Origin of the sequence: Yersinia sp. SCPM-O-B-9106 (C-191), assembly GCF_026183365.1 — a bacterium.
GTDB classification, from domain to species: domain Bacteria; phylum Pseudomonadota; class Gammaproteobacteria; order Enterobacterales; family Enterobacteriaceae; genus Yersinia; species Yersinia rochesterensis.
In genome coordinates this window covers 1-115,343 of the sequence record NZ_CP110791.1, presented here as the reverse complement: position 1 = coordinate 115,343, position 115,343 = coordinate 1, and the positions used below count along the sequence as shown (strand labels likewise).

The window sequence follows — 115,343 nt, the reverse complement described above, 5'->3', positions numbered from 1 at the left end:
TTTAACATAGCATGAGTGACCACTTCATCACTGCGCACGCCAAATTCAATCACCCCTTCAGGGTTAGTGCCATGCAAGGCGAATGTCCCCGGTGGCGGGGCAATTTTCGCAAAGGTGTAACTCACATCGCGAACCGGCACATTCGGCTGTACCGTCGGGGCGGCAGGGGCCAGCTCCACGGTTGCTTCAGCGGCAGGTGTCGAGTCCGCCGATTGAATTGCCGGAACAGCCAATGTTTCGGCTTGGGTAAATGGTGCTAACCCCAAAGCCAGTGCGGTAAACCAGGTTATTTTTCTCGTCATCATATCATCATCAATGTTGAGCCATTGTCTGGCCCTGGCTACTCGGAGCCTGATTTTTATCCACGCCATGGGGTACAAATGAGGCAATCCAGGCAATCAGGGAGGTAAATCCTATCAATACATTTCGAATCACCGGCGGAGCATAGCTGGCCATCCGAACATAGCCTCTAAAGCCCAGCGCCAAGACATCGCGCAGACTTTCAATCGGTTTATCTTCTGGGAAACTATCCTGCCACAGTGCCCATGTGTCAGCGCGAGCAAAGGTACACTGTATAAAATCAATATGTTGGGCTACAGTCAGCTGATGCATCCGCATGCCGACTTTGGTGCCGAAAGCGCGGGTGACTTCACACGGGAAGGTGTATTCCTGTGCGCCGCGTTTAAGCAGCAAATGCACGGCCTCGCCATCTTTCAGTAGCCCGGCTTCGCGCATCTCAACCCCCACCCCGCCATCGGAATAATCGCGCAGAGTACAGGAGAACAAATGACCATCAGCACGCGCTACCCCAGCGGGCATGGCAATTTCGACTCGATGGGACTGCCGCACTTGTTTGGCTTCAACCGCCACCGCCACCGCCCCGCCTAAAATCGTCATATTATAAATGACCCACACCAAGCTAATGACCACGGTCATGATTTCAGTGGCCGGGCCATAGCCCAAGCGCCACAAGCCCGCAATCAACCCCGCCAGATTGAGTAGAACCAGCGCCATATAAGGGCGGGTAATCACCCAGTCCACATGTTGCTCTTCGACCAAACCGCCTTTTGCCGTGACATTAAATGTCCCTTTGTGGGGGTTGAGCAGCGCCACGGTGGTCGGGCGGGCAATATACCAGGCCAGTACTGTTTCATAGATTTCACTCCAGAATGAATGGCGATATTTACCTTGTAGACGGGAGTTAGTCAGACTGGCGTGAATCATATGCGGCAGCACATAAAGTGCAATCGCCAGTGCTGGCGCGAAAATGATGTAAGCATGCAGCAGCAGGAATGCCAGCGGAGCTGTCAGGAAGATCAACCGCGGAATGCCCGATAAAAAGTGCAACATGGCGTTGGCGTAGCACAAGCGCTGGACAAGTTTTAGCCCTTTGCCCAGCAGCGGATTATCCAGCCGGAAGATTTGCACCATGCCCCGCGCCCAGCGGATACGCTGCCCGATGTGTGCTGACAAACTTTCCGTTGCCAACCCGGCGGCTTGCGGAATGCGGATATAAGCGGAAGTGTAGCCTTTGCGATGCAGGCGCAATGAAGTGTGGGCATCTTCGGTGACAGTTTCCACCGCGATCCCGCCCACTTCATCTAAGGCGCTACGGCGTAAAACGGCACAGGAGCCACAGAAGAAAGTCGCATCCCACATATCATTACCGTCTTGAACCAGGCCATAGAATAAGGTGCCTTCATTGGGTGTTTGACGGAAGCGGCCTAAATTTCGCTCAAAAGGATCGGGAGAGAAAAAGTGGTGCGGCGTTTGAATCATGCCGAGCTTTTTATCTTTAAAGAACCAGCCGACGGTCAGTTGCAGGAAAGAGCGGGTGGGTACGTGGTCGCAGTCAAAGATAGCGACAAACTCACCAGTGGCCTGTTTCAGCGCATTATTGATATTACCGGCTTTGGCGTGTTCATGAGTGGGACGGGCAATGTAGTGCACCCCGACTTCGGCGGCAAAATCGCGAAAAGCGGGCCGGTTACCATCATCCAAAATATAGATGTTAATTTTGTCTTTCGGCCAATCAATACCCAATGCCGCATAAATGGTCGGTTTGACCACACCGAGGTCTTCATTATAAGTCGGCACCATCAAATCAATGGTTGGCCAGCTATTGATATCTTCCGGCATAGGCACCGGCTGGCGGTTTAGCGGCCAAATCGTCTGGAAGTAGCCCAACACCAGCACTACCCAAGCATAGGTTTCGGCTAACAGTAATAATAAACCGCACACCAAGCTCACCGGGTCATCCCAGTTAAGCGTTTCGGTATAACGCCACCATAGGTAGCGGCAGGAAACGGTTAACGACAACACAATCAGCATCAGGGTAGGTAAGCGCCCCGGTACCCGCCGCATCACCATGGCAATGGCCCATAACAGTAAGACAAACACGAATTGCGCCATCATACCGAAAGGTTGCGAAATACACAGCAAGGCCAAAATACTGGTGAAAATACCCAGAATAATAAACAAGATACGGCGAGCACGTCTTGGTAGTTGGCTTAATCGGTTGGCAACTGATTTCTCTATTCGCTGGAGTTCAAAACGCTGGGGAATTTCCCCCAACCAACTGATATAGCTCTGTCTTTTGTTTTTTACCCAGCCCTTACCGACCGCCGCTGGCCGGCGTTTTTTATTATGGTCTGATTGTGGACGGATGAATAACAGCCACAGCCCTTGCAGCAGATAGCGCAAACCATCCCCCAGGCGCGGGCGATTAGGTGAAATCTGCGGGAACCAGTAAGTCCGGTGCTGTATCACATACTGCCAGCTTGGGGACTCCAGGCGCAGGAATACCCAGCACAGTGGCAGCGCCATCGTGGTGAGAAGGGCCGTGAGCACGGTACAGCCTTGCTGCATATAAAGATGATAGCGGCGGCGCATCGCCTGATAAGCCGGTGTCTGAAATAACATCCGCATCAGGCGATTCATCGGCCGCTGTCCGCCACATTAATCAGGCACCAATTTGCCAAAGTCATCACCTCTTCCGCTGCCAGACTTTGCGCGCTGTACTCGCCCAAAGGCTGTTTGGCGGCCAATGCTTCGGCCATCGCTTCATCGCGATGAATAAAGGTCGGCAATAAACTATCCAAACTTTGCAGCCAGAGCTGATGCAAATCCTGTTGTAGGCGGCTGTTGGCAGTAAACTGATTCAGCAGGAAATGACAGCCAACAGGTAAATTTTGCTGATGCAGGCGAATATGGCAACTGGCATCCGCATGAATCAGAATCAGAGTTTGATCCGCCAACGCTAATGCTTGGCGGGTGAACACACTGTCACCGGCGGGGATATCCAACAAAATCCAACCATAGCTCGCGCTGGCCTGCAATGTGGACAAGTTCTCCTGCCATTGACGAGGGTTTTGCTGCAAAAACGTGCTGATTTGCTCATTTTCAGCTTGAGTTAATTGGCCAAATGGCACGAAATCCAGCTTCTCGGTGTAGCGCATGGCACCTTGCTGCCAGCCTTCACCGTCAATTTCAGCTTTAGCCCAACCACGGGATTGCTCAAAACTCATGTTGAAATGCAACCGCAGTAAATTATCCGGTGAAAAATCAATCACCAAAACTGATTCGTCCAATTGCTGTAGCGCCCATGCCAGAGCCGCAGTTACCGAGGTTGTGCCAACGCCCCCTCTTACACCTTGTAACGCCAATACCGGCATAGGCTATTCGCTCCCTGTAGATTGCGCTAATTCTGCCAACAATGGCCAGCGAGCCATCATTTGGATTAATCGTTCCTGACGGACAATATCGATATAACTTAACGTGGGTAACGAGAAAGCCTGACTTAATGCAAGCAGATCATCCTGAGCCTCAAGTGAAGTTTTTTCATGAAATCGATTTATTATAGTCTTCATTTATCCGCCTTGAGAAAATAGACTATGTTAATTAAGTATAATAATGATCGTTTTATACTTTACTTGATAAGAAGAATCTTAGATTAATATTCAGGCAAGGACATTGGTTAATACTTATTGCAATGTTACAATTGTTTTTTAACTTTATCCAGTTATTGGCCCAATAGCACTTTAACGAAAGCAGATAATGAATCTATGTCACGATGTTTCTCATTAGGTGTTCGCGAAATCTGGGATGAATTGGCCGTAATACAGGCTCCCGGATTCTATTGGATCAATATTGAACGTCAAATAGATGCCAACTTATTCTGCCAGCAAGTTATTCGTAACCAACCCGAAGATACCCGGGCGGCATTGATTTGCTCAGGGCAAAAACCTGAAAACCTCCTGACTAATATCGGTCATTCTGGCCCCAAGAAATTACCGCTATTTACATTACCTGCTCAAAGAAATGCCTTAAAATTTTTAACCCATGATTTGATGCGCTCATTGCGCCCACAACAGCGGCTTTTCATTCTGTTTGCTCCCGCCAGTTTGTGGCAAACCTTTACCAGTGAAGAGATGCAGCAGTGGCTACAGCAGATTCAGCAATGGCTGGAGGCCCAGAACTGCACACTATTGGTGATTTGTCACAGCTCCGGCATTAATAAAGTTAAAAATCAGTTAGTCAGTCAGCACCGTTATTTACAAGGCCTGGCTAATCTGCAATGGCAGCAGGATAATGCACAATATATGGTTGCCTGGTGGAGCACAGCAAAAGGGGTGACCGCCAATCAATTAGTCTTGCTCGAAGCCGATGAACAAGGCTGGAGCATGGCGGATGAAGTCCAGCAAGCTCTGCCGCAATCGCGCAATGATGAGCATCTCTATTTAGCCCATACCCACATTCTGGAAGGCGCCCCCCCGCTTTCTAGTCACTGGCAATTGCTGGAGTCCAATGCGGCTTTAGCTCAGCGGGCAATGACGGCGCATGCCGCAACACTGATTTTTGCGCTGAATCAAAGCGAGCAAATTGATGAAATGGCGCATCAAATCCATAACATTCGCCGTCAACGCGGCAATAGCGTGAAAATCGTGGTACGCGAAATGCACGCCAGCCTGCGCTACAGCGATGAGCGCTTGTTACTGGCCTGCGGTGCCAACCTGATCGTCCCACAGGTTGCGCCATTATCGCGTTTTCTGACAATGCTAGAAGGGATTCAAGAGCAGCAATTCTCTCGCCATGTTCCCGAAGATATCAATGCGTTACTGGAAGCATTGCGCCCACTTCAGCTCAAAGGCTATCTACCACCGGCGGAGTTTTGCCACTCGGTGTTGCAGTTGATGAACAACACCTTGCTACCGGAAAATGGTAAAGGCGTATTGGTTGCGCTGCGGGCCGTGCCGGGGTTACAGGCGCGTCAAGCGCTGACACTGTGCCATTTACGCCGCTATGGCGACGTGGTGACGGTGTCTGATAATCGGTTGATATTGTTCCTTTCCACTTGCCGCATCAATGACTTAGACACTGCTCTCAGTCATATTTTCCGCCTACCCGTGGCCGAAGCATTCAGTAATAGGCTGGTGTGGTATCAGGATCAGGAAATTATTTCGGAGGTTAACAGAATGATTAATACTCCCGAAGCATGGCAAGCTGCTGGTGATAAAAAGACTTATAAACAAGAAGTTGATGCACCAGACCAGGTGGAAGCCACCCGGCGCACACCCGTGCCATTGACACTGACCACCCGCCACCGTCAGGAGAATACCCATGAATCTCAATGATATTTGGCAAATTCTGTTGCTGGGCGCGATTATCTTTTTCCCGCTGGGCTATAGCGCTCGCCGCTGGTTTCCGCGGTGGTGGGAGAAAAAACAACATTTGTTCTTATCCGCGCGCTATTTAAAATCAGAAGGGATTTGGTTGCGTGATGGCTCCTCTTCACAGACTAAGAAATCACCATGAATGCAAAAAATAAACAGCAAGAATCGCAGAGTCCGTGGCGCTATTGGCGTGGCCTGGGCGCATGGAACATCTATTTCCTGTTCAAGTTTGCCCTGCTGTGGTTTGGTTACCTGAATTTCCATCCCTTAGCAAACTTGGTATTTTTGGCCTTTCTGCTGTTCCCAATCCCGGCGTACCGCGTCCACCGCTGGCGTCACTGGATAGCCATTCCCATCGGTATTGGCTTGCTCTATCACGATACCTGGCTGCCGGGCATCAACAGCATCATGAGCCAAGGCTCCCAAGTAACAGGGTTTAGCTTTAGCTATCTAATTGAATTATTTGGCCGTTTCATTAACTGGGCCATGATAGGAGCCGCCTTCACCATTCTGGTGGGCTACCTGTTTATTTCGCAATGGATTCGCGTCACTGTTTTTGTCGTCGCAGCCATGATTTGGCTGAATATCGCCGGTATTGCCGGGCCGGCATTTTCTCTGGCCCCAACAGTGGAGACTGCGACAGCAACAGCCGCGCCAGCCAGTACAGAGCAACCCACAGCCGGGGGCAGCCCTGTCGAAGCGGGTGGCCCGCCCACTGATGCTAATCTGACCGCCCATTTGAATGTTTTTTATGAGCAAGAAAAAACTCGCCGCACCACATTCCCGGCATCACTACCCGGTGACGCACAACCATTTGATTTGTTAGTGATTAATATCTGTTCATTGTCATGGTCAGATATTGAGGCGATTCAACTGGATAAACACCCGCTGTGGGGTAAGTTTGATATTCTGTTTAAAAACTTCAACTCAGCCACCGCCTACAGTGGCCCGGCGTCTATCCGCCTGTTACGCGCCAGCTGCGGCCAGTCATCACACAAAGATTTGTATCAGCCGCAAGACCAGCAGTGTTATCTGTTTGATAACTTAGCCAAACTTGGGTTTACCTCCCAACTGGTAATGGATCACTCCGGTGTCTTTGGTAATTATCTGCAAAACATCCAAGACGACGGCAATATGCGCGCGCCGATGATGTCGCAAAAAGGCATTAGTAATCAATTAGCTTCCTTTGATGGCGAGCCGATTTATAACGATTTGGAATTGCTGAATCGCTGGCTGGAGCAGCAGAAAAACGGGGGGGATACCCGCAGCGCAACTTTCATGAATATCATACCGTTACATGACGGTAACCGCTTCGTTGGTACCAACAAATCTGCGGATTATCATGCGCGCGCCCAAACTCTATTTGACCAGTTGAACACTTTCCTTGAAGAGTTGGAAAAGTCAGGTCGAAAAGTCATGGTGGTGGTGGTGCCAGAGCACGGTGCCGCCTTGGTTGGCGATAAAATGCAGATGTCTGGTCTACGCGATATCCCCAGCCCCAGCATTACTCATATCCCGGTGGGGATTAAATTGATTGGTATGAAAGCGCCATCACCCGCCAGCCCGGTGGTTGTGAGTGCGCCCAGCAGTTATCTGGCTATTTCTGAGTTAGTTTCACGAATGGTTGATGGCAAAGTATTTACCGCGCCAAGTGTTGACTGGCAGACCTTGACACAAGGTTTACCAGAAACCGCCGTCATTTCAGAAAATGATAATGCTATTGTGATGCAATATCAGGGCAAACCTTATATTCGACTCAATGGCGGTGATTGGGTACCTTATCCACAATAATAGAAAGTATTGATGTTATTTAATTCAGGGTGCATCTATTGCACCCTTTTTATTCAGATGTACAAAAATAATTAATTTTATTTTCAGTTAAATCTTGCGGCATTAATTACCAATATGGTCTACGACATAATAATTCAAATAAATTAGCTCGAAATTAATTATTATCTAATCATTTATAAGCCAACTATCTAGTTTAATTAGGTTATAACTCAAAAATAAATGCTGCTATTCAGTTATAAAAAAACGCCGGATAACCGACGTTTTTTATTGATGTTATACGGCTGTATTCCCGCTTTAACTCGCTTTTCCCACTTCATCCTGATCAACAGCAAAGCAAGCTATCATTTGGTCGCCATACTGCTTCAGTTGGGGTTGCAACTGTGTACAAGGGCCAAACGCCCGGCGGCAACGCGCATTGAACGCGCAACCTGGCGGTGGGCTCATTGGGCTAGGCAATTCGCCAGTCAACTTAATACGCTCACGGCGCATATCTGGATTCAGCCGTGGTGTGGCAGATAATAATGCCTGTGTATAAGGGTGACGCGGATTATTGAAAATGGCCGCTTTACTGCCTTTTTCAACACAACGCCCCAAGTACATCACCATCACTTCATCGGCAATATGCTCAACGACTGATAAGTCGTGGGAGATAAAGACATACGATAAACCCAGCTCCTGCTGCAAATCCATCATCAGGTTCAATACCTGCGCCCGCACTGACACATCCAGCGCCGACACTGGCTCATCAGCAATCACCACATCAGGATTCAACATTAACCCGCGCGCAATGGCGATACGCTGGCGCTGACCGCCGGAGAACATATGTGGATAGCGGTCATAATGTTCAGTTTTTAGCCCGACTTTGGCCATCATCGCCAACGTTTTTTCGCGGCGCTCTTTGCTATTGAGCTTAGTATTGATTTGCAGCGGTTCTTCCAGAATCTGCCCCACTTTCTTACGCGGGTTCAGTGAACCATAAGGGTTCTGGAACACAATCTGGATTTTCTGGCGGCGCAGTTTTTCCGCACTTTCATCGGGCTTGAGCAAATCCTGACCTTGGTAGTAAAGCTCGCCACCAGTGGGGATTTCTATCATGGTCAGTAAGCGGCCCAAGGTGGATTTACCACAGCCGGACTCTCCCACCACCGCCAGCGTTTTGCCGCGCTCCAAAGTGAATGAAACGCCATCCAGAGCTTTAACCAGCCGCTCCGGTGCAAATAACCCTTTTTTGACTGGATAGTATTTCTTTAAATCAATGGCTTGCAACAGCGGCTTAGCTGCCGGTGATTCATTTTTCATTTCAATAGGTTGACTCATAGGGTCGGCCTCCCCGCATCATCGAGCGGTGTATGGCATTTAACCTGACGCCCCGCTGGCCCCAGCAGTTCAGGTTCTTCACGGCGGCAGCGATCATTAGCATACGGGCAACGCGGATTAAGCAAGCAGCCTTCAGGACGGTCATATTTACCCGGAACCACACCCGGCAGGGATGCCAACCGCGCTTTATCCTGCGCAAATTCCGGCAATGCCCGCAACAGTGCTTGAGTATAGGGATGGCGCGGCGCACGGAAAATTTCCGCAGATTTACCGGTTTCCACTACCTGACCGGCATACATCACAATAATATGATGAGCCGCCTCAGCAACCAATGCCAGATCATGGGTAATCAGCAACAGCGCCATATTTTCACGCTGTTGTAATTCCAAAAGTAATTCAATGATTTGCGCCTGAATGGTCACATCCAGCGCAGTTGTCGGCTCATCAGCAATCAGTAATTTAGGCCGACAGGCAATCGCCATCGCAATCATCACCCGCTGGCTCATCCCACCGGAAAGCTGGTGCGGATAGACATCCAACCGCGAGGCCGGATCAGGAATGCCGACCAATGTCAGCAAATCCACCGCCCGCTGGTGACGAGTTTTACGGTTGCCGCCCTGATGCACCTTCAGCGCTTCCATTATCTGAAAACCGACGGTATAGCACGGGTTAAGGCTGGTCATCGGGTCTTGGAAGATCATCGCGACTTCCGAACCCACTAATTGACGCCGTTCTTTTTCAGATATCTTGGTGAGGTCGCGGCCATTAAATTCCAGCTTATCGGCCATCACTTTGCCGGGGTAATCAATCAGCCCCATGATTGCCAATGAGCTGACTGATTTACCAGAGCCGGACTCACCGACAATCCCAATCACCTGACCTTGCTCAATACTGTAACTGATGCGGTCTACTGCTTTGAACGGCGCGCCTTGGTCACCAAAGTGCACCGACAATTTGTCTACATTTAAAAGTGCCATCTCTCTCTACCTCTGTTACTGCTTGAGTTTGGGGTCGAGAGCATCACGCAGGCCGTCCCCCATCAGGTTAAACGCCAGAACCGTCAGCAGAATCGCTACACCGGGGAAGGTCACGACCCACCAGGCGCTTTGGGCGAACTGCAACACATCAGAGAGCATGGTGCCCCACTCTGGTGTTGGCGGTTGCGCACCCATCCCAAGGAAGCCGAGAGCCGCCATATCCAGAATGGCGTTAGAGAAGCCGAGAGAAGCCTGCACGATTAACGGCGCAAGGCAGTTTGGCAAAATATTGATAAACATTTGGCGCATTGCGCCCGCACCGGCCACTCTTGAGGCCGTGACATAGTCGCGATTGACCTCAACCAACACGGCAGCTCGCGTCAAACGCACATAGTGCGGCAAGGCCACAAAGGTGAGCGCCAGCGAGGCATTGACAATCGAAGGCCCAAATACCGCCACCAACACCAATGCCAGTAATAAACTTGGCAGTGCCAGCATGATATCGACAACACGCATGATGATGGCGTCAACTATGCCGCCAAAATAACCGGCCAGTAAGCCGAAAACCACGCCCATCACCAGTGACAACACCACCACCAGACAACCCACCAACAGTGAGAGGCGGGCACCGTACATCAGGCGGGACAAGACATCGCGGCCCACATCATCAGTACCAAGAATGAACTTCCAACTACCGCCGGCTTCCCAAACAGGGGGTTTTAGCAGTGCATCGCGAAATTGCTCTGCTGGCCCATGTGGGGCGAGCCAGGTGGCACCCGCGGCAATCACCAGCATAATAATGATATAAAACAGGCCGATAACAGCCCCTTTATTGCGCTTGAAATAGTGCCAAAACTCCTGCAAAGGAGTCATCGGCTTCGGCGCACTTTTTACTGTCGACTCAATAAGTTGAGACATTTTGCGCCCCTTATTTCTTGTGACGAATACGCGGGTTAACTACGCCATAGAGCACATCTACCAGCAAGTTAACTAAAATAATCATGATCGCGACCAGCAACACCCCACCCTGAACGACCGGGTAATCGCGGCGTTGCAATGCATCCATCAACCAGCGCCCTAATCCCGGCCAGGAGAAGATGGTTTCCGTCAAAATCGCGCCCGCCAGCATAGTGCCGACCTGTAAGCCAATCACGGTGACCACCGGCAATAAGGCATTGCGCAGGGCATGAACCACTATCACGCGCATCCGGCTCAGGCCTTTAGCGCGCGCGGTACGGATATAATCCTCGCCCAACACTTCCAGCATTGAGGAACGGGTCATCCGCACAATCACGGCGAGGGGAATCGTACCCAAGACAATGGCGGGTAAAATCATATGCATCACGGCGTCTTTGAAATCGCCGGGCTCACCCCAAACAAGGGTGTCTATCAGCATAAAACCGGTCAATGGTAAGCTATCATCGAGGAATACAGTGTCGCTGACTCGCCCCGAAACCGGGGTCAGGTTCCATTGCACCGAAACCAGCATGATCAGCATGATGCCCCACCAGAAGATAGGCATCGAGTAGCCGGTGAGAGAGATCCCCACGGCGGTGTGGTCGAATATTGAACCGCGTTTGACTGCTGCCAACACCCCGACCGGGATACCCACGGCGATAGCAAACAGCATCGCGCAGATCCCAAGTTCCAGAGTTGCTTTAAAGCGGGGAACAAACTCTTCCCAGACAGCAATACGGCTTTTCAGCGAGATGCCGAGGTCGCCATGTAATACGCCATTCACATAATGGAAGTATTGTTGATAAAGAGGCTTGTCCAGCCCCATTTCCGCCATGATTTGAGCATGGCGCTCGGTGGAGATACCGCGTTCCCCGGCCATGATAGTCACCGGGTCACCCGGGATCATATGGACAAAAGCGAAGGTCAGCAAAGTAATGCCGATAAACGTTGGGATAACTAACCCCAAACGTCGGAGTATGAACTGCAACATATCCCGAACTCTCTGTGTAGAATGCCGGGCCGCTCGTGGGCAACCCAGCTTATTAAACCTCCCCAATATGCTATTTTACTTGCCATTTTGACCTAGGGCAGTGCTCACCAACGTCACGTACTGCGTGTACGCTCCGGTGCTTGCGCGCTGTCCATGCCCAAAATTTCTGCGACAATAACACTTATTGGGAGAGGTTATATGGCTCACATCTGTATCTGTCTTAACCTAAATGCGAAACCGGCGAACATGCTTTTACACACATTCACCGGTTATCTAACAGGTTAAAATTAATCCAGGGACACGTTCTCGAAATGGTGTTTACCCAACGGATCAACCACATAACCTTTCACTTCTTTACGCACTGGCTCATACACGGTTGAGTGAGCAACAATCAGCGCTGGCGCTTGATCATGCATAACAACCTGAGCTTGTTTGTAAAGTGCGACACGTTTGTCATGGTCAGACTCAGCACGCGCTGGCTGGATCACGTCTTCAAACGGCTTATAGCACCACTTGGAGTAGTTGGAACCTTGTTTGGCCGCATCACAGCTGAACAGAGTTGCGAAGAAGTTGTCCGGGTCCCCATTGTCCCCAGTCCAGCCCATCATCACAGTTTCATGCTCGCCGTCTTTAGCACGCTTGAGGTATTCGCCCCACTCGTAGGTCACAATTTTGGCTTTCACGCCAACTTTCGCCCAGTCGGACTGGATCATTTCAGCCATACGACGCGCATTTGGGTTGTACGGACGCTGAACTGGCATTGCCCACAGGTCGATCTCGAAACCATCTGGCAGGCCAGCTTCTTTCAGCAACTCTTTCGCTTTAGCTGGGTCGTAAGCATAATCTTTCACGTCATCGTTGTAGCCCCACATAGTCGGTGGGATCAGGTTTTTGGCCGCTTGGCCTGCGCCCTGATAAACCGCTTCGATAATCGCTTCTTTATTTACCGCCATGGTCAACGCCTGACGGACTTTGAGGTTATCCAGTGGTTTTTTCTCAACATTGAAAGAGAGGTAACCGACGTTCAGGCCAGGTTGCTCCATCAAGTTGATAGTTTTGTCTTCTTTCATGCGAGCAATGTCGGCCGGGTTAGGGTACGGCATAACCTGACATTCATTTTTCTGCAATTTCGCATAACGGACTGACGCATCTGGGGTAATTGAGAAGACCAGACGATCAATTTTCGGTTTGGTGCCCCAGTAACCCTCAAAGGCTTTGTACAGGATGCGGGAGTCTTTTTGGTACTGTTGCAACTGGAATGGGCCGGTACCGATTGGGTTCAAATCGACTTTTTCCGGTGTGCCCGCTTTCAGCATGTTGTTAGCATATTCAGCAGACAGAATTGACGCGAAGTCCATTGCCAGGTCAGCCAGGAATGGAGACTCTGGACGCGCCAGCTCAAAGCGCATGGTGTTATCGTCAACTTTAACGATATTGGTGATCAAATCACCCATACCCATACCCTGGAAGTATTCATAGCTGCCGCCAGACACTTTATGGTACGGATGTTTATCATCTTTCTGACGCATGAATGAATAAATCACATCGTCAGCATTAAAATCGCGGGTCGGTTTAAAGTCTTTATTATCTTGCCACTTCACGCCTTTACGCAGGTGGAAAGTGTAAGTTTTACCATCTTCACTCACTTCCCACTTTTCAGCCAGACCGGGTTCAATTTCGGTTGTACCGAGTTTGAATTCAACCAGACGGTTGTAGATAGGAACCGAACTTGCATCATAAGTTGTGCCAGAGGTGAAAAGTTGTGGGTTGAAACCTTCCGGAGAGCCCTCAGAACAATATACCAATGTCTTCGCTTGTACACTGGCCGCTACGGTCAGTGCAATCAGCCCAATACCGAATTTCAGTATCCCTGTTTTTCCCAAGGAAATCGTCATCGCTTGTGCTCCATTATGGTGATGTGTGTTGTGTGTACGGCCAAGCCCTATAATTTTTTAGTCAGTGGACTGTACCGTTTTGGCCTATTTACCGCAGGGATGCGGGATTGAGATGCCGGATAAATGCTATCGCGACGGCAATGTAGAATGTATGGAATAACCCCAAATTGCTCTCGATTACTACCCCTGAGGGTACCAATTTGGCAACAGTTGGTGACAACGTCAATACGATCTGAATGGATTTATTAAGACAATGAGAAACAGCATACAAACATAAAAAAAACTTTCCATTAACATTATCAGCATTAAAATTTATGCTATTAGGAATAATCCAGCGGTATAAACTGGCTAAGAAAAATAAAGCAGTTGTAACAGCTAATGACAAACGAAAAAACTTTGTTGCTAAATGAGGATTATCTGTTCAGATTTTTTTGTAATAACGATAGAAAATAGAGAGAAATGCGGCTGTGACAGCCGATAAGTGACGTGAACCTTGTCACACACAACCGGAATCTCAAACATTTTGCGTGCTGTTAAAAAAGCGAAAAACTCGCTGAGTCATTCGTCCGAGCCAGAGAGAACATAGCTTACAGCTATGACGCCCTATAGTGAGGCCCCAAAACAGTGCATTCATACTGAGAAAGATAAAATTACACATTTTATCTGTTACTTTATGGTCCTTTTAACCCCCATTCCCCCGTGTAATACTCCCGTTGTATCCTCTAGCGTTTTATAGCGCAGAGTCACAGTCCCAAAAGCACTGACAACCCGCCCTTGATTGTTTTTTAAGCTACCAGCATTGATTAATATATTATTTGAAGTGATGACCACTCCATTAAAATTATTAACTAATTTCGCTTTAATTTTAATATCAGCATGACCATATGAACCCACAGTCTTTATCAATCCACCACTATTATAAAAATCACCATCAGCCGTCATAAGCACATCACCAATATTTGAGTGAATATACCCTTCTTTATTATTAAGGATTTTTCCCGTAATATTAATGCCAAATCTCTCTTCAGTATTAGCAAGTGGAATCGGTCTTATATTTTTTATCGTCCCTTGTTGATTATCAATTAAGGAAAAACTCCGTAATATTATGTTTCCAGAAGATATTCTCCCATGATTGTTCTTAATAAATCGGTTTGAAGATATTATCAATTCATTCGTTGCATGAAGAACCCCAGAGTTTTTTACACCACGATTCCTAGAAAATACAAAAATCTTGTTGGCATACATCCCCCCCAAATGGGAAACATCAACACCTAGATTATTTTTATTACCAGATGAAGCACCCACTAATGATTTTACATTTACCTTTCCATTTATTGGTGCATAACTTATGCTATTTTTACCTATAATAGCGAGAATATCACTTGACCTTATTTCTCCTCCTACTTTTAATGAGTGAGCGAAAAGGTCTAAATAAGTATCATCACTGTCATTATGTTTCAGGCCACGAGTGCCAATATCAATGACACCACTACTCACTTGGTAACCACCAAGCTGTCCTTCCCCGTTGAACACCGGTAACCCAGTGGTTAAAGTCACATAATCAATATTACTAAAATAACAACCATCACAACTTATCCCTGCAGGGTTCGCGATAATGACATGTGCTTTTTCACCGGCAACAATAAGCTCGCCATTCAATAGACTTTTATTTCCTGAAGTCACTTCATTCAAAATAACCTTTGCTGACACCGTTGTTAAATTTGGATTTCCTGTCGCACTCGAAGCGGGAAAATTATTAAGCGATACTTTATCGTATCCACTACTATTTATTACATCAAATTTCACATATTTATTGTGAGATATACCTTTATCATTGGGGGTTTGGATATTTATCGCAGTATAATTAGCTCCAAGACAATGCGCATCTAATGCCTTACAATGTGCTTCACTCCATTTTATATATATTGAAGAAACGCTAGGTTGTTGATGTAAAGGAGCATTTTTATCAACAACAATCTCAGCATATGATAATGGAATTGTGAAATATAAAAAACAACATGGTATTATCATGCCATTTTTAATATTAAGATCAGAGTATATATATGCATTAATCATTTCATTCACCTATTTTATAAAAAAATAAAGTGATTTTAATACTCAAGCAATTAATACATAACTACAACCTTAAAAATACAATATCTATATATTAATTATGTTTATCCATTATATATAAAGACTAATATTTCCAGTTCACTACGAAACCAAATGCTAGAGGGTCAGTATTTAACTCCCTCGGCTTATCGAGTGGTAAACCGATATTAAAGTCATATCCAAACTGGTGATAACTGCCCCGAATACCCAATACCCCCCCGACTAAGCGGTTACCTAATAAAAATTGCCCCCCTTTTTTACTCACTTCGCCATAATCTACCCCTACATACAATTGGCTAGCAAGACGCTGATTTACCCAAGCAATATCATTTTTTAAAAACCACCCTTGCGGCCCAGCAAGTGCCCTACCGGTAGCAAATCCGCGCACTGAGCTTCTCCCACCAATGGAAAAGTTATCCTGTATCGCAAGATTTGAGCGAGTATATTGCTGGCTAAATGTCGGTTGATAATGAAAACGCTGCTCCCCCAATATAAAAGGAATATCCAGTGAAGCCGTGAGATTAATCAGTCTGCTCGCTGAAAATGACTCTTTATCCGGTGATGGTCGTGCCCCAAACCATTGGGTGCCTTGCTGATAACTAACCCCACCGCTCATGGTCGCCCAGCGGGTATAGTAGCGATGTTGTAATCCGAGTTGCCAGTCAACAGTATCCGACCGCTGAATCTCCACTTCTGAATCAGCAAAAAAACGGTTGGATTTTCGGATTAATGCCCCAGTGTAGCCCACGGTTTTATAATTGTAACCTCGCATCAACAGCCGTTGAATTTGTATATCCAATGATCGCCAGCGTGAGTGATATTTAAACGCAGTATTGCCCATCAACAAAGACTGATAATAATCCCCCCGGCTACCCGTCATACTCAATAACCAATAACCAACAGGGACGGAGTAATGTAGGGTAAGGTTACTGTTACCTTTATCATGATGATTATCCAGATCGCGCCCAGCAGAGAAATAAGCTAAATCACTTAATGATAATGGGTTATCTAAAAATAATGTTGCACCCACACGATAGCGGCCAACAGCATAATGCCCCGCATTATCGAGAAAAGTATCGATTCGCCAAAAGCGCGATTGCTGGCGTTTCACCACAATTTGGCTAGTTAAATCCTCGCGATTTAACACCACATCCATAGTCGCACTCACTGAGGGCAAACGCTGTAAATTCTCTAACCCCTGCTCGAGGTTCTGTAAATTAACCATTTCACCTAATCTACCGGGAAAGACTGTATTTAACTGTGCATAGTCATGACTGTCTTCATGGTGATCAATGCCACTCAAATTGCCAGGAATTAAGGTTAGGAATAAAGTGCCTTCCACATAACTGTCTTCGGTGAAAGTCACATGTGAAGTGATATAGCCATCAGTAACCAGTTGCCATTGAAGTGTCTTGCGCAGAGATGATAACCCTTTCTCATCCAAACAATGCCCCTGAGCCTGCTTTGCCCATTGCATTAAACGCCCCGCATTAGGAAAGGCATCAATATTAATCAGCTTTACTTGATTAATAACCAAGCATGACGAATCATCTGAAGAGCCAGTTTCTGCTGGTGTAATGGGTTTGCTATCCATCAGTGCATGTTTCAGTGGAGGTATAAGATTATTTTTTAAATTTATTTGTTGTTTTTCTAATATCGCTGTTTGAGTTGGATTAGTATCCGCATAAGCCGCAAGAGGTAAAACAAACATGAAAACCAAAAAAGAAAATAATACAGTCATAGCTCGTGAAATATTATAATATTTTAAAACATCTCTGGTTATTATTTTAAACTTCATGCAACACTCTCCATCTAAACTAAACCATAACTGGGTCATGCCATCAGAAAAGTTAGCCACAATACGTGGCTAACTTTTTAAAAATACACACGAATTTATTGAAATTATATTTAGTGGAAAGAAGTAATTTTAAATTACTAACCGTTTTGTTTTTTTACCGACAATAGATATATCACCATTATTATTTTCGATCGGATTATCAAGCATTATCTTTATACTTCCCCCCTGAGTCTGTATTTCACCGCTATTATTATTCAATCTCGCCGCGTCTATATATATCGATAGCTTATTGTTAGAATTATTTGATTTTATTTTCCCATGTGAATTATTGACTATACCATCACTGTATAGCTGTACTGTCCTGCCGATAATCGCTCCGCCCAGAGAATTGTTGATATTCCCTCTAGTAAACATCTGGAGTGCGCCAGTTGATTCGATGTCTCTGTTATTATTTATATTACCTTCGGAGATTATGCGTATTTTGTTAGCATACATTCCCCCCATCTGATGGACATCAACACTATCAAAGTAATCAGGGGTGCTCAAATAAGCGACTAGCGGTGATATTCTCATTTTTTCGCCCGGGGCCGCCACACTTACTTTATTTTTACCCGCAATAACAAAGAGGTCATCCGCCTGTACTTTACCTCTTATTTTTAATGAATTAGCGAATAAATCAAGATAGGCGGGATCTTTATCTTTCCCTTTATGGCTTAACCCCTGGTTATTTAATATTCCGCTATTAATATTAATGTCCCCACCCCAGACATTAAAACCTTGTAGTTTATTATTATCACTGAAATATGATTTACCTGTTGTCATGGTCAAATGAGACATATTGGAAAATGAACACCCATCGCAATCAATACCTGATGGGTTAGCAATAATAACATGGGCATCTTGACCTGAAAGTATTATATTTCCTGCTAATTGGCTTGCATGCGAGGATCTTACTTCATTCAAAATAATCTTTGCCGTAGTGCTTTCCAAATTCGGGTTACCATTATTCTCTTTGATTGAGTTATTATTCAGGATAACAACATCCTGAAAATGAGGCACATCGAATTTAGTATATTTATTATGTGACAATCCATTTGTATCTGGTGCCTGGATATTTATCGTGGTGGTTTCACCACAGCCCATCATAGAGCGACAAGGGACTGGCAAGGACAAGTTTGGCTCTATTTTTATATCTGCTTGCTGTCCCGCAGGTGCGGCCTTATCAGCAATGATATTGGCGGCATGAGATACCGACATTCCACATAACGACAGCATGATAGAGAGTGGCAACACGGATAATTTTCTTCTATTATTCTCATTTATGAAAATCATATTATTCCTCTTATAGAATAGTTGATATGGTTATTATATTAGTTACATAATGGTTATCATCTTGGCCGCATTACCGATGAAACCGATATCCATTAGCGGTTTTAAATAAAACAAAGTCAATATGATTAAATACATATAATAAATTAGAAGAATAAAAAAAATATATTGTCAAAAATTAGTAATACACATGAGATAAAATAAGATTATTGATAATATAAAGATAATTTAAAATTGAATACAATGAGACTAAATGAGATGTCACCGAGAGATAAAAAGATAGGGACGAAAAAAAACCCTGATATTGCTATCAGGGTTCTTAAATTTGGTCGGCGAGAGAGGATTCGAACCTCCGACCCACTGGTCCCAAACCAGTTGCGCTACCAAGCTGCGCTACTCGCCGAATCGGGGCGCATCTTACTGCTACGCGTCTGGGCCGTCAATCACTTTTTAACAACTCACGAGTGACTGTTGTTAAAAGCATCATTCGAGCACAATCAAGCTTCAGCTTGTTTCAACTGCGGTGATTGCGCCCGCAAGAATGGCAACAAGAAGAAAGCGGATAAACAGGCAGCAATGGAAATAACCACAAAGAAACCATTCCAGTGCCAAATTTCCATAATGCGAGCAATAGGATAGCCTGATAAGGCAGCACCTAAATAGGCAAATAACCCAACAAAACCGGTAGCAGCCCCCGCAGCATCTTTATGTGAGCATTCAGCGGCAGCCATACCAATAAGCATCTGTGGGCCAAAAATAAAGAAACCAATGGCGAAGAAACATCCGGCCTGCAAGACATAACTGACCCCTGGCATAATCCACAATGAGGCGACAGAAAGGAAAATACCAATAGCGAATATCAGGTTCATCGGCCCACGATTACCCCGAAACCACTTATCCGACCCCCAACCCGCAACCAGAGAACCGATAAATCCGCCCACTTCAAATAATGAAATTGCCGAGTTAGCTGTCATTAATGAATAGCCTTTCTCTTGCGTCAAATAGAGATTTCCCCAGTCATTGATCGCGGTGCGGACGATATAAACCAGTACATAGGAAGCCGCCAGCAACCAAAGATATTTATTGGTTAACACATAACGCTTTACAATTTCTTTGTTTGAAAGCCCTTGGCCTTCAGATTCTTGCACCTGTTCCATGGCATCATTACGCCATTTGCCCACACTTGGCAGCCCCATGGTGCTAGGTTTATCACGCAGTCGCCAACACATCAGCAAACCCACTACCACCCCGACGATGCCGGGGATAATCATGCCGTAACGCCAGCTAAAGTGCAGAGAAATAAAACCAACCAGCAAGGGAATTAATGCACCGCCAAAGTTATGTGATGTATTCCACATCGCCCACCAGCTACCGCGTTCTGAGCGAGAATACCAACTGGTTAATATTTTAGAACATGGCGGCCAGCCCCACCCTTGGAAGAATGCATTAACTATCCACAAGGTACCAAACACCAGCAATGAAGAACTCATCCCGAACAGGATATTAATAATCCCGGTCATGACCAGCCCGATACCCATAAAGTAACGTGGATTTGAGCGGTCGCTGATCATTCCGGAAATAAACTTGGAACAACCATAAGTAATATAAAATAGCGTGCCTAAAATCCCAACATCTGACATTGTCAGACCCAAATCGCTGAGCATGGCCGGCATAATAAAGTTGAAGCTTTTACGGGTAAAATAAAAAGCGGCGTAGCCGATATACATCGTCCACATTAATTGAATGCGCCAGTATTTATAAGACGAGTCAATTTGCGCTTGATCCGTTACCGCTGGTACGTTATCGCGACTTTTGAGGAAAGACCACATGTGAACCTCAGAAAATTTATCAAGTAGAGTCATCATGTCCCTCGTGCGTACAAAACCAATGAGAAAAACACCTGCAGAAAACGAGAATATTTCCTAGTTTTCATTAGCTGACAAAGAATTTGTGGGCAGGGTCACACTTAAGCAGGTACCCTGGTCCACACTAAGGCTAAAGCTTCCCCCCAATGCACTGACGCGTGATTGCATACCATGTAACCCATAACCTGGCGTTAATGTTGCCAAATCCATGCCTTTACCATTATCGCGAATGGTCAGGTATATCTTCTGTTTATCTTGCTTAGCATTAATCTCAATCCGACTGGCCCCCCCATGGCGATAGGCATTGGTGACCCCCTCCTGACAAATGCGGTATAGCGTAATTCTCAGAGTTTCGTCTACCGGAGAATCATCGAGCTGCCAATTAAGCACTCCAACTACCGATTGATCCTGTGGAATAAGCTCTCGCATCAATGCCGCAACAGCGGCTGATAAAGGTAGGTTATTTAATGCTGCTGGCCATAACTTCGCCAAAATATCATGGACGCCGTCGTAAACGCGTAAAGCCAGTGTTTCTATCATGTCGGCACTGGTAGAAATTTGAGGTTGTGTGGTGAGCCGTTTGATAATACTGGCTTGGGTGCGAATAACTGTTACCGTCTGCCCGACCTCATCGTGCAACTCGCGTGCGACATCACGCCGGGCATGCTCTTCAGCCACCACCAACGCTTTGGCTAGTTCACGGTTTTCATTCAGCCGTATTTGTAATTGTTCATTCAGCTCCCGCTGCCGCTGAATACCAGCCCCAAGCAATAAACCCGTTAAACTTTGCGCTAATAGTGATAATAATAAATCACGGTGTGAATCTAACCCTGCCGGAGTAATAATCAATAACACCATGCCATTGAGTAGAGTGGCCACTACCGCCCCTTGCCAGCCATAGCGGTAAGACATAAATACAATGGGAATCGCCAGACAGAAAGGTGCAAATAAATACAAATCTGATTCGGTGATATGATGTTGTAGCCAAATACTCAGGGCAAACAGCAGCAAATACCACATTATATGATTCAAACGCAGGTTAATTGGCTTATGTATTAGCCCCGGTTCCAGTGGAGCCCAGATCTGGCGCGCCAGATAATGCCACAATAACAGGCAAATCGGCGCGATAGTAAAGCCGCCAACCAACCCCAATAAGAGTGCCATCGCCCCCTGTTGACTGGCAATTTCCCATCCCAACGCTTGTATCAACGCCGCACCAATAATGACAGCGCCCTGCATCAAGGGCCATTTCCATTCATTGTCATTTTTCTGATGGCGCAATAACCAAGGGGAGGCGAAAACAGCCAACAAGGTGGTCGCCAGCAGGAGGGGAAGAGCAAACCACAATAACTCGGGGTAGCCAAATTGATCCGTTAGCAGCCACCAGAGTAACGCGTCACCCAACAAAATTCCCGGCCAATATTGCCGTGGGCTTTGTAATAAAATACCCATACGCAGGCCAAAAGGGAATAACAGCATGGCCTGTAACGGCCTATCAACCAATACAGTGCCAACGGACCATAAACAGAAAGCGGCAGTGATATAAATAAATAATAATGCCAGCAGCATAATCAAACGCTGCATCATAGATTCAATACCTGCTTGGCTAACTCAACGTTATTACTGACACCAAGCTTGGCAAATAAGTTAGCGCGATGAACATGGACTGTTTTCGGTGACAGGGCGAGTGCCTCGGCAATATCACGCACTTCCATACCTTGCGCCAACAACACAGCAACTTCTCGCTCACGACGAGTTAAAGGATCAACCGCAACACGGGCTAATTTTTGGGCAATTTCCGGCATCAGATACACTCCGCCACTGCCCACCGTACGGACAGCATTAACCAAGTCTTCTGGCTTACAACGTTTGGATAGAAACCCCCGTGCGCCGCGCTCTAGCGCCATTTCAACTAACGCCGGACTGTCATGCATCGAAAGCATAATAACCCCCATCCCTGAGGGGAGATCTTTTAATAAATCCAATCCGCTCTCATCAGGCATGGAAATATCACAAATACAGATATTCGCCTGTAAGCCCGGTAATCCAGCTCTAGCTTGCTTCGCGGAGCTGAATTCACCCACAACCTGGATATCTTCCTCCAAAGAAAGTAATTGGGCAAAACCTGAACGCACGATGTCGTGATCATCAATAAAGGCAACACGATAGGTCACGGTATACTCCAGCTGGCGGGGATTAGGTTGAAGTATACCGTAACATTAAAGCAACATTGCGATTGGTATCAAAAATCATCCTATATCAGATTATCCTGTATTAATTCGGCTGAGTCTGCCGTGTCGGAGTCTGACACCAGTTATTTTCTGCATTAATTCCGCCATCGGGTGAGGTATAGCCTAAACATCCGAGGACGGAGTCAAACAACTCAACCTGACGGTGACTTTTGCCGATGCGCTGTTCGGCTTGCAACTGCTCAAAAGCCGTGAGGTTCGCCGGTTGCGCCAGAAACTTATCTGATGCCCAAACCATCAATGGCACACGGAATTGCTCCGGCGGAGCCATCTCCCGTGGCGTGCCGTGGAAGTGGGAATTATCGTCGATAGATTCCCCATGGTCTGCGGCATAGAACACCAGCGCTTTCTTATCGCGCATTTCATCGATCACATTCGCAATAAAGGAATCGGTGTACAGCACACTGTTATCAAAAGCATTCACCAATTGCTGTTTGCTACAAAAGTCATCAACTCCCATACATTCAGGCTGATAGCGGGCATAGCTGCGGGGGTAACGTTGGGAATAGAGGTAATGTGAACCTTTGGTATGCAGTATCACTAAATGCTTACCGACAGGATAGCGCCCGAGTGATTCTTTCAATTCATCAACCAGCAGCATGTCATCTACTGGCTTATCATCGTTACGTTTCTCAGAAGCAATCAATTCCCGGAACGAATAATTATCGACGTTCGCATTATTGTAGAACCACATTTCGCTTTGCATCGCGAATAATTCGGAAGAAAAACCCAAAGATTTCATTACTGCGAACACATTTTGCTCTTTCAATGTGCGCTGTGGGTTTTCTTCCGTCCCCCCTTCCCGTACAAACATGCAGCGCAATGAAAGTTTGGTCGAGGTATCACAAGATATGCCACGAAAAGCGACTAAGTTCTTTTCTTTACTTAGGCGCGGGGTGGTATCCCGTGAATACCCCAGCAGCCCCATATGGTCCCAACGGGTAGTTTCACCAATGATAAACACAACATAAGTGTCATCAATACCTGCGGGGGCAACATAAGTATGGTGTTTCGCGGGATCATACATTGTCGCCGCATCATACTTTTCGTCGTATTGTGTATAAGCGTATAAACCCAATGCTGCCAACCAGTTAGAAGGCAGATAGGAGTGAGCAACCACCCCACCATAACTCGGTAAGTCTACAGTTTTCAGTTGTTCATCCGCGTGTTGTACTTTGTCCAGATAGCGAATCGGTAACCACACCAATGCCACAACCGCCACCATCAATAATAGAGGTTTGAGGCGCTGGCCCGGCGTTCGAAACTGCTCCAGTAAGGTGAATCGTAAGGTATTCTTCCAGATAAGTAACAAAGGTAGGGCGCTGACCACAATCATCCATATGACAAAATGCAACCCGATGACCTCTTTCGAGAGATCAGTATCCGTGGTCAAGACGGAAATGACGATGCCATAGCCAATCACAACATTGAAAAAAGTCATGTAATAGCTGGCAGCAACAGAAATCAGCACCAAAAGGGTTGCGGCTACGCGATAAAACCACCGGCCACCGAGGGAAATGACGCGCATGACAAAGAAAGTAAACAGAATAATCGCCATCACTTCGATGATAGCAGACACGACTTTTATGCTTTGAATACCTTGGCTAAAGGTGTCAAAACGACGATAAAAGACAGAGATATTCAGGAAAACACCAATATAAACTGCCAACAACAAAGAAATACTTTGCTGGGATAAAGATTTAACTCTGTCCATATAACGCAAGGTCTCCAAAGACACTATTTGCGGTGTGAATCAATCAGACAGTGAACCCCTCCTCAGGTTCAGTGTAAAACTAATAAGCACGCTATTGATCTCAGTTACAAGAATTACCTTAACCATTTTTAGTGGTTTAGTCTTCAAATTAACGCATAGTCCAGGCAGGAGATATCTGCTTATTTGTCGGTTAATGCGAGGAAAAGGAGTATATGCCCACAAGATAACTCTCATGGGCTGGCAAGTGAGGGTGATGATTTATTTGATATTCAATGTGACGTCAATATTGCCACGGGTTGCATTGGAGTATGGGCAGACAACATGGGCCTTTTTCACCAAATCTTCTGCTACGCTGCGCTCAACACCCGGCAAGCTAATATCCAGTTGAACCTCAATGCCGAATCCCGTCGGAATAGCACCAATACCGACGGTCCCTTCGATACTGGCGTCATCGGGTATTTTCACCTTTTCTTTTGATGCTACGAATTTCAGTGCCCCAAGGAAACAGGCAGAATATCCCGCAGCAAACAACTGCTCAGGATTCGTCACGGCCCCTCCTGCGCCGCCCATCTCTTTCGGGACACCCAATTTCACATCCAATACGCCATCCGAGGATGTTGCCCGGCCATCACGACCCCCCGTCGCTTTGGCTTTGGCACGATATACCACTTTTTCGATAGACATAGTGCTTTCCTTTCAGGGTCAATAAACATGAAGAGCATGTACGATTTGAAAGTATGGCACTCATTATGAAAAAGCCCCCAAATTGGGGGCTTTAGAGGCACTATTATTGAGAGAAACTGTCATTTATAAAAACAGTCATTTGGCTGGGGCGTCTATCTTGTCGTCTATCCGTTGCAACATATATGGATAGAATGGGTTCGATGAGATACGCATCAGTGAATCCAATCCAACCACCAAGACGGCCCGCTCACCGCGTGCAGCGAACGTCCCCAAACTGATACCGTATTGATCACGCGGCTCAGGATAGCGCCCATAAAGTGAGTCACTCATTGGGAATGGTAATGCCACATGAGATAACGAGAAGATATCCGGTGGATAAATCAGCCCCGTTGGCGTTGAAGTCTCATTGGTTTGACCCGCCAGTGTGGTTAATGCCACCGTTTCATTACTCTGCGGTGAAACATTACTAATAACAGTTACGCTGTAATTACGCGGTGGTGGCGGTAATAAACGGGCCAAAGCCGTATAAGAAGATGTTCTCAGTAATGGGCCGAAACTGGCGGCGCGGTTCAAGTCAAACAGCACCACTTCACTGCCATTCTTCGGCAAGTGGTTATAGAGGGCTGTAACAACAGCACGGGTACTGACCGTTGAATCCATTAATGACTGGAAAGTCAGAATTGGCGGCAGTTCATCCATTTTATTGTTTCTGGCATCACGCGCGATTTGCTGCTGTAACACAGAAGTAAGCAAATAAGACTGACGAGCAGCATTAACCGGGAATGAATTATATTTGAATGGGTTAAACTCGGGCACGATCCCCAACCAGGCCGCTTTTGCAAAGGCTGGGAAGATAGCTGGCCAACCCGCAACACCGGCAAAACGTGCGAAACTTGTTACACCAATCATTGGAGATATCAAGATAACCCGTTCAGGTTTTGCCAGTTTTGGGTCCTCCAGGGAGTCCAGCGTATATTTCATTGCCAGTGCCCCCCCGTTAGAGAAACCAACAACATGCAGCGGCAAATCAGGGCCACTTAGCGCTTTAGCCTCACGAACAGCCAGGCGGGTAGCTGCTAACCAGTCCTGCCATTCAACATCGGTCAAAGCGCCAGGTACGGTGCCATGCGCAGGTAAACGAATACCAACAGCAACATATCCACGTTGACGATAATTTTCAGCAATATGGCGCAAACTGTAGGGGGTATCAGTCAGGCCATGCAGTAATACGACCGCACCTTTAGGTTTACCATCGGGCTGCAGGATATAAGAACGGTTCCAGTCATTTTTAAAATGAGGTGGATAAATCGAGCTACCAGAATAATAGCGATTTAATGGAACCTGGGTTCTTGGTTCCAGTTTCTCGGTAACATTGGTCCGAACTTCATCGAAAATCTTGTTTTCAGCTGTAATGTAATCGGCCCAATTGGCTTTATCAATTTCAGCTGCGCGCATGTCATGCGGGACAAACGTATGCCAAAGTTCAAGCTTCGGGCCACGTTGTGTATCATAAATTCTTATCGCCAGTATGGTCACTGACATGACCACCAAGACCAGTATAATCCGTTTAATCCACCGCTTAATGGCTAGAGCTGTCATGGGTAATTACTCCGTAGATATATAATTTTCATTATTAAGGTCACTTTATCACCACCTGTCATGCTGTTACTTTAAACGCAAAGTATTAACTTGGTATATAGCGCGATATTAATAAAATTAACATCCAGTTCTTACTGTCAAAGAAATAGCCTTAAACAGCTTAATTCCCCGTTATCCATCTCATTTCACTATAGTATTAAATGACTCCGTTTAACTTTATTGCGGTTCTTTCGTGCCAGAACCGCTCATTTGTAGGATGGGATTCTATGAAAACGACTGAACCGATGGTCAAACAACAACCCGCGCATCAGCGAAAAGTGGATTATCTTCGTTTCCATCGCCCTCATGAGCATTTGTCTAATCCTTTCGGTAATGGTTGGTTTGCGCTGAAAGCAGAGGCCTTTGCACGTTTTTTTGGCACGCCGGTCTTCCTCGGAGCACAAACACTCATTGTCGTGATATGGATTGGGTTGAATGTACTGGGCGTGGTCAAGTTTGATGTATATCCCTTTATTCTGCTTAATTTGGCTTTCAGTTTACAGGCGGCCTATGCCGCACCGCTTATTTTGTTAGCTCAAACTCGCCAAGCGGAGCGCGATAAAGCCCATTCCGATGCCGATGCACAACACCGTGAAGCCTTGGCTATCGCAAATGAGGAACGACAAAAGATAGCAGCCCAAAATTCCGAGATAATGCTGGAATTACTACGCCAAAATACCGAATTAACGACTCTGACTAACCAATTAACCACTCGCCTTGAGAGTATGGCGTTGGAGTTGCACCAAAAGTTGGTGCTCAATACACCACCGCGATCCCATATCTAAAAATAACTCAGGCTAAAGATAATAATAGTGTTATCAGTAGCCTGACTTGAGGTAATCACGGCTATGCTTCGCTGTTTTCCACTTGATCTGCAATAATATGAACGGGTGCTTTACGCAACCAAACCCACCAGGCAAGTGTCATTAATGTTACCCAAACCAGACCAACATACATGGCAATCCGAGTATCAGGAAAATACCCCAGAACCGCGATAATGAAAGCCATAAAGATAATAGTGAGAATCGGTGCCACTGGCCAGAAAGGCACAGGGAACGCCAGGCGGGCAACATTTTCTTTGCTCATTGAGCGACGCATAGCCACTTGTGAGATAAGTATCATTAGCCATACCCAGACCGTCGCAAAGGTCGCAATCGAGGCAATAATTAAGAACACATTCTTCGGGATCAAATAATTCAAAACCACCCCGCATAACAGCGCTATCGCCATCACTAAAATAGTCATCCATGGCACGCCATTGCGGGTTAAACGGCTAAAGCACTTAGGTGCCAACCCTTCCTGTGCCAGGCCATACATCATGCGACCAGCACCATAAATATCACTATTGATCGCTGAAATAGCCGCGGTAATAACCACCAGATTCAGAATATTTGCGGCAGAACTTATTCCTAACCTACTGAAGATCTCAACAAAAGGACTGCCGTTTTGTCCAATACTGTTCCACGGATAAATCGCCATCAAAACAAATAAGGTCAAAACATAGAACAGTAAAATACGCACTGGGACAGTATTGATAGCACGCGGTAATACCTTTTCCGGGTCTTTCGCCTCACTGGCCGTCACCCCAATGATCTCGATACCACCAAAAGCAAACATCACTACAGCAAATGAAGCAATCACCCCCGTAATACCGTTTGGCATAAACCCTTGATGAGACCATAAATTACTGACCCCAGTGCTCTCATGACCGACACCAAAGCCAAACATCATAATGCCCAGCCCTGCCGCAATCATGACAATAATCGCGGTCACTTTTAGTAGTGATAGCCAGAACTCCATTTCACCAAAAACTTTGACTGAACACAGATTTAGCGCACCAATAAAGAAAATAATACTCAGTACCCAAACCCACTGTGGCGCATCTGGGAACCACAACCCCATATAAATACCGAACGCCGTGACATCGGCCAACGCCACGATGATCATCTCAAAGGTATATGTCCAGCCGGTCAGAAAACCTGCCAATGGGCCAAGATAGCGGCTGGCGTAGTGGCCGAAAGAGCCGGCAACCGGATCATGCACCGCCATTTCACCCAATGCGCGCATCACCATAAATACAGCAGCGCCACCAACCAGATAAGCGAGTAATACCGCGGGGCCAGCCAGACGGATGGCCTCAGCGGAACCATAAAATAAGCCAGTGCCAATGGCGGAACCTAACGCCATGAACCGGATATGCCGGGCGCTAAGCCCGCGTTTGAGCGTGGATGAATCATTCTTCATGGTACATTCTCGCAAGATTTGTGCCCTTTCAGGCAGGAGTTCAGAGAGGGTGATTCCGGTTACCGGAATCACCTACACATCACTGTTTTGTAGTGATTATTATTTATTGAAACTAATGATTTATTAAAGGCTAGGAAGTAGATGCGGGGGCATCAGTTCATTCATATGAAGCTGAGCAATTAGCTGGCTTGCAGCTTCAATATCGGGAGCAAAAAATCTATCTTTTTCGTAGTAAGCCACATGTTTACGCAGTAACAAGCGCGCAGGTTCCAAAGTCTCTGATGTTTTTAGGCCTTTTCGCAGATCCAGCCCCTGGCATGCTGCCAACCACTCAACAGCCAGAATGCCGCGCACATTTTCCGCCATTTCCCACAAACGCTTACCGGCACGCGGGGCCATAGAGACATGGTCTTCTTGGTTCGCCGAGGTTGGGATGCTGTCAACACTTGAGGGGAATGCCAGCCCTTTATTTTCGCTGGTTAGCGCTGCCGCCGTAACTTGCGCAATCATAAAACCAGAGTTTACCCCGCCATTTTCCACCAGGAATGGTGGTAGCTGCGACATGTGTTTATCCATTAATAGCGAAATACGGCGCTCTGATAATGAGCCTATCTCCGCCAGTGCCAGCGCCAGATTATCTGCCGCCATAGCAACCGGTTCAGCATGGAAATTCCCACCAGACAACACATCGCCCTGCTCAGCAAATACCAATGGGTTATCTGACACCGCATTCGATTCAATCGCCAAAACTTCAGCTGCCTGTCGCATTTGGGTCAGACAAGCCCCCATAACCTGTGGCTGACAACGCAGAGAATATGGGTCTTGAACTTTGTCACAATTACGATGAGATTCAGAGAGTTCACTGCGCTCGCCAAGCAGATGACGGTAAGTACTGGCAGCATCAATTTGCCCACGTTGACCTCTAACGGCATGGATACGGGCATCAAATGGGCTACGAGAACCTAATGCTGCTTCCACCGTCAAGCTACCAAAGACGGAGGCCGCTGCATAAAGGTCTTCAGCTTCAAATAAACCGCGCAAAGCATACGCGGTGGAAACCTGAGTACCATTGAGGAGCGCCAGCCCTTCTTTGGCTGCCAATGTCAGCGGCTGCAAACCTGCTTTAGCCAGTGCCGTACCTGCATCCAGCCATTCGCCCTGATACCGAGCTTTACCTTCTCCAAGCAGTAGTAAACTCATGTGTGCCAGCGGAGCTAAATCACCAGAAGCACCCACGGAGCCTTTTAGTGGAATATGCGGATAAACTTGTGCATTAACTAATGTTATCAACGCTTGAATGACTTTAAGTCTGATACCTGAGAATCCACGTGCCAAGCTATTGATTTTCAATACCATAATCAAACGTACAATAGCATCATCATTGGGTTCCCCAACACCTGCGGCATGGGAAAGCACAATTGAGCGCTGTAGGTTTTCCAAATCCTCCGTTGCAATACGTGTGGATGCCAACAGGCCAAATCCGGTATTGATACCATAAGCTGTGCGCTTCTCTGCCAATATGGCTTGCACGCAATCCACACTTTGCTGAATAGGTGCGTAAGCACTTTCATCCAAAGTTATCTGTACGGGATGCTGATAAATATGTCGCAAATCAGCCAGAGTCATCTGGCCAGGGCGCAGTATCATTGTTGTTTTCATGCTTTCTTCCCTTGAGTTGCGGCAATCATTGGTAGATTAAGGCCTTGTTCTTGCGCACAATTAATCGCGATATCATAACCCGCATCAGCATGACGCATCACACCAGTTGCCGGGTCATTATGTAAGACTCGTGCGATACGTTCGGCCGCATCGTCGCTGCCATCACATACCACCACCATGCCTGAATGTTGCGAGAAGCCCATTCCCACACCACCACCATGGTGCAGTGATACCCAAGTCGCGCCACTGGCGGTATTCAGCAATGCATTGAGTAGCGGCCAATCCGAGACAGCATCAGAACCATCCTGCATAGCTTCGGTTTCACGGTTAGGGCTGGCAACTGAGCCGGAATCCAGATGGTCGCGGCCAATGACAATCGGCGCTGACAATTCACCACTTCGGACCATCTCATTAAAAGCCAAGCCTAATTTAGCGCGCTGGCCCAAGCCAACCCAACAAATACGCGCGGGTAGCCCTTGGAAGCTGATGCGCTCACGGGCCATATCTAGCCAGTGGTGTAAATGTTCATCATCCGGGATAAGTTCCTTGACCTTCGCATCCGTTTTATAAATATCGTCGGCATCACCAGAAAGCGCCGCCCAGCGGAATGGGCCAATCCCACGGCAGAATAAGGGGCGAATATAGGCAGGAACAAAACCTGGGAAATCAAACGCATGGGTAACACCCATATCTTGAGCCATCTGGCGAATATTATTGCCATAATCAAAGGTCGGGATGCCCATATTGTGGAAAGCCAACATCGCTTTGACATGTTCGGCCATTGAAGTTTTGGCGGCATTCACCACTAACGCTGGCTCGCTTTGGGCTCGTCGACGATACTCTTCCCAACTCCAGCCAGTCGGCAAATAACCATTCAGTGGATCATGAGCACTGGTTTGGTCGGTCACCATGTCAGGGCGAACCCCACGGCGTACCAGCTCAGGTAAAATTTCGGCGGCATTGCCGCATAAGGCGATAGAAACAGCGGAGCCGGCAGACGTGTATTTTTTAATCCGTGCCAGCGCATCATCCAAATCAGTTGCTTGTTCATCGACATAACGGGTTTTGAGACGGAAATCGATACGGCTTTGCTGGCACTCAATATTCAGCGAACAAGCACCAGCTAAGGTTGCCGCCAGCGGTTGCGCGCCGCCCATACCGCCCAAGCCCGCGGTTAATACCCAGCGCCCTTTCAAGCTCCCGCCAAAGTGTTGCCGACCCGCCTCGACGAAAGTTTCATAGGTACCCTGCACAATGCCCTGGCTACCAATATATATCCAACTGCCCGCAGTCATTTGGCCGTACATAGCCAAACCTTTGGCATCCAGCTCATTAAAGTGTTCCCAATTCGCCCAGTGTGGAACTAAATTAGAGTTAGCAATCAATACCCTAGGTGCATTACTGTGAGTCTTAAAGACACCCACGGGCTTGCCAGACTGAATCAGTAGAGTTTCGTCATCATTCAACTGAGTGAGACTTTCCACAATTTTGTCATAGCATTCCCAGTTACGGGCCGCACGACCAATACCACCGTAAACTACTAATTCTTTTGGATTTTCGGCCACTTCAGGATCGAGATTATTCATCAACATACGCAGCGGGGCTTCGGTCATCCAACTTTTAGCAGTTAGTTTTGTACCACGCGAAGCTCGAATTTCAGTATCACGGAATCTATTTTGGGCAGTCACGGCAATTTCCTTCAACCAGTTTTTCAGGTATCAACGACATTACTTAGTTTTAATATTTATTAACATATACTCGTATAGACAAGTACAATCAAGCGCCAAAAAAACTGTAATAACCCACCACAAACCTAAAAAAAGATGACATTAATAATGTTTAAAATTAATCAGTTATAAAATTTCTTATTGGCCATTAAGACAAGGTGGGAGAATTTTCGACGTGGTTTTGCCGATAAAACCAGCATAAAATCGGTCTGTTTTTGCGCACGGAGTCACATATATTTCACACTAATTTTACATTGTGACATGCAAAATGCGCGATATGTCTCCATCGCTTAATCACATTTCCATCACACTTCCCCGACCCAATATTCATATTCGTCAGATAAATGTGATCAACTCCTGATTATTATTTGGTCTCCTGAATGACTACTTCTGCATTACTGAATGCAAACGTTGTCATTGAGATAGGAATTGCCAATACAATTGATCTTGCAAAGAAATTCGCTCTTTCTGCTTCAACTGTATCGCGCACTCTGACCCGGCCCGAGAAAGTCGCCGCAGCAACCGGTGAGCGCGTGATGAAAGCTATCGACGAGCTGGGTTATGAGGCTAATATTTTTGCGCGTAATCTTCGCCAAGGGGAATCGCAAGTTATTGGTTTGGTGGTATCTGATATTCTCAATACCCGCCATCTGCTGGAATTAGAACACACACGGATCGCCTATATTGGCGGTTATCTCACTGGTGCTTAGTTTCTATTTCATGTCGATAATGTTCTCAACTATCATTGCTCTGGGTATTTTCGGCTTGGGCGAACAAACCAAAAAAGCCTCTCCCTATATTGTAATGTCAATTGTGGGTGGAGCCGTGATGCCATTGCTCATGGACGGCATTGCTGATGCCTATTCAATGGCTCAGGGCTTTATCATGCCATTAGGGTGTTTTGTTATTATTGGGTTGGACGAGTTATTTTGGACAAAACTACATGCACAAAGCATCAACCAAAGTAATGGCTAAAAGTTCATTGTAATAGAAAGAAAAGTTATTATTTTTAGCATGTTAATGCCACCGACAAGATTCATTCTTGTCCGGTGGTTTCACGGATATATCACCATTTTTTTGTCAGAATAAAGCTCATTTACAGATTATAAATGGCAGAACATATCCATGCATCTAAGGTTGGTTTGTGCCAACTGTGATGGGTAGAAACTCTCGCCGAGTAGAGTAAAACCATTTTTTTCATAAAATGCCGATGCATTCGGTGTCGAGGAAAGGGTTAATTTTGTGAATCCTCGATCTCTGGCTTCCTGCTTGATAGCATCCAAAATCCGAGATGCCAAACCACGGCCTTCAAATTCTGGTAAGGTGAAAACTGCTTCGACACTACCGGATGAAAGATCTAAAAAACCTGTAGCAATAGCTACTTGGCTGATCGGATCATTAATAACAAAAAATGGATTACTCGCCACAGCCTTGGGATATCCCTCGGGCATCTGATCCGGTGTCCATGCGGTTAGTGTTTTCTCATCGTACACATTTCGACACCCATGTCTGATAGCCTGATTCCTAACCCACCATAATTGCTCGGCTTCACTCGGTGATGCTAACCTGACCTCCATCCACCCTCCTGTTTTTATTTGGTATACCCGTGGCCCCAAAATGATAAAAGCCCCGACTACACGAGTTAGTCAGGGCTTTTAAGGTACTACACATTTAAAATTAAACATTAATCAACTTAATAACGTAATACATATCTTGGTACTTTTTATAAAGATGTACATGTTTTTCAGGAATGTTTTCGTTTAAAACTAACTCTTCCCTCCAATATATTAACTGAATGGTAACATTCCCAGTTTATTACATTTAGCCATGCTTTTGATAACACTGGCTAAATCAGTACATCACCCTCGCGATATATACTCTTTGTTACGTGGCTTTACTTTCGTCGCGATATCCTCGATCTCATACTGATGCACACAAATCGCGAACATTACTATTAACAACAAAGCCTTACATCATCGCGTATCGTCCACAAAATGCGATTAAACAGATTTACTACATGGCCTTAAAGCATCATCGCATGAGTCAATTATAAGAAAACTCATAACGAATCTCACATAAAAAAATATTTCGTGACCTTTATCGCATTATTTCAAATTCGCTACATGGACACCGGTTAAATAAAAAGTTATCTACTCATTGCACCGGTGTTGAATTCCAATCTACGTGTTCTATATCAGATGTCAATACTGTTTTTAAGCACATGTCTTTATTATCAGTATTATTGAATTTTTATGGCTATTTATTGATTTAGACCGGTATAAAACTACCCATAATCAAAGGAGCATGTCGATAGAAGTATTCGGTCATAAGTGCATTTCAGTACGACAGGCATGGTGACTGTAAGCCATCAGGCAGATATCCGCGACTGCACTGCTGACTGCTGACTGCTGTGCTTGTCATATTTGAATTAGTCTATGCCCCAAATTCCATCACGTATCATGGTAAACGGGTCACATCATTGAACAACGCACGTTTTACTAATCGTAGGCATAACTATAATTATAATAAAAATCTCAACTCATTTATAATCAATTATCTAATAAGAAGAACTATAAGATGATTTGAAGCAAGGCATAAGTAACAATATTCTCTTGATAATCAATCATTAGAGATTAAAATCTTTGAAAGAGGACTGAATATAACTAGCGCTTTAGATATTGGCAGTAACAGTTATTGTTTATCTCGTCTTGGGTAATCATATGAAGTTGTTCGATGAGAGCGAGGGGCAGTGAATTAACTCTGCGAATCCCAAGAAATAACGATTTACGGAGATAGCATGACAAATTCAGCAATGATAGTTGATGACCACCCAGCCATTCATGAAAAATCATTACAAAGCAAAGATTTTTCAACTACTTATGAGTCAGCCGATAGCAATAAAGCTCTCGAAACATTAAAAGACAATACTATTGATCTGGTTATTATCGATATTGAATTTCCAAACTTTGATGGTTTTTTATTGCTAAAAAAACTGCAGCAATGTGGTTTTACCGGTAAATCATTATTATTTTCCGCTAAAAATGAGCATTTTTTTGCAGTGCAAGCACTACAGGCTGGTGCAAATGGTTTGATTAGTAAAAATATCAGTGAAATTCTTTTTGCCGCACAGAATATATTACGTGGATATTCTTTATTCCCATCTGAAACTTTGAGTCAATTAGCCGGGCAGCCTTCAAGCTATAAGCTCATCAATGGGACTCGCGTGTTGTCAGAATGGGAAATTAATGGTTTTGCTGATCTGACCAATGGTCTGGAAAATAAACAGATTAATGATGAGATATTTATCAGTAACAGAACTGTCAGTACCAATAGGATGCATATCCTAACTAAATTAAGGCTAAATTCTGTCATTAGACTGCCTGTGCCCATACCTATAATTTGCTCTAGTTCAGCAATCTCTGCTTTACCGCGCAGGATATTATCGCTACATCGTTGGTTTTCTTTACGCATTTTACTGTGTTGTTTAATGTTACTTAGCGGGCAACTTCATGCTGAAACCAAGATGGCGAGCCGTCAGGGGTGTGATGCCGGTCAACCATTGACAATACACAGCATTGCGAACAGTTACAGTGAAGACTTATTACTTCCTCCGCCCACGGACACCCGTCAAGCAAGCATCCGTACAGTAAAAGTGGGCGTGGTTATTGATGCTAATAACCCTTTTATTGTTAATCGTGATGATAATGCCATTGAAGGCATTGTCGCTGATTATCTAAAAATCATCAGTGATGCCAGCCAACTCTCTTTCCAGATGATTGGTTATTGTGATTACGGCTTAGTATTGAATGCATTGGAAAATGGTCAGGTAGATTTAATGGCCGGCACCCCGATGCCCACTCAACTAGGGATGATTGCTTCCCATGCCTTCTTTACTAACCGACATGTGGAAGTTCGCAGTAAGAATTGGGACCCCACTAAACGCACCCATCCGGAAACCGTGGCCATCGTGAATAACGAGCCTCTCTCACCGGAGTTTTTGTTTAACTATCATGCGGATAAAACTGCCGTATATCCTAACCAATTACAAGCGTTGCTGGCGGTTGCCTATGGTAATGCCGATGTGTTTGTCACTAATGCCACATCAGCCAACTATTTAATTGACCAATTACAGCTGCTGACACTGCAAATTCGTAACTTTGCCCCTTATCATTCGGCCCCTTACACCTTCCTGGCACTGGAAAAAAATCAAAAACTGATTAATGACATTAATCAGATTCAAGAGTTACTGTCCAGCCGGGCCACGGGCGAGATTCAACAGCGCTGGTTTGGCAGTAAGCATCATTACAATATTGATGCCAAATTACTGTTGACGGAACAGGAAGTTACCTGGATTCAAAGCCATCCTGTGGTGACCTATGTGGCACCACAGGATCTGGCTCCATTGGTTTTTCGTGATCGCCAAACTGGCAAGATAGCCGGTTTTTCTGTCGATTTGATTGATATTATTGCGCGCCAAACCGGGATTAAATTTGAGCCGATTTACACCCAAGATACCGGTGAAGGTATGCGGAATTTTGTTGACGGAAAAATAGATATGCTGCCGATTGTCGCGGTACGCAATGGCCAATACGGCAGTAACCTTTACTCCTTATCCGTCGCTCAATCTTTGTGGGGCATATTGACGCGAGAAGATCGCAACGATATCAACAACGTAGCAGATTTGGCAGGAAAGCGGGTCGGTATACCTGCGGGCAGTACCTCTAGTGGAACCATTAGCAACCCTCTTTTAGCTCAAAAAATCACCTTTGTAGAGGCGCCCGACACCATAACGTTGGTAAATTGGTTACAACAAGGGAAAATAGACGCGATGATCAAGATAATGATGACCGCTAACTACCTGTCAGCACAGAACTTTACTCCTAATATTAAAATAGTCGCTGTTACCGGAGAAGAGCCATTGATGATGACATTTGCCATCAATCCGGCACTGCCTGAATTAAAAACCATCATTGATAAAGTCATTGAATCTATCCCACCGGAAGAGTTAGACAATTTGATCAGTGAATGGAGTACATTCAAACCTAAACCGACCTCCTTTGATAATAATTATTTAGAAAATGAATGGCTGATACCGGCGCTGAAAATAAGCTCCGGCCTACTGCTGGTTTTCGGCTTGTATCTTTGTTATCTGGTGTTCAATAAACGCCGCCAGGCCAAGTTGTTACAGGCTCGTTTGCGGCAACAAGAAACCATTATTAATGCCCTGCCATTTGCCGTTTTTATTCGCACCACAAATGATGAGTTAGCCGTTTATAACAGCCACTTTGCCAATGCCCATCAAGATAAACTGAACGGCATGCTCAATCAGAAAACTGAGCAAGCCCACTGGCCAATGACCAGCCCACTTAATCGTGAGATAGATAAGTATTGTCACTATGTCTTACAAGACAGACAGCCCCAAATGGTAGATTTGTCTCTTGAAATAAACGGTGAGTTGCGTGATATCTTCCTGTGGATTATTCCGCTAGATAATGCGGAACGCAGCCTACTCGGTGGCTGGCTGGATATCAGCCAACGCAAAACTGTTGAGCGCGAACTGGAAGCTGCCCGTGTCGAAGCTGAAGGTGCTAACCGCACTAAGAGTACGTTCCTGGCGACGATTAGCCATGAACTGCGCACACCAATGTACGTCATTATGGGATTGCTAGAGCTGGAACTACGCAGCAACAAGCCGGTGGATAAAAAGACGCTGGCAACGGTATCTAATTCTGCTCAATCTTTGATGCTGTTGCTCGATGACATTATCGACTCCGCCAAAATCGAAGCCGGGCAACTGAGTGTCCACCCCGCTGTCGTTAATTTCAGTCAAGAAATAGAGCAAATCTTCTTGATTTATCGACCTATTGCCGATGAACGCCATCTAAAGCTCTCAAGCTGGCTGGATCACCAAATCCCTGATTTGGTGATGGTGGATATGCTGCGCATGCGCCAGGTGATGGGAAATCTATTAGGCAATGCTCTGAAGTTTACCGAACAGGGTGGAGTATCAGTGGATATCACCTGGGAGGCCATTGACGAGAAACATGGCGTAATGAATATCGATATTACGGATACCGGTATTGGTATTTCCCCTGCGGCGCAGGCCACATTATTCCAGCCATTCAGCCAAGCCAATGAGGGTAAATCACCGCGTTTCGGGGGGTCTGGTTTAGGGTTGTGGATCTGTCATCAATTGATTCACAAAATGGGTGGAGAAATAACATTAGAAAGTCAGCTTGGCAAAGGAACCAGCCTGTTTGTCACATTGCCACTGGAGGTGGCGACTGCAATTGATGTGCTACAGGACTCAACCCTTGTGCATGCAGATGAAATGCAACTTAATCAATTGAAAAACTTGCGTATTCTGGTGGTAGATGATTTACCCGCCAACCGTCAGTTACTTCAACAACAGCTAGTTTTTATCGGTATTGAGCAAGTTATGAGTGCCAAAAATGGTGCTGAAGCTTGGCAGATATTGCAGCAGTATAGTTTTGATGCCGTCATCACAGATTACAATATGCCGTTGATGAATGGCTATGAACTGGCCACCCATATCCGAAATAGAGCCGCCATGAAAGATATGGTTATCATCGGTTGCACCGCCGATGCGCGGGAAGAAAGTACCACTCGTTGCATTGAGGCCGGTATGAACGATTACATAGTGAAACCCGTGTCTATTGATACACTGCGTACCACCCTGCTTCGCCAGGAAATTATTATCAATAATATGGATATTATTCATCATCACACCGTCATTGATGTCACCGCACAAGATAATCCATATCAAGAAGTGATAATGGCGGCTGATAGTAAAAAACAATCCCCCCTTATAACGGCGCAGAAAAAGCTAAAATCACTCTCAAGGGGCAATAGCGAGGTGGAGTTGAAGTTATTGCAATCATTGCTGGAGAGTAATGTGCAAGATACTGCGGCGCTGACACAACTGTATACGCGCCTTACTGTCGATAAAGACAACATCATTTCTGCTGATATTTATAAAGAAATGGCGAGCTTGGTTCATCGAATTAAAGGCGGTGTACAGCTGATTGATGCCCTGACACTGGTGGAAAGCTGTATTAAATTCGAATCCCTACTACGCGCGCAGGATAAATATGCTGTCATTATACATGGCATCGATTACCTAATGTTATTGACTGTGACAAACCAATTATTAGTAGAATTAATTGCCTCATACACAGAAATAGTGAGTTCGCCACAATAGTGCAATGACCTAATCAAACAGGACACTTTGTTAGAGAGATAATAAACAACACAAACGAGTTGAGAATGCGAAGAAAAGTGTTTTTCCATCAGTTCAGCCAAGAATGTGTCCATCTGATGCTTCATGGTCAGGCTGTTGGAATGGTGAATACTTGAAGCCGGTATGCCCCACTAAATTCCGCAGAGATAAGGCAACTCTTGAGCGCCGAGCATTGAGCTTCATTTGGGGGCATCTCTAAAAGGACAGTATTTTTATGCCCCCAATTATGCCCCCAGCACAGGGTAGAAACCAGTAGACCACGGTAGATTCAGACAGACTATTTTTATTGTAACCAATGGATTATAAAAGGATTTATTGAGGAAGAGAGAAAGCGGGAGATAGGCTTTGGCGGAAGATCACAGGAGTCGAACCTGCCAGGGACCGCTGGCGGCCCCATCTGGATTTGAAGTCCAGCCGCCCCACCGGGGACGATGATCTTCCATCTGGAAGATAGATAGTAAGTCGGTGATTATAGCGTGTTTATTATATGACGCTATTCATTCAATAGGCGCAGTGAATAAATCTCCCTGAAAATTGGATGATAGAATCATCATTAGCGGCTCAAAAACAGTTAATAGCTGACTTCGCCATATTTATCACGATGCTCTTTCGGGGTAATTGAATAACCTTTTTTGAATACCGAATAGAAATATTGCAGCGAGGGATAACCACACATTTGTGAGATTTCATTAATAGGTAATGAAGTTGCAGACAACAAATTGCGCGCCCGATCGAGTTTTTCTTCATGGATAACGCCATGAATAGTCTGCCCAATATCATCTTTAAAGCGCTTTTCCAGATTCGATCGCGACATCCCAACGGCATCTAGCACCTGTTCAACCTTAATCCCTTTACAAGCATGATGGCGGATATAATGCATCGCCTGAATCACTGCGGGATCGCGCAATGAGCGGAAATCCGTCGAGCGCCGCGCCATTACTTTCACCGGCGGCACCAAAATGCGCTGTAATGGCGGGGTTTCTTGTTGTTTCTGGCGTTGATTGAGGCGCTGGTGCAGTAACTTAGCCGCCCGATAGCCCATTTGCCGCGTCCCTTGCACGACCGATGAAAGTGCCACCCGCGATAAATATCGAGTTAACTCTTCATTATCAATGCCAATCACACTCAATTTCTCCGGCACAGCAATATCCAAATGCTCACATACTTGTAATAAATGCCGCGCCCGAGCATCTGTTACCGCAATGATCCCCGTCTGATGTGGCAGCGTTTGTACCCAGTCCGCCAACCGGTTTTGGGTATATTGCCAATTAGCCGGAGCAGTGGCCATTCCCTGATAAACCACCCCTTGATATTGCTCTGCCGCCACTAATTGCCGGAAAGCATATTCCCGCTCCTGCGCCCAACGCTTATCACTACTGGCGGGTAGGCCGTAAAATGCAAAACGGTTTAAACCCTTTTCTTTCAAATGCATAAAAGCGGCTTCAACCAAGGCAGTATTATCGGTCGCGATATAATCCACCGGTGGATAATCTTCTGGTTGATGATATGACCCTCCGACGCCGATAATCGGTACATCGACATTTTCCAGCAATTGCTCTATTTGCCGATCATCAAAATCAGCAATAACACCGTCACCCAACCAGTCCCGAATATTATCAATACGGCAGCGAAAATCCTCTTCGATAAAAATATCCCAATCACATTGGGATGCCTGCAAATATTCGCCAACACCTTCCACCACTTGCCGGTCGTACACTTTATTAGCGTTAAATAGCAAAGTTATCCGGTAGCGTTTCTCGAACATGGAAATGGCTCCTGAAATAGATGGGAAAGGGATATAACAGACAAAGAGATCAATGCAGTATGGCATTGATCTCTTTGCAAAGATGGGATCAGACTCGGCGTTTGGTGGCGGAATCCATCCACACCGCCAGCAGCAAAATTGCGCCTTTAACAATGTACTGCCAGAAAGTCGGTACATCCAGCATGCTCATCCCATTATCGAGAGAAGCCATGATAAATGCGCCCATGACCGCACCGGCTACACTACCAATCCCGCCGGCTAGACTGGTGCCACCAATGACACAGGCGGCAATCGCATCCAGTTCAGCAATATTACCGGCAGACGGCGAACCGGCCCCCAGCCGTGAACTAAGAATCAAACCCGCTATTGCCACCATCAATCCATTGATAGCAAATACCGCGAGTTTGGTGCGCTCTACATTAATCCCCGACAAACGGGCGGCATCGATGTTGCCCCCAATGGCATAGATCCGGCGACCAAAAGCGGTGCGAGTGGCCATAAAAATACCTGCCAGCATCAGTGCTGTGAGAATCAATACCGGCGTAGGGACACCCCGATAATCATTCAGTAAATATATAGCGCCAAGAACGATAACGGCGGTAATAGTTTGACGAGTAACATCCCCTTGTGGAGCCGCAACCGGCAAGCCCAGCCGGATACGATGGCTGCGCCGACGCCATTGCCACACCACGAACAACATTAACCCAATGGCACCAATACCAAATCCGAAGCCATTGGGCAGATAACTTTGACCAATCTGCGACATAGCATTACTGGTCGGCGACACCGTGGTGCCGTTGGTGATTCCAATTAAAATGCCGCGAAAAGCCAGCATCCCCGCCAAAGTAACAATAAATGACGGCACTTTGCGATAAGCAACCCACCAACCATTCCATGCGCCGAGTACTAGCCCCAATCCGAGGGTGACAACAATAGTCAGAGGTAGTGGCCAACCGAGCCACACATCAAAAATGGCCGCCGCGCCACCCAATAACCCCATCATCGAGCCAACCGACAAGTCAATTTCTGCCGAAATAATGACAAAAACCATTCCCACCGCCAAAATGCCGGTGATTGCCGTTTGGCGAAGTAAATTCGAGATATTCCTGGCGCTGAGATAGGCCCCTTCAGTGGTGAAAGTGAAAAACAGCATAATAATGGCGATAGCCGCCAACATGACAAAAACTTGCAAATTGACCGATTTTAGTCGAAATAATGGCTTTTTATCGCCATTTTCGGGTGTATTTACTTCAGTTTGATTAGCTTGCGACATGGGTTTCACTCCTGAGTGCGGCTTCCATGACCTTTTCTTGCGTCAGATTATGGTTAATAAGATCGGCTTTGATGCGCCCTTGATGCATGACCAACACCCGATCGCTTAATCCCAAGACCTCCGGTAATTCAGAGGAAATCACAATGACCGCAATTCCCTGCTGGACCAATTGGTTGATAAGTTTATAAATTTCATATTTTGCGCCGATGTCTATACCACGCGTCGGTTCATCGAGGATCAAAATCCGTGGGTTCAGCAGCAAGCATTTGGCTAAAATAGCTTTTTGTTGATTGCCCCCACTGAGTCGGGCAATCGCCAGCTCTGAAGAGGAGGTTTTCACCTTTAACCGGGCCAGAGATTGCACAATTGTCGACTGTTCTTTGGCATCATCCAGCATGCTAAAAGAGCCAGTGAAATCATCTAACGCAGCCAGTGTGATATTAGCCCCCACACCCATAACCGGTATGATGCCGTCTTTCTTGCGATCTTCCGGCACCATGGCAATGCCGAGTTTCATGGCTTGCTGGCAATGATTGATGGTCACCGCTTTACCATCAATGAATATTTCTCCCTGCCAGCGGCCTGGGTAAACACCAAACAAGCATTGCACGGTTTCTGTTCGACCAGAGCCGACCAGCCCGGCAATGCCCAATATCTCTCCGCGTCTCAGAGAGAAAGAGACCTCATCCACTCGGCGAATATGGCGGTTTACCGGGTGCCAGGCGCAGATATTTTCCACCCGCAGAATTTCCTCACCAATGTGGTGGGCTTCGTGTGGATAAAGCTCTTTAAGTTCGCGGCCCACCATCATGGCGATGATGTCATCTTCGCTCATGGTCGCCGCAGGGCGAGTCCCAATATGGCGGCCATCGCGGATCACACAGATATGATCGGATATCGCTTTTACTTCATTTAATTTGTGTGAGATGTAAATACAGGCAATGCCGTGATTCCGTAGATCACGGATAATATCCAGCAAAATAGCGGTTTCACTTTCTGTCAAAGACGCTGTCGGCTCATCCAATACCAACAACCGGACTTGTTTATTCAGCGCTTTTGCAATTTCGACTAATTGTTGCTGCCCAAGCCCCAATTCCCCCACTGGAGTATTCGGGTCTACCACCAGTTTTACTTGTGCCAGCATCCGTTGACAACGCAAGTACATGGCGTCGTAATCCATAATGCCAAAACGCCCCCACTCAGAACCAAGGAACATATTTTCCAGCACCGACATTTGCTTTACCAAAGCTAATTCCTGATGAATTATCGCAATACCTTTTTGTTCCGTTTCACGAATATTTTTAGCTTGAAGCGTTTCACCTGAAAAAATTATTTCTCCCTGATAGGAACCTGTGGGGTAAATACCACATAACACTTTCATTAGTGTGGATTTTCCAGAGCCATTCTCACCACACAACGATAATACTTGCCCGGCTTCCAGTGTCAGGCTGATATTATCTACCGCCTTAACGACACCGAATTGCTTAGTAATATTTTTCATTTCCAGCAGGTTGGGCATAATTCCCTCCATATATCTTTTATTCTTGAAGTTGCAGCATGATTAGCTACAACCTCAAGAAATTCGGATATATTAAACATCGAAAAAGCAATTAATAAACATCAGCTTTTTTGTGGAAACCATCAGCAATAATTGTGCTGTCGATATTGTTTTTATCCACTTGAATCGGTGTCAGTAAATAAGCTGGGACATCTTTTATTCCGTTATTTAATTGACTATTTGCTTTCGGCGCTTCGCCTTTACCCAAAGACACAGCAATTTCTGCGGCATCATTGGCTAATTTACTGATGGGTTTATATACGGTCATGGTTTGGGTGCCAGCAACAATACGTTTTATTGCTGCTAAATCAGCATCCTGCCCAGAAATAGCCACTTTTCCCGCCAGTCCTTGTGCTGCTAACGCCTGAATAGCCCCACCGGCGGTGGCATCATTAGACGCCACAACAGCATCAATTTTGTTATTGTTAGCTGTTAGAGCATTCTCCATGATTTTTAAGGCATTTTCCGGTAACCAGGCATCAACCCACTGATCACCAACAATTTTTATTTTCCCTTCTTTTATCAATGGATTAAGCACTGTCATCTGCCCCTGGCGGAACAGTTTGGCATTGTTGTCGACCGGCGAGCCACCCATCAGGAAATAATTACCCTGAGGTACCCGCTCAACCAAACTTTTAGCTTGTAACTCACCCACTTTTTCATTATCGAAAGAGATATAAAAATCAATATCAGCATTATTTATCATACGGTCATAAGCTAATACTTTTATACCTTCTCGCTTTGCCTCGGCGATCACATTACTTAATACTTGCCCGTTATAAGGAATAATAACCAGCACATCGACACCACGGTTAATCATATTTTCAATCTGTGACATTTGGGTTTCTTCATTGCCATTTGCCGATTGAACAAATACTTTAGCGCCGAGGGACTCAGCTTTGTTAACAAAAATATCGCGGTCTTTCTGCCAACGTTCAAGACGAAGATCGTCTATCGCCATCCCAATTTTAATTTCTTTACTGAATCCGGGCTGGCTAAACATTACCAGAGCGGCGCATGCGGAGAGTAAAATGTTCTTAAATTTCATCTTTCAGTACCTTTCTTATTGTGCAAGCAGGGTAAGAGAAACGGTAAACATCAACTGCAATAGGGATTGTTATCGCTTATTTGCACATCGGCAATTACAGATTTTCGTCCGCCAATTATGTTTTTTGGTTTAATGTTAATTTTATGATAACGATCATGTTTTCTTTCCTGCAAAATGCATAATTCCAGTCAGAGATGTTATCCATATAATGAATATCAGAAAGTTTCTATAATTAATCGGGTATTTATGAGATCTACACCACAATTAATAATTCTCTGAATTTAAGTGTGAAATAACGTAATTGTGAGAATCGCCAACAACTCCGAAGATAAAAGCTCATTAGCCCGATAACGCGGGTCAGCTTCCAAGGAGTATTGCATGCAATCTTATTTTAATGAATTAGAACAAGTGCGTTACGAAGGCAGCCAGAGCACTAACCCACTGGCATTTCATCACTACAATCCGGATGAAATTATCCTTGGTAAGCGAATGGCCGATCACCTGCGGTTCGCCGCCTGCTACTGGCATACTTTCTGCTGGGGCGGGGCGGATATGTTTGGCAGCAATGCGTTTGAACGCCCATGGCAGCAGGCCGGCGATGCACTCACACTAGCCAAACGCAAAGCCGATGTGGCTTTTGAATTCTTCCATAAACTGAATGTGCCTTATTACTGCTTCCACGATGTGGATGTTTCACCCGAAGGCGCATCATTAAAAGAATATCTGAATAATTTTGCCGTCATGACGGATGTATTGGCCGAGAAACAAGAGAGTAGCGGCGTAAAATTATTATGGGGCACAGCTAACTGCTTCACTCACCCGCGCTACGGTGCTGGGGCCGCGACCAATCCAGATCCAGAAGTTTTTAGCTGGGCTGCGACCCAAGTCTTTACCGCCATGAATGCCACCCAAAAGCTCGGCGGTGAAAACTATGTATTGTGGGGCGGCCGTGAAGGTTATGAAACGCTGTTAAATACCGATTTACGGCAAGAACGTGAGCAAATTGGCCGCTTTATGCAAATGGTGGTCGAACATAAACATAAAACCGGCTTCCAGGGCACCTTGTTAATTGAGCCAAAGCCACAAGAACCGACCAAGCATCAGTATGATTATGATGTTGCTACTGTTTATGGTTTCCTTAAGCAGTTTGGGCTGGAAAAAGAGATCAAAGTTAATATTGAAGCCAACCATGCCACTTTGGCCGGGCACTCTTTCCATCATGAGATTGCCAGCGCGATTGCATTAGGTATTTTCGGCTCTGTGGATGCCAACCGTGGCGACCCGCAATTGGGTTGGGATACCGACCAGTTCCCAAACAGTGTGGAAGAAAATGCACTGGTGATGTTTGAAATCCTTAAAGCTGGAGGGTTCACTACCGGCGGGTTGAATTTTGATGCCAAAGTACGCCGCCAAAGCACCGATAAATACGACCTGTTCTATGGTCATATCGGGGCGATGGACACCATGGCATTAGCCTTGAAAATTGCAGCGAAAATGATTGAAGATGGTCAGTTAGATCAGCAAGTTGCGAAACGTTATGCCGGTTGGAATACAGAGTTGGGCCAGCAAATTTTGAAAGGCAAACTGTCGCTGGAAGATTTGGCGCGCTATGCCGGTCAACATAATCTGAACCCACAGCACCACAGTGGGCATCAAGAGCAACTGGAAAATCTGGTTAACCGCTATATCTTCGGCTGATAGTTTTATTTATCTGATGTCTGCATCGAATAGATGAGATTTTGTTGAAAAATAGCTGATAGGCGTTATTGGTGCCAGCAGTTTGGACCTGACCAGCGCACAGAAACCGGAGCGTACACGCAGTACGTGAGGATTTCGAGCACTGCTCAGGTTCAAAATGGCAAGTAAAATAGCCTATTAATATGAGGAACACATATGTACCTTGGCATCGATCTAGGCACCTCCGGCGTTAAAGCCATTCTCCTGGCCGAAAACGGGCAAGTTATTGCCAGCCAAGGTGCTGCATTATCCGTTTCCCGCCCACATCCTTTATGGTCTGAGCAAAACCCCGCCGATTGGTGGCAAGCCACTGATCAAGCTATGCAATCCTTAGCCGCAGACCATGATTTAAAACAGGTAAAAGCCCTCGGGCTGACCGGCCAAATGCACGGCGCAACCTTGCTGGATAAACAGCATCGGGTGCTGCGTCCGGCTATTTTATGGAATGATGGCCGCAGTTTTGCCCAGTGCCAAGTACTGGAAAAATCAGTACCAGAATCTCGCCAGATTACCGGTAATCTGATGATGCCGGGCTTTACCGCACCGAAGCTAAAATGGCTGGCAGAATATGAGCCAGATATTTTTAATTGCATTGATAAGGTGCTCTTACCCAAAGATTATTTACGTTTTCTGATCAGTGGTGATTTTGCCAGTGATATGTCCGATGCCGCCGGAACAATGTGGCTCGATGTAGCAAAACGCGACTGGAGCGATGAAATGCTGGCGGCCTGCGGCCTAAATCGCCAGCACATGCCCGCCCTCTTCGAAGGTAGCCAAATTACCGGCCATGTCAGTGCCGATATTGCGCGCCGCTGGGGCATTAACCCGGTTCCGGTGGTTGCTGGCGGAGGTGATAATGCTGCCGGAGCAATCGGGGTGGGCTTGTATCAAACCGGGCAGGCGATGTTGTCGCTGGGCACATCTGGCGTCTATTTTGCGGTCAGTGAGGGTTTTTTGAGTAACCCTGCCAGCGCCGTGCACAGCTTTTGCCATGCTTTGCCGAACACTTGGCACTTGATGTCAGTAATGTTGAGCGCTGCATCATGTCTTGATTGGGCTTGCCAACTCACTGGGGCCGAGAGTGTCCCTGCGCTGATTGATGAAGTGGAAAATACGCCGCAAGCCGCCACGCCAGTGTGGTTCCTGCCCTACCTTTCCGGCGAACGAACTCCCCATAACAACCCAAATGCTAAAGGGGCTTTCTGGGGCTTTACCCATGAACATCGCCGGGCAGATTTAGCCCGTGCGGTATTGGAAGGAGTAGGATTTGCTTTAGCCGACGGAATGGATGCCCTGCATGCCAGTGGATTACAGCCCAAATCGGTCACATTAATTGGTGGCGGAGCACGAAGCCCTTATTGGCGTCAAATGCTGGCAGATATTAGCGGCCAAACGTTGGAGTATCGAACTGGAGGTGATGTCGGCCCTGCTTTAGGTGCCGCCCGATTAGCCCAAATTGCTCTCAATCCGGATATTCCATTAGCTGATTTATTGCCTGCACTGCCACTGGAGCAAACACATTTTCCAGATGCACTGCGCCATCAGAATTATGCTGCTCGTCGCGTCATCTTTAAAAAGCTTTATCAGCAATTACTGCCACTATGTCAATAAGCTAAATTGTGTGAATAAGCTAAAGTGCAGGCTATAAGGCACCACAGGTTGTGGAGAGAATTATTTCTTTTCCACAGCCTGAATCTGGCAATGACCTATCGAGCAGTTAACATGACGAATGATCATCTGACCAAAATCATCTATATAGCCGATGCTATAATGGTCGCCACTATATCCGGGAGTCTTGATGGACTCAGTGTTAAATGGCGCAATCATGACACTGTCAAAACCGGGGAAATTACCGCGATTATCCTGATTTAAATGCCCTAGCGTGACGTAATACGGCGTAGGGTTATGAATTTTAAGCATTTCTCTTTGCTGGCTGAACTGCAATTTCTCCTGCCAGACATTCTTATTATCCGCTTTAATCGCCGCTGGCCGATAAAATAATTTTATTTTGCTTTGGATTGCTATTTGTACCGCATCAGTTACTTCACTCTTCGGCGGTATTTCCCGTACATTAAAATAGAACAAAGTTTCACGGTCAGTGGCTAACTGTTCCACATCCGGTAGCGAGATAATGCGTACTAAGGTTTTTTGACCCGCATCAATCCGCTGTATCGGGGGCAACACAGATAATGGGCTTTCCACTTTTTGTCCGGCTGTATTTTCTAACCAAGCTTGCGCCAAATAAGGCGATTTCTCGCTTTTATTTTGCAAAACAATGCTGGCTGATGTGTCCGCACTATTGAAAATAATCCGCGTTCTATCCAGATTGATTGCCGCCTGACTCACTCCCGTGACAAGCAAAAGTGCTATTCCCACCAGGACGTTATTTAACTGATAGCTTTTCTTTATCAACATCGCGTTATTAAGGTCTTTCATGGTTTATTCCATTCCAATGTATATCGTCTTGCCGTGAATAACGTTTTTCCTTAATCAGTGTTTTCGGCCAATAAATTATTTTAATGAATATTTTTCTTATTAACTTTTTAATCTACTGGAGCGGAAGTGAAATCTGGTCCCTTTTATCCCCTATGATGGCCGGATTTGGCATTCCGTTCAGCCTAAAACCCACTAATAATGGAGCCATACCCATATGGCGGAGGGCCGAAAATGACTAACAGCGCATTACTGATCATTGATGTTCAACAATCTTTCGAACATAAATCTTTTTGGCAGCAAGAAGACTTACCCGCTTTCTCTATAGCGCTGAACCAACTGATTACGGGCTGTAAACAGCGGGACATTGCGCTAGTGGATGTCTTCCATGTTGCTCCTGATGGCCCGTTTTCATTGGCTTCTGGCTATGTTAAGCCCATGTCGCTGGTATCCCATCAAGCGGATGTCACCGTGCATAAACGGGTGCATAATGCACTGACCGACTCAGGGCTGGATCAATGGCTTAAAGAGCGGCAAATAAATCACCTGATTATTGCTGGCATGCGCACTGAACAATGTTGTGAAACCACAGCGCGCGTGGCGTCAGATTTGGGTTATCAAGTCACTTTTGTCACGGATGCCACATTGACATTCCCTATGACTCAGCCTAATGGCATTGTCTTGAGCAGTGCTGAATTAAAATTACGCACCGAAACCGTGCTCATCGACCGGTTTGCCGCGGTTCGTACCGTAGCAGAAACATTGCATGCCCTGGATGAATCATGCAATAAATGATATTCAACCAGAGCACCTGATATCCCCTATCGCCAAAAGGGGATATATCAATCGGTAACTGTAGATTAATAATGCAACGAAATGTCTATTTTCTCTTGCTGCCCGGCGTGTTATCGCTGGATTTAACCGGCCCCGCTGAAACGCTACGGCTGGCGGGGGCATTTAAGTTGTTTTATATCAGCCCGTTACCAGAAGTGATGTCTTCCACGGAGATGATGTTGGGCCAGTTGCAGCCACTGCCAGACAGCTTACCGGAAGGCAGTTTACTGGTGGTGCCGGGTGTGAGCGATTCGCACCACTATTTTGCGACCGAAACCGCAGCAATAGCTCGCCGCTGGCTACAACAGCAAAAAGCCGCCATTACACAGCAAAAAACGACGCTGGTTTGTGTCTGTTCTGGGGCGTTGTTAGCCGCCCAAGCCGGGCTACTGGATGGCTACCAGTGCACGACTCATCACCATGTGCTTGAACGGCTGCGCCAACAGGCTCCGGCGGCCCAAACCAAAGAAAATCGTATTTTTGTGGAAGATCGCGGGGTCTACACCAGCGCAGGGATTACCGCCGGCATTGATCTCTCGTTGCATCTGATTAGCCGCTATTGTAGCCCGCAAACCGCGCTGGAAGTGGCCCGTGAGATGGTGGTTTATTTCCGCCGTTCCGGTGATGACCCCCAACTGTCGCCGTGGTTACGTTACCGCAACCATCTCCATCCGGCGGTACATCGAGCGCAGGATGTGATGTCCGCAGCCCCCCAAGCGGAGTGGTCGCTGCTTCAGGTCGCGCAGAAAGCCCATGTCAGCAGCCGTCATTTAACCCGGTTATTCCGCGAACATGTCGGGATCAGTGTGCGAGAGTTTCACGAGCAACTACGGGTCGCCGTGGCTGAAGTCCGCCTGCAAGAGGGGTTTAATCTGGAGAAAGCGGCACTGGCGGCGGGTTTCTCCTCCACTCGCCAGCTTCGACGCGCACAACAGCGCGGGCAGGCCACAGCTAACTGACTAATCGCCGCCGGTCAATGCGCTGTAATCCCATGGATAGTAAGGTACTCAGCGCCAGCGCTAACGCGAAGACATAGAAAATATCCAACACCGGATAGCCAGTAAAATCATAATGATGGGTGCGGATAAAATGAATAATAAGCGCATGGAAACCGTAAATCGCTAGCGAATGCCCGGCAAGCCAACTCAACCAAGCAATGGGCTGATTCAGACAATTTTTAAACCATACCAGCAGTGATACCGCCGCAACAAAAACTAACGGGCCGCAGTACATATAGAATGTATCCGCAAAGCTGCCATTGATTCGCGTCTGTTTCTCCGTTGAGACAGCAATAAATATCACGCTCATAATAAACAACAATGCAGCGCCCCAACTGATGGCCCGTCCCCGCGTATCAAGCATGCCAATGGCCCGCCCCAGCAACGCATACAACAAGTAATAGAAGGTATCGCCGTAGATATAGAGATTGATTGGCAATAAATGGAAGTGGTCAAAGGTGTATTGGCTGGTCTGCGGGTTAGCCACCACCGCTAGCAACAGAATGACCACCGCCAGATAGCGGCCTGATACCGGTTTAACATTAATCAGCGGTGAAACCAGGTAAACCACGATAATGGCGTAGAAAAACCATAAATGATAAAACACCGGTTTTTGCAGGATATTGTTCAGCGCCGCCCAACCATTGATGGGAGTCAGCGTCGAAATATAAATCAGTGCAATCAAACTGTAGAACAATAAACACAGCCCAATGCGGGTAAAATGCTTTTTCTGTGCGCTTTTTTCACCAAAAAATAGATAACCGGAGATCATAAAGAACAAAGGCACACAAGCTCGGGAGGCCGAATTCAGCAGATTGGCAATGTCCCAATTCATTTCTCCCACCTGCGCACCACTGGTGACGTAATAAGTCGTGGCATGGATCATGACCACCATAATGCAGGCGACGGCCCGCAAGTTATCAATCCACCCTATCTTATTGGTCATGCATACTCTCAATCACCTATTTTTATACTTAGAAGCGCCTAGTTATTTAGGGCATCAATAATCAGGTTGCAAACAATAACGTAAATTCAACTTATACCCAAAGTAAATGAAACTGCGTCAAGGACAAAGGCATTACCCAAAATCTACAAAGGGTAATTGTTGCTAAAACGTTATATTGACGGCAAAATAACCGCCCTAATACACTCAGATGCTATACTTTATCTGAGTGCCTCCATTTTTTATGTTTATTATTAATAGCTTAACTTATGCAAACTTCATTTTCACCCGCGACGCGTTTAGGTCGACGGGCGCTTTTATTTCCTCTGTGTTTGGTATTATTCGAATTTACCACCTATATCGCCAACGATATGATTCAGCCCGGTATGCTGGCGGTGGTTGCCGATTTTAATGCCAGCATTGAGTGGGTTCCGACCTCCATGACCGCTTATCTGGCTGGCGGGATGTTTCTGCAATGGTTGCTGGGGCCATTATCGGATCGCCGTGGACGTCGCCCGGTGATGCTGGTTGGCGTCGCATTCTTTGTGGTGACGTGCCTTGCCATATTATTGGTCACGTCAATTGAACAGTTTATCGCCATGCGCTTCCTGCAAGGGATCGGCCTGTGCTTTATCGGCGCTGTCGGCTACGCCACTATTCAGGAGTCATTTGAAGAAGCGGTCTGTATTAAAATCACCGCGCTGATGGCAAATGTGGCGTTAATTGCTCCGCTGCTCGGCCCCTTGGCCGGTGCCGCCTTAATTCATGTCGCCCCGTGGCAATCCATGTTTGTGATATTCGCAGTGCTGGGTGCCATTTCATTTGCCGGATTGTGGCGCGCAATGCCAGAAACCGCCTCGCGCAAAGGGGAGAAACTGTCAGTAGGGGCGATGTGGCACGATTATAAGCAAGTGCTCGCCAACCGCCGTTTTCTGTGCGGATCCCTGGCATTGGGCTTTGCCAGTTTGCCCCTGCTGGCATGGATTGCACAATCGCCAGTGATTCTGATCAGTGGTGAAAAATTATCTACTGTGGAATATGGCGTTTTGCAGGTGCCCATTTTCGGCGCACTGATTATCGGTAACCTGGCACTGGCGAGGCTGAGCGGCAAAACCTCAATTCCACAGCTTATCCGCTATGGCGCAGGCCCGATGATTATTGGCCTAATGATTGCCGCTGGCTCTACCCTCTATTCATCCCATGCTTATTTGTGGATGACGGCGGGATTGAGTCTTTATGCTTTTGGTATCGGCCTGGCAAACGCCGGTTTGGTGCGCCTAACCCTATTCTCCAGCGATATCAGTAAAGGCACGGTGTCGGCTGCCATGGGGATGATCAGTATGATGGTCTTCACCTTGGGAATTGAGTTCGCCAAAGTGGCCTATTTGTGGGGCAACAGCGGAATATTTAATCTGTTCAATCTCATCAGTGGCCTGCTGTGGCTGGGCTTGGTGATGATTTTTATCCGTAAACAGCCGGATACAGTGGTCGCGGAGTAAATTCATATTGCGCTGGAGAAGAAAAATGAAGTGCTTCTCCAGCTTCAATATCAGTCATGTACAAAAGCCCCCAGAAATATTTTTATATAAAATTAATACCATAAATAGTCTAGTCAAGTTGGTTTGACCAACTAACTATGATGATCTATATTGAGTACAGGCCAACAAAAAAGGGGGGTCTATGGAAAAGATCAATATTTATGATGCCAAGACCAACTTATCTAAGTTGATTAACGCAGTGACAACCACTGGCGAACCTTTCTTGATTGCCAAGAATGGCAAAGCATTGGTAAAAGTCATTCCTTATATTGAGGAACAGCCAAAACGTAAATTAGGTTTTCTGGCTGGTAAGGTCTCTTGCCCTGATAATTTTGATGATGAAGACAAGGCTGTCATTAATCTGTTTGATGCTAAGGATGAAGATGATTTATTTACTTGATACTCATATTCTAATTTGGCTTGCCGCCAAACCAGAGAAACTCAACAAGGAAGTTGAAAACATCATCACCAATTATAATAATGAAATTTATTTCAGTGTTGCCAATATCTGGGAAATTGCGATAAAAAAAGCACTTAATAAAATAGAGATTAACCCAGAAATATTACGCAAGGGATTGTTTGAAAATGGCTTTAAAGAGTTAACAGTAAAAAGTGAGCACGTGCTTAACACCCTCAAACTCCCTGATATGCATCAAGATCCTTTCGACCGAATTTTAGTTTCACAAGCCAGAGTAGAGAATCACATTCTCATTACTGCCGATAACAAAATCATCGATAGCAGCGCTGGCTATATAAAAATCCTCAAAAATTAGAGATGCAGTTAAAACATCATGACAAATAAACTATAACTAATAGGCATCTGTAATGATGTTGAATGAGCAATATATTAATTCCCAGAAGAAAACAGCCCGCTGTCACGCAGGAAATGGTCATTGCCCCGGCGGCGGGTGAAGCCACTGCGGTCAAAGAATTCAAGAATTTGAATCGCCAATTTGCGACCGATACCCAGTCTATCGCGAAAATCTGCTGCACTGGTACTGCCTTGGCTGGCATCCAGCTCACGAATTAAATCAGCAAACTGCTCAATACGCTGGCTCAGATAATAGCGGTCGGGAACAATTGCCGTGATATAGCCCAGCTGCGCGGCCTTGCGTAATAAGTTGCGCATTTCGCCTTCATCCATTGCCAACTCTGCGGCTAAATCACGTACCCACCATGGCAAATCAACAAAATAGTGGGAAACTTGCTGCCATCGTGCTTGTTCTTGCGCGGTAAATCCTAATCCATGTTCGGGCAGGTGCAGCCAGCCGCGAGTATTCTTTAGCGCGCCCTGTTTTAGCAAATTATCAATCAAACGAAACACTAAATTTTCATCCAGTGTCGGCAATGCCATGCGCCGCAAACGCGCCCGGCCTAGCCCTAACTGATCACTATGCTGTTGATGATACAAACATAAAACATGCAATAAGGTTTGTTGCGCTTGCTGGGCATGCGGATTCGACAATGCAATATCGCCCGCAATAACACAGTCGGTATCTGCCAATAATGCGGCCATATCATGGCTGCTAAGCTGGCGCGCCCAACTGAACTTACTCACAGAAATCGGCCCTTGCGCCAAATGCAGATCCAGCACTTCACTGTCTGTTATTGCTTGCGCTAATGCGGTTAACCACGCCAAAAAGGCTGGTTGCCGCTTACCTCGTTTTGGCACCGCCAGGTGGAGAACCCGCGCGGCACCCAATGTCTTTTTCGCGGCAATATCCCGCAGGATTAGCCGGTCATTCTCAGCCAGCCATAGGGGGGTATCCAGCAATATCTCGGCCAGTATCGATTGGGATTTATTGCCCTCCGGCTGAGAGCTGCTCAGCAGTGAAAAGCGCCCAGTAATATGGCTGGCGGCATGATGTAAATGCAGCGGTTGCCAATGCTGTATGGGTTCATCGGCATCGACAATAACCAACACCCGACCAACGGATTCTGGCGGCTGTTGCGCTAAGAGCCAGTCGCCGCGATTGATTTGTTGTTTGCTAATATCGCCGGAGATATTCAGCGCAATGCGCTGCCCCACTTGCGCCTGTTGCGTATCTTGGTTTTGAGCATGGATGCCCCGCACCCGCACCGGGCAATCGCTGCCAGTGAGCCATAGGGTATCGCCCACCGCCACCTTGCCCGCTAACGCCGTCCCCGTGACCACTAAACCTGCGCCTTTCACACTGAATGCGCGGTCGATCGCCAGCCGAAAACGCCGCGGTAGCCGGCTATTATTTTCATCTTGCTGGTGACATTGCGCCAGATGCTCGCGCAATTCGCTGATACCTAGCTCGGCCGTAGCCGCAGTGACAAACAAAGTGACTTGCTCTGCCGGCCAACCTTGGGCCAACAGTTCAGCCATCACCTGCTGGCGAACGTGCTCAATCCGCTCGTCATCCACTCGGTCGGCTTTAGTGAGCGCGACAGTCAATATCGGCCGCCCCGTCAGCCGTAAAATCGCCAGATGCTCACGAGTTTGCGCCATGACGCCATCATCACAAGCCACCACCAGCAAAGCATGATTGATGCCGCCCACGCCAGCCAACATATTGGCGAGAAATTTCTCATGTCCGGGGACATCAATAAATCCAATGATGCTGTTATCAGGTTGTGGCCAATAGGCATAGCCCAAATCAATGGTCATTCCGCGCTGCTTTTCTTCCGGCAAGCGGTCAGCATTAATCCCGGTAATGGCCTGTAAAAGCGTGGTTTTACCGTGGTCGACATGTCCCGCGGTTGCAATAATCATGGTGCCAACTCCCTGAGCAACGCCGCCTCATCCTCCAGACAGCGCAAATCTAACCATAAACGCCCATCGGCCACACGGCCAATAATGGGTTTAGCCAAGCTACGCCAGCGTGTCGTCAATACTTCCAGCGCACTGCCGCTGCCATCTTTAGGCGTAAATGTTACCGCCCAACTGGGTAACCGGTCTACAGGTAATGACCCACTGCCAATCTGCGACCAGCATGGCTCAGCAGCCAGTGTAAAATCGGCACCATAGCTGCCATTGAGTGCCGCCAACACCCGCTGTGCGCTCTCGGCAATCTCCTGCGCCGGACGAGTCAGTAGCCGCAGGGTCGGTAACAACTCACTCAAACGGTCGGGCTGCTGATAGAGACGTAAAGTGGCGTCCAGCGCCGCCAATGTCATTTTATCGGCTCGCAGCGCCCGCTTGAGCGGATGCTGCTGCAATTGCTCAATCCACTGTTTTTTACCGAGAATTATCCCCGCCTGTGGGCCGCCAAGCAGTTTATCCCCCGAGAACGTTACCAAATCGACACCCGCCGCAATCAATTGCTGTGGCATCGGCTCAGCCGGTAAGCCATAGCGAGTCATATCCACCAGCGAACCGCTACCCAGATCTGTCGCGGTCGGGATGGCAAATTCATGCCCCAAAGCCGCCAATTGTTGCTCCGTCACTGAGGCCGTAAAACCCTCAATACTGTAATTGCTGGTGTGCACTTTCATCAGCAGGCCAGTGTGTTCATTAATGGCCTGGCGGTAATCTTTCAGATGGGTGCGGTTGGTAGTGCCGACTTCAACCAGGTCACAACCGGCCTGACGCATCACATCCGGAATGCGAAAAGCGCCGCCAATTTCGACCAACTCGCCACGAGAAACCACCACCTGCTTCCCGGCCGCCATGACCGTCAGCAGCAAAAATACTGCGGCGGCATTATTATTGACGATGCAAGCATCTTCCGCCCCGGTCAGTTCGCAGAGTAAATCGGCCACCGCGCGATCACGATGGCCGCGACCGGCACCACTCAGGGAATATTCGAGAGTTACCGCGCCACGCATGGCGTCAGTCACCGCAGCAATAGCGGATTCCGCTAAAGCGGCTCGTCCTAAATTAGTGTGTAAAACCGTGCCGGAGAGGTTAAAAACGGGTTTCAATGCGGGTTGACGTTGGTTTAATCGCTGACGTAAAGCCGCTGGCCAGTCCGCGCACCAATCAGCCAATGTATGGAATTGACCAATATATTCACGGGCCTCGGCCTGCATCAAACGCAGGGTTTCAGTTAACAGAGCTGCGCCATATTCATCAAGTAAAGGGGCCATTTCTGGCGACCGCAACAAGCTGTCTATGGCGGGTAACTGGCTGTAAAGATGATGGGATTCTGCGCTCATAGTCACTCAGCGGGGTTATTAAATGATACTGTAACCAATATTATATATGACTCACCGGGAAGCTGACTCCCCGGGATACTTATTCCCCAGAAAACCTATTCACTCGGAAAAAGTTACTCACTTGGAAAAATAAAGGGATTAATACTGCTGCGAGCAAAACCTTCGCCTTCCATTTTTGCATCGAGGATCAGCGAGGCTAAATCGTCCGCCACCGCTTCGACCATCGGGTCTTTTTCCTGATATAAGATTTTCAGGTAAGTGCCACAATCGCCACAACTTTCTGCTTTTACGGCGGCCAATTCACTGTCTAGCGACCAGTAGTTCAAATCACGAGTTTGCTCGCAATTGCTGCATTTAATCCGCACCACATGCCACTCGCTTTCACACAAATTGCAGTGCAAATAACGCAAGCCGCTGTGGGTGCCAATGTGTACCACACTGGAAACCGGAATACTGCCGCACACCGGACAGAATTGGCGGTGTTCACCATATTCAGCTCGGGCTTTACCGGGGATTTGGCTGGCCATTTGCGCCCAATACAAGGATAGCGCCGCCCAGATAAAGGGCGCTTTTTCGCTACCAACATTGGCAAATTCGCGGTTTAACAGCGCATCGGCGTCCAGCTCCAGCTCATGTACCGACGCCTTATCCAGATTATCCAGCACCGCCGCAATATGGTCGGGCGCATCAGGGCGCAGTTCAGCAATCAGCGCTGACAAGAGCTTGCGCCAGTGGTCAGTGCGGGGAAAAACGCTTAAATCCAGCGGCGGTTTACCACTGGCTGCGGATTGCGCCAACTCAGCCTGCATGTCCAATACCAGCGGGTGGTCATGCAGTGCATTCTGCTGCGCTTGCGTAATTTTAGCCGCAAAATCCAGATAGTCAGCCAGCGGATTATCCAGCGCTAGCTGCTGCAAACGTTCGGTGCGCCGGGTGTACAGGCTTTTTAAATTCGCGAAAAGTAACGGCGGGATATTCCCCGCCGTCGTGCCTTTTTCGCTCTGTTTTCCTAATTGATCTTTAGGGACAATGCGAATACTCATCAGGGTTTCTCTTCCTGTTTGTTCCGAAGCTGCCGTTTGGCGTTAACTTCACGATACCAACGCGGATGGTGCTTTTTAGCCCATGCTGCCGGTACCCAACCTTCCACCATCGCAGTAATCGTGCCTTTCACCCACAGGGCGGCATAAATATGCACCATTATAACGATAATCAATCCTACCGCCGCTAGCGAATGCACCAGCAGAGCCAAACGAATCAGCGGGATCGGGAAAGAAGGCGCAAAGTAAGGCCGCCAAATCACTACGCCACTGGCCAGCAATAACACCAGGCTGATAATAGCAGCCCAGAATACGCATTTCTGACCAAAATTATAGCGCCCCGTGTCACCCACTTCCTCATTCATGGCGATTTTATGGATATTTTTAGCCCACTCGAGGTCTTCCTTGTTGATCAAGTTATGTTTCCAGTAACGGAAAAACATGATCAGGAAGGCGGCGAACATAATCACCCCCGCGAAGGGGTGAAGGATGCGTGCCAACTGCGGCGAACCAAAAATATTCATCAGCCAGTTAAATGACGGGAAGAAGAACCCCAGGCCACTGATGGCGGCCAGCATAAAGCAAAAGGCCACTATCCAGTGGTTGATTCGCTCCGGCGCACTGTAGCGCTGGATCCGCTTTTCTTTTTTCATTTCCGCGTCTCCCCGTCGTCTGAGTGTTCAGCGGTGGTTGGCTCAGGAGCCTTGGATGCCGTATCGGAAGGTGTGGAATCCGATTTATCGTCTTCGTCCTCTTCTTCCTCAACCCGGTTCGGGCCGACGCCCACGTAATGGAAGATACTGGCAGCAAAGGTCGCAGCAAAGCCGATCGCCGCCAGCGGTTTCCAGATGCCTTTCCAGAAAGTGATGGTCGGGCTGATAGTCGGGTTCTCCGGCAAGCCATGATAAAGCTGAGGTTTATCCGCATGATGCAGAACATACATCACATGGGTGCCCCCAACACCCGCTGGGTCATATAACCCGGCGTTATCAAAGCCACGCGTTTTCAACTCGCTCACTCGGCCCGCGGCCACTTCTTTCATTGCTTCTTTGGTACCAAAGTGAATAGCCCCAGTCGGGCAAGTTTTCACACAAGCAGGTTCTTGACCAACTCCGACACGATCGACGCACAGAGTACATTTGTACACCCGATTGTCGTCTTTATTCATGCGCGGCACGTCAAATGGGCAACCGGCGATACAGTAGCCGCAGCCGATACAGTGCTCTGATTGGAAATCGACGATGCCATTCGCATACTGAATAATTGCACCCTCTGATGGACAGGCTTTCAAGCAGCCCGGATCAGCACAATGCATGCAGCCATCCTTGCGGATGAGCCACTCCAGCTTGCCGCTATCTTCGTCTTCAACTTCAGAGAAGCGCATCACCGTCCAGGATTTAGCGGTCAAATCGGCGGGGTTATCGTACACCCCGACGTTATGGCCCACTTCATCACGGATATCGTTCCATTCCGAACACGCCACCTGACAGGCTTTGCAGCCAATACAGGTGGTGACGTCGATAAGCTTGGCAACCTCTTCCTGGTGGTTACGAGCTTGCGGCGGCGGCGTAAGGGAGTTGGTGCCGGAGCGCCGGATAATGTCTTGAGTTTGCAGTGACATAGATTATCTCCGTTACACCTTTTCCACGTTGACCAGGAACGCCTTGAACTCTGGCGTTTGTGTATTAGCATCACCGACAAAGGGTGTCAGGGTGTTGGCAATAAAGCCTTTTTTCGCTACCCCTTCATAGCCCCAGTGGATCGGGATACCAATAGTGTCAACTTCTTGCCCATGAACATTCAGCGTACGAATACGTTTGGTCACTACCGCCTTGGCTTTGATATAACCCCGGTTGGAACTGACTTTCACGGTATCGCCCTGCTTAATGCCTTTTTTCGCCGCCAGTTTTTCGCCAATCTCGATAAACTGTTCCGGCTGCGCGATAGCATTGAGCAACGCATGCTTAGTCCAGTAGTGGAAATGCTCGGTCAGACGATAAGTGGTGCCGACATACGGGAACTGCTCATGAGAACCCATAGCAGCCAAATCGTCTTTAAAGACGCGCGCGGCTGGGTTGGATATCACATTCGGATGCAGTGGGTTGGTGCCCAGCGGCGTTTCGAACGGCTCATAATGTTCCGGGAATGGCCCTTCCGCCATTTTGTCGATGGCAAACAGGCGGCCCATGCCCTCTGGCTGCATGATAAATGGCCCGACATCACTGCCCGGTGCGGCGGCGCTGTAATCAGGAATATCCACGCCCCCCCATTTGGCCCCATCCCACTCCAACAACTGGCGTTTCGGATCCCAAGGTTTACCCTGTGGGTCAGCAGACGCGCGGTTGTAAAGAATGCGGCGGTTGAGCGGCCATGCCCATGCCCAGCCCAAGGTATTGCCCAAACCGGATGGATCAGCATTATCGCGCCGTGCCATCTGGTTGCCCGCCGGTGTCCAGCTACCGGCAAAAATCCAACAACCACTGGCGGTGGTGCCGTCATCGCGCAAGTGAGCAAAGGTACTGAGCTGCTCGCCTTTTTTGACCAACACTTTGCCGTCGGCATCGGTGAGATCCGCCAGCGCTCGCCCATTGCTTTCCATTGCCACTTCTTCTGGCTCTGGATTATCTGGCGTCAGGTAATCCCAAGTCATATTGAGCACTTGTTCTGGCACCGCACCACCTTCCCGGCGGTACATATCGCGTAGACGGCTAAAGATACCGGCCAAAATAGCGCCGTCGTTCAATGCTTCGCCCGGTGAATCCGCACCTTTCCAGTGCCATTGCAGCCAGCGGCTGGAGTTAACGATGGAACCGTTTTCTTCAGCAAAACAACTGGATGGCAAGCGGAATACCTCGGTTTGAATTTTCGATGGGTCGACATCGTTAAATTCGCCGTGGTTTTGCCAGAAATTCGAGGTTTCCGTATTGAGCGGGTCAATAGTTATCAGGAACTTCAGTTTCGACAGTGACGCTACCACTTTGTTTTTGTTCGGGAATGAAGCGACCGGGTTAAAGCCTTGGCAAATATAGCCATTCACTTTGCCCTGCGACATCATCTCGAAATACTGCAATACGTCGTAGCCTTTATCCCACTTCGGCAACCAGTCGTAGCCCCAGCCATTTTCTTTCTGGGCATTGTCACCGTAGAAACTTTTCATCAAGCTGACGAAGAATTTCGGGTAATTGCTCCAGTAGTTAACCTGGCCTGGCAACAGAGTTTTCGGCGTGTTGGCCTTCAGGTAAGTGTCAATATCCGGCTGTTTTTCTGACGGTAAGTTCAGGTAGCCCGGTAAGCTTTGCGACAGCAAACCCAGGTCAGTTAAGCCCTGAATATTAGAGTGACCGCGCAAGGCGTTAATCCCGCCCCCCGCCATGCCCATATTGCCGAGCAACAACTGGATCATCGCCATGGTACGAATGTTCTGCGCGCCAACTGAGTGCTGTGTCCAGCCCAATGCGTATAGGAATGTGGCGGTTTTATTGGACACACTGGTTTCGGCGAGATATTCGCAAACCTGCAAGAAATCTTCTTTTGGTGTGCCGCAAATGTTGGAAACCACATCCGGCGTGTAACGGCTGACGTGTTCTTTTAGCAAGTTCCACACACAGCGCGGGTCTTGCAAGGTGACATCGCGTTTAGCAAAGCCGTTTTCATCCAGCTGGTAATTCCAGGTGGTTTTATCGTATTTGCGATTTTCGGCGTCATAACCACTGAACAAACCATCGTCGAAAGTATAGTCTTCCCGCACCAGCAAGCTGGCGTTGGTATAGGCCTCGACGTATTCGCGGTTAATTTTGTTGTTGGTCATCAGATACAACAACACGCCGGACAGGAACGCGATATCGCTACCGGAGCGGATTGGCGTATAGAAGTCAGCCACCGATGCAGTACGTGTAAAGCGTGGGTCGATCACCAGCAACTTGGCATTGTTGTGGATTTTGGCTTCCATCGCCCAGCGGAACCCCACCGGATGCGCTTCTGCCGCATTACCGCCCATGACAATAATTAAGTCTGCGTTCTTGATATCAACCCAGTGGTTGGTCATCGCACCGCGACCAAATGTTGGAGCAAGACTTGCTACCGTTGGTCCGTGTCAGACACGTGCTTGGTTGTCTACGGCAAGCATGCCGAGAGCGCGACTAAATTTCTGGGTCAAATAACCCGTTTCATTGCTGGATGCCGAAGCACACAACATACCGGTACTCAGCCAACGGTTGACGGTCACACCCGCGTCGTTGGTCTTAATGAAATTAGCGTCCCGGTCTTCTTTCATCAGCTTGGCAATGCGATCAAATGCATCATTCCAAGTGATTCGCTGCCATTTATCTGAACCTGGCGCGCGATACTCTGGGTATTTCAAGCGGCTTTCGCTGTGAATGAAATCCACCAGCCCCGCACCTTTAGGGCACAGTGCACCACGGTTTACCGGATGATCCGGGTCCCCTTCAATGTGGAAAATACTCTCTTTGGCGTTTTTAGCACCATCGCCGAGGCTATACATCAAAAGCCCGCAACCGACGGAGCAATATGTGCAGGTATTCCGCGTTTCGCGGGCGCGCAGCAACTTATAATTGCGCGTTTCCGCCAGCGCCACAGACGGCGTAAAGCCGAGTGCCGCGACCGTGGTTCCTGCCATACCGCCAGCGCAGATCTTAAAGAACTGCCTTCTGCTGACCTGCATGGGTCTCTCCTTCATTCATTGTCACATTGTATGAATTTAAAATTCAGTTCGCGCTTCCCTCAACAAAACCAGAAGCGCTAAAATCGCTAACGCGATATCACCTTTATCGGGATGGGATACATTCCTATTGAAATTGAATCATACCCATACCATTCTTAATGCGAATGTTACCACATTGTGATTATGGGTTATAACTTTCAGGGCTGCATAGTGAGCCAGATCAAACCTTCAGATATTGACCTTTCCACCGGAATTTGCGGCGCCCGACAACTTAACGTGCTACAGCGCCATAAAATGGCCGAGCCACAGTTGGATTGGTTAGCGGAGGAAGTGCCGGTAGCACTGGTGTACAACGGCATTTCTCATGTCGTGATGATGGCCACCCCCAAGGATTTAGAGGCTTTTGCGCTGGGGTTTTCATTATCAGAGGGAATTATTAGTGCGCCGCAGGAAATCTACGCCATTGATGTTAATCCTGGCTGTAATGGCATAGAAGTTAACATTGAACTCTCCAGCCGCCGTTTTGCCGGTTTAAAAGAACGCCGCCGGGCGATGGCCGGCCGCACTGGGTGCGGTGTTTGTGGTATCGAGCAACTGGACGATATCTTCCGCCCAATCACGCCCTTACCATTCACGCAAACTTTTGATTTCAACAACCTCGACCGCGCCCTCGCACAGCTCAAACAGGTACAAACCGTCGGCCAACTGACCGGCTGTACTCATGCCGCCGCTTGGATTAATCCTCAAGGCGAATTACTAGGGGGCTGTGAAGATGTTGGCCGCCATGTCGCGCTGGATAAATTGCTTGGAATTCGAGCCAAACAGCCGTGGCAGCAAGGCGCGGTGCTGGTTTCCAGCCGCGCCAGCTATGAGATGGTACAGAAAGCCGCCATGTGCGGGGCCGAGATTTTGTTTGCTGTTTCAGCTGCAACAACCTTAGCAGTTGAAGTCGCCGAGCGCTGTAATCTCACCTTGGTTGGTTTCAGTAAACCCGACCGGGCAACAGTGTATACACATCCGCAGCGGATTCAGGAATAGAAAGACCGCACAATAAGTAAGGCATTGATAATCATTTTCAATATCATTTAATTAACTATAATGATCCGAATGCTTACGCGGTGCTTACTTTTTTTGCGCCGCTCTACACCTACGGAGACGATGATTATGAGTTACTCACTGCCATCCCTGCCTTATGCTTACGATGCTTTAGAACCCCATTTCGATAAGCAGACGATGGAAATCCATCACACCAAACACCACCAAACCTATGTTAATAATGCAAACACGGTGTTGGAGAGCTTCCCTGAGCTGGCTAAATTCAGCGTTGAAGACCTGATCAAAGATCTGGACAAAGTCCCGGCAGAAAAACGCACCTTTATGCGTAATAACGCCGGCGGCCACGCTAACCACAGCCTGTTCTGGAAAGGCCTGAAACTGGGCACCACTCTGACCGGTGACCTGAAAGCCGCTATCGAGCGCGACTTCGGCAGCGTTGACAGCTTCAAAGAAAAATTTGAGCAAGCTGCGGCAACGCGTTTCGGTTCAGGTTGGGCTTGGCTGGTTCTGAAAGATGATGGCAAACTGGCGGTTGTTTCTACTGCTAACCAAGACAGCCCGCTGATGGGCGAAGCTGTTTCTGGCGCGTCTGGCTTCCCAATTATTGGCCTGGATGTGTGGGAACACGCTTACTACCTGAAATTCCAAAACCGCCGCCCAGACTACATCAAAGCATTCTGGAACGTCGTTAACTGGGACGAAGCCGCCGCGCGTTTCGCTCAAGCTAAGTAATTCTCAGCTAGCAACGCTGCGGCTTCAAGCCCGCAGCGTATAAAACTAAAACCATGCCAGCAAGGCCTTCTTGCTGGCATTTTTATTGCTTATTGTTGGCATTTATATTGTTAAAGTTTGCTTGATTCCTGCCGATAGAATGTACAAGAAGGTCACTGGTATTCATGGATATTAAGTCCATGAACTATAACCCTAAATAATTCGAGTTACAGGAAGGCGGCAAGCGAATGAGTCCCGATGAGCTTACTCAAGTAAGTGATTCGGGTGAGTGAGAGCAGCCAACGCACATGCAACTTGAAGTATGACGGGTATTACGTTTGGGAAAAGCACTCTTGCCAAGGCTGCCCCACCTATCACCAGTTCCCCGAAATCCTCTAATAATTAGACCGACCCCCCACTCACCTACACTGATTGATTTGCATCAGAAACACCGTATAACGGAGCAGAACATGGCAGGATTTAGCAAAGTTTTTGGTAACTTTGACAATGTGAAAGTCGGTAAAAAGCTGGGATTAAGCTTTTTCCTGATGTTGTTGTTAGTTGGGATCATCGCTGGTACCACTGCATATCATTTTTCCGTCATTGAAGAACATGCTTATAAAGTCGACTTGAGTTACAAAATTAATGATGAAGCCAACCAGGCAAAATATAATCGTGCGTTATATGAACGCACTTATGACCTGAAATACATCGAAGAAAATTCTGAACATATCAATAAGATAAAAAATCTTCTCACCCAAAGTGAAGGTCTTGTTTGGTCGGAAAGTAACCGTAAAACGATCAGTAGTATTGCCGATGTGGTAGAGGAATATCTGCAACAACAAAGCAACTTTGTGAATGCAGTCGCCCATAAAGATGATGTGCGTAAAAGCTGGAATATCTCTGAAACTCAAAAGAATCTCAATGAGTTACAACAAAGCTTGCTCAGTGAGGGCGCAGATACCAACACCCGGATTCTACTGGCAGAAATGAACCAAAAATTAATGACCGTGCGCTATAACGCGCGGGGTTTATTGCTGGAGCGCAACCAAGAGGCAGAATCTTCGTTGATAACCTCGATCAATATTGCCAACAGTGCGGCGAATGCTTTCATGCCGGTGTTATCCGCCGACCAGCAAAAGTTATTAGCCCCGGTTATCTCCAGTCTCAACACCTATAAAGACAATGTGCTGGCCTATTTACCGGCTTATCAACAAGAGTTGGAAGTGGGTAAGGTGATGGAAGATAATGCCAATGAATTGAATAAGTTGGCGACACATCTTTTCACCCAAGAACTGCAAGGCACCCATGACGAAATCAATAATGCGCAATTGCAGTTAGCCATTACTGTCATTGCCGCGTTGCTATTTGGCTTACTGATTTCATGGCGCATGACCCGCCAGATTACCGTGCCATTGCGCACGACGTTGGCGATGGCTGAACGCATTGCTAACGGCGATTTAACCGCAGAGACAACATCAAACCGTACTGATGAACTGGGCTTGCTGATGAATACCGTCGCCCGGATGAATGAAAACCTGCGCGCCATGATTGATGAAATTCGTATCGGCGTCAGCCAGGTGTCTCATGCTTCCGGCGAGATTGCGGCCGGCAATACTGATTTATCATCCCGAACAGAGCAACAGGCCGCCGCTGTAGAAGAAACTGCCGCCAGTATGGAGCAATTGAATGCCACGGTTAAACAGAATGCCGATAACGCTCACCACGCTAATCAACTGGCCACCGAGGCATCAAAAACCGCGCAACAGGGTGGCAAGCTAGTTAATGATGTGGTGCGTACCATGAATGATATCTCCGGCAGCTCTAAACGCATTTCTGAAATCACCTCGGTGATTAACAGTATTGCTTTCCAGACCAATATCTTGGCGCTGAATGCCGCAGTTGAAGCCGCGCGCGCCGGTGAGCAAGGCCGGGGCTTTGCTGTGGTCGCCAGTGAAGTGCGTAATCTGGCGCAGCGTAGTGCGCAGGCGGCGAAGGAAATTGAAGGGCTGATTGGCGAGTCGGTATCTCAAGTCAATGCCGGTACCTCACTGGTACAAAATGCGGGTCAAACTATGGAGGATATCGTCCGCTCAGTCACCCATGTGCGCGATATCATGGCGGAGATCGCCTCAGCCTCTGATGAACAAAGCCGGGGTATCACACAAGTCAGCCTGGCTATTTCCGAAATGGACAGCACCACTCAACAGAACGCCGCGTTAGTGGAAGAGTCCGCCGCCGCCGCTGATTCACTGGCTGAACAAGCCATCTTACTGGCGCAAGCGGTCGCGGTATTCCGCCTGTCCGAAGCTGAAACTGAAGCTGTTCAAAGTAATACTAGCGCCCCGCGCGTAACCACACCGCGCCCGGCCCCAGAAGCTAGCCGCAGCAATCAGCAGGATAATTGGGAAACTTTCTGATTATTTATTTCGAGTACAGACAAGGAGAATAGTCAGTCAAAACAATATTGCCAAGGACGGCAAAATTATATGGGAGATATGCTTAGCATATATCAAGAGTCATACAAATCCGCAAAAACCGGGGGTGGCCATGCCACATCCCCGGCTCTATCGAAAATAGCAATCAGAATGCTTTTTTGGCGAAACCAGTCACTTCTTTCAGGCCCATCTCGCGACCTAATGCTGTCATTGGGTGAACCACCACAATGCCGCGCACCGCTTTCTTCAAAGTGCCCATATCCGCTTGCTCTTTCTTGGTAATCGCTCGGCTGAATGGCAGTTGCGCCAGCTTCTGAGCTTCAGCACTCAGGTTTTTAACCCGCACTTCTTTCAAACGCTGAATTTCAGCAGCCAGTTTCTCTTTTTCCTTCATATGCTGTGCAATTAACTCCACATTACCCTGCTGTATAACAGTCGGATCTTTGTGGTTCAGCGCATCCAGCATATCGCTTAGACGTTTGATTTCTGCATGTTCTTTCATAGTATTGGCCCGTACATGCCGCTGATGGGCACGATATTTCGCTAAAGTTGGAGATAGGATAGCACTGATTGTGCATCAAGATGGATAGTGTATCAGGATGCGGGCCTTTCGACAGCAGCCTCCTGTGCCGATTGCCACTGCATTCCGGCGGGTAAGCCGCTAATTTCACATGCAACCGCCCCCAACCGCTCCAACGCCCCGGTATAGCGGCTATTGAATGGGTAACAGCAAGATAGGCGAAATGCATTGCGATACCGGCCGCTGGGTGAATAAAGCGTCCCCGGCGTCAGGCAAATCTGCTCTTGCAGCAATTGATGGAACAGCGCGACGGTATCGACACTATTAGGAAATTCGACCCAAAAGACAAACCCGCCAGCCGGCTGTGTCACTGTGGTTCCTCGCGGAAAGGAGCGGGTAATCAGTTGTTGAGCTTGCTGAACCTGCTGCGCATAACGGCGGCGCAAACTGCGCAAATGGTGGTCATAACCGCCAGACTCAAGGAACAGTGCTAAGGTTTCTGACAGCAGCATCGGCTCCGCCATTGACGATACCGCTTTTAGCTTGTGCAATGCTTCTGCGAAGCGGCCCCCATCAATCCAACCAATACGGAAATCCGGTGCCAGCGTTTTAGTAAAGCTGGAGCAAAACAGTATCCAGCCGTCACGATCGAATGCTTTGACTGCCGGAGATAAAACCGAGCCAAATTGAATCTCGGCATATAAACCATCTTCAATTAATGGCACTTGATGATCGTTCATCAGCTGCGCCAATCTTTTTTTCGCGGCGAGCGGCATGGTATACCCTATGGGGTTTTGCACCGTCGGCATTGCAATCAGTGCATTCAACCGCCCTTCTTTAAGCAATAACTCCAACACATCCAATGAAAGTCCCTGCTGCGGATCAGTCGGAATCTCCACGGCTTTCAGCCCGAGGCTTGCCAATAATGGCATCAGATAGAAATAAGTCGGCGACTCCAGCCCGACACAATCCCCTGGCTTGGTGGTCACCCGGAGCGCTAATTGCAGCGCCTCCATACACCCATGGGTAATAGTGATTTCTGCTGGATCGGCCAGCATTCCCAACGTCATAGCGCGGCGAGCAATTTGCTGGCGTAGGCGCTGACTGCCGGGTGGCAAAGCATATTGACTGATCAACTGCGGCTGACGGCGTAATAAAGAAGCCATAATGCGCCCCAACTTGGCGCTGGGATAGAAATCGCCAGTCTGCGGGCAGGCCAGCGAAATATTGGTAAAACGCGGATTTTGTTGCGCAGCAAATACGGTATCAATCAAATCCAGCACTTCATCCACCGGTTTCCCCACTGTAGCGGTTGGCACCACGGCGGTTGACGGGCTACAGACATAAAAACCTGACTGCGGGCGGGCCTCAATCAGGCCACGGTCTTCCAATGTGCGATACGCAGCCACCACGGTATTGACACTCACCTGATGGCTCTGCGCGTAGCCCCGCACCGAGGGTAAGCGGCTGCCCGCCAGGAGACTGCCATTCTTAATGGCTTGTGCCAAATTGTCAGCCACTTGTAAGTAGCGAATTTCATTCATAACAAGGGACATGGTGACAGTTCTCTAGAGAATTGATGGGTACAGTTCAGCATCGTGCAAACTGTACCCATAACAATAGATAACTTCTGCTTCTGCCGCTAGCGCCGATTGCTGTTTATGCTGAATCTCTTGGCAACATTAATAATATAATACCCAAAGTAATTGGAGTTGCAGGTAGGCAGCAAGCGAACGAGTCCCGATGAGCTTACTCAGGTAAGTTATTCGGGTGAGTGAACGTAGCTAACACCCCTGCAGCTTCAAGTACGAAGGGAGAGGGATTCCCATGCTGGACAGTGCCTTTATCAGTTACGTCACCGTAATGTCGATCACCCCAGGCCCAAATAACCTGCTATTGGCCGCCTCTGGTGTCAATTTTGGTTTGCGCCGAACTTTCCCGATGATGCTGGGGATTACCTTTGGTTGTGCATTGCAATGCGCATTAATGACCACGCTATTGGCATTTATCCTCAGTTGGGTCGGGGTTGTTCGCCTGCCATTAGTAACATTGGGCGGCGGTTATTTACTGTGGTTATCCTGGAAGATTTTTAATTCTGGCAGCCCCAATGCTCGGGATAGGGAGCAGCCGATGGGGTTCATTCAGGGGGCATTATTTCAAGCGATTAATCCAAAAGCCTGGCTGATGGCAATGAATGTCGCCATCTTATTCACCCCACGGGAAGGCGCGACACTGAGTCATACTTTGTTGATTGTCGGTGGCTTTGCTTTATTGAATCTCCCTTGCGTGGCGGTTTGGGCGGTGATGGGTGATCAATTGCGTCATGCGCTGCGCATTAATTGGAAGTTGCGGCTATTTAATGGCGTGATGGGCGGCTTGATGGCAATAACAGCCCTGTGGTTGTTAGCTGAGGAATGGCTCAGTGTTTTCAATAATTAAACATGGCCGAGTGGCGAGAGTTTAGAAACTTGTTTTTGACTGATACGGGAGAGTAATTCAGTAATCGACAGCACCATAGTGGAGCGCACCATTTGCTGATAACGCTGGCGTTGCATAGCAATCAGCGAAGCATCGGCTTCATCCGGGCGTAAGAATGTCGGGACTGGCGGCAATTCAGCCACACAATGTAGTTCACCAAATGGCCCGAGGATTTCGTCATCAGTAAAGCGATACTCGGTGCCATCATGGTTTAGCTCTTCACGCAGCGCCATCAATAGCTCGGCATCTTCATATTCATGCCGGGTTATGACGCCCAAGGCATAAACCAACTTCAATCGTACCGATAACTCACCCAACGGCCCATCCCCGACCAGCAATGGCTCCACGGCATATTTCACCGCATAGTCATCTTTACGGAAAACCTGCACCACGAGAATGTTCAATGCTTCTGCCAATAAGTCGACAGCAGCCATCAAGAAACTCCGAACGGTCTTCCCCGCGTTCAGATGTTCAAGTACCCGATTCTCAAATGCCTGTGTTTTTTCAATCATCGCTGGTCACTGGGGTGGTTAATGAGTATCCGTCCAACGGGTTTGGAGAGCCGGCCAATACAACAACCGGCTCATCTGAGCACTGAGCATCAGTGCGCCAGCTTGTCCTGCATGGCGTTATACACACTCACCACCTGTTCCACAACCTCGCTATCAGCTGGCAGACCGGAAATTTGAGCAAGAGTGGCTTTTGGCCCTAATTTAGCCAGTAATTCAACCAGTTCCTGCGCTTGCGGATCTTGCTCACTGCGATAACTCATCGCAGCAGCAATACCGGTCACCAGGTTATTATGTGGCAACTGATATTCCAACGTCCCCAACAGCGGCTTGATCAAACGGTCACCAGCACTCAGTTTACGCAGTGGCTGACGGCCAACGCGCTCAACATCGTCATGCAGGTAAGGGTTTTCGAAACGGGAGAGAATTTTATTGATATAAGCTGCATGTTTCTGCGGATCAAAAGAATAGCGCTTGATCAGCACTGCCCCGCTCTCCTCCATCGCGCCTTTCACGCTCTGGCGAACGGCTGAGTCAAGAATGGCATCACGAATGGTTTGGTGCCCTGCAAGCTGGCCCAAATAGGCGGTAATGGCATGCCCGGTGTTCAGCGTGAAGAGTTTGCGCTCCACAAAGGCCATCAGGTTATCCGTCAGTTCCATACCGGCGATTTGCGGCGGCTGCCCTTTAAATTGGGTACCATCAACAATCCACTCGCTGAATGTTTCTACTGTCACGGCCAGAATATCAGTGCTGCCCGCTTCTGATGGCGGCACAATCCGGTCTACCGCAGAATCAACAAAACCAACATGTTGCTCAACCCACGCTTGCTCACTTTCTGGCAAGACGGCAAACACATGCTGTTTTAACTGGCTAGTGCCGCGCACCATATTCTCACAAGCAATAATATTCAGTGGGCGGGTATTACCTTGTTGATGACGGGCCACCAAACCTTGCGCCACGGTACTGGCGATGCGGGCCAAAATTTGTGGGCCAACAGCGGTAGTGACAATATCAGCATCAGCAATCAGTGCCACCACTTCCGGGCTGCCACTGTTCACTGCGCTAACATTCTTCACTTCTTCAACACGGGCTTGCTCACCCACTACATTAACTTGATAACTCTTACGCTTATTCAGCTCATCCAATAGCGGCTGATTAACATCGGCGAAAGTAAGTTGCGCGCCGGCATCAGCAAGAAGTTTACCAATGAAGCCCCGGCCAATATTACCCGCGCCAAAATGTAATGCTTTCATATTTTTTACCTTTTGCTGTGTAGCTGTGAAAGGGCCGCGTACTCCCCACGGCCCTATTCAGGTTACGGCAGTTATCCGTCACAACCGGACAACACTCATCGCCGTTCAGTTACTCACACCTATCAAGCGGATTTTTTACCGCCGAGCAAATCCAAGACTTCTTGCACACTGGTGGTTTTGCTTAAACGCTCAATGACAGAATCATCGTCCAGCGCGTTGGTCAGGCTGGTAATGACATGAATATGCTCATTGTTACGGGCGGCAATACCAATCACCAAGCGAGCCACTTCATCTTCTTCTTCGCCAAAGCGCACACCTTCAGGGTATTGGCAGAACACCACACCAGTCTTCAGCACACGGTCTTTAGCTTCGATAGTGCCGTGTGGCACGGCGATAGATTCGCCCAGATAGGTGGAAGTCAGTTTTTCACGTTCCAACATCGCTTCAACATATTCTGGCTCGACATAACCGCCTTTTACCAACTGCTCACCGGCGAAGCGAATGGCTTGCTCTTTGTTCGTAGCATGTTGATTGAGGAAGATATTCTCCGCACTCAGTTTGAACAGGTTGGCTTCTGATGGCTCAAAGCTATCATCCAGCGTTTCAATCACTTTTTGTGTGGTCGCGGTCGCGTTACTCACTTCGACTAAACGTACCGTCAGGTTGGTATACAACTGGCTGTCGAGGAAGTTAGTCAGCGAAATATGCTGTGCTTGCGGTGCATGACGCATTGCTCGCTCAGTCAAATCACGGTGCGTGATAACTAAATCAACATCTTCCGGCAGGTTGTTGATGGCGCAGTTCGTGACCGAGATGTACTTCAAGCCCGCATCTTGCACTTTCTTACGCAACACACCAGCACCCATCGCACTGGAACCCATACCAGCATCACAGGCGACAATGATTTTCCGCACCGTGCTCAAGTCGCCCGCAGCAGCAGCTGCATTGGCTGCTTGTGCGCCTTTAGATTGCGCTTTCATGTCTTGCATACGGCGAGTCGCGTCTTCCAGGCTGTCTTCTTCTTCGTCTTTAGCTTTAGACGTTTTCAGCAAGATAGCTGACACGACGAAGGACACCGCAAACGCAGCAGCAACCGCAGCAATGTTGGCAAAGTAAGCACCTTTTGGTGTCATCGCCAATACTGCCAGGATAGAACCTGGAGAAGCTGGAGATACCAGACCGCCATTCAGCAGGGTCAGAGTAAACACGCCAGTCATACCGCCCAGAATCACCGCCAGCAATAAGCGTGGGTTCATCAGAACGTATGGGAAATAGATTTCGTGGATACCACCAAAGAAGTGGATGATAGCCGCGCCGCCAGCAGATTGCTTGGCGTTACCTTTGCCGAAGAACATATAAGCCATCAACACACCCAAACCTGGGCCTGGGTTAGCTTCAATCAGGAAGAAGATAGACTTACCGGTTTCAGTCGCCTGCTGGATACCCAGCGGTGAGAAGATACCGTGGTTGATAGCGTTATTCAGGAACAGGATTTTGGCTGGTTCAACAAAGATTGACGTCAGTGGCAGCAGGTTATTCTGCACCATGATGTGCACGCCAGCAGCCAGTGCTTTAGACAACACTTCTACCAATGGGCCAATCGCCATAAAGGCTAGAATAGCCAGCAACATCCCGATAATACCGGCTGAGAAGTTGTTAACCAGCATCTCAAAGCCGCTTTTGATTTTACCTTCAACCCAGCGGTCAAAGTGTTTGATTGCCCAACCACCCAATGGGCCTGCAATCATCGCACCGAGGAACATTGGCATATCAGCACCAACGATAACCCCCATGGTGGTGATAGCACCCACCACACCACCACGGTCACCACCGACCAAGCGACCACCGGTAAAACCGATCAGCAGTGGTAACAGGAAAGTGATCATCGGGCCAACTAATTTGGCTAGCGTTTCATTCGGCAGCCAACCCGTTGGGATAAACAGTGCGGTGATAATACCCCAGGCGATAAATGCGCCGATGTTGGGCATGACCATGTTACTGAGGAATCGGCCAAAATTTTGAATTCTGACCTTTGCATCTGGTGAAAACATAAAACACCCCTATTGGTACGCGCTAACAATAAGAGCGCGATATAATTGTTTTGTTGAGGCAGTTCTGCAAAACCCGCCGGTGTTATCGAATACAAACCCGCTGTATGCAAAACAAACTTTAGCATGCTCCTTTACTCTCGCGTAGCTCACTCCCAGCATGTGACGAATGTCACACTAAAACCCCCACTACAGGGGTGGATTTGTTGATCAAGGTCACACTATTGAGGTGTAAGAAAGCCACACCGGAGAATTTTTAAGCTAAAAGCGGCCAATATAGTGATTCATATCACACTTTCGTGGCGGCCCTTTGTTTTGAAAATGTGATGTTAATCACAAGTTATTTTTGCTCGTAGAGGAAGGATGAGACATTCACCCATCTTATTCTGATCGGACTGCCCAGTTGCGTGGCAAATGTGTAATAAAAAAACAGGGGGAAGGGGGAGATGTTTTTGGGTTTTGGTTGATATGGTTTTAGTGCTTAGGTTCGGATCAGGTTTCGGTTGATAAACACTCAGAGGTCATTTTTAGCTCAGTCTCCTCAACCGAGTTAAGGCCCATAAGCGTGGGCCTTAACAATCCGCGCTTGCGCACGTGTCGCTTGCCTGCTGCGCAGGTTCCCTCGTTCATCATTACGCTTGCGGGACGGCTTTATTCGCATCCCTGCTCATGACACCTAAATCCGCCGTCCATGGCGGATTTCCCTGGCTTCATTCTTCACTCGGCAGCTCAAATGTGCTTTTAAACATCAAAACCTAAAACCATGGTTTTGACGTTGAGCGCAATCAGGAATGTTGCCGACAAGGAGAGAGGGTAGAGTGAGCGGCCATGGACGGCCGCGAAAAGCGCGCTTGGGAAGGGATGCCCATCGCGCAGGCTCGTCAGCCCGAAAGACGCAGACGGTTTACCCGCAGGGCAATATTTCGCGCAAGCGCGGGATTGCACAAGGGTGCGCGCCCGCACCCTTTGGCGGTTGGTTCATCGCAGGTTAAGTAAACTCAGTTGCTTTAACAACCGAACTTATTCACTTATCAAATATCAACCGAACCCAATCACCTACCCCATCAACCCATTAAAAAAACCTACTGAATCACACTCATGACACTCTTCTGTGCCGCCATCATCGCCGGGTACTTGGCGACCAAATTAGCCATCATCGCGTTGTATTGTGCCGCTTGTTGCGCAGTCTGGAACTGAACACCACCATTATTAAAGGTCACTTGAGTCCCCTGCTGTTGCAGGAAATCCCCAACCTGCGCCAGATCCTGCACAAAGGCAGAAACAACGGGAACAGCCGGAATCAGCACATTGGTAGGTTGAGTCACAATATTATCAAAAGCTTTATTGAAAACGACTTTCAAATCATCTGGCTGCTTCAATGCGGCTACAGCGGCATCTGCCTGTGTTTTGGCGGTACGAATCTGCTGTACTAACAGATTCAACGCACCCGCTGACTGCTGCAATGCATCACGCTTATTAAGATAATCCTGCGCCATACGAATCTCATTGATTTGCGCAATAGCGGGGCTCAGGCTAGCATCCACAGATTTACTGAGTTGCTGAGAAAAAGTCACTAAAATCGCATAATCGCTGACATAAGGGCCAAACTTCTGTTTTTGATCTTCACTCAGCGTTGGCAGTTTCATCCCACTGCGCATCACTGTATTTTGCAGATAATCAATAAAAGCCTTACGTTGCTCTGGCTCTTTATCCCCGCAGGCGGTCAATTGGAACACCACCAGCAACGCCAGAAAAGGCGCTAACCAACGTGAATATCGGGTCGTATTCAGTGCAAAAGTCATGTGAAGCTACTCCTGTAATAAGTACTTATTTTCACCAAATCCTATTCTTACCCAGTAAGAATAGCTAAGGGGAGCGCATACCCTCTTGGTAAATACGCTCCCCTGTGACGAGCCGAGTACAGGATTACTGCAACAGCGAAATATCAGCAACCTGTAAGAACAGCTCGCGTAATTTGCTCAACAACGTCAGGCGGTTAACTCGCACAGCATCGTCTTCGGCCATCACCATCACACTATCAAAGAACTCATCGACGGTTTCCCGCAACGCTGCCAGTTCAACCAGTGCTTCCTGGTATTGACCCGCAGCGAATACCGGCTCCAGCTTATCGCGCAATACCACCAAATGAGTGGCCAGTTTCAGCTCCGCCGGTTCTTTTAACACCGAAGCACGAACATGGTCATTCAGGGTATCAGTGGATTTTGCCAGAATATTTGATACACGCTTATTCGCGGCAGCCAATGCGGCGGCGGCATCCAGTGTGCGGAAATAGGTTACCGCTTTCACCCGAGCATCAAAATCAGCCGGTTTGGTTGGTCGACGAGCCAATACCGCCTGAATGGTATCGACGCTATGACCTTCATCCTGATACCAGGCGCGGAAGCGGCCCAGCATGAACTCAATCACTTCGTCGACCACTTTGGTGTTGGTTAGCTTGCTACCATATAGGCTCACGGCCTCTTCGGTCAGCGTTTGCAGGTCCAGCGGCAAATTCTTCTCAACGATAATACGCAATACACCCAACGCCGCGCGGCGCAGAGCGAATGGGTCTTTATCGCCTTTCGGATGTTGACCGATACCGAAAATCCCCGCCAGCGTGTCCATTTTATCGGCAATAGCCAATGCACAAGCAACCGGATTTGACGGCAAATCATCGCCCGCAAAACGTGGCTGATATTGCTCATTCAGCGCAACCGCAACGTCTTCAGCTTCACCATCGTGACGGGCGTAATGCATCCCCATCACACCTTGGGTGTCAGTGAATTCGAACACCATATTGGTCATCAGGTCGCACTTGGACAGCAAACCGGCGCGCGTGGCATGGTTAACATCAGCACCAATTTGCGCTGCAACCCAACCGGCCAGCGCTTGAATACGATCCGTTTTATCGCGCAAGGTGCCCAATTGCTGTTGGAACAGCACGGTTTCCAGACGCGGTAGATTGTCTTCAAGGCGTTTTTTACGGTCGGTATTAAAGAAGAACTCGGCATCTGCCAGACGTGGGCGTACCACTTTCTCGTTACCCGAAATAATCTGCTGAGGATCTTTCGATTCAATGTTGGCAACAAAGATAAAGTTTGGCAGCAAATTACCGGCAGTGTCGTAAACCGGGAAATATTTCTGGTCACCCTTCATGGTGTAAACCAGTGCTTCCGCAGGAACTGCCAGGAATTTCTCTTCAAACTTGGCAGTCAATACCACCGGCCATTCCACCAGTGACGCCACTTCTTCCAGCAGGCTTTCACTCAGATCAGCAATACCGCCAATCTTTTGTGCCGCCAATTCTGCATCGCGCTTAATGATAGTTTTGCGCAATTCATAATCAGCAATGACTTTACCGCGCTCCAGCAAGACTTGCGGGTATTGGTCAGCGTTATCGAGCGCAAACTCGGATTCACCCATAAAACGGTGACCACGAATAACGCGGTCTGAATCAATACCCAACACGGTGCCAGGAATCACTTCAGAACCTAACAGCATGGTCACGGTATGAACCGGGCGAACGAATTGGGTTTCTTTATCACCCCAGCGCATCAATTTAGGAATTGGCAATTTACTCAGCGCGGTTGTCACCATCCCCGCCAGCAATAATTGTGCTGATTGCCCTTTTACATGGGCGCGATACAGCAGCCATTCGCCTTTATCAGTGACCAGACGCTCCGCCTGATCCACAGTAATACCACAGCCACGCGCCCATCCTTCGGCCGCTTTGCTTGGTTTACCTTCAGCATCAAATGCTTGCGCAATTGCCGGGCCGCGTTTTTCAACTTCACGATCAGCCTGAGCAGCACTTAAATTAGCGACTTTTACCGCCAAACGGCGCGGCGCGGCATACCAAACAACTTCGCCGTGTGGCAAGTTGGCGCTATCGAGTTCAGCCGTAAAATTGGCAGCAAAAGATTCGGCCAGAGAACGAAGAGCCTTCGGCGGCAGCTCTTCCGTGCCGATTTCCACCAGGAAAGTCTGTTGAGTCATGACAGCCTCTTAGTTCTGATTCTTTTTGCACATAGGGAAGCCCAATGCCTCGCGAGAAGCATAATAAGCTTCGGCGACCGCTTTGGTCAGCGTACGAATGCGCAGAATATAACGCTGACGCTCAGTCACCGAGATGGCTTTACGGGCGTCGAGCAAGTTAAAGGTGTGGCCAGCTTTCAGAATGCGTTCATAGGCAGGCAGCGGCAGTGGGGTTTCCAGCGCCAGCAGTGACTGAGCTTCTTTCTCATACTGTTCAAAGCAGGAGAACAGGAAGTCCACATCGGCGTATTCAAAGTTATAGGTGGATTGCTCCACTTCATTCTGATGATAAATATCGCCGTAAGTGGTAGTCCCCAGCGGGCCGTCACACCAAATCAGGTCATAAACGCTGTCAACGCCCTGAATGTACATGGCGAGACGTTCCAGACCATAAGTAATTTCGCCAGTAACCGGTTTACATTCCAAACCGCCCACTTGCTGGAAGTAAGTGAACTGAGTGACTTCCATGCCGTTCAGCCACACTTCCCAGCCCAGACCCCAAGCACCCAGAGTTGGGTTCTCCCAGTTATCTTCGACAAAGCGAATGTCGTGGATCAACGGGTCAAGGCCCAGCTCTTTCAATGAACCTAAATAGAGTTCCTGAATGTTGTCTGGTGAAGGTTTGATAATCACCTGGAACTGATAATAGTGTTGCAGGCGGTTCGGGTTCTCACCGTAGCGACCATCGGTCGGGCGGCGTGAAGGTTGTACATAAGCGGCAGCGATTGGCTCTGGGCCAAGTGCACGCAGGCAGGTCATTGGGTGGGAGGTACCCGCGCCGACTTCCATGTCCAGTGGTTGAACAATGGTGCAGCCTTGGCGCGCCCAATAGTCCTGTAACGTCAGGATCAGGCCCTGAAAGGTCTTGGTATCAAACTTTTGCATGTTGGATTCGCACGCGATACAAGTGAATTAAAATGGAATGAGTCAGTATACCCGTTGACCGTAAGATATACAGCTTGAATCCGGCAAGATGCATGAATGAAAGTTAATTTGTTGATTAATTATCCGAATGAGAGAGGGAACCACGCGCCGTGGCTGACATAACCCATAGCGGGGTATAAAGAAAAATAGTTCTTTGGTTATCGCATATACGGTTGCTGACAACAACCTGCCCAGCAACCGTATATATGTAAGATTTTGAGAGGTTAACCCGCGCCGTCAACACTCAAAATTTTACACCTAACCTAGTCTTACACCGTTGGCGTTGTTGGCAAGGTTGGTGTTGATGGAAGGTGACTCATCGTTTGAGTCAGTGTTTTCATCATTGAGTCAATGACGCATTTCAGGTCCAGCATACTGCCAGCACTCAAACAACTTACAACCGGTGGAGTTGGCGGTACTATTGTATCTATGCCCGGCACTGTTGGTGTGGTCGGTAACACAGAGGTAATATCAGTGGCCATTACCTGCCCGGAACTTAATAGCAGAGCAAAAGCAGCACCTGTCAGAAGAGATTTACTGGAGTGTTTTATATTCTTCATCATATTAATGATCCTATAAAGTATTTAAAGAAATACCAAAAGCAGCGTTTTATGCTTGTGGCAATACAATTATTGCCCAAAAAAGATAATGTTCAAGAAAATAACTCAATAAAAACATATAGATGACTAATAGATATATGATTAGTGATTATCTTTAAAAATATTGTTTACCTAATTAAAAGCATTTCCTCAGTGGAAAAAATTCAAATAATCAGATAACTAACGCAGATTATAGGTGGGTTCTCTCACCACACTTCCCCCCTATTTTTCAGGGCAAAGGGCAGCCAAACCAACATTTCCATTGCACCGGCGGGGGCACAGTGAAAGAGGCCATTGAGGAATAACTGCCTGTCGGATATAAAACAGCATCGTTGAGGGGGCACTCGTCGGAGGTATCGTCATCACACTTGTCACTACAGGGGTGGCATAAAAGCAGCTCCTCACTCGACAGATGTGACATTGCCGTAGGAACAACCGCAAGAAATAATCCCAGACAGAATGAAGCTGCCAAGAATGACTTCAGAGTCTTTTGCTTAATTTGCATGTTATTAACTCCAATATAATTTAAAATAACAAAAATAACAGATTATTATTCTGTACATGGTTAATTATTAAACAATAACTGCCTGCGTCAAATTTATTATTCAATATAAAATTACGTTGGTTGCTTATCGTTATCTGAACCGCCATTATTCTTCACTCAGTCAGACAATAAACAGGAAGTCAGGTTATGGATTTACAGCGCTGCGGTTGGGTCACCTCAGATCCCCTTTATCTTGCTTATCACGATACCGAATGGGGAATTCCGCGTACCGATAGCCAAGCATTATTCGAGATGCTTTGCCTCGAAGGTCAACAAGCCGGGCTTTCGTGGATAACCGTGCTGAAAAAACGCGAACACTATCGCAAATGCTTCCATAACTTTGATCCCGTGCGTGTGGCAAAAATGGGGCCAGAAGAGGTCGAAAAACTGGTGCTAGACAGCGGTATTATCCGCCACCGCGGTAAGATTCAGGCCATTATCACCAATGCTCAGGCCTACCTGGCAATGGAAGCCAACGGCGAAGATTTTTCGCGTTTTATCTGGAGTTTTGTCGACGGTGAGCCAAAAATTAACCATTGGTGGTGTTTGGCTGAATGCCCGGCAACAACACCAATCTCAGATGCGATGTCAAAAGCACTCAAAAAACGAGGTTTTAAGTTTATCGGCTCCACCATTTGCTATGCCTTTATGCAGGCCAGTGGGCTGGTGAACGATCATCTGGCGAGCTGTTTTTGCCACCCGGATAACGTAGTAAAATGATAAGAACTTACCAACCGGACGATCTTGATGCCGTCATGCAATTGTGGTTGAGCAGCACAATTGCTGCGCATCCTTTTGTTACCGAACAATATTGGCACGAGAGCGCCTCGTTGGTGCGAGATACCTATCTTCCGGCGGCGCGGACTTGGGTGTATTTATCGCAAGAAGTACAATTGGAATCCACTGCCGGCGGAAACGCTATTGTCGGATTTATTAGTATCCTCGAAGAACAACTGGTAGGCGCATTATTTGTTGACCAATTCTATTACGGTAAAGGGGTAGGGAAAATACTGATGGATGGCGTTCAGCAACACTATAAAGCGCTAACCCTGGAGGTTTATCAAAAAAATTACCGGGCTTATCACTTTTATCGTAAGCAAGGTTTTATTGTCATCGCGCGGGCCTATAATGCGGAAACTAAAAACGTTATTTTAACTATGCAATGGCAAGGCCATCAGTAAATAAACCATCGAATATTCCAGCATGTTTTAGTCTAATTAAATACTCATCATCTTCGCTTCACATATTTAATATAACATTCCCAATAAAAAAAATTCACCCCATAAAAGAACAAAAAATAAATAAAGAGATGATTAAAGAGCTTATTCACTTTCTATTCTCTATAGTAGCCATTGGACTTGTCGTTTTAAAAAACATTAATAATATAACACAAGAATGACACGGAGTTATTATGCATAAAAAACATAATTTGTTATTTTCACTCTGTATATTGTTACCTCCACTAGTTTACTCTGGGTTGGAGATATCTTTTGATTATGCCACTTCTCCAATGCAAAATAACACTGAGTGCCATCATGATTTAATTGATGAAAAAACCCATTTCTATCAAGAAGATAATATCAATTCAGATATCAAAGATAATAAAATAGAAATTATTACAGAAAATAATAATTCTTGGGTCTGTGAAATAAACTGCATAATATCAAGTAAAATGATTATTCCTTTGAACGATCTATTTTCCACTGTTACTGATCAAGAACGTCAAAATAAAGTGGCGTTATTTAATTTTGAATTAAATCTTCATTCTACATTTAACATAAACCTGGAAGATAACGTCGACATTACTATTGATGAAGATGAGATGTATATTCTGGCCTCTGACATAAACAGTCAGCAAATTAATTATAAACTTCATCCAGATACCACGGCCATTGCATTTATTTTCGAGATTTCAAATGGAAGGTTAGCAATAAATTACCTGGAAAGTAATTCTGCTAAACAGGGCTATCTATCTCCCACTCTTATTTTTAACGCCGAACGGACAAATAATCCCACTGTTTTCCCCGACTTGGCTATTTATAACAATCTCCTCAACGGCCCCTTAGTTATGAATCGCTATCTGATGGCCACCATGAGTGATAACCACCGCACCAAACGGGGGGCGGTGGGAGTTATGGGCTGTCTGTTGTCCGGCCCTTTGGCCCTTTACAATGTAGTGGTGCATGGGCGTTGTGATCAGGTGGAGTCGGCCTGGGCCAGCATTAAGTCATTTTTCAGCGGTAACGATAAAGCAAAAATGCGGTTGGTTGCCGGTTCGGCTACAGTCTTAAAACCGCGCCCAACGGCATCTGAAGAAGCAGAAAAACAATCTGAAATATGGGCATTAACCCATATCGACCTCCCTTCATTGTACCAACAGAGCTTAACCCTGCCCGCCGTGGCGAAAGCCTGCAACATTCCGCTGGAAAATTTAGTTAGCAGTCGTTTTCCTCGCCAGTTAGATGGGCCAGCCTGTGGTTCCTGGCTATCACGTTTGCTGGCTGATTTTACCTTATTGTTTGGGAATAGTTTACGTGACTGGTCGGCCGAGCGCTTACGCCAGGTATTGGACAGCGCAATTGATGCGGATAGCACCGGGTATGCAGTCCTTGATACAGGGACGGAGCTACGATTGATGCAAGGAATAAGAAGGGGCGTGAGAGAGCTTGGCCGGGTAGAGGCTATCAATCAAATTACTCGCTCATTTCATTATGCAGAAAGGGAACTTGCCCACTATTACTTGCAAACAAATGGCGAAGATACCCTGCCCTCGGCGGTCCAAAATCTCCCTTTAGGTCATTATGTACTATCTCTTGATGCCTATACTCCCATTACTGACCCCATCCCAGTGCGTATTCGTAGAAATGGTGAATTGGAAGCATCGGATTCATTGGCTTTTCAGATAGAAATCATCTCGGGAGAACATCAAGAAGAAGAGAGGGAGCTGCGCGCCGCCTCTCTGGAGGTTATTAATGAATGGTTCGAAAAATATTACACCCTGACCTATGGCACGATGTTAACAAAAGACCAAGAAACTCATAAAGAAATCAGAGTCCCGGTTACCGCCGCAGATAGAATCATTTACGCTGCACGCATTACGAGCAATTCATTGAAAATTCACTTGGAAGAAAATACACCGGGTTATTTATTTGTCATTGTGAAAATCAATGGAGAAATTATCCACATGTTAGAGGCGGTAAAATATTATATTAACGATGAGCCACAAGAAGGACATTATTATCTGGCAAACTTTCTCACCGTGCCAAAATATATCATAGATGCAGATTCTGACGGCAGTATTCGAGGAGCCGGCACTGCCGCAGTTCATGGATTAGCTCGTCACCTTAAAAATAAAGGCGTTAAATTTATCCACTCTGATGTACTTTCCCATCCCTCCGCCAGAGTGAAAAAAAAGCTGGGCTTTGAGCATGATGAACTTTAAAAAACAGTAGACTTTATTAAGGATCTGGCATGAAAAAATTATTATTCTTACCTTTGTTTATTGTAATAATTTCAGGGAGTGCTAAATCAAATGGAGTTTTACCTGATGAATCAAAAAACTATTCTTTTCCTTATGAAGAGAAAGTTCAAGAAATTGAAGCCACCTGTTTCTACTCAGAAGATAACTATCAAGGTGAAGCTATTTGCCTGAATGGATCTAAAAAAATAGATCTCTATAACGCTAAAGATAATTACTTCAATGATCAGATATCTTCAATTACAATTCCTAAAAATTTATCCACCACTATTTATAAAAACGATCATTATAACCCCCCTTATTACACGCTTATGGAAACTATAAATGGAGAGCAACTAAAAAGTATCGGGATGCATAAAGAAATCAGCGGTATCAGTATAGAAAATAGCGGGGTACTTCCTTGTATTCATAACTGTGTTATTTTAGAAGGGTTTAATTTATCTCTTAGCGATATTTTTAAAAACTATTGGAATCTATCAGACAAGCCAAATAAACAAATACTATTAAACTTTTTGATTAACAATCAAACAGACCTATTCATTGACATAAAAGGCTATTTTTACTTTATGCTAGAAAATAAGAAACTGACTATTTCAGCACCAAATAAAACCTTCAGCTTTTACCTGAAAGATAAAACCCAAGATTTATCATTACTGTTTAAAATTGAAAATAATGTCTTCAGCACTCAATATATTGAGTCTATTGGCACGAACATGACCAATAGTTCACCCATGATAGATTTCCACTGGCCATTTACTGGATGGTCATCTACTCAATTGTCTATTTTAAATTTTAGCGATACCCCGCAAATATTACGCAATATAACTATGACTGCTAATACCAACAATACCAGAGTGAAACGAGACCTTATCAGTAAGCTTGCTTGTTGGGGTATCCCGGCATTAGCCATTTACAATTATGTGGTACAAGGGCGCTGCAACCAATTAGATAAACTTACCCATAAGCTTAAAGATTTATTTCATGGTGACAGCATTAAAATTGCTGGCCATGCTGACATGCTGCCTTTAGCAGCTGACGTCAATATTCCTCCATTATCCGAAATAGCGCCTGGAACCCAGATCCTCGACCACATTGATACCAATATAAAAGAAGAGGGGCTGACCTTGCCGGCCACCGCACGCTATTGTGGTACAACATTAGCTGCGATTATTCATGAGCGCTATCCCCGTCAACCGATGCACCCCTGCCCCCAATGGGTATCACAGTCATTGGCCGATTTCACCTTACTTTTTGGTTATAATCTACACACTTGGTCTGGCGATTATTTACATACTCTAATAAATAACATTATTACCCATCAACGTATTAATATTGACGATGAAGCGCTACCTGAATATCACCACCATGATACCGAACAACGGTTGATTCATAGTATTACCACTCAAGTTAGAGAGTTAGGACAGGTTGAGGTACAAAATACCCTGGCTCGAGCCTTTGAATATTCACAACAAAATTATGCTAATTATTTAACCCATGCAGTGGGGGCTAATGCCCAACCTTTATTGCCCCCTCAAGCAGTACAAGAATTACCCCTCGGTTATTATGAACTGGATTTACTGTCTTATAACTTTCAGGATACTCAGGTAAGAGTTTTACACAATAATCAGTGGGTAGCATCTACTCACCATTTCGAAGTAGACGTTATTGATGGCTCGCGAGAAGAAACACAATCGGTCAGAGATGCGGTATTAACTGTTATTAATCAATGGAAAGAAAAATACAGTAATCAGATTATAGAACGCGATGGAGCAAACGGTGAATTAACGCCTGAAAGTGCAATAATTGAGGCAGGGCAGATATTAAGTCACACCATCGCCAGTGGGTTAACTTATTATTTAGGTTTGGGTACTGATCAGTTTTTTATTGTTCGCTTAAATGGTGAGATAGTCAGTATTTTACAATCTGACAGTATTCATAACTCTGATAATGCTGAAATTACTGCCTCACTGACTCACCCTGATTATGTGCTGAGACCGAATGCAGAGGGTACCATTAGAGGCGCAGGGACTGCCGCTGTCAGAGAAATGGCCCGTTATATGCAGGCCAAAGGACGCAAAAAAATTATTAGCGATGTACTATCACAGCCCTCGGCGATGGTGAAAAGTAAGCTAGGTTTCCACTCCATAGAATTATAAATACCCTGATAATAAAAACAAACTCTATATCCTCATATTTTGATCGAACGCCATAGGCTTAAACAATGGAGAAATAATCTATATAAGTTAATTATCTCGGGAAGCTAGCCATTCCATTTATTGTGATACTGCCAGTGAAATACCACAAAAAAAATAACACCTATAAGTAACACGTTTCCCAGCAATAATATTTATGTAGCCAAGGAACATTGATAAATAAACGAATAACAGAAAAAGGAACCAGTATGAATAAACTATTATTTCTATTTTTATTATCTATCACTTTTATCGGGGATGTTAAGTCCAATGAAGAACATATTCATGAACCAATAGGTAAGCCATTATATTTTACAGCAAAAAAATATGCTCCGGCTTGTTTCTACACCGAAGATAACTTTCAAGGAGAATCCGTTTGCCTGACGCCACCTATGATGATGGATTTTTATAATACTAAAGATCATCACTTCAATGATAATATATCTTCTATTAAAATTCCTGAAGATGTGCATGTTACTATTTATAAAAATGATAATTATAATCAACCGAGTTATAAACTAATGGAGTCTATTAATTTAAGTGAGTTAAAAAAAATAGATATGTCAGGTGAAATTAGTGCTGTTATCACGGCCCAATCGCCTGGTTTTTGCGATGAAAACTGCGTTATCCTAACAGAACAAAAAATAGAATTAGAGGAAGTGTTTAACAAATATCACGGGATTAAACACAACACTAATAAACTTATATTAATGAATTTTGAAGTAAATAAAGACAGTGACTTTTTCGTAGGATTTATTGACTACCCTTTGGCCCTAGTTATTGGCAATGATCTGTTTTTTTATACTACAGCACACAACAAGCCCCTCAATATGAGGCTTAGAGAAAATACTGATAATTTATCTCTCTTATTTAAATTAAATGAAAATAGTTTACAGTTTCAATATCTGGCAGCTAAAGGGACTGAACCCCTTAATACCCCATTTTGGATTAATGCAAAATATTCGTATGAAAAATTGCCAACTTTATATATCAGTAATGGCATCCCCACGGATGATGAGGATAGCTCGTCTGAGCATCTCACCCCATTAATACTGAATAAAACGATTATCGCACTCAACAAACACCCCCAACGCAGTAAACGAGGGTTATTGGGACTTGCTGCCTGTGTAGGTATTCCAGTGCTGGCAATTTATAACCTTGTTACTCATGGGCACTGTAATCAGCTTGATAGATTGGTTGGCATGAATGAATTTTCTCATGACGATGGCGAGGGGAAAACACTGGTGGTGGCCGGCCCGGCAACTCCGCTGCCACCTGTAAAACCGAGTACTGGCTCCCCCTTAGAACAACCCACGCCCGCGACATTGGTATTAACTCATCTCAATACTCACCTGCATAACCAAGCACTGACGCTACCCGCAGCAGCAAGAGTCTGTAACACCTCAATAGATAATATTATCGCCGCTCGCTATCCGCGCCAAACAGGGATTCGCTGTGGATCCAGACTCTCCATGCTGCTGGCTGATTTTACATTGCTCTTTGGTGAAAGCTTATTGGATTGGACCACTGATCATTTAATCCATGTATTACAACTGATTAATGAACAGGGTACTACTGGCTATGCTGGCTCTGATCAGGAAACGGAGTCCCAATTAGTCGAGGGGGTGCAACAAGCAATATCCGACCTGGGTATTCAACCATTGACCGAGATGTTGCAGGATGCTTTTAATGACGCAGTACTCAATTACACTCAGTATTTGATGCAAAATGAAGAACAAGAAAGTCTTGCCACACCTCTGGCCGCGCAAGACTTGCCTATGGGGGATTACACTCTATTTTTAGAACAATATACTCACCCAGAGGAACGTCCAACACCATTAATTATGGATGATAATCAATGGATTACACCAGAAAACCTTTATTTTGAGGTAATGGTTATTCCTGGTGGCGATCATCATCTTCCGACTAATTTAACTGAAGAAATACTTGAAGTTATTGATACGTGGCGGACACTTTATAGCCAGGTCGGATATAAAGCGGATAATACGGGTAGGCCATTAACCAGCCGAGACAGAACTATATATGCCGCGAGAGTGACAAGCTATATATTATCGGAGCTTTTATCTGCTAACCCGAGCGATTATCAATTCGTCATTGTTAAGCTAAAAGGAAAAATAATTAGCGTATTAGCATCGCAGAATAATGAGAATGGTGAAGATAGTTATCTCAATTTCTCGGTAACTGCCCCCCAACATGTCTTAACTCCAGATCAAAATGGCAGTGTTCGAGGCGCAGGAACTGCGGCGGTAAGAGAGTTAGCGCGATATCTTAAAGAAAAAGGGAAAAAAACACTGAGTGCGTATGTTATTTCCCAACCCTCAGCCAAAGTGAAACTCAAAATTGGTTTTGTTCGTAAAGATGAGCTTTAACTCCATCACAGGGTCATGCGTACTTATTCCGTGACGACACGATAGACACAGCGGCGGGAGCCAGAAAGGATATGCTCAGTTCGCTCAACCGGTGCTTGTAGCGCCTCACGAAACACATCCAATTCTGCCCGGCAAAAACCCTGACAACTGGTGGCTGCCGCGCAAATTGGGCAGTGATTTTCAATCAGCAATATTGAGCCATCGGCCTGAGTTTGACACTCCGCCATGTACCCCTCCTGAGAGCGGATCGCCACCAGCCGCTCCACCCGGTCATCAATACTATTGGCCCCTTTCATCGCCTCGCAATAGAGTTCGCGCGTTTCCTGCTCACGGGTATCTATCAGTAAATTAAGCGCTTCTTCGCCTAATTTGGTGCGCACCATCCGCAATAATTGCACCGTTAACTCGCCGTGAGCATCCGGAAAGCGGGCATTCCCGGCCTCAGTAAGCTGCCAAAGTTGGATAGGCCGCCCTACGCCTTTGGCCTGCGCCACGGCGACAACCAGCCCGTCTTTGGCTAATTTTACAAATTGTTGTCGGGCTGCTTCCCCCGTGGTGCCGAGGATCTTGCCCGCATCTGTGGCTTGCAAGGGGCCACGAGTCTTCAGCAACATCAACAGACGCTCAGCAACAGACTGTGGTTGACTGGTAGAATGGTCGATATTCATATCTTCCCCGCTATCATGGGTGCGCTTTCTATTTTAATGAATGATTGCCAGTATAACATTTTACAAGCTTATGCTTGACTTATTATCAGTGCCCAGCCTAAATTATTCCAAGAATTTACTTGTTTAACTTTATCGTAACAACACTTTGTCGTAACAACAACAGCAACTCAACAACCAGATTTCTGGCAGGATGGAAAACGTGATAATGAATGATGCAAGCCGTTGGAGTGATTTGTTCTCCGGCAAGAACGCGGCTTTTGCCATAGCCCTGTCAGGCGGCGTAGTGTTACACGCCATCAATATTTATATCGCCACCACTATTTTACCGTCCGTGGTTCTGGAGATTAATGGCCTGAGTCTCTATGCCTGGAATACAACTCTGTTCGTCACCGCCTCAATCCTCGGCTCAGCGCTATCAGCCCGATTGCTCAGTGGCTACGGCCCGCGCAGTGCATATCTGTTGGCTTCATTGACCTTTATGTTAGGCAGTGCTTTGTGTGCGATGGCACCCAATATGCCACTGATGCTGGTTGGCCGAACGGTGCAGGGTTTGGGCGGCGGCTTTCTGTTCGCACTCTCTTACGCCATGATCAATCTGGTATTTCCACAATCATTGTGGCCGCGAGCTATGGCGCTGATTTCAGGGATGTGGGGCGTGGCAACCCTGATTGGCCCCGCCATTGGCGGCATCTTCGCGGAACTGAACGCCTGGCGATTTGCCTTCTGGACGTTGCTGCCCGTGACCCTAATTTATGCTATTTTCACCTGGCGCATCCTGCCGAAAGGGAGATCCAGCACCGCCGTCACCTCGACATTACCAGTAACCCAGCTGGTGCTATTAACCGCAATTGTCCTGACGATTTCCGCCAGCAGTATTGCTAGCAGCGGCCTGACGAATCTGCTGGGAATCGGATTGGCGGTTTTACTGTTAGTGCTGTTATTGCGCATTGAATCCCGCGCCACTTCGCGCTTACTGCCAAAAGGTGCATTGCGCCTAAATTCCCCCTTGGCGGCGCTCTATATCACCATTTCTTTACTGGCGATCGGCATTACCTGCGAGATTTTTGTCCCTTATTTCTTACAAACCTTGCACGGCCAATCACCGCTGATTTCTGGCTATATCGCCGCCACGATGGCAGCGGGCTGGACAATTTCTGAAGTCATGAGTGCTGGCTGGAAGAAATCAGGTGTTCGTTGGGCGATTATCAGCGGCCCAGTTATTGTGCTGGTAGGGATAATTGCGCTCGCCATTCTGATGCCGGTCAGCTCATTGGGCGGGTGGGCGCAGATGGGCCCTATCGCCATCGCGCTGACATTAGTGGGCTTTGGTATTGGTTTTGGCTGGCCGCACCTGCTGACCCGCATTCTGCAAGTGGCTGCTGAAGAAGATAAAGATATTGCCGGGGCCTCGATTACCACGGTACAGATGTTTGCCACCGCAGTGGGGGCGGCAATAGCCGGAATGGTAGCCAACCTTTCGGGGCTTAATTTCCCCGGCGGGGTCGCGGGTGCCGAAAACACCGCTCATTGGTTATTTACGCTGTATGCCATTGCCCCAGCACTGGCGATTATCACCGCGCTACGCTGCGCCGCCATTCGCTTGCCCGGCTTTGCTGTTAAAAGCACCGCCAGTCACGAAGCATAATAAATGATGAGAGCCAACCTGCTCAAACAGGTTGGTTTTTTCATTGCTCGTAACATTATAAGGGCGATTAGCGCTTGATCCCGCACCACTCTTTGCTGTTATTCTGGCTTTAAATCTTAATATTAATCCTATTGACCCAAAGTCATTGGAGGTTGCGATGAAGCCGTCTATTGTGCTGTACAAAAGTATTCCCGCTGACCTACATCAGCGTTTAGAACAACATTTTACCGTAAACAGTTTTGAGGGTTTATCTTCAGATAATCAGCCTGAGCTATTGGCTGCGCTGCAACAGGCGGAAGGACTTATCGGTTCCGGCGGTAAAATTGATCAGACTTTCTTGCAATTAGCACCTCGGCTGCGCGCTGCTTCAACCATTTCTGTCGGTTATGACAATTTTGATGTCGATGCGCTGAACCAGCGCGGAATTGTATTAATGCACACGCCGACCGTTTTGACTGAAACAGTGGCCGACACCATGATGACGCTGGTGCTTTCCACTGCTCGTCGGGTTGTCGAGTTGGCTGAGCGCGTGAAAGCCGGTGAGTGGCAAGACAGCATTGGTGATGATTGGTTTGGCGTCGATGTTCATCATAAAACTATTGGCATTCTCGGCATGGGCCGGATTGGCATGGCGCTAGCCCAACGGGCACATTTTGGTTTCAGCATGCCGGTGCTGTACACCAGCCGTCGCCCACATGAAGAAGCGGAAAAGCGCTTTGGTGCTCGCCGCTGCTCACTCGATACATTGCTGGCTGAGGTCGATTTCCTCTGCATTACCCTGCCGATGACCGAGCAGACTTATCATATGATTGGCCGTGAACAGCTGGCTAAAATGAAATCCAGCGCCATTTTGATCAATGCAGGCCGTGGGCCAGTCGTGGATGAAAAAGCACTGATTGCGGCCCTACAAGATGGCACTATTCATGGCGCGGGCTTGGATGTATTTGAACAAGAACCTCTGCCGGTGGATTCGCCATTACTCACATTACGCAATGTGGTGGCCGTGCCGCATATTGGTTCCGCCACCCACGAAACTCGCTACAACATGGCCGCCTGCGCGGTGGATAACCTGATTGCCGCACTGACCGGCACTGTCACAGAAAACTGCGTCAATCCGCAGGTATTGCAGAAAATATAAGCGACTCGATTGGTCTGCTTGCAGGCCAATGATAACTACCCTCTGACTTTAGGTGGTTCTCGATAGGTATGAAATACACGGAGTATTTGGATTTCCTGACTTTTGACTCGATAAGGCAGCAAATAAGGGAAGTTATGCAAAACTAATTCTCGTGTGCCCATGACTCTTCCTGCACGCCCCATTGAAGGTTGAGTGGCTAATAATGAGGTTAATTTATGGACTTCATTGGCAAAATTTTGCGCCGCGATAGGGTTTCTCTCATATAACCTCTGATACTCGCGTTGTAAGTTTGCAGCAGCTTTCCTTAGCCATTTCACATTCATTATTTATCCTTATCCTGAACGAACACACCCATTTTTTTAAACAGTGTACTCATCTCATTTTCAGAGACAAAATCTTGCTGATCAGCTTCTATAATGGCTTGTTTTATCTCTGTAATTTGCCATGCCTCACGATCCAGAAAATCCTGAATTGCTTGTCCAGCCAAATAAGACTTGGTACGCCCGGTAGCCTCTACCAATAACGACAATTGGTTAGCAAGCTCATCAGATATTCTCACTGATATAACACTCATTTTTTCTCTCCACCTAGAGAATTACAATGTATACATTGTAGTATAGACGAAAAAACAGGCAATCCAAAGTGCCAAATCCCCCTCCTCCATCGCCCTCCTCCCTACAATAATCCCTAGAGGATGAGGCTATTTCTTCGCCGTCTGGCACTCTGATATTCATAAAGATTTATACGTTTCTCAGACCCAAGGAAGACGCGCGATGAAATATCTTACTTTCCCTCTGCTTCTGGTTTTGTCACCAGCAGTGATGGCGAACTGGTCACTGCCCCATTTCCCGGCTTTTACTGAACAAGACAGTGGCGTTTTCCTGAGTAGCAGCGCCCTAACAAAAGGGGAATACACCCTTAAATTTCATCAAGATAAACAGTGCTGGCAGCCCACCGGCCCAGTAAAATTGAATCAGACATTTTCGCTGCAACCTTGCCAAAATCAGGCCGATATCCAGTGGAAGCTGTTCCGCGATGGCCAATATCAGGTGCGGATTGATACCCGCAGCGGCACCCCCACACTCACTTTGAGCATCAAAGAACCGGTGGCGGAAACCGTCAAAGTCGTAACACACAGTTGTCAGCGCTGGGACGGCAAACCGGTGACAATTGATGTCAGCAAAACCTTCTCTGAGGGGGAAATGGTGCGGGATTTCTACTCCGGGCAAACGGCGAAAGTCTCCCTCGGTAAAATTACGCTGCAACCCACTCCCGAGAGCGGGGGCTTATTGTTATTGGAATCAGCCCAAACCCAGCAAGCCGCGCCATTTAGTTGGCAAAATGCCACCGTCTATTTCGCCCTGACTGACCGCTTTAAAAACGGCAACCCCGACAATGACCATAGCTATGGCCGCCATGGCGATGGCATGGAGGAAATCGGCACTTTCCACGGCGGAGATTTGGCCGGATTAACAGAAAAACTTGATTATCTCCAACAGCTTGGAGTCAACGCACTGTGGATAACCTCCCCGCTAGAGCAAATCCACGGCTGGGTCGGCGGCGGTACCAAAGGTGATTTCCCACATTATGCTTATCATGGTTATTACGGCCTGGATTGGTCACGTTTAGATGCCAATATGGGTACCGAACAAGATTTGCATAAACTGGTTGAGCAAGCCCATAAACGCGGCATCCGTATTCTATTTGATGTAGTAATGAATCATGTGGGATATGCCACTCTGGCAGATATGCAAAGCTACCAATTCGGCTCGCTGTATCTGCAAGGCGATTCGTTAGAAAAAACACTGGGCAAAAACTGGACTGACTGGACTCCTGGCAAAGGGCAAAACTGGCATAGTTTTAACGATTATATTAATTTCAGTGATAAATCCGCCTGGGATAACTGGTGGGGCAAGAAGTGGATCCGCACTGATATTGGCGATTATGACTCCCCCGGTTATGACGATCTGACCATGTCGCTGGCTTTTCTGCCGGACATCAAAACAGAATCCACTCAAGCGAGTGGCTTGCCGGTGTTTTACCGCCATAAACCGGATACTGCCGCGCGGGAAATGGCTGGTGCCACTCCACGTGATTATCTAACTCATTGGTTGAGCCAATGGGTTCGCGATTATGGTATCGACGGTTTTCGTGTAGACACCGCCAAGCATGTCGAGAAACCCGCCTGGCAACAACTAAAGCTGCAAAGCGCGGCGGCTCTGGCCGAGTGGAAAGCGGCTCACCCTGACCAAGCACTGGATGACTTGCCATTCTGGATGACGGGAGAAGCTTGGGGCCACGGGGTGATGAAAAGTGATTATTACCAAAATGGCTTCGATGCCATGATTAACTTTGATTTTCAGGATCAAGCTAAACAAGCGCTGGCGTGCTTCTCATCGATTGACGGCACCTATCAGCAAATGGCTGATAAACTGCAAGGTTTCAATGTGTTGAGTTATATTTCATCCCATGATACCCGGCTATTTTTTAAAGATGACGCGCAACAGTCATTGGTGAAACAGCAACGCGCGGGCGACCTGCTGCTGCTGGCTCCAGGGGCGGTGCAAATTTTCTATGGTGATGAAAGCGGGCGAGAATTTGGCCCCACCGGCTCAGACCCATTGCAGGGAACCCGATCAGATATGAACTGGGATGAACTGACGGGTGAAAAAGGCGCGCTGTTGGCGCATTGGCAAAAAGTCAGTCAGTTCCGCGCTCGCCATCCGGCCATTGGTGCTGGTGTGCAGCAATCTCAACAAACTTCTGATTACTATGCTTTTAGCCGCCAACATCAAGGTGATAAAGTCTTGGTCGTTTGGGTTGGCGACAAAAAAGAGTAATTAAGTATATTATTTCGAAATAACACTTCCTACCGATATTTTCGCGCGGTAGGAAGAAACCTTTCCGCATTGCGTCCGTTTTTATCTGCGAGTATGGTAGTTGTTCACTTACGGATAACAATAAATTTTCATTTATGAAGTTTTCACTTTTCGGCGACAAATTCACCCGCTACGCGGGCATTACCAGATTGATGGACGACCTCAACGACGGCCTGAGAACCCCAGGTTCTATCATGCTTGGCGGCGGTAATCCGGCACATATTCCTGAAATGGATGCTTACTTTCAGCAACTTTGTCAGGACATGCTGGAAAGCGGGAAGCTGACCGAGGCGTTGTGCAATTACGATGGGCCACAAGGCAAAGATTTACTGCTGAAAGCATTGGCAACAATGCTGCAAGATGAGCTGGGTTGGCAAATTGAGCCACAGAACATTGCACTGACAAATGGCAGTCAAAGCGCGTTTTTCTACTTATTTAATCTCTTCGCTGGCCGCTATGCCGATGGCACCCGTCGGCGGGTATTATTCCCACTGGCACCAGAGTATCTCGGATATGCCGACGCGGGCCTCGACGAAGATTTATTCGTCTCCGCCAAGCCCAATATTGAGCTACTGCCCGAAGGGCAATTCAAATATCACGTCGATTTTGAGCATCTCAATATTACTGATGATATTGGCCTGATATGCGTCTCGCGGCCCACCAACCCGACCGGGAATGTGATTACTGACGATGAGTTAATCGGCCTTGATGCTATTGCTCAGCAACGTGGTATTCCGTTATTGATTGATAACGCTTATGGCGTGCCATTCCCCGGCATTATCTTTACCGATGCGACCCCACTGTGGAACCCGAATATCATTCTGTGCATGAGTTTGTCGAAGCTGGGCCTGCCGGGTTCGCGCTGCGGGATTGTGATTGCCGATGAGAAAGTCATTTCGGCGCTCACCAATATGAATGGCATTATCAGCCTGTCACCGGGCAGCATGGGGCCAGCTATTGCTGCCGAAATGATTGCGCGCGGGGATTTGCTGCGTTTATCCAAAGAGGTCATCCGGCCATTCTATTTTGAGCGGGTACAGCAAACTATTGCTATCCTGCGCAAATACTTACCGCCGGAGCGCTGCTTGATCCACAAACCGGAAGGGGCGATATTCCTCTGGCTGTGGTTTAAAGATTTGCCGATCAGCACTGAACTACTGTATCAGCGCCTGAAAAAGCGCGGTGTGTTGATGGTGCCGGGCCACTATTTCTTCCCCGGTCTGGAATATGATTGGCCGCATACCCATCAATGCATGCGGATGAATTATGTTCCAGCACCGGAAGATATCGAAAAGGGTGTGGCAATTCTGGCCGAAGAGGTTGAGCGGGCGTTTCAGGAAGCAAAGTGATTGGCTGAGAATAAATAGCTAAGGGCCGCTTATTCGGCGGCCCTCAGTTTTATTTTAAAACCATCTAAAAGTTATTATCTAACCCAACGTCACTATCTAACCCAAGGTCATTAGCGTCACATAGTTGTCCAAAACAATACGGCCAATATCTGCGGCGACATGATTCGTAAGAACATCGCCAGCGGGTAAACTGTTGCATAAGACAGTGCCGCTGCACCACTGGTCGGATGCAGACCATTGGCAAAAGCCAGCGCCGGTGGATCGGTCATTGAACCGGCTAACATGCCGCACAATGTCAGGTAGTTCATCTTAGCCAACATACGCGCTAAAATCCCCACCGTTAGTAATGGAATCCCGGTAATCATCGCCCCGTAGCCAATCCACGCCAGCCCATCACCATTCACCAAAGTATTGATAAAATCACCGCCTGACTTCAGCCCGACCACTGACAAGAACAATACAATTCCCAGTTCACGCAGTGCCAGGTTGGCACTCGGCGGCATAAACCAATACAGTTTTCCGATGCTGCCAATACGCCCCAAAATAAGTGCGACAACCAGCGGGCCACCCGCCAAACCCAGACGTAAAGCCGCAGGGAACCCCGGAATAAAGAGCGGAATTGATCCTAACAACACCCCCAGACCGACACCGATAAATACCGGAAGCATCTGAACTTGCTGTAGTTTCTGTTGCGCATTACCGACGACAGCAGATACCGCCTCAATAGATTCCGGGCGGCCGACCAGATTAAGAATGTCGCCGAATTGCAGGCTGGCACTATTACTGGCAACCAGTTCAATACCCGCACGATTTAAGCGGGTAATGGCCACGTCATACTTCTGCTTCAGATTAAGGTCGCGGATTTTTTTACCCAGCACCGCCTCATTGGTCACCACCACCCGGGCAGTTTGCAATGCCGTACCGGCGGTAGATAAGGTGACATCCACCTCTTCCCCGACCACCAGTCGTACTTTCTCCAAAGCTTCGCGCTGCCCGACCAAATGTAGATAATCGCCCAGTTCAATCACTGTGGCCGACAACGGCACCATCAGTAAGTCACCGCGTTTCAAGCGGGAACAGACCACTTCATCACTGTTGAGCAGCGGCACATCTTGTACGGATAGCCCATGCAGATTAGGGTTACGAACCGCCACATTCATAGTTTGCAGCAACTCGCGGTTCTGCCCGTGGCTACTATCAAACTCTTTTGCTTCGCGATCGACATTGATTTTAAAGAATAAACGAATCAGCCACATCACCAGCAAAATACCGCAAATGCCGAATGGATAGGCCATGGCATAACCCATCCCCATTTGGCTGACCAATTGCGGTGGCGAGCCTAAATCAGTGAGGATTTGCTGCGCCGCCCCGAGAGCCGGGGTGTTGGTGACTGCACCTGAAAATATGCCCAAAATGATAGGCAGTGGCACGGCAAATAATTTATGGATAATTGCGGTCACTAACCCGCCGACAATCACCATCAGAATAGCAAAGCTGTTAAGCCGCAACCCCGAGACCCGCAGTGAGGAGAAGAACCCCGGCCCCACCTGAATACCAATGGTGTAAACAAACAGAATCAGGCCAAATTCCTGAATGAAGTGCAGCATGTCCCCATTGAGAACTAATTGATAAGTTTGTGCAAAATGGCCCACGATAATGCCGCCAAATAACACCCCGCCGATACCTAACCCCACACCATAGATTTTCCAATTACCGATCCATAACCCCAATACGGCGACCAGCGCCAACATACTGACGGTAAGGGCGATAGCACTCATAAATCACTTCCTTGCCTAAGTTTAAAAACTGGCGGCCATGTGGAATCTCATTTGGGTCAGTCATGGCCTTAAATTCCTACAATTAGTAAGGATTCTGTCAGAAGGGGAAATGATTGACTGTGGGATACACCACAAAATGCACCGGAGAGTGGGGAAACTCTCCGGTGAAAAAACAAACACGGAAAAGCTTAATACTAAAAGGACAAAACAAGGAGAGGGTAATCTTTACCGATACCCCGGAGTGGGGTACCGGTCATCATAATTACTGCTGTTCAGATTGCTCAGTTGCAGCCGGATTATCTAATACCTGGTGCTCTTGTGGAGCAGCACTGCCAATGCTAATACGCTGTGGTTGCAGCGCTTCTGGCACTTGGCGCAACAGATCAATATGCAGCAGACCGTTTTCGAATTGAGCATTATCAACATTCAGATGCTCTGCCAGCGTAAAGGTCAATGAGAACTCTTTATGAACCAAGCCTTGATGCAGGTATTCAACCTGTTTTTCAGCTGGTGCTGGCTTACCGCGAACAGTCAAACGCGGGCCTTCAACTTCAATATCCAGCTCACTCTGTTTAAAACCGGCTAATGCCAGTGAGATGCGATAATGGTTATCGTCAGTTTTCTCAATATTGTATGGCGGGAATCCCTGAGAATCCTGACCGCCCTGCATTGAGTTGGCTAATTTATCAAAACCAATCCACTGACGAAGCAAAGGTGACAAATCATAATTACGCATAGATATAACTCCTTCTGAGAAGCGAGATAAGATAATAAACAGTCACGAATTAGCGATATAAAAAACCTGAACGCAAGATACTGGCGTTATATTATTTCTCGCTATCAATCCGTGACTGGTCAGCCCCCGATTACGGCAGGCTAAACTCCGTTAAATAATGTAAATAACTTACACTGTTAAGTAGATTACTTAATTTCAATACGGCGTGGTTTTAAACTTTCCGGTACCAAACGCTCAAGGTCGATATACAGCAAGCCATTCACTAAATTGGCACCTTTAATTTTAATATGCTCCGCCAACTGGAATTTACGCTCGAAGTTACGCTCAGCGATACCCTGATACAAATAGGTGCGCTGCGCTGGCTCACTGGCATGAGAACCACGTATAATCAACAGGTTATCTTGTGTAACAATCTCCAATTCCTGCTCAGCAAAACCTGCCACCGCGATCGCGATGCGGTAGTTATTTTCGTCGACTAACTCGACGTTATAAGGAGGATACCCGCCATTACTTTGGTTCTGGCCGGATTCTAAAAGATTGAACAACCGGTCGAAACCGATAGCTGAACGATACAGTGGTGCAAGCTCGGAATTACGCATAAAAACTGCCTCCTAAATATATTAGCAAGGGTGTTATCATATTTTGTATTAAGCCTTCCACTATGGACAGGCTTATGGCCCGAATACCCTGTCGGCGTATTCTCTCTGGCCTGATAATAAAGTGGGACCGGTATTTTTCTTTTCAAGAGCAAAACAAAAAATTTTTTCGTGGGAAATATCCCAATAAGACGTTTATGACTCTAATTATTCGATAAATGCGCTGTTATAACTTACACTTAGCTCAAGTTACCCACAAGATTGAATTTTTGACCATAGGAACTGTCTGTAAGGTAGTGTAAAAATCATGTCAAAACCTGACACTGTTTGCTGGCTTATCGCGGTAACTTGTTACTCCCCGGTAGAATGAGAGCTGAATAAAATAATGAAAAATACAGTTATCCCTTTTGTTACCGGCTGTTCGCTGCTGTTGTCCGGCGGTTGTTCCAGTATTATGACGCACACCAGCAGCAGCCAGGGCTATTACTCCGGCACGGCTGCCAATGTGGCGATGCTCAAAGATGATAATACCGGTTGGGCGCTGCGCCCCTTATTGGCAGTGGACCTGCCTTTCTCTGCGGTGATGGACACCCTGCTCCTGCCATATGATTATTTGCGTTCTGATAGCGAAGACAAAATGGCCAACTCCCCGCGTGAGCGCATTCGTCAGTCAGAAGCGCAGAGTCCGCCAGCCGTTTCTCCTGCGGCGGCGGCCCCGCTACCATGACCTAACCAACATCCACGGTAACTATATTCACGGTAACTATATCCACAGTAAATAGTTGCGCCAACCCGTCGATTTCCCGCATAAACGCGACTTTGGTGCCATCAGGTGAAAACACCACGGCATCCGCCAGTGGTGCAATTGCGCTCCGGGTGGTCAATCGCTGTAACCGACCGGTGGCACTATCACACTGCATCACACTGTTATCACACACAAATGCCAAACTGTGCCCTTGTGGATGCCAACTAAATGCCGACTGAATTCCCTCCTTCGTAAAAGTCAGTTGCCGCGGTTCACCACCATTCGGTGAAACCAGCCACAGCTGCACCACACCTTTATCATCTTTCATTAAGCAAGCAATGGCACTGCCGTCAGGCGAAGTGCGCAGCCAATGCCGTGGACTGGTCGCCAGCCCAGGAAAACGCCTGTTAGCCGTAAAAGTTATCCGCCGCTGGCTGACACCCGCAGGTGGTGCGGGCAAGGTAGTTTGCGTACCTTCCAGTGGCGCAGTTCCGGCGCGGGCGTAATCCCTGTCATGCTGCGGTAAATCAACAATAAAGACTTCCGGGATTTTTTCTCCCTGCGCCGAAAGTGTGTCGCCAATAAATGCCAATGCCCAACGCTGGCGAGTGCCATCCGCTTTCAGATAGCCCTGAACGCCCACCCAGCCCTCTTCATAAGCGCGGTTTATTTGGTCACTGCCCGCCAGGGGCTTGGGAGTGGTTCGAGTCACTAACACACAGAAATGGCTGCCATCATATTCACGCGGATGTTGCTTGGGCGGATTAACCCCCTGCAAAGGCAGGGCAACGCCGACATTGCGGCAATCCAGCGCGGGATCCCATTCATGCAGCACATGGTCGTTATAAGTAAAACTCAGACGGCTGCCGTCAGGACTGAAAACATGCACATGGCTGCCACCGCGCAATGCGCCGGGAGTATATGGCGCGGTGATGTCCATCGCATCCAATGTTACCGCCAGTTCTCTGTCCGGCTCAGTGACAATCACCCCTCGCCGGTGATGGAAATCATAATGCCAGTGATTATCTGGGTGCTCCGGGCCATGGATAAAGACATAGCGGGCGGGTTTATCAGGGCTTACCGTCACCACCCCGACATGCGCACCATGCTGAGCACGATAAATGACTTCAATATCACCAGTTATACAATTCACCCGCTCAATGGTTAAACCACTAAACGTACTGCCGTTAGGCCGCACATCATATGCCAGCCATTGGCTATCCGGCGTCCAAACATTGATATTAGTGAGTTGATGACCTCTGGGATCAAAAGTGAGTTGCTGTTCCTGCAAGGCCATGCTGGCTCCGGACGCGATTACGCTGATAATGATTCATTATGCTGAATTATATCATCAACAGTTTTTCGTATACCCCTGTGAACAATATCAATCGTTATAGCAGCAGACTAATTAGTGATTAAAATGAAATCAATTTATTAAAATGGTAACTCCAGATAGCATGACCTCAACTTAATATGTTATAGATACTAAATTGCTGTACTCATTTACTGTAACTTACTGATTAACTTTAAAAGACTCACTAAGGGGCATAGTTGTGTCTGCTTTCCATAACTGGTTATCTGAAAAATCATCTGGCGATTGGTATATCTACATTAAGCGCCTTTCCGGTAATGATACTGGTGCAACAGGCGGACATCAGGCTGGGGTCTATATCCCGACTGAAGTGATTGAGAAACAGTTCTCTTCTATTCTACGAACTGATGTGAGAAATCCTGACATTCTTTTGCCTGCCAGAATAAGTTCTCATGGAAATCTTGAGAGTGTAGTCCGGGCTATTTATTACAATAATCGTCATTTTGATGGTACACGTAATGAAAAGCGTATCACTCGTTGGGGTAAAGGTAGCCCGCTGTTAAATAAAGAAAATACTGGCGCACTAACTGTTTTCGCTTTCCATAGTCAGCCCGAGAGCATCTGTGATTTTATTGATGTATGGCTATGCAATTCTCTGGTAGAGGAAGAATTGCTGGAATCCATGACAGGTGAGATCATTCCTGGCTTCTCAGTTTCTGGTCCATCTAATCAGGTTCTTGGCGGTTTTGCTGTAACAAACGATGGTTGGACGTCTGGCAATTATCCTATCCCAGAAGAATGGTCTGTTTCATTTCCATCGGGGGTGGAGATCATTAGTTATCTCCCTGAAGTATTCCAGTTTAAAAGCCAAACTCCTGATGAACTATTACTTGAAAAACGCGATGCAGAATATTCTCTGTTTCGGCGCATAGAAGAATTACATGTTTTGGATCGGGTGAAGGCAGGTTTTTCGTCAGTAGATGATTTTATAAACTTAGCTAATTCAGTAAGTAATCGACGTAAATCACGAGCAGGAAGATCTTTGGAATTACATCTGGAGCATACATTCGTCGAGAATAATCTTACTGATTTTGCAACTCAGTGTGTTACTGAAGGAAATAAAAAACCTGACTTTTTATTTCCTTCCTCTGAAGCTTATAATGATGCGGAATATCCTTCAGATAAATTGAGAATGCTTGCAGTAAAAACCACCTGTAAAGATCGCTGGCGCCAGGCTCTGAATGAGGCTAACCGGATTAAAAAAATTCATCTTTTTACTCTTCAGGAAGGTGTCTCTGTTAATCAGTTCCAGGAAATGAAAGATGCTGGCGTTCAATTAGTCGTTCCGAAGCCTCTTCACAAAAAATATCCTGAATCCATTCGTGATGAGTTAATTTCTCTTGATGATTTCATTCAAGAAATCAAGAAAATATATAATCATTAATTAAATAGTATGGCCGAATTTGAGTTATTTATAACCTGTATTCGGTCAACTAAATATTACCTGACTAATGCCTTTTGTATCAATTTGAGCATTTACTTCACTACTACAAACCCACTCCTCCACTCTCACTGAAATATCATTATCTGTTAGTTTGTACTTACCCCGTAATGCACATTCCCAGACGACTAAAACTTTCCAGCCATCGGCTGAGAGATGTTTTATAACGTCATTGTCTCTTTTTACATTCTCTTGTATTTTTTTAAGCCAAAAGTCAGTGCGTGTCGCTGGGGTCTTGAACAAATAGCAGTTATGTTTATGCCAAAAACAGCCATGAACAAAGATTATCGCCCGATAATCATCGATAACAAAATCGGGCTTCCCTGGGAGTTCTCGGATCTGAACCCTGTAAGAAAGCCCTAACAGGTCAAGTATTTTGGCTAATTTAACCTCTATGGCCGTGTCTTTTGTTCGGATAGCCCTCATGTTTTTACTGCGAGTTTCCGAAGAGTGAACATCAGCCATAATGATTAAGCCGCCTTATCTTTTCGCACTTTTACTGCTTCTGCTATAAATGGCGCGAGTAGCTGAGCAACAGCTGCAAAAACAGGAACGACTACGGAGTTACCAAATTGCCGATAAGCTTGTGTATCAGATACAGGAATGCGGAACGATTCCTTGCCCAGTGTTTCAAACCCCATCAGGCGAGCACATTCTTTTGGTGTAAGTCGACGAGGGCGATTTTCCTGATTATTTTTATCATCAAAATCTATTTCCCCTAAAGCTTTATCCCAACCTCGATCAATTAAAATCTCAGAGCCATCTTTATGGTAACGAGCTGATAATGTTCTGGCCACGCTCTCGCTGTTTGTTGGGTCAACCAGCCCAAAACCAAAACCGTTACCTTTCGCCTGATGCTTTTTGGCGTAATTGTATAAGTATTTCCACAAATGCGGAGTCAGTATGTATTTATCATCAACTACAGGTTCGAGTAATTCACCAAATGTCAGACGTTTTTCAGGGAAATACTTATGGATATCTTTTAATGTAAAACCTTTATCAATATTAAGGTCTCGACGAAAACCAACTAAAACAATACGTTCTCTGTGTTGAGGCAAGAAATTCTTTCCATCTACAATCTTAGGATCTTGTGATCCGACTGCATTTGCATCAGCGACTGAATAACCCAGTTCATCGAGCGTATTCATAATAACGCGAAAGGTTTTGCCTTTATCGTGGCTTTTTAGATTCTTAACATTTTCAAGCAAGAAAATAGCTGGTTTCTTTGAGGCAATAATTCTAGCGACATCAAAAAATAATGTCCCTTGGGCTTCACACTCAAAACCATGAGCACGGCCTAACGAGTTTTTCTTTGAAACCCCTGCTAATGAAAATGGCTGACAAGGAAAACCAGCAAGTAAAACATCATGATCAGGAATCTGCTTATCTATATTCTTATAAGCTTCTTCATCTGATATTTCCGTATTTTCACTTAACGTGATTTCACGTATATCAGAATTAAATCGATGCTCTACTGGGTCGCAATACCAATTGGCTTTATATGTGCGTACCGCATAAGAATTCCATTCGCTGGTAAAAACACACTGCCCGCCAATAGCCTCAAAACCTTTTCGAATGCCACCAATACCCGCAAAGAGATCAATAAAACGAAATTGGTAGTTAGGGTGGTTTTTCGGCGGGGAAGGCAACATCTCCTGTAGCATGTTAATTTCGGCCTCAGTTAGAGGCTTTTGTATGGATTTCCCGTTATACCAGCGATTAAGAGCTTCACGAGTCCATTCACACTTACTGACTTTTCTCAGAATTTCAGCAACAGCTTTTTGATCGTAAATTTCCAGCACACGTCGAACAAGTTCTTTATCTTGTTGTAATCGTTGTTGTTCTTTATGTTGTGCTTGTTCGGCAATCTGATTTGCGATTAAATCCAATTCTTCCATCTTAGAATTACTCATTCTGGGAATTTTCAATGTAAGAGTATCACTCATTTTACCCAGATAAAAGGATGGCTGTATAAAAAAACAGTATTAATGCTACAAATGTATCCAACTACTTCCCTAAAGAAACTATGTTTTTAGAAAAAATAGTCTAATATAGATTTTTATTCTAAATAAAAGTTCTCTATGCTTAGCCGATACCAGCCCATTGCCGATGCGATAGCCACACTTTTCTCTCCTTATGCGGAAGTTGCCCTCCACGACTTAGCCAGCCAAACACTGGTTTATATCGCGAATAACTATTCACAGCGGGAATTGGGGGAAGACTCCAACCTCAGCGACCTGCAATTTGATCAACACTCGCAGGTGATTGGCCCTTACCAAAAGCGCAACTGGGATGGCCGCCAACTGCGCTCCATCAGCACTGTGCTGCGGGATGACCATGGGCAACCTATCGGGCTGCTGTGCATCAATCTGGACATTACTGTCTTTGAAAGTGCCAAAGCGGCACTGGATATATTCCTGTCGGGCCATCAATTGCAACCGCAACCTGATGTGCTGTTCCAGGATGACTGGCAGGAGCGCATCAATACTTACATACACCACTGGCTGCAACAGCAAAAACTCACTCTGGCGACATTGAACAATGTTAACCGCCGAAAGTTGATTGAGGCACTTTACCAACAGGGAGCATTTAACGGCAAAAATGCTGCTGGCTATGTCGCAAAAATCCTTAACATCGCCCGTGCCACTGTTTATAACCAACTAAAAAATATAAAAAATACATAAACTTAAAGGAATTAACATGAACACATTATTTGATGCTATTAAAGAGGCCCATCAGGTATTACGCCCTCAAGTGAGAGTGACGCCGCTGGAATATAGCCCATTGCTGTCCCAGCACAGTGGTTGTGAAATCTATCTCAAATGTGAGCATCTACAGCACACCGGTTCCTTTAAATTTCGCGGAGCCAGTAACAAATTGCGTTTATTAACTGACGAACAGCGCCAACAGGGCGTGATTACCGCGTCGACCGGCAATCACGGACAAGCCATGGCACTGGCAGGGAAACTGGCGGGGGTTAAGGCCACTATTTATGCACCGGAGCAGGCGGCGGCCATCAAATTAGAGGCTATCCGCGCACTGGGCGGAGAGGTTGAACTGATTCCAGGGGATGCATTAAATGCCGAGCTGGCGGCTGATAGCGCCGCACAACAGCAAGGCAAAATCTATATCTCACCTTATAACGATGAACAAATTATCGCCGGACAAGGGACTTGCGGCATGGAGATGGTTGAACAGCAGCCGAATCTTGATGCTGTCTTTGTGGCGGTCGGTGGCGGTGGGCTGATTTCCGGCATTGCAACCGTACTAAAGAAACTCTCTGATAAAACTCAAATTATTGGGTGCTGGCCCGCCAATGCCACCAGTATGTATACCAGTTTGGAAAATGGCCAAATTCAGGAAGTGGCGGAGCAAGAAACCCTGTCTGATGGCACGGCCGGAGGGGTTGAACCGGGGGCGATAACTTTCGCCCTTTGCCAGCAATTAATTGATCAGAAAGTGCTGGTGAGTGAGCAAGAAATCAAAGATGCGATGCGCTTGATCGCACGTACTGACCGCTGGATGATTGAAGGCGCTGCTGGGGTGGCGTTAGCGGCAGCGCTGAAACTGGCACCGCATTGGCAAGGCAAGAAAGTTGCGGTGGTATTGTGCGGGAAGAATATCGTGCTAGAAAAATACCTGGGAGCGGTCAGCGAATGATTATTCTGAGTAAGCAGCAGATTCTCGACAAGTTCAATGCTAATGCCATCACGTTACTGCTCAAACAAGGTTTTATTGCTTTTAGTCAAAAACAGGTGCAAATGCCCCCAGTGCAGCACTTGCTGTTTGAACAGACCAATGGCGATTGCTGTATTAAAAGTGGCTATTTGCAGGGCGATAGACAATTCGTCGTGAAAGTTTCGGGCGGTTTTTATGATAATCCCGCTAAAGGGCTAGCGAGTAACCAAGGGTTGATGATGGCGTTTTCTGCCCAAACCGGCGAGCCGCAAGCCCTATTACTGGATGAGGGCTGGTTGACCGCGCTGCGCACAGCATTGGCTGGGCGAATTGTTGCCGAGCTATGTGCACCAAAACATATCAGTGCCATAGGCATCGTCGGCACCGGCATGCAAGCACGGCTGCATCTGACGTACCTGAAAAGTGTCATTCCATGCCGCCAGCTATGGGTCTGGGGCCGCAGTGAGACAGCATTAGAGGAATACCGTCAATATGCTCAGGCGGAGGGTTTTGAGGTCAATATCACCTTGGATGCCGCGGTGTTAGGCCGTCATTGCCAGTTTATTGTGACCACCACACCCAGCCGAGAAGCTATTTTACAAGCTGTAGATATTCAGCCAGGAACTCACATTACGGCGGTCGGTGCTGATGGTGCAGGTAAGCACGAACTGGCCCCTGAACTGGTCGCCAAAGCCGATAAAATATTGGTGGATTCATGGGAGCAATGCACTGAATTTGGTGAAATCTCATCAGCATTTCAACAGCGACTATTAGCGCATCACACCTTAACCGAGATGGGTACAGTTTTAGCTCAGGGCGTACCTTTCAGAAACAATGAACAGCAGATTACCTTAGCTGATTTAACCGGATTAGGGATTCAGGATGTGCAAATAGTGAAAGGGATTCTGGGGCGATAAAAGAGAGGGTAGGCTTTTATATTCTCTCTGTTGACTCTAAAAGCACATTTGAGCTGCCGAGTGAAGAATGCAGCCAGGGAAATCCGGCAGGACGCCGGATTTAGGCGTGCTTGAGCAAAGGATTGCAAATCACGCCGTCCCGCCAGTGTAGTGATGAGCCGAGTGGCACCCACGAAGTGGGCAAACGATACGTGCAAAAGCGCAGGGGTTCCAAGAGGGTTACGCGCTTGTAACCCCTTTGGCGGCTGAGGCATCGGAAGTAAGCTGAGCGCCGATCTCATATCAACCGAACCGAGCACCTAATTTGTAATAGAGCAGACCCAATCAAAACTCAGAGCACATATTTCTCAATGGCCAGCGCGACACCATCTTCAATATTAGTGCCTGTCACAAACTGCGCTATCTCTTTCAGTTCGGGAATAGCATTTCCCATTGCAACACCCACGCCGGCATAATTCACCATCGCAATATCATTACCTTGATCACCCAGTGCCATTACATTTTCCTGCGCAATGCCTAAATGATCAGCCAGCATTTTCACCCCCGTCCCCTTATCGACTCGTTTACTCAGAATCTCCAGGTAAAAAGGCGCACTTTTCATAATAGTGAAACGCTCAAAAGCTTCAGCGGGCATCATTTTCAATGCACGGTCCAGTTTTTCTGGCTCATCAATCATCATCACTTTCGGGAAGCGTAACTTAGGATCCATTTCCTCTACCGCCCGATATTTCAATGGGATACCGGTTATGAAAACTTCATGTAGGGTATATTTGCTGATGTCTTTGTTGGCGGTATATAAAGTCTCAAAATCAAAAGCCTGGAAACTGACCCCCATTTCGCGCGACAAAGCTTCGAAATAGAGATAATCCTCGAAATTAAGGGTTTCCTGTAAAATACACTCACCCGTGGCCGCTTTTTGTACTAATGCGCCGTTATTGCTGATGCAATAATCGCCACTATTTTCCATATTCAGTTCGCGTAAATAACGTCGGATTCCGATATAAGGCCGCCCCGTCGCCAGTACCACACAGACCCCTTTTGCCCGAGCGGCATCAATAGCCTGCTTTACTCGTGGAGTGATTTCATGCTGTGTGTTCAACAACGTGCCGTCCATATCGATAGCAATTAATTCAATAGCCATAGGCCCTCACATTTTCTTGGCGAATACTCCATGCTAACGCGATTCAGCGCTGAAATGCTAGTAAGTCCGCGTCCGTATACAGCACAAATACTAGCAAGATAAGAATTCGCAAGATTACGATTATCAAGTAAAAAAAAAGCCCAGAAACAGTTTCCTGTTCTGGGCATTTCTATCTGACCTATAAATTATCAGGTCAATAACTTATCTGATTAGATATCGATATTCGCTGCGCGCAACGCATTCTCTTCGATAAAGGCACGGCGAGGTTCAACCGCATCCCCCATCAGCGTGGTGAATAACTGATCGGCAGCAATGGCATCTTTCACCATAACCTGCAGCATACGGCGGCTGGTTGGGTCCATGGTGGTTTCCCACAGCTGCTCTGGGTTCATTTCACCCAAACCTTTATAGCGCTGGATGGCCAAACCGCGACGAGACTCTTTCACTAACCAGTCCAGTGCATCTTCAAAGCTTGAAACCGGCACACGGCGCTCGCCACGTTCAACAAAAGCACCTTCCTCGACTAAGCCACGGAGTTTATCGCCCAACAGGCAGATTTTGCGATATTCACCACCGTGGATGAAATCAAAGTCCAGATCATAATCGGTATCAACCCCGTGGGTACGAATACGCAGCACCGGCTCGAACAGTTGACGCTCACGGTTTTCGCGCACCACTGAACTGTAGCTGCTGCCGTGCTGTTCTTTCTCGTTCAGCAACACCACCAGCGAATCAATCCATTGCGTCACAACCTCTTTATCGGTCAAATCCTCTTCTTGCAAGGTTGGCTGATAAATCAGGTTATTCAGCAAAGCACGCGGATAACGACGTTCCATACGGCCAATAGTCTTCTGGACGCTGTAGTGCTCGGCAACCAGTTTCTCAAGATGTTCGCCCACCAGCGGTGGGGCATCAGCATTGATATGCAAAGCCGCGCCATCCAGTGCCAGAGTCATCTGGTACTGCTCCATCGCGTCATCATCTTTGATGTATTGCTCTTGCTTACCTTTCTTCACTTTATACAGTGGCGGCTGAGCGATAAACACATGACCACGCTCAATAATTTCCGGCATCTGACGATAGAAGAAGGTCAACAACAACGTACGGATGTGCGAACCATCCACGTCGGCATCGGTCATGATAATGATATTGTGATAGCGCAATTTGTCCGGATTATATTCATCCCGGCCAATACCACAACCCAGCGCGGTAATCAGCGTTGCCACTTCTTGTGAAGAAAGCATTTTGTCAAAGCGCGCTTTCTCGACGTTCAGGATTTTACCTTTTAGCGGCAAAATGGCCTGATTTTTACGGTTACGGCCCTGTTTAGCTGAGCCGCCCGCAGAGTCCCCTTCCACTAAGTAGAGTTCGGACAATGCCGGGTCGCGTTCCTGACAGTCAGCCAGTTTGCCTGGCAAACCAGCCAAGTCCAACGCCCCTTTACGACGCGTCATTTCACGGGCTTTACGTGCCGCTTCACGAGCACGGGCAGCATCAATAATCTTGCCCACGACAATTTTGGCGTCAGTTGGGTTTTCCAGCAAATACTCAACCAGCTTCTCGTTCATCAGCGTTTCGACCGCCGTTTTCACCTCAGAGGAGACCAGTTTATCTTTGGTCTGTGAGGAGAATTTAGGGTCTGGTACTTTCACGGAAACCACGGCAATCAAGCCTTCACGGGCATCATCACCGGTGGCACTGATTTTCGCTTTTTTACTGTAGCCTTCTTTATCCATGTAGCTGTTCAGGGTACGGGTCATCGCCGTACGGAACCCCACTAAGTGAGTCCCCCCATCGCGCTGTGGAATGTTGTTGGTGAAGCAGTAAATGTTTTCCTGGAAACCGTCGTTCCACTGCAATGCCACTTCCACACCGATATCGTCTTTCACGGTAGAGAAATAGAACACTTTCGGATGGATCGGGTTTTTGTTTTTGCTTAAATATTCAACAAATGCCCGAATACCACCTTCATAATGGAAATGGTCTTCTCTATCGTTACGTTTGTCTTTCAGTTTAATTGAAACCCCGGAGTTCAGGAATGACAACTCGCGCAGACGTTTAGCCAGGATTTCATACTGGAATTCGGTGTTATTGGTGAAGGTCTGGAAACTCGGCCAGAAACGCACGGTTGTCCCGGTCTGATCGGTTTCACCCACCACTTTCAGTGGTGCCTGCGGCACACCCATTTTGTAAGTCTGCTCGTGAACTTTACCTTCACGGCGAATCACCAGCTCCAGTTTTTCAGACAAGGCGTTAACAACTGAGACACCCACGCCGTGCAAACCGCCGGAAACTTTATACGAGTTATCGTCAAATTTACCGCCAGCATGCAACACGGTCATGATGACCTCAGCTGCCGATACCCCTTCCTCGTCATGCATACCGGTTGGAATACCGCGGCCATCATCCTGTACAGAAACCGAGTTATCCGAATGGATGGTGACAATAATTTCTTTACAGTGACCAGCGAGGGCTTCGTCGATAGCGTTATCCACAACCTCGAATACCATGTGGTGCAGACCGGTACCGTCATCAGTATCACCGATATACATGCCCGGACGCTTACGAACTGCATCCAGCCCTTTTAATACCTTGATACTTGAGGAGTCATAAGTATTCGACATCAACGTTTCTCGCTCATTTTTAATCCTGTGGTTGAACCTCTATTTTGCCATGTTCCACGCGGAACATCTTGCCCTTTTCGCCTACCATGTCGGCCACTTGCTCAGCACTCACTGCGCTGACAAAAACCTGTGCCCGGGTAGCTTTTAAACGCTCGGCCAATAAACGACGACGGCCGGTGTCTAGTTCGGAAGCAAAATCGTCAAGCAGATACAGGCAACGCCGCCCGCTCTGTCGGGTGAGAAACTCACCCTGCGCTAACCGCAATGCGCACATCAGCAATTTAAGCTGACCACGCGATAGCAAATCTTCTACCGGCGTACCATCGGCCCGAATGCGAAAATCCGCTTTATGTGGCCCGACGGCGGTATAGGTTAGCGCTCTGTCACGCTCAAACTGCCGTTCCAGCAACTCACCATAGTCACTCTCTTTATCCCAGCCGCGCTGGAAAGAGAAACTCAGGGCGAACTCTGGCAGGAACAGCGCGCATGTGGCTGAAATATCTGCCGCAATGGCGTCACTGTATGCCGCCCGCCACTCACTAATACGCTCAGCCAGCGGGATAATTTCCTGATCCCAGGCCCGGATTTGCGCATAGCGACTCACCTGGCGCAGCGCGGCGTTGCGCTGCTTAAGTAATCTTTTCAGATTGCTCCAGGCCATAAAAAAACCGGGTTCATTATGAAAGCAACCCCAGTCTAAAAAGGCACGCCGAAATTTTGGCCCGCCATTCAATAAAGTAAACCCTTCAGGAGTAATCAGTTGCATTGGCAACAATTGCGCCAATTCAGCCACTTTATGACCATCAGTGCCATCAATGCGCACCTTGGTATCACCTTGTCGGCTTTTGCTCAGCCCCACGGACGACTCACGCTCATTAGCATCAACCCGACCGTGCAATATAAACCCGGCACATTCGTGACGAATCACGCGGCCCGCCTGCAAACTACGAAAAGCGCGGCCATGACCTAAGGTATAAATCGCCTCCAGCACACTGGTTTTACCACTGCCATTGGGACCCACTAAAAAATTAAACCCCGACGCCAGTGCCAAGTCTGCCGATTCGATATTACGAAAATCTTTAATTAATAAACGCGTCAGAGCCATGCTTTACAAACGCATTGGCATGACAACGTACGCCGCAGCCTGACTGGCGCCATCTTCAATCTGCACGCTGGAGACCGAGTCGGTCAGTAACAGACTAACATCTTCGCACTTGAGCGCATTCAGCACATCGAGTACATAGCTGACGTTGAAGCCGATCTCCATTTCTGCCCCATCGTAGCTAACATCGAGGATCTCTTCCGCTTCTTCCTGTTCAGGGTTATTCGCGGTGATTTTAAGCTGATTTTGACTGACATAGAGCCGAACGCCACGAAACTTCTCGTTGGACAAAATCGCCGCGCGAGCAAAGGCTTGTTTCAGTAAATCACAGCTCGCTTTCAGTGTTTTGTCCGGGTTTTTCGGCAATACACGGCGATAATCAGGGAAACGGCCATCAACCAGCTTGGAGGTGAAAATGAAATCACCCACATGGGCGCGGATATTGTTACTGCCAATTTGCAAACGTAATGGCGTGTCGCCACCATCCAGCAACCTGACCAACTCCATCACGCCTTTACGCGGCACGATAACCGAATGTGACGGTAATGTCTGGCCAATGGGCATCGCACAAACCGCTAACCGGTGACCGTCAGTTGCGACAGTGCGCAGTTCTTCACCCTCAGTCTCAAACAACATGCCGTTCAAGTAATAACGCACATCCTGATGGGCCATTGAGAACTGAGTGGACTCAATCAGACGCTTTAAAGTTGCCTGCGGTAAAGTGAATTCAACTTCACTCTGCCAGTCATCCAAATTCGGGAAATCTGCGGCTGGTAAGGTAGACAGTGAGAAGCGGCTACGGCCAGAGCGCACCAATAGGCGGTCACCATCAAGTGCGACTGTAATCTCCGCGCCTTCCGGCAAACCACGCCAGATATCAAAAAACTTCCGTGCGGGCACAGTGGTTGCACCCTGCTCATGAGGCTGGGACAGGGCAACACAGGCCACCATCTCCATCTCCAGATCGGTACCGGTCAGGCGCAAAGAACCTTCGGTGACTTGCAGCAACAAGTTACCTAAGATTGGCAACGTAGGACGTCCACCCAGCGGGCTACTGACCTGTTGCAGCGGTTTTAGCAGATGCTCACGTTCAATGATAAATTTCATAGCGCTAGGAGGATAATGTTCTGATTAAGTTAGAGAAATCTTCTTTGATGTCGTGACTTTCTTCACGCAATTGTTCAATCTTGCGGCAAGCATGCAACACCGTGGTATGGTCGCGGCCACCAAACGCATCGCCGATTTCAGGCAGGCTGTGGTTGGTTAACTCTTTCGCCAACGCCATCGCCATTTGGCGCGGGCGAGCTACCGAACGGGAACGCCGTTTGGAGAGTAGGTCTGCGACCTTAATTTTATAATATTCTGCGACAGTTTTTTGAATATTATCAATAGTGACCAGTTTTTCCTGCAATGCCAGTAAGTCACGCAGAGCTTCACGAACAAAATCAATGGTGATTGCTCGGCCAGTAAAATTGGCATTGGCGATCACACGATTCAATGCCCCTTCCAGCTCACGCACGTTGGAACGCAGACGCTTGGCAATAAAGAACGCGACCTCACCGGGCAAGCGAATATTATTTTCATCCGCTTTTTTCATCAGAATCGCGACCCGGGTTTCCAGTTCCGGCGGCTCAATCGCCACCGTTAGGCCCCAGCCAAAACGCGATTTCAAACGATCTTCTACCCCATTGATCTCTTTTGGATAGCGATCTGAGGTCAGAATGATCTGCTGATTACCTTCCAGCAAAGCATTAAAGGTGTGGAAAAACTCTTCCTGGGAACGCTCTTTATTGGCAAAGAACTGAATATCATCGATTAATAACGCATCAACCGAACGATAATAGCGCTTAAACTCTTCTATTGCGTTGTTCTGCAAGGCTTTTACCATATCTTGCACAAAACGCTCTGAATGCATATAAACCACTTTGGCATTCGCTTTACGGGCGATAATGCCATTCCCCACGGCATGTAACAGGTGGGTTTTACCCAAACCTGTGCCGCCATAGAGGAATAGCGGGTTGTACGCGCCACCCGGATTATCCGCAACCTGACGTGCTGCTGCGCGGGCCAGTTGGTTAGATTTACCTTCAACGAAGTTATCAAATGTGTGTTTCGGGTTCACATTCGAACGGTAAGAATGTTCAGGTTGAGCGGGCGAACTGTCCCAACTCGGGCGTACAGGTGCGCTGCGGGTAACCGGAGCAACAGGCGCGCTAACGCTGGCTGTAACTGGATGACTGTGTGCTGCTCTTACCGCGGGTTTACTCCCGACTTCAAAACGCAGTAAAGGAACCTCGCTGCCACAGAAATCATTAAGCAAGCCATTGATATTGTTTAAGTACTTATCACGGACCCAGTCCAGTACAAAACGATTAGGTGCGTAAAGCGCCAGAGTATTGTCACTCAGTTCCGCCTGTAGGGGGCGTATCCACATACTAAATTCTGTGGCAGGTAACTCATCCTGCAATCGGGCAAGACACTGCTGCCAAAGCGAAAGTGACAC

At 47.1% G+C, this 115,343-nt stretch carries 89 protein-coding genes and 2 tRNA genes (1 of these 91 running past the window's edge); 32 read left to right on the top strand and 59 right to left on the bottom strand.

Features of this window, described 5'->3' with window-relative positions:
- The 4 genes in view from bcsB to bcsR are tightly spaced (at most 10 nt apart) and all read right to left on the bottom strand, a layout consistent with a single transcriptional unit that may run on beyond the window.
- Positions 1-302, bottom strand: partial view of a cellulose biosynthesis cyclic di-GMP-binding regulatory protein BcsB gene (gene bcsB / locus OP863_RS00455; protein ID WP_265526294.1) — the start only. 2,002 nt of this gene lie to the left of the window's left edge; 302 of the gene's 2,304 nt are visible here — the first part of the coding sequence; the start codon lies at positions 300-302; the stop codon falls past the left edge of the window.
- 10 nt (positions 303-312) lie between these two features.
- Positions 313-2,940: a UDP-forming cellulose synthase catalytic subunit gene (bcsA, locus tag OP863_RS00450; RefSeq protein WP_145588783.1), complete on the bottom strand. Its 2,628-nt coding sequence runs from the start codon at positions 2,938-2,940 to the stop codon at positions 313-315.
- Entirely contained in the window at positions 2,937-3,674 is a 738-nt protein-coding gene (bcsQ, locus tag OP863_RS00445; protein ID WP_038637464.1) for a cellulose biosynthesis protein BcsQ, read from the bottom strand. Before bcsQ ends, bcsA begins: the two co-directional genes overlap by 4 nt.
- 3 nt (positions 3,675-3,677) lie before the next feature.
- Positions 3,678-3,869 (bottom strand): cellulose biosynthesis protein BcsR, encoded by a 192-nt coding sequence (gene bcsR, locus OP863_RS00440; protein ID WP_145509402.1) that lies wholly within the window; start codon positions 3,867-3,869, stop codon positions 3,678-3,680.
- Between the two features lie 195 nt (positions 3,870-4,064).
- On the opposite strand from bcsR, the gene bcsE reads away from it, so the two are divergent.
- From bcsE to bcsG, 3 genes are read left to right on the top strand one after another with little or no spacing between them, the layout of a single operon-like run.
- Positions 4,065-5,633: a cellulose biosynthesis protein BcsE gene (gene bcsE, locus OP863_RS00435; protein ID WP_145588785.1), complete on the top strand. Its 1,569-nt coding sequence runs from the start codon at positions 4,065-4,067 to the stop codon at positions 5,631-5,633.
- On the top strand, positions 5,620-5,814 hold the full coding sequence (gene bcsF, locus OP863_RS00430) for a cellulose biosynthesis protein BcsF (protein ID WP_038637471.1): 195 nt from the start codon (positions 5,620-5,622) through the stop codon (positions 5,812-5,814). Before bcsE ends, bcsF begins: the two co-directional genes overlap by 14 nt.
- Entirely contained in the window at positions 5,811-7,463 is a 1,653-nt protein-coding gene (gene bcsG / locus OP863_RS00425; RefSeq protein ID WP_265525764.1) for a cellulose biosynthesis protein BcsG, read from the top strand. Before bcsF ends, bcsG begins: the two co-directional genes overlap by 4 nt.
- A gap of 294 nt (positions 7,464-7,757) precedes the next feature.
- Here the strand turns inward: bcsG and dppF are convergent, their stop codons facing one another.
- From dppF to OP863_RS00350, 15 genes are all read right to left on the bottom strand, one after another.
- Positions 7,758-8,762 (bottom strand): dipeptide ABC transporter ATP-binding subunit DppF, encoded by a 1,005-nt coding sequence (gene dppF, locus OP863_RS00420; RefSeq protein ID WP_038639933.1) that lies wholly within the window; start codon positions 8,760-8,762, stop codon positions 7,758-7,760.
- Positions 8,763-8,776: 14 nt separating this feature from the next.
- Positions 8,777-9,757, bottom strand: coding sequence for a dipeptide ABC transporter ATP-binding protein (gene dppD, locus OP863_RS00415; protein ID WP_038637476.1), 981 nt, complete (start codon positions 9,755-9,757; stop codon positions 8,777-8,779).
- Between the two features lie 15 nt (positions 9,758-9,772).
- Positions 9,773-10,675, bottom strand: a complete 903-nt coding sequence (gene dppC, locus OP863_RS00410; protein WP_038637478.1) for a dipeptide ABC transporter permease DppC — start codon at positions 10,673-10,675, stop codon at positions 9,773-9,775.
- A 10-nt stretch (positions 10,676-10,685) separates the two neighbouring features.
- Positions 10,686-11,705, bottom strand: a complete 1,020-nt coding sequence (gene dppB / locus OP863_RS00405) for a dipeptide ABC transporter permease DppB (protein ID WP_019081650.1) — start codon at positions 11,703-11,705, stop codon at positions 10,686-10,688.
- Between the two features lie 287 nt (positions 11,706-11,992).
- Positions 11,993-13,600, bottom strand: coding sequence for a dipeptide ABC transporter periplasmic-binding protein DppA (dppA, locus tag OP863_RS00400; RefSeq protein ID WP_265525763.1), 1,608 nt, complete (start codon positions 13,598-13,600; stop codon positions 11,993-11,995).
- A gap of 666 nt (positions 13,601-14,266) precedes the next feature.
- On the bottom strand, positions 14,267-15,676 hold the full coding sequence (locus tag OP863_RS00395; protein ID WP_265525762.1) for a filamentous hemagglutinin N-terminal domain-containing protein: 1,410 nt from the start codon (positions 15,674-15,676) through the stop codon (positions 14,267-14,269).
- A gap of 121 nt (positions 15,677-15,797) precedes the next feature.
- A complete protein-coding gene (locus tag OP863_RS00390; protein ID WP_265525761.1) occupies positions 15,798-17,510 on the bottom strand; it encodes a ShlB/FhaC/HecB family hemolysin secretion/activation protein in 1,713 nt (570 codons plus the stop codon).
- Between the two features lie 129 nt (positions 17,511-17,639).
- Positions 17,640-18,842: a filamentous hemagglutinin N-terminal domain-containing protein gene (locus OP863_RS00385; RefSeq protein ID WP_265525760.1), complete on the bottom strand. Its 1,203-nt coding sequence runs from the start codon at positions 18,840-18,842 to the stop codon at positions 17,640-17,642.
- 323 nt (positions 18,843-19,165) lie between these two features.
- A tRNA-Pro gene (locus OP863_RS00380) sits at positions 19,166-19,242 on the bottom strand.
- Positions 19,243-19,336: 94 nt separating this feature from the next.
- A complete protein-coding gene (locus tag OP863_RS00375) occupies positions 19,337-20,668 on the bottom strand; it encodes an MFS transporter (RefSeq protein ID WP_038639936.1) in 1,332 nt (443 codons plus the stop codon).
- A 93-nt stretch (positions 20,669-20,761) separates the two neighbouring features.
- Complete coding sequence (uhpB, locus tag OP863_RS00370; protein ID WP_265525759.1) at positions 20,762-22,291, bottom strand: signal transduction histidine-protein kinase/phosphatase UhpB; 1,530 nt, start codon at positions 22,289-22,291, stop codon at positions 20,762-20,764.
- Positions 22,288-22,878, bottom strand: a complete 591-nt coding sequence (uhpA, locus tag OP863_RS00365; RefSeq protein ID WP_038637496.1) for a transcriptional regulator UhpA — start codon at positions 22,876-22,878, stop codon at positions 22,288-22,290. Before uhpA ends, uhpB begins: the two co-directional genes overlap by 4 nt.
- Positions 22,879-22,978: 100 nt before the next feature.
- Entirely contained in the window at positions 22,979-24,667 is a 1,689-nt protein-coding gene (gene eptB / locus OP863_RS00360; protein ID WP_145589335.1) for a kdo(2)-lipid A phosphoethanolamine 7''-transferase, read from the bottom strand.
- A gap of 258 nt (positions 24,668-24,925) precedes the next feature.
- The gene (locus OP863_RS00355) at positions 24,926-25,351 is read right to left on the bottom strand and encodes an organic hydroperoxide resistance protein (protein ID WP_038637498.1); all 426 of its coding nucleotides are present in this window, start codon (positions 25,349-25,351) and stop codon (positions 24,926-24,928) included.
- A gap of 135 nt (positions 25,352-25,486) precedes the next feature.
- Positions 25,487-26,950 carry an alpha/beta hydrolase gene (locus OP863_RS00350; RefSeq protein WP_038637502.1) on the bottom strand — a complete coding sequence of 488 codons (1,464 nt, stop codon included), beginning with the start codon at positions 26,948-26,950 and terminating at the stop codon, positions 25,487-25,489.
- Between the two features lie 266 nt (positions 26,951-27,216).
- Here OP863_RS00350 and OP863_RS00345 point away from each other — a divergent pair, with 266 nt between their 5' ends.
- The gene (locus OP863_RS00345) at positions 27,217-27,774 is read left to right on the top strand and encodes a DUF1003 domain-containing protein (RefSeq protein ID WP_145589334.1); all 558 of its coding nucleotides are present in this window, start codon (positions 27,217-27,219) and stop codon (positions 27,772-27,774) included.
- Between the two features lie 61 nt (positions 27,775-27,835).
- Here the strand turns inward: OP863_RS00345 and OP863_RS00340 are convergent, their stop codons facing one another.
- The 3 genes from OP863_RS00340 to hutU form a co-directional block, all read right to left on the bottom strand.
- A complete protein-coding gene (locus tag OP863_RS00340) occupies positions 27,836-29,233 on the bottom strand; it encodes an amino acid permease (protein WP_265525758.1) in 1,398 nt (465 codons plus the stop codon).
- A 123-nt stretch (positions 29,234-29,356) separates the two neighbouring features.
- The gene (gene hutH, locus OP863_RS00335) at positions 29,357-30,892 is read right to left on the bottom strand and encodes a histidine ammonia-lyase (RefSeq protein WP_145589333.1); all 1,536 of its coding nucleotides are present in this window, start codon (positions 30,890-30,892) and stop codon (positions 29,357-29,359) included.
- Positions 30,889-32,580 (bottom strand): urocanate hydratase, encoded by a 1,692-nt coding sequence (gene hutU / locus OP863_RS00330; protein ID WP_145589332.1) that lies wholly within the window; start codon positions 32,578-32,580, stop codon positions 30,889-30,891. The genes hutH and hutU overlap by 4 nt, the downstream gene beginning before the upstream one ends.
- A 419-nt stretch (positions 32,581-32,999) precedes the next feature.
- Between hutU and OP863_RS00325 the strand changes: the two genes are divergently transcribed.
- Positions 33,000-33,329, top strand: a complete 330-nt coding sequence (locus OP863_RS00325) for a LacI family DNA-binding transcriptional regulator (RefSeq protein ID WP_235895054.1) — start codon at positions 33,000-33,002, stop codon at positions 33,327-33,329.
- A complete protein-coding gene (locus OP863_RS00320; protein WP_235895053.1) occupies positions 33,304-33,594 on the top strand; it encodes a hypothetical protein in 291 nt (96 codons plus the stop codon). Before OP863_RS00325 ends, OP863_RS00320 begins: the two co-directional genes overlap by 26 nt.
- 128 nt (positions 33,595-33,722) lie before the next feature.
- Here OP863_RS00320 and OP863_RS00315 read toward each other — a convergent pair whose 3' ends face one another.
- Positions 33,723-34,196: a GNAT family N-acetyltransferase gene (locus OP863_RS00315; protein WP_050291875.1), complete on the bottom strand. Its 474-nt coding sequence runs from the start codon at positions 34,194-34,196 to the stop codon at positions 33,723-33,725.
- Positions 34,197-35,416: 1,220 nt separating this feature from the next.
- Here OP863_RS00315 and OP863_RS00310 point away from each other — a divergent pair.
- Positions 35,417-39,841: a response regulator gene (locus OP863_RS00310; RefSeq protein ID WP_265525757.1), complete on the top strand. Its 4,425-nt coding sequence runs from the start codon at positions 35,417-35,419 to the stop codon at positions 39,839-39,841.
- Positions 39,842-40,226: 385 nt separating this feature from the next.
- Here OP863_RS00310 and OP863_RS00305 read toward each other — a convergent pair.
- From OP863_RS00305 to xylF, 5 genes are all read right to left on the bottom strand, one after another.
- Positions 40,227-40,321: transfer RNA gene (locus OP863_RS00305), tRNA-Sec, on the bottom strand.
- A gap of 130 nt (positions 40,322-40,451) precedes the next feature.
- Complete coding sequence (gene xylR, locus OP863_RS00300; RefSeq protein ID WP_038637525.1) at positions 40,452-41,645, bottom strand: D-xylose utilization transcriptional activator XylR; 1,194 nt, start codon at positions 41,643-41,645, stop codon at positions 40,452-40,454.
- Between the two features lie 88 nt (positions 41,646-41,733).
- Positions 41,734-42,918, bottom strand: a complete 1,185-nt coding sequence (gene xylH / locus OP863_RS00295) for a xylose ABC transporter permease XylH (RefSeq protein WP_038637527.1) — start codon at positions 42,916-42,918, stop codon at positions 41,734-41,736.
- A complete protein-coding gene (locus OP863_RS00290; RefSeq protein ID WP_145591449.1) occupies positions 42,905-44,437 on the bottom strand; it encodes a xylose ABC transporter ATP-binding protein in 1,533 nt (510 codons plus the stop codon). The genes xylH and OP863_RS00290 overlap by 14 nt, the downstream gene beginning before the upstream one ends.
- A 91-nt stretch (positions 44,438-44,528) precedes the next feature.
- Positions 44,529-45,524 carry a D-xylose ABC transporter substrate-binding protein gene (gene xylF / locus OP863_RS00285; protein ID WP_038637534.1) on the bottom strand — a complete coding sequence of 332 codons (996 nt, stop codon included), beginning with the start codon at positions 45,522-45,524 and terminating at the stop codon, positions 44,529-44,531.
- A gap of 378 nt (positions 45,525-45,902) precedes the next feature.
- Here xylF and xylA point away from each other — a divergent pair, with 378 nt between their 5' ends.
- Positions 45,903-47,222 carry a xylose isomerase gene (gene xylA / locus OP863_RS00280; protein WP_038637537.1) on the top strand — a complete coding sequence of 440 codons (1,320 nt, stop codon included), beginning with the start codon at positions 45,903-45,905 and terminating at the stop codon, positions 47,220-47,222.
- Positions 47,223-47,417: 195 nt separating this feature from the next.
- Entirely contained in the window at positions 47,418-48,872 is a 1,455-nt protein-coding gene (gene xylB / locus OP863_RS00275; protein WP_145589410.1) for a xylulokinase, read from the top strand.
- Between the two features lie 60 nt (positions 48,873-48,932).
- Here the strand turns inward: xylB and OP863_RS00270 are convergent, their stop codons facing one another.
- The gene (locus tag OP863_RS00270) at positions 48,933-49,697 is read right to left on the bottom strand and encodes a molecular chaperone (protein WP_265525756.1); all 765 of its coding nucleotides are present in this window, start codon (positions 49,695-49,697) and stop codon (positions 48,933-48,935) included.
- 231 nt (positions 49,698-49,928) lie between these two features.
- On the opposite strand from OP863_RS00270, the gene OP863_RS00265 reads away from it, so the two are divergent.
- On the top strand, positions 49,929-50,489 hold the full coding sequence (locus OP863_RS00265; protein ID WP_186368297.1) for a cysteine hydrolase family protein: 561 nt from the start codon (positions 49,929-49,931) through the stop codon (positions 50,487-50,489).
- Positions 50,490-50,560: 71 nt separating this feature from the next.
- Positions 50,561-51,487: a GlxA family transcriptional regulator gene (locus OP863_RS00260; RefSeq protein ID WP_265525755.1), complete on the top strand. Its 927-nt coding sequence runs from the start codon at positions 50,561-50,563 to the stop codon at positions 51,485-51,487.
- On the opposite strand, the gene OP863_RS00255 is transcribed toward OP863_RS00260, so the two are convergent.
- Positions 51,480-52,472 carry an acyltransferase gene (locus OP863_RS00255; RefSeq protein WP_038637553.1) on the bottom strand — a complete coding sequence of 331 codons (993 nt, stop codon included), beginning with the start codon at positions 52,470-52,472 and terminating at the stop codon, positions 51,480-51,482. The genes OP863_RS00260 and OP863_RS00255 overlap by 8 nt on opposite strands.
- 266 nt (positions 52,473-52,738) lie before the next feature.
- Here OP863_RS00255 and OP863_RS00250 point away from each other — a divergent pair, with 266 nt between their 5' ends.
- From OP863_RS00250 to OP863_RS00240, 3 genes are all read left to right on the top strand, one after another.
- Positions 52,739-53,968 (top strand): MFS transporter, encoded by a 1,230-nt coding sequence (locus tag OP863_RS00250; protein WP_145589406.1) that lies wholly within the window; start codon positions 52,739-52,741, stop codon positions 53,966-53,968.
- 181 nt (positions 53,969-54,149) lie between these two features.
- A complete protein-coding gene (locus OP863_RS00245; RefSeq protein WP_145589405.1) occupies positions 54,150-54,407 on the top strand; it encodes a type II toxin-antitoxin system Phd/YefM family antitoxin in 258 nt (85 codons plus the stop codon).
- Positions 54,391-54,780: a type II toxin-antitoxin system VapC family toxin gene (locus OP863_RS00240; protein WP_265525754.1), complete on the top strand. Its 390-nt coding sequence runs from the start codon at positions 54,391-54,393 to the stop codon at positions 54,778-54,780. The genes OP863_RS00245 and OP863_RS00240 overlap by 17 nt, the downstream gene beginning before the upstream one ends.
- A 74-nt stretch (positions 54,781-54,854) precedes the next feature.
- Here the strand turns inward: OP863_RS00240 and selB are convergent, their stop codons facing one another.
- From selB to fdnG, 6 genes are all read right to left on the bottom strand, one after another.
- Entirely contained in the window at positions 54,855-56,747 is a 1,893-nt protein-coding gene (gene selB / locus OP863_RS00235) for a selenocysteine-specific translation elongation factor (RefSeq protein WP_265525753.1), read from the bottom strand.
- Positions 56,744-58,132: an L-seryl-tRNA(Sec) selenium transferase gene (gene selA, locus OP863_RS00230; protein ID WP_265525752.1), complete on the bottom strand. Its 1,389-nt coding sequence runs from the start codon at positions 58,130-58,132 to the stop codon at positions 56,744-56,746. The genes selB and selA overlap by 4 nt, the downstream gene beginning before the upstream one ends.
- Positions 58,133-58,245: 113 nt before the next feature.
- Positions 58,246-59,175, bottom strand: coding sequence for a formate dehydrogenase accessory protein FdhE (fdhE, locus tag OP863_RS00225; protein WP_038637566.1), 930 nt, complete (start codon positions 59,173-59,175; stop codon positions 58,246-58,248).
- Entirely contained in the window at positions 59,175-59,825 is a 651-nt protein-coding gene (gene fdoI, locus OP863_RS00220; protein ID WP_038637569.1) for a formate dehydrogenase cytochrome b556 subunit, read from the bottom strand. Before fdoI ends, fdhE begins: the two co-directional genes overlap by 1 nt.
- Entirely contained in the window at positions 59,822-60,793 is a 972-nt protein-coding gene (gene fdxH, locus OP863_RS00215) for a formate dehydrogenase subunit beta (RefSeq protein WP_038637573.1), read from the bottom strand. Before fdxH ends, fdoI begins: the two co-directional genes overlap by 4 nt.
- Positions 60,794-60,805: 12 nt before the next feature.
- Entirely contained in the window at positions 60,806-63,853 is a 3,048-nt protein-coding gene (gene fdnG / locus OP863_RS00210) for a formate dehydrogenase-N subunit alpha (RefSeq protein WP_144242886.1), read from the bottom strand.
- Between the two features lie 183 nt (positions 63,854-64,036).
- Between fdnG and fdhD the strand changes: the two genes are divergently transcribed.
- From fdhD to OP863_RS00195, 3 genes are all read left to right on the top strand, one after another.
- Positions 64,037-64,891 (top strand): formate dehydrogenase accessory sulfurtransferase FdhD, encoded by an 855-nt coding sequence (gene fdhD / locus OP863_RS00205; protein ID WP_071841752.1) that lies wholly within the window; start codon positions 64,037-64,039, stop codon positions 64,889-64,891.
- Positions 64,892-65,017: 126 nt separating this feature from the next.
- The gene (sodA, locus tag OP863_RS00200; RefSeq protein WP_050112159.1) at positions 65,018-65,641 is read left to right on the top strand and encodes a superoxide dismutase [Mn]; all 624 of its coding nucleotides are present in this window, start codon (positions 65,018-65,020) and stop codon (positions 65,639-65,641) included.
- A gap of 449 nt (positions 65,642-66,090) precedes the next feature.
- The gene (locus OP863_RS00195) at positions 66,091-68,040 is read left to right on the top strand and encodes a methyl-accepting chemotaxis protein (RefSeq protein WP_265525751.1); all 1,950 of its coding nucleotides are present in this window, start codon (positions 66,091-66,093) and stop codon (positions 68,038-68,040) included.
- A 163-nt stretch (positions 68,041-68,203) separates the two neighbouring features.
- Here the strand turns inward: OP863_RS00195 and OP863_RS00190 are convergent, their stop codons facing one another.
- Together OP863_RS00190 and OP863_RS00185 are read right to left on the bottom strand one after the other, a co-directional pair.
- Positions 68,204-68,560: a YibL family ribosome-associated protein gene (locus tag OP863_RS00190; protein ID WP_038637586.1), complete on the bottom strand. Its 357-nt coding sequence runs from the start codon at positions 68,558-68,560 to the stop codon at positions 68,204-68,206.
- Positions 68,561-68,652: 92 nt separating this feature from the next.
- The gene (locus OP863_RS00185) at positions 68,653-70,134 is read right to left on the bottom strand and encodes a PLP-dependent aminotransferase family protein (protein WP_265525750.1); all 1,482 of its coding nucleotides are present in this window, start codon (positions 70,132-70,134) and stop codon (positions 68,653-68,655) included.
- Between the two features lie 271 nt (positions 70,135-70,405).
- On the opposite strand from OP863_RS00185, the gene OP863_RS00180 reads away from it, so the two are divergent.
- Complete coding sequence (locus OP863_RS00180; RefSeq protein WP_038637591.1) at positions 70,406-71,017, top strand: LysE family translocator; 612 nt, start codon at positions 70,406-70,408, stop codon at positions 71,015-71,017.
- On the opposite strand, the gene OP863_RS00175 is transcribed toward OP863_RS00180, so the two are convergent.
- The 7 genes from OP863_RS00175 to OP863_RS00145 form a co-directional block, all read right to left on the bottom strand.
- Complete coding sequence (locus OP863_RS00175; RefSeq protein ID WP_038637592.1) at positions 71,014-71,568, bottom strand: MltR family transcriptional regulator; 555 nt, start codon at positions 71,566-71,568, stop codon at positions 71,014-71,016. The two genes, OP863_RS00180 and OP863_RS00175, sit on opposite strands and share 4 nt — an antisense overlap.
- An 89-nt stretch (positions 71,569-71,657) precedes the next feature.
- Positions 71,658-72,821, bottom strand: a complete 1,164-nt coding sequence (locus OP863_RS00170) for a mannitol-1-phosphate 5-dehydrogenase (protein WP_265525749.1) — start codon at positions 72,819-72,821, stop codon at positions 71,658-71,660.
- Positions 72,822-72,943: 122 nt separating this feature from the next.
- Complete coding sequence (locus OP863_RS00165) at positions 72,944-74,872, bottom strand: PTS mannitol transporter subunit IICBA (RefSeq protein ID WP_038637598.1); 1,929 nt, start codon at positions 74,870-74,872, stop codon at positions 72,944-72,946.
- A 1,079-nt stretch (positions 74,873-75,951) separates the two neighbouring features.
- A complete protein-coding gene (locus OP863_RS00160; protein ID WP_145589397.1) occupies positions 75,952-76,671 on the bottom strand; it encodes a DUF3053 domain-containing protein in 720 nt (239 codons plus the stop codon).
- 124 nt (positions 76,672-76,795) lie between these two features.
- Positions 76,796-78,865 carry a glycine--tRNA ligase subunit beta gene (glyS, locus tag OP863_RS00155; RefSeq protein WP_145509571.1) on the bottom strand — a complete coding sequence of 690 codons (2,070 nt, stop codon included), beginning with the start codon at positions 78,863-78,865 and terminating at the stop codon, positions 76,796-76,798.
- Between the two features lie 9 nt (positions 78,866-78,874).
- On the bottom strand, positions 78,875-79,789 hold the full coding sequence (gene glyQ, locus OP863_RS00150; protein WP_038637607.1) for a glycine--tRNA ligase subunit alpha: 915 nt from the start codon (positions 79,787-79,789) through the stop codon (positions 78,875-78,877).
- Between the two features lie 308 nt (positions 79,790-80,097).
- Positions 80,098-80,391, bottom strand: a complete 294-nt coding sequence (locus tag OP863_RS00145; protein ID WP_042562527.1) for a hypothetical protein — start codon at positions 80,389-80,391, stop codon at positions 80,098-80,100.
- Positions 80,392-81,118: 727 nt separating this feature from the next.
- Between OP863_RS00145 and OP863_RS00140 the strand changes: the two genes are divergently transcribed.
- From OP863_RS00140 to OP863_RS00120, 5 genes are all read left to right on the top strand, one after another.
- Positions 81,119-81,691 carry a DNA-3-methyladenine glycosylase I gene (locus tag OP863_RS00140; protein ID WP_038637610.1) on the top strand — a complete coding sequence of 191 codons (573 nt, stop codon included), beginning with the start codon at positions 81,119-81,121 and terminating at the stop codon, positions 81,689-81,691.
- Entirely contained in the window at positions 81,688-82,152 is a 465-nt protein-coding gene (locus tag OP863_RS00135; RefSeq protein ID WP_265525748.1) for an N-acetyltransferase, read from the top strand. Before OP863_RS00140 ends, OP863_RS00135 begins: the two co-directional genes overlap by 4 nt.
- Positions 82,153-82,382: 230 nt before the next feature.
- A complete protein-coding gene (locus OP863_RS00130) occupies positions 82,383-84,413 on the top strand; it encodes a hypothetical protein (protein WP_265525747.1) in 2,031 nt (676 codons plus the stop codon).
- A gap of 29 nt (positions 84,414-84,442) precedes the next feature.
- On the top strand, positions 84,443-86,605 hold the full coding sequence (locus OP863_RS00125) for a peptidase inhibitor family I36 protein (protein WP_145591004.1): 2,163 nt from the start codon (positions 84,443-84,445) through the stop codon (positions 86,603-86,605).
- Positions 86,606-86,850: 245 nt separating this feature from the next.
- A complete protein-coding gene (locus OP863_RS00120) occupies positions 86,851-89,031 on the top strand; it encodes a peptidase inhibitor family I36 protein (protein ID WP_265525746.1) in 2,181 nt (726 codons plus the stop codon).
- Between the two features lie 23 nt (positions 89,032-89,054).
- On the opposite strand, the gene OP863_RS00115 is transcribed toward OP863_RS00120, so the two are convergent.
- Positions 89,055-89,699 carry a helix-turn-helix transcriptional regulator gene (locus tag OP863_RS00115; protein ID WP_265525745.1) on the bottom strand — a complete coding sequence of 215 codons (645 nt, stop codon included), beginning with the start codon at positions 89,697-89,699 and terminating at the stop codon, positions 89,055-89,057.
- 205 nt (positions 89,700-89,904) lie between these two features.
- On the opposite strand from OP863_RS00115, the gene OP863_RS00110 reads away from it, so the two are divergent.
- Both OP863_RS00110 and ghrB read left to right on the top strand, forming a co-directional pair.
- A complete protein-coding gene (locus tag OP863_RS00110; protein WP_038637624.1) occupies positions 89,905-91,344 on the top strand; it encodes an MFS transporter in 1,440 nt (479 codons plus the stop codon).
- Positions 91,345-91,501: 157 nt separating this feature from the next.
- Positions 91,502-92,482 carry a glyoxylate/hydroxypyruvate reductase GhrB gene (gene ghrB, locus OP863_RS00105; RefSeq protein WP_050291893.1) on the top strand — a complete coding sequence of 327 codons (981 nt, stop codon included), beginning with the start codon at positions 91,502-91,504 and terminating at the stop codon, positions 92,480-92,482.
- Between the two features lie 35 nt (positions 92,483-92,517).
- On the opposite strand, the gene OP863_RS00100 is transcribed toward ghrB, so the two are convergent.
- Together OP863_RS00100 and OP863_RS00095 are read right to left on the bottom strand one after the other, a co-directional pair.
- Positions 92,518-92,805 (bottom strand): type II toxin-antitoxin system RelE/ParE family toxin, encoded by a 288-nt coding sequence (locus OP863_RS00100; protein ID WP_145589392.1) that lies wholly within the window; start codon positions 92,803-92,805, stop codon positions 92,518-92,520.
- Complete coding sequence (locus OP863_RS00095; RefSeq protein WP_145591988.1) at positions 92,805-93,056, bottom strand: CopG family ribbon-helix-helix protein; 252 nt, start codon at positions 93,054-93,056, stop codon at positions 92,805-92,807. Before OP863_RS00095 ends, OP863_RS00100 begins: the two co-directional genes overlap by 1 nt.
- Positions 93,057-93,255: 199 nt before the next feature.
- Here OP863_RS00095 and OP863_RS00090 point away from each other — a divergent pair, with 199 nt between their 5' ends.
- A complete protein-coding gene (locus OP863_RS00090; protein WP_265525744.1) occupies positions 93,256-95,322 on the top strand; it encodes an alpha-amylase in 2,067 nt (688 codons plus the stop codon).
- A gap of 134 nt (positions 95,323-95,456) precedes the next feature.
- Entirely contained in the window at positions 95,457-96,710 is a 1,254-nt protein-coding gene (locus tag OP863_RS00085; RefSeq protein WP_145591990.1) for a valine--pyruvate transaminase, read from the top strand.
- A gap of 116 nt (positions 96,711-96,826) precedes the next feature.
- Here OP863_RS00085 and OP863_RS00080 read toward each other — a convergent pair whose 3' ends face one another.
- The 3 genes from OP863_RS00080 to ibpA form a co-directional block, all read right to left on the bottom strand.
- Positions 96,827-98,488 carry a putative transporter gene (locus OP863_RS00080; protein WP_145589388.1) on the bottom strand — a complete coding sequence of 554 codons (1,662 nt, stop codon included), beginning with the start codon at positions 98,486-98,488 and terminating at the stop codon, positions 96,827-96,829.
- A 262-nt stretch (positions 98,489-98,750) separates the two neighbouring features.
- The gene (gene ibpB, locus OP863_RS00075) at positions 98,751-99,224 is read right to left on the bottom strand and encodes a small heat shock chaperone IbpB (protein ID WP_038637641.1); all 474 of its coding nucleotides are present in this window, start codon (positions 99,222-99,224) and stop codon (positions 98,751-98,753) included.
- Between the two features lie 185 nt (positions 99,225-99,409).
- On the bottom strand, positions 99,410-99,823 hold the full coding sequence (ibpA, locus tag OP863_RS00070) for a small heat shock chaperone IbpA (RefSeq protein ID WP_145591991.1): 414 nt from the start codon (positions 99,821-99,823) through the stop codon (positions 99,410-99,412).
- Positions 99,824-100,205: 382 nt separating this feature from the next.
- On the opposite strand from ibpA, the gene OP863_RS00065 reads away from it, so the two are divergent.
- Entirely contained in the window at positions 100,206-100,547 is a 342-nt protein-coding gene (locus OP863_RS00065) for a YceK/YidQ family lipoprotein (RefSeq protein ID WP_265525743.1), read from the top strand.
- Position 100,548: 1 nt separating this feature from the next.
- Here the strand turns inward: OP863_RS00065 and OP863_RS00060 are convergent, their stop codons facing one another.
- The gene (locus OP863_RS00060) at positions 100,549-101,862 is read right to left on the bottom strand and encodes a DUF3748 domain-containing protein (RefSeq protein ID WP_265525742.1); all 1,314 of its coding nucleotides are present in this window, start codon (positions 101,860-101,862) and stop codon (positions 100,549-100,551) included.
- A 256-nt stretch (positions 101,863-102,118) separates the two neighbouring features.
- On the opposite strand from OP863_RS00060, the gene OP863_RS00055 reads away from it, so the two are divergent.
- Complete coding sequence (locus tag OP863_RS00055; RefSeq protein ID WP_145591993.1) at positions 102,119-103,321, top strand: type II restriction endonuclease; 1,203 nt, start codon at positions 102,119-102,121, stop codon at positions 103,319-103,321.
- Positions 103,322-103,366: 45 nt separating this feature from the next.
- Here the strand turns inward: OP863_RS00055 and OP863_RS00050 are convergent, their stop codons facing one another.
- Together OP863_RS00050 and OP863_RS00045 are read right to left on the bottom strand one after the other, a co-directional pair.
- Positions 103,367-103,843, bottom strand: a complete 477-nt coding sequence (locus tag OP863_RS00050; RefSeq protein ID WP_145589383.1) for a very short patch repair endonuclease — start codon at positions 103,841-103,843, stop codon at positions 103,367-103,369.
- Positions 103,844-103,848: 5 nt separating this feature from the next.
- A complete protein-coding gene (locus tag OP863_RS00045) occupies positions 103,849-105,276 on the bottom strand; it encodes a DNA cytosine methyltransferase (protein WP_145591994.1) in 1,428 nt (475 codons plus the stop codon).
- 183 nt (positions 105,277-105,459) lie between these two features.
- Here OP863_RS00045 and OP863_RS00040 point away from each other — a divergent pair, with 183 nt between their 5' ends.
- From OP863_RS00040 to OP863_RS00030, 3 genes are read left to right on the top strand one after another with little or no spacing between them, the layout of a single operon-like run.
- Positions 105,460-106,062: a helix-turn-helix transcriptional regulator gene (locus OP863_RS00040; protein ID WP_145589381.1), complete on the top strand. Its 603-nt coding sequence runs from the start codon at positions 105,460-105,462 to the stop codon at positions 106,060-106,062.
- A 16-nt stretch (positions 106,063-106,078) separates the two neighbouring features.
- Positions 106,079-107,038, top strand: coding sequence for a threonine/serine dehydratase (locus OP863_RS00035; RefSeq protein WP_038637653.1), 960 nt, complete (start codon positions 106,079-106,081; stop codon positions 107,036-107,038).
- The gene (locus OP863_RS00030) at positions 107,035-107,973 is read left to right on the top strand and encodes an ornithine cyclodeaminase family protein (protein ID WP_265525741.1); all 939 of its coding nucleotides are present in this window, start codon (positions 107,035-107,037) and stop codon (positions 107,971-107,973) included. The genes OP863_RS00035 and OP863_RS00030 overlap by 4 nt, the downstream gene beginning before the upstream one ends.
- A gap of 331 nt (positions 107,974-108,304) precedes the next feature.
- On the opposite strand, the gene yidA is transcribed toward OP863_RS00030, so the two are convergent.
- The 5 genes from yidA to dnaA form a co-directional block, all read right to left on the bottom strand.
- Positions 108,305-109,114 carry a sugar-phosphatase gene (yidA, locus tag OP863_RS00025; protein ID WP_038637659.1) on the bottom strand — a complete coding sequence of 270 codons (810 nt, stop codon included), beginning with the start codon at positions 109,112-109,114 and terminating at the stop codon, positions 108,305-108,307.
- A gap of 209 nt (positions 109,115-109,323) precedes the next feature.
- A complete protein-coding gene (gene gyrB, locus OP863_RS00020) occupies positions 109,324-111,738 on the bottom strand; it encodes a DNA topoisomerase (ATP-hydrolyzing) subunit B (protein ID WP_038637662.1) in 2,415 nt (804 codons plus the stop codon).
- Between the two features lie 19 nt (positions 111,739-111,757).
- Entirely contained in the window at positions 111,758-112,843 is a 1,086-nt protein-coding gene (gene recF / locus OP863_RS00015) for a DNA replication/repair protein RecF (protein WP_145591998.1), read from the bottom strand.
- A 3-nt stretch (positions 112,844-112,846) separates the two neighbouring features.
- On the bottom strand, positions 112,847-113,947 hold the full coding sequence (gene dnaN, locus OP863_RS00010) for a DNA polymerase III subunit beta (protein WP_145591999.1): 1,101 nt from the start codon (positions 113,945-113,947) through the stop codon (positions 112,847-112,849).
- Between the two features lie 4 nt (positions 113,948-113,951).
- Positions 113,952-115,343, bottom strand: coding sequence for a chromosomal replication initiator protein DnaA (dnaA, locus tag OP863_RS00005; protein WP_050113349.1), 1,392 nt, complete (start codon positions 115,341-115,343; stop codon positions 113,952-113,954).

What these genes read in the sequence shown, in the direction of transcription:
- bcsA (WP_145588783.1), bottom strand. Translation starts at nt 2,940, where the DNA reads ATGAATCGCCTGATGCGGATGTTATTTCAGACACCGGCTTATCAGGCG.
- bcsQ (WP_038637464.1), bottom strand. Translation starts at nt 3,674, where the DNA reads ATGCCGGTATTGGCGTTACAAGGTGTAAGAGGGGGCGTTGGCACAACC.
- bcsR (WP_145509402.1), bottom strand. Translation starts at nt 3,869, where the DNA reads ATGAAGACTATAATAAATCGATTTCATGAAAAAACTTCACTTGAGGCT.
- bcsE (WP_145588785.1), top strand. Translation starts at nt 4,065, where the DNA reads ATGTCACGATGTTTCTCATTAGGTGTTCGCGAAATCTGGGATGAATTG.
- bcsF (WP_038637471.1), top strand. Translation starts at nt 5,620, where the DNA reads ATGAATCTCAATGATATTTGGCAAATTCTGTTGCTGGGCGCGATTATC.
- bcsG (WP_265525764.1), top strand. Translation starts at nt 5,811, where the DNA reads ATGAATGCAAAAAATAAACAGCAAGAATCGCAGAGTCCGTGGCGCTAT.
- dppF (WP_038639933.1), bottom strand. Translation starts at nt 8,762, where the DNA reads ATGAAAAATGAATCACCGGCAGCTAAGCCGCTGTTGCAAGCCATTGAT.
- dppD (WP_038637476.1), bottom strand. Translation starts at nt 9,757, where the DNA reads ATGGCACTTTTAAATGTAGACAAATTGTCGGTGCACTTTGGTGACCAA.
- dppC (WP_038637478.1), bottom strand. Translation starts at nt 10,675, where the DNA reads ATGTCTCAACTTATTGAGTCGACAGTAAAAAGTGCGCCGAAGCCGATG.
- dppB (WP_019081650.1), bottom strand. Translation starts at nt 11,705, where the DNA reads ATGTTGCAGTTCATACTCCGACGTTTGGGGTTAGTTATCCCAACGTTT.
- dppA (WP_265525763.1), bottom strand. Translation starts at nt 13,600, where the DNA reads ATGACGATTTCCTTGGGAAAAACAGGGATACTGAAATTCGGTATTGGG.
- OP863_RS00395 (WP_265525762.1), bottom strand. Translation starts at nt 15,676, where the DNA reads ATGATTAATGCATATATATACTCTGATCTTAATATTAAAAATGGCATG.
- OP863_RS00390 (WP_265525761.1), bottom strand. Translation starts at nt 17,510, where the DNA reads ATGAAGTTTAAAATAATAACCAGAGATGTTTTAAAATATTATAATATT.
- OP863_RS00385 (WP_265525760.1), bottom strand. Translation starts at nt 18,842, where the DNA reads ATGATTTTCATAAATGAGAATAATAGAAGAAAATTATCCGTGTTGCCA.
- OP863_RS00375 (WP_038639936.1), bottom strand. Translation starts at nt 20,668, where the DNA reads ATGTGGTCTTTCCTCAAAAGTCGCGATAACGTACCAGCGGTAACGGAT.
- uhpB (WP_265525759.1), bottom strand. Translation starts at nt 22,291, where the DNA reads ATGATGCAGCGTTTGATTATGCTGCTGGCATTATTATTTATTTATATC.
- eptB (WP_145589335.1), bottom strand. Translation starts at nt 24,667, where the DNA reads ATGGACAGAGTTAAATCTTTATCCCAGCAAAGTATTTCTTTGTTGTTG.
- OP863_RS00355 (WP_038637498.1), bottom strand. Translation starts at nt 25,351, where the DNA reads ATGTCTATCGAAAAAGTGGTATATCGTGCCAAAGCCAAAGCGACGGGG.
- OP863_RS00350 (WP_038637502.1), bottom strand. Translation starts at nt 26,950, where the DNA reads ATGACAGCTCTAGCCATTAAGCGGTGGATTAAACGGATTATACTGGTC.
- OP863_RS00345 (WP_145589334.1), top strand. Translation starts at nt 27,217, where the DNA reads ATGAAAACGACTGAACCGATGGTCAAACAACAACCCGCGCATCAGCGA.
- OP863_RS00340 (WP_265525758.1), bottom strand. Translation starts at nt 29,233, where the DNA reads ATGAAGAATGATTCATCCACGCTCAAACGCGGGCTTAGCGCCCGGCAT.
- hutH (WP_145589333.1), bottom strand. Translation starts at nt 30,892, where the DNA reads ATGAAAACAACAATGATACTGCGCCCTGGCCAGATGACTCTGGCTGAT.
- OP863_RS00325 (WP_235895054.1), top strand. Translation starts at nt 33,000, where the DNA reads ATGACTACTTCTGCATTACTGAATGCAAACGTTGTCATTGAGATAGGA.
- OP863_RS00315 (WP_050291875.1), bottom strand. Translation starts at nt 34,196, where the DNA reads ATGGAGGTCAGGTTAGCATCACCGAGTGAAGCCGAGCAATTATGGTGG.
- OP863_RS00310 (WP_265525757.1), top strand. Translation starts at nt 35,417, where the DNA reads ATGACAAATTCAGCAATGATAGTTGATGACCACCCAGCCATTCATGAA.
- xylR (WP_038637525.1), bottom strand. Translation starts at nt 41,645, where the DNA reads ATGTTCGAGAAACGCTACCGGATAACTTTGCTATTTAACGCTAATAAA.
- xylH (WP_038637527.1), bottom strand. Translation starts at nt 42,918, where the DNA reads ATGTCGCAAGCTAATCAAACTGAAGTAAATACACCCGAAAATGGCGAT.
- OP863_RS00290 (WP_145591449.1), bottom strand. Translation starts at nt 44,437, where the DNA reads ATGCCCAACCTGCTGGAAATGAAAAATATTACTAAGCAATTCGGTGTC.
- xylF (WP_038637534.1), bottom strand. Translation starts at nt 45,524, where the DNA reads ATGAAATTTAAGAACATTTTACTCTCCGCATGCGCCGCTCTGGTAATG.
- xylA (WP_038637537.1), top strand. Translation starts at nt 45,903, where the DNA reads ATGCAATCTTATTTTAATGAATTAGAACAAGTGCGTTACGAAGGCAGC.
- xylB (WP_145589410.1), top strand. Translation starts at nt 47,418, where the DNA reads ATGTACCTTGGCATCGATCTAGGCACCTCCGGCGTTAAAGCCATTCTC.
- OP863_RS00270 (WP_265525756.1), bottom strand. Translation starts at nt 49,697, where the DNA reads ATGAAAGACCTTAATAACGCGATGTTGATAAAGAAAAGCTATCAGTTA.
- OP863_RS00265 (WP_186368297.1), top strand. Translation starts at nt 49,929, where the DNA reads ATGACTAACAGCGCATTACTGATCATTGATGTTCAACAATCTTTCGAA.
- OP863_RS00260 (WP_265525755.1), top strand. Translation starts at nt 50,561, where the DNA reads ATGCAACGAAATGTCTATTTTCTCTTGCTGCCCGGCGTGTTATCGCTG.
- OP863_RS00255 (WP_038637553.1), bottom strand. Translation starts at nt 52,472, where the DNA reads ATGACCAATAAGATAGGGTGGATTGATAACTTGCGGGCCGTCGCCTGC.
- OP863_RS00250 (WP_145589406.1), top strand. Translation starts at nt 52,739, where the DNA reads ATGCAAACTTCATTTTCACCCGCGACGCGTTTAGGTCGACGGGCGCTT.
- OP863_RS00245 (WP_145589405.1), top strand. Translation starts at nt 54,150, where the DNA reads ATGGAAAAGATCAATATTTATGATGCCAAGACCAACTTATCTAAGTTG.
- OP863_RS00240 (WP_265525754.1), top strand. Translation starts at nt 54,391, where the DNA reads ATGATTTATTTACTTGATACTCATATTCTAATTTGGCTTGCCGCCAAA.
- selB (WP_265525753.1), bottom strand. Translation starts at nt 56,747, where the DNA reads ATGATTATTGCAACCGCGGGACATGTCGACCACGGTAAAACCACGCTT.
- selA (WP_265525752.1), bottom strand. Translation starts at nt 58,132, where the DNA reads ATGAGCGCAGAATCCCATCATCTTTACAGCCAGTTACCCGCCATAGAC.
- fdhE (WP_038637566.1), bottom strand. Translation starts at nt 59,175, where the DNA reads ATGAGTATTCGCATTGTCCCTAAAGATCAATTAGGAAAACAGAGCGAA.
- fdoI (WP_038637569.1), bottom strand. Translation starts at nt 59,825, where the DNA reads ATGAAAAAAGAAAAGCGGATCCAGCGCTACAGTGCGCCGGAGCGAATC.
- fdxH (WP_038637573.1), bottom strand. Translation starts at nt 60,793, where the DNA reads ATGTCACTGCAAACTCAAGACATTATCCGGCGCTCCGGCACCAACTCC.
- fdhD (WP_071841752.1), top strand. Translation starts at nt 64,037, where the DNA reads ATGGGTTATAACTTTCAGGGCTGCATAGTGAGCCAGATCAAACCTTCA.
- sodA (WP_050112159.1), top strand. Translation starts at nt 65,018, where the DNA reads ATGAGTTACTCACTGCCATCCCTGCCTTATGCTTACGATGCTTTAGAA.
- OP863_RS00195 (WP_265525751.1), top strand. Translation starts at nt 66,091, where the DNA reads ATGGCAGGATTTAGCAAAGTTTTTGGTAACTTTGACAATGTGAAAGTC.
- OP863_RS00190 (WP_038637586.1), bottom strand. Translation starts at nt 68,560, where the DNA reads ATGAAAGAACATGCAGAAATCAAACGTCTAAGCGATATGCTGGATGCG.
- OP863_RS00185 (WP_265525750.1), bottom strand. Translation starts at nt 70,134, where the DNA reads ATGTCCCTTGTTATGAATGAAATTCGCTACTTACAAGTGGCTGACAAT.
- OP863_RS00180 (WP_038637591.1), top strand. Translation starts at nt 70,406, where the DNA reads ATGCTGGACAGTGCCTTTATCAGTTACGTCACCGTAATGTCGATCACC.
- OP863_RS00175 (WP_038637592.1), bottom strand. Translation starts at nt 71,568, where the DNA reads ATGATTGAAAAAACACAGGCATTTGAGAATCGGGTACTTGAACATCTG.
- OP863_RS00170 (WP_265525749.1), bottom strand. Translation starts at nt 72,821, where the DNA reads ATGAAAGCATTACATTTTGGCGCGGGTAATATTGGCCGGGGCTTCATT.
- OP863_RS00165 (WP_038637598.1), bottom strand. Translation starts at nt 74,872, where the DNA reads ATGTTTTCACCAGATGCAAAGGTCAGAATTCAAAATTTTGGCCGATTC.
- OP863_RS00160 (WP_145589397.1), bottom strand. Translation starts at nt 76,671, where the DNA reads ATGACTTTTGCACTGAATACGACCCGATATTCACGTTGGTTAGCGCCT.
- glyS (WP_145509571.1), bottom strand. Translation starts at nt 78,865, where the DNA reads ATGACTCAACAGACTTTCCTGGTGGAAATCGGCACGGAAGAGCTGCCG.
- glyQ (WP_038637607.1), bottom strand. Translation starts at nt 79,789, where the DNA reads ATGCAAAAGTTTGATACCAAGACCTTTCAGGGCCTGATCCTGACGTTA.
- OP863_RS00145 (WP_042562527.1), bottom strand. Translation starts at nt 80,391, where the DNA reads ATGATGAAGAATATAAAACACTCCAGTAAATCTCTTCTGACAGGTGCT.
- OP863_RS00140 (WP_038637610.1), top strand. Translation starts at nt 81,119, where the DNA reads ATGGATTTACAGCGCTGCGGTTGGGTCACCTCAGATCCCCTTTATCTT.
- OP863_RS00135 (WP_265525748.1), top strand. Translation starts at nt 81,688, where the DNA reads ATGATAAGAACTTACCAACCGGACGATCTTGATGCCGTCATGCAATTG.
- OP863_RS00130 (WP_265525747.1), top strand. Translation starts at nt 82,383, where the DNA reads ATGCATAAAAAACATAATTTGTTATTTTCACTCTGTATATTGTTACCT.
- OP863_RS00125 (WP_145591004.1), top strand. Translation starts at nt 84,443, where the DNA reads ATGAAAAAATTATTATTCTTACCTTTGTTTATTGTAATAATTTCAGGG.
- OP863_RS00120 (WP_265525746.1), top strand. Translation starts at nt 86,851, where the DNA reads ATGAATAAACTATTATTTCTATTTTTATTATCTATCACTTTTATCGGG.
- OP863_RS00115 (WP_265525745.1), bottom strand. Translation starts at nt 89,699, where the DNA reads ATGAATATCGACCATTCTACCAGTCAACCACAGTCTGTTGCTGAGCGT.
- OP863_RS00110 (WP_038637624.1), top strand. Translation starts at nt 89,905, where the DNA reads ATGAATGATGCAAGCCGTTGGAGTGATTTGTTCTCCGGCAAGAACGCG.
- ghrB (WP_050291893.1), top strand. Translation starts at nt 91,502, where the DNA reads ATGAAGCCGTCTATTGTGCTGTACAAAAGTATTCCCGCTGACCTACAT.
- OP863_RS00100 (WP_145589392.1), bottom strand. Translation starts at nt 92,805, where the DNA reads ATGAATGTGAAATGGCTAAGGAAAGCTGCTGCAAACTTACAACGCGAG.
- OP863_RS00095 (WP_145591988.1), bottom strand. Translation starts at nt 93,056, where the DNA reads ATGAGTGTTATATCAGTGAGAATATCTGATGAGCTTGCTAACCAATTG.
- OP863_RS00090 (WP_265525744.1), top strand. Translation starts at nt 93,256, where the DNA reads ATGAAATATCTTACTTTCCCTCTGCTTCTGGTTTTGTCACCAGCAGTG.
- OP863_RS00085 (WP_145591990.1), top strand. Translation starts at nt 95,457, where the DNA reads ATGAAGTTTTCACTTTTCGGCGACAAATTCACCCGCTACGCGGGCATT.
- OP863_RS00080 (WP_145589388.1), bottom strand. Translation starts at nt 98,488, where the DNA reads ATGAGTGCTATCGCCCTTACCGTCAGTATGTTGGCGCTGGTCGCCGTA.
- ibpB (WP_038637641.1), bottom strand. Translation starts at nt 99,224, where the DNA reads ATGCGTAATTATGATTTGTCACCTTTGCTTCGTCAGTGGATTGGTTTT.
- ibpA (WP_145591991.1), bottom strand. Translation starts at nt 99,823, where the DNA reads ATGCGTAATTCCGAGCTTGCACCACTGTATCGTTCAGCTATCGGTTTC.
- OP863_RS00065 (WP_265525743.1), top strand. Translation starts at nt 100,206, where the DNA reads ATGAAAAATACAGTTATCCCTTTTGTTACCGGCTGTTCGCTGCTGTTG.
- OP863_RS00060 (WP_265525742.1), bottom strand. Translation starts at nt 101,862, where the DNA reads ATGGCCTTGCAGGAACAGCAACTCACTTTTGATCCCAGAGGTCATCAA.
- OP863_RS00050 (WP_145589383.1), bottom strand. Translation starts at nt 103,843, where the DNA reads ATGGCTGATGTTCACTCTTCGGAAACTCGCAGTAAAAACATGAGGGCT.
- OP863_RS00045 (WP_145591994.1), bottom strand. Translation starts at nt 105,276, where the DNA reads ATGGAAGAATTGGATTTAATCGCAAATCAGATTGCCGAACAAGCACAA.
- OP863_RS00040 (WP_145589381.1), top strand. Translation starts at nt 105,460, where the DNA reads ATGCTTAGCCGATACCAGCCCATTGCCGATGCGATAGCCACACTTTTC.
- OP863_RS00035 (WP_038637653.1), top strand. Translation starts at nt 106,079, where the DNA reads ATGAACACATTATTTGATGCTATTAAAGAGGCCCATCAGGTATTACGC.
- OP863_RS00030 (WP_265525741.1), top strand. Translation starts at nt 107,035, where the DNA reads ATGATTATTCTGAGTAAGCAGCAGATTCTCGACAAGTTCAATGCTAAT.
- yidA (WP_038637659.1), bottom strand. Translation starts at nt 109,114, where the DNA reads ATGGCTATTGAATTAATTGCTATCGATATGGACGGCACGTTGTTGAAC.
- gyrB (WP_038637662.1), bottom strand. Translation starts at nt 111,738, where the DNA reads ATGTCGAATACTTATGACTCCTCAAGTATCAAGGTATTAAAAGGGCTG.
- recF (WP_145591998.1), bottom strand. Translation starts at nt 112,843, where the DNA reads ATGGCTCTGACGCGTTTATTAATTAAAGATTTTCGTAATATCGAATCG.
- dnaN (WP_145591999.1), bottom strand. Translation starts at nt 113,947, where the DNA reads ATGAAATTTATCATTGAACGTGAGCATCTGCTAAAACCGCTGCAACAG.